This window comes from Halobacterium sp. R2-5 (genome assembly GCF_011734195.1).
GTDB lineage: Archaea > Halobacteriota > Halobacteria > Halobacteriales > Halobacteriaceae > Halobacterium.
On sequence record NZ_JAANTH010000001.1, the window covers coordinates 600780 to 710870 of the forward strand.

Consider the following 110091-nt stretch of genomic DNA (forward strand, 5'->3'; position numbering starts at 1 on the left):
CGACGCGCTCTCGGGTCCCCTCGCGGGTGCGCGGGCGGGAGAGCTGTGCGTCCGCGAAGTAGTCGGTGACGCGGTCGAGCGCGGTCTCGTCGCCGGCGCCGAGCGGCGGCGTCCGGGCGTCGTACGCGAACCCGCCGTCGCGCTCGACGACGGTGACGACGACGCCGGGGTGGATCTCGTACTGGCTGCGGACCGCTGGTGCGTACCACGCGTCCGGGTCGTCCGGCGGCACCGGCGACGGGACGGCGTGGGCGGCGAGCGCTGACATTACGAGCTACTGCTTCGCTACTTAATTTAAACTCTCGTAAATAGTGGTAAACTTGCGCCGAGTGGCCCGAGTGAACCGTTCGCGAGACCTATGCTGTCAACACCGCAAACAACGGCGTGGTTCGGAACCGACGCGCCCCGTCGGTCGCCCTCCTCTGCGTGCTCGCGGTTTCGCTGGCCGCCGCGACGCTCGCGGACCCTCAGGAACCGACCGGCGGCAGCGGCACCGACTCCCAGTCCGGCGACGGCGGCGACGGACTGGGCAACCCCGAGCCGGTGGACGGCGACGGCCCCTTTCGTACGAGCCCGCCGTGCGTTCCGCTGCTCGCAACGCCCACGGCCGCCTTCGGAATCCTCGGATTCGCGGGCCTCCTCGGCCTGGTCGCGTACCGCCGCGACGGCGTCGTCCCCGCACTCGTCGTCGTGTTCGTCACTCGGAGCAGTGACTTCCATACGCCTTCTTCGCCCCACCGCGTTTAGTGATACATGTTGACACGATTACTCCTCCGCCAATCGTAATCCCTAAATCCGACAACGGCGTTTCTCGGGACGAGCCGAGGTAGCCTAGCCTGGCCAAGGCGGTTGCTTCGAGAGCAACTGTCCTCACGGACTCAGGAGTTCAAATCTCCTCCTCGGCGCTTCTCCGAGCACAACGTCGCGGACCTCCGGGTCCGCGACTCGCGCAGGAATCGCGGACGAGCGGGAGATTTGAACCCTGCAAGACGCAGCGCGAACGCAGTGAGCGACCGTCTTGCTCCGGTTCAAATCTCCTCCTCGGCGTCTGCGACTCGCTGCGCTCCTCGCTCACTACGTTCGCTGTGGTGCTTGCGTCGTCTCGACTGCCGAGCGCGCCGCCCCTTTCAGTCCCGCCACGTGTGGGTAGTTCTCGCTGATAGGGCCGGCCGCGAAAATCAGTAACGAGTCGCGTCAGTCGGCGGCCGTCGCGGCCTCCTGCTCGGGGAGGAGGCGGTCGAGCGCTTCGACGACGGCGGTGACGCTGGCGGCGGTGATGTCCGCGTCGCTGGCGTCGACGGTGACCGTGCGGTCGCCGCGCGAGACGGTGACGTGGACGGTGACGACGGCGTCCGTGCCGCCGGTGATGGCGTCGACGTGGTACTCTTCGAGGTGGAAGGTGACGTCGCCGAGCGCGTCCCGGACGGCGGTCATGGCGGCGTCGACGGGGCCGCTGCCGGTGCCGGCGGCGCTGTACTCGTCGTCGTCGACGCGCAGGCGGACCGACGCCGTGGGGGTGCCGCCGCCGCTCGCGGCGGTGAGGTCCAGTACTTCGACGCGGCGGTCGCGGCCGTCGCCGCGGACGTCGTCGGCGACCGCGAGCAGGTCGGCGTCCGTGACGCGCTTGCCGCGCTCGCCGAGTTCGTTCACGCGCTCGACGACGTCCGCGAGTTCATCGTCGGTGACTTCGACGTCGTGCTCGGCGAGCGCGGCGCGCACGCCAGCGCGGCCGGCGTGCTTCCCGAGGACGAGGCGACGCTCGCGGCCGACCGCCTCCGGGGGGTAGGGCTCGTACATGCGGTCGTCCTTGAGCGTGCCGTCGGTGTGGATGCCGGACTCGTGGGCGAACGCGTTCTCGCCGGAGACCGCCTTGTTGGGCGGGAGCGGGACGCCCGTGGCCTCCGCGACGGTCGACGCGAGGTCGTAGAGCTGTTCGGTGTCGACCGGTTCGAGGTCGTAGCAGTGCCAGAGCGCGACTGCGACCTCTTCGAGCGCGACGTTGCCGGCGCGCTCGCCGACGCCGTTGACGGTGGCGTGGACGAGGTCCGCGCCCGCGGCGACGCCAGCGAGCGCGTTCGTGACGGCGAGCCCGAGGTCGTCGTGGGTGTGGACGCTGACGGGGCCGTACTCGGACGCCGACGCGACGAGGTCGTAAACGCGCTCGGGGCTGGCGTGGCCGACGGTGTCGGCGACGCAGAAGCGGTCCGCGCCGGCGTCCGCGGATGTCTCCGCGAGCTCGTCGAGGAACGAGTCGTCGGCGCGGGAGCCGTCCTCGCCGATGACTTCCACCCAGAGCCCGTGGTCGGTCGCGTACTCGACGAGTTCGCGCGTGGTGTCGAGGACGCTCTCGCGACTGGTGCCGACTTTGCCTTCGACGTGCCGGTCGCTGGCGGGGACGACGAGGTTCACGCCGTCGACGCCGCAGTCGAGTGCGAGTTCGACGTCGCGCTTGACGCCGCGACAGAAGCTCGTGACCGTGGCGTCCAGGTCGAGGCCGGTGACGCGGCGAATCGTCTCGCGCTCGCCGGCGCTCGTGCACGCGCTGCCGGCTTCGACGACGGAGACGCCGGCGGCGTCGAGTTTGCGCGCGACTGTCGCCTTCTGGTCTGCGGTCAGCGAGACGCCGGGCGCCTGTTCGCCGTCGCGGAGCGTGGTGTCGAGGAACTGTACGTCGTGTGCGCCGCCGTCGAGAGCGGCAGGGAAACTAGTGCCGGAGAATTTCTCGGCCAGCCGCCGTGAGGCGACTTACTCTATCCTCCGTGCCGGTGTGGTCCGACATGGTGTACGTGTGTTGGCGGGCCGCACACGTTTGAACTTGTGGGGTGTGACAGTTGTTGCCTGTCAGGTGTCGAGCCAGACGTGGTCGCCGACCGAGATGTCGTCGGCGGCGCCCGCCGGGAGTTCGACGAGCGTGTCGCAGCGCGCCTCGCCGCGGCCCGTCCACGCGGAGAGGCGTTCGACGCGCTGGACTTCCTCGTTCTCTATCCAGAGGGCGTCGATGGCGAACGGCACGAACACCATGTGGACGTCGCGGCTGTCGGCGCCGTCGAAGTCGAAGACGAGCGCGTAGTCGCCGGGAATCGACCGTCGGAACATCAGCCCGCGGGCCTGCGAGAGGAACGACTCGGCGACGTCGACGTCGGTGGCGAGCGTGCGCGCGTCGCCGTCGCGTTCGTGGCGGAGGTGCACACCCGGAGTGGACGGCGGGCGGCGAAAAGCGTTACCCCGTCCGGCCGCTACGCCGGGGCGTGAAGAAGACCCCTACCGGGACCGCCGTCGGGGTCGACGACCCCTACGACCACGCGGGCGTCTGCGACTACGCGACGGGCGACGGGAAGTGCCGGTACGCGTTCGAGCACGGCAGCCACGACCCGGAGTTCGCTGACGAGCGCCGCGCCGACGACTTCGCGTGTCCGGTCGCGGACGGCGACTGGGAGTGGGCGGACTGCCCGCACTACCGGTGCCGCCAGCGCGACCGCGAGTGCGCGCGCTGCGGCCTCGAGGAGCGCCGGCAGGCGCACGCCGACGAGCAGCCGCTCCTCGAAGAACACCACCTCGCGTACGACGACGAGGAGGACGTCGGCCACGAGATCACGGTGTTCCTCTGCCGGTGGTGTCACGCGAAGGTCCACGACTCGTGGGCGCGCATCGACGACGACGCCAGCCCCGACCCGGAGGCCATCGCGACCGCGGAGGGCCGCCGCAGCGAGGAGCACTCCGAGCTCGCGTTCGACACCGCGGCCGAGCGCTTCGACGAGTGAGCGCTTCGACCCGGCGGCGCTCTAGCCGCCGGGGAAGCGCTGTCTCAACCGTCGCTCTCCGGAGTCTCCGCAGTCTGGTCGTGGAACTCGCGGACGTACGCCTCGGTCACCTTCTCGAGTTCGAGGTCGCGGACGATGGCTTCGACGTCGCGGTCCGCGGGGTTCCCGAACCCGCCGGCGCCCGGCGTCCGCACGCTCACGACCGTGCCCGGGTCGAGGTCGTGGACGGACTTCTGCGGGAGGCGCTCGCCCGCGTCGTCGTCGCCGTACTCGTCGGCGTCGTAGACGTACGCCGCGCCGCGAGTCCCCTCCTCGCCGCCCGCGATGCCGTAGGGCGCGTGCTGCTGACGGTCCGCGAGCAGGCTGAAGCGCGCGACGTGGTCCCGGACCTGGATGTCGCGGCGCAGCCCGAGGCCGCCGCGGTGCTCGCCCGCACCGCCCGAGTCCGGCCGGTAGGCGTACTGCCGGACGCGCAGCGGGTACGCCGTCTCCAGCACTTCGACGGGCGTGTTCATCGTGTTGGACATGTGGACGTGGACGCCGTCGAGGCCGTCGCCGTTCGGCCGGCCGCCGAACCCGCCGCCCTGCGTCTCGTAGAACGCGTACGGGCTGCCATCCCGCGGGTCCGTCCCGCCGAACGTGATGTTGTTCATCGTGCCCTGACCGGCGGCGGTTACGCGCTCGGGGGCTTCCGTGCCGAACGCGCCGAGCACGACGTCCGTGACCCGCTGGCTGGTCTCGAGGTTGCCGCCGACGACCGCCGCCGGCGGCTCCGGGTTGACGATGCTCCCCTCCGGCGCGTCGATGTCGATGGGCCGGTAGCAGCCGTGGTTCGGCGGGATGTCAGGGTCGGTCACGCAGCGGATGGCGTAGTACGTCGCCGACGAGGTGACCGCGAGCACGGCGTTCACCGGGCCCTCCGTCTGGTCGGCGGTGCCCGCGAAGTCCACGTGGACGCTGTCGCCGTCGACGGTGACGGTGGCGCACACGCGCAGGTCGGTGTTCCCGCGGCCGTCGTCGTCGAGGACGTCCTCGAAGCTGTACGTGCCGTCCGGGAACTCCTCCAGTTCCGCGCGCATCCGGCGCTCGGAGTAGTCCTGCACCTCGTCGAAGGCCTCGGAGAGCTCCTCGACGCCGTACCGGTCGACGAGTTCGTGGACGCGCTCGCGGGCGGTCTCGTTGGCGGCCTCCTGGGCGCGCAGGTCGCCGCGGCGCTCGTCGGGCGTGCGCACGTTCAGGAGAATCATCTCCATCACGTCGTCGACGACCTCGCCGCCCTCGAACAGCTTCACGGGCGGGATGCGCAGCCCTTCCTGGTAGATTTCCGTGGAGTCCGCGGCCACGGAGCCGGCGGTGGAGCCGCCGACGTCGGCGTGGTGCGCGCGGTTCGCGGCGTACGCGACGAGCGTCGGGTCCTCGGACTCCGGGTCCGCGAACACCGGGGAGACCAGCGTCAGGTCCGGGAGGTGGGCGCCACCGTGGAACGGGTCGTTCAGCAGCACCGCGTCGCCGGGCCCGAGGTCGCCCTCGAAGGCGTCGACGGCGGCCTTCACGGAGAACGGCATCGCGCCGAGGTGGACGGGCATGTTCTCCGCCTGGGAGACCATCTCGCCGCCCGCGTCGAACAGCGCACACGAGCAGTCGCGGCGCTCCTTGATGTTCGGCGAGTAGCCCGTGCGCACGAGGTTCGCGTTCATCTCCTCGGCGATGGCGGTGCAGCCGTTCCGGATGACTTCGAGGGTGACGGAGTCCACCATCACCGACCACCCCCCGTGTCCACGACGACATTCCCGTGCTCGTCGACGTCCGCGGTCTGACCGGGGTGGACGACGACCGTGCTCTCGGCGCCCTCGACGACCGCGGGGCCGTCGAAGGACGCGTCCGCCGGGAGCTCCGCGCGGTCGTAGATGCGCGTCTCGCGGGGCTCGCCGCCGTAGGTCACGGTCCGTTCTTCGCGAATCGCGCCCTCGACGCTACCCTCGCTCGCCGGCGGCTCCAGCGCGGGCGTGTCCACGCCGCCGCGCGCTCGGAGCCGGAGCGTCACCAGTTCGACGGGCTCCTCGCGGTCGGCGTGCCCGTAGCGCTGTTCGTGGCGCTCGTGGAAGCGCTCCACGACCGTTTCGAGCGCGCGCTCGTCGACCTCGCCGTCCGGGACTGGTACGGAGATTTCGAACGACTGGCCGGCGTACCGGAGGTCCGCGGTGCGCTCGTAGTACCGCGATTCGGGTGCGACCTCCTCGTCGTCGAGGCGCTGTTCACCCGAGTCGTGGAGGTCCGCGAACACGTCCCGGACCGCCCGCGGCGACACCTCCTCGATGGGCCGCACCCGGGAGACGCTGTAGTCGTACAGCACGTCGCTGATGAGCAAGCCGAGCGCGGAGAGGACGCCCGCGGTCTGGGGGACGACGACCTTCGGGATGTCGAGGTCGTCGGCGAGCCGGCAGGCGTGCAGCGGGCCGGCGCCGCCGAACGCGACCAGCGCGAAGTCCCGCGGGTCGTAGCCGCGTTCCACGGAGACGACGCGGAGCGCGCGCTGCATGTTCGCGTTCGCCACGTCGAGGACGCCCTGCGCGGCCTCCTCGGCGGTCATGTCGAGTTCGTCCCCCAGTTTCTCCTCGAACGCCGCCTGGACGTCGCCGACCGCCACGTCCAACTCCCCGGAGAGGAAGCGGTCGGGGTCGAGGCGCCCGAGCAGCAGGTGGGCGTCCGTCGTCGTCGGCTCGGTGCCGCCGCGGCCGTACGAGATGGGGCCGGGGTCCGCACCGGCAGAACGCGGGCCGACGCGCAGCGCGCCGCCCTTGTCCACCCACGCGATGGAGCCGCCGCCGGAGCCGACGGTGTGGATGTCGATCATCGGGACGCCGACGGCGTAGTCGCCGACCGTGACGTCCGTCGAGACGAGCGGGTCGCCACCCTGCACGAGCGAGACGTCGCAGGACGTGCCGCCCATGTCCATCGTGATGACGTCGTCGATGCCGCAGCGCTGCGCGACGAACGTCGCGCCCTGTACGCCCGCGGCGGGCCCCGACAGCAGCGTGTTCACGGGGCGCTCGCGGGCGGCCTCGGCGGTGATGAGGCCGCCGTTGGACTGCATGATCTTGAGCTCGGCGCCGACGCCGCGCTCGCGGACGTGGTCGCCGAGGTTCCCGATGTAGCGGTCCATCACGGGCTTCAGCGAGGCGTTCAGCGACGTGGTGAGCGTGCGCTCGTACTCCCGGATCTCGGGGAGCACGTCGCTGGACAGGGAGAGGGAGGCGTCGACGCCCTCCTCGCGGAACAGCTCCGCGACGCGGCGCTCGTGGGCGTCGTTCTCGAACGCGAACAGCAGCGAGACGGCGACGCTGTCCGCGCCGCTGTCGGCGACCTCGGCGGCGAGCTCGCGGACCGCGTCCTCGTCGAGGTCGCGGACGACGTTCCCGCGCTCGTCGAGGCGCTCGGGCACCTCGAAGCGGCGGTCCCGCGGCACGATGGGCGCGGGCTTCTCCGCGTCGAAGTCGTAGATGTCGGGGCGGTTCTGGCGCGCGATCTCGAGCACGTCGCGGAACCCTTCGGTGGTGACGAGTGTCGTGTCCGCCCACGTGCCTTCGAGAACGGCGTTGGTCGCGACGGTGGTGCCGTGGCTGAGGAACGCGACGTCGCCGAACGAGAAGCCGGCGTCGTCGGCGCTCTTCTCCAGGCCGTTCACGACGCCGGTCTCTGGGGCGTCCGGGGTCGAGGGCGTCTTCGTGACGTCGACGCGGCCGTCGTGGACGGTGACGATGTCCGTGAACGTGCCGCCGACGTCGACGCCGACGCGCGTGCCGTCCGCGGGGTTCACGCGATACCCCTCCGCGGTCGAGCCTGTGCTGTGACTACGTCGTCGGGCTGATTGATGTCCATGAGGAAGTCAGACACACGCTCGGATGGGCGTCGAAGGCCCACGGGAGCGCTCGTCGGAACTCGTCGACTGGGTCGTACTCATTGTCACGCCGTACCACCCCGAGCAAGTAAAACCTCCGCCGCGGAGAGGACGACCGCGTGCCGTCGGTGCGTCTCCAGCGTCGCGAACGGGTGGGTTTTTAGTCGCGAGTCGTCTACGCCGCTGCAATGACACGCATCCTCGTCGTCGACAACCACGGTCAGTTCACCCACCTGGAGCACAGGCTGCTCCGGGACATGGACGGGGTGGAGACCGAAACCGTCGACAACACGACGCCGGCGGCGGACATCGACGCCGACGGCCTCGTGCTCTCGGGCGGCCCCGACATGGCCGACACTGGGAACTGCGCGGACTACCTCGACCTCGACGTCCCCGTCCTCGGCATCTGCCTCGGCATGCAGCTCATCGCCGCCGAACTCGGCGGCCGCGTCGAGTCCGGCGAGTACGGCGGCTACGCCGACGTCGACGTCGAAATTCTCGACGACGACGACCCGCTCGTCGGGTCGCTCGCGCCCGAGACCCGCGTCTGGGCGAGCCACGCCGACGAAGTCGTCGAGGTCCCCGACGGCTTCACCCGCACCGCCGCCAGCGACATCTGCGACGTCGAAGCCATCTCGGACACCGACCGCGACCTCTACGGCGTCCAGTGGCACCCGGAGGTCGCACACACCGAGGAAGGCGAAGCAGTGTTCGAGAACTTCGTCGACGTCTGCGAGTAGGCCGATGACCGAGACGCAAGGCGAACTGGCGAGCCTCTCGAAGTTCATCTTCCGGGCGCCGCACTGGTACACGAGCGTCGCGCTCTCGCTGGTCATCGCGGCGCTCGCCGGCGTCGCCGCCTTCGACAGCCAGTACGTCCTCGAGGACGCCTGGCAGGGCGTCTTCTTCATCGGCGTGCCGACCGTCGTCGCGAGCCTCGCGACCACGCCCGTCGACCGCTTCTTCGGCGGCCAGCTCACGTACAGCCGGTCGTCACTGCTAGCGTTCGCGTGCGAGGTCGTGGTCGTCGTCGTGCTCGTCGCCGCCGGCGTCGTCTCCACGCTCACCGGCCGCTTCGGCCAGAACTTCGTCTTCGACGCGCTCGTCGCCGCGCTCGGGCTGGTGTTCGCGATCCGGTTCCTCGTCGTGCTCGCGGTCTCCCGGGACTCGCCGCTGGTCGCCGCGGTCCCCGCGAGCATCCAGACTGCCACCGCAGGGGTCCTGCTGTTCGTCTACAGCGGCACGATGAACCTCCTCACGACCGGCGGCAGCATCGCGAGCGCGTACCTCTCCCGGCCGGCCGAGGCGCCGCCGGAGATCCAGTACGCGTTCGTCCCCCAGGACTTCGTGCTGCTGGCGTTCCTCACCGCGCTGTACGGCGTCGCGGCGTACGCGTTCGTCGTCGCCATCGACCGGCCGTGGCAGCGCAGCCTCGACGTCAGCGTCCTCGACTTCATCAGCGGGTTCATCGGCCACATCGCCGAGGGCACCCGCGAACTGGAGGGGTTCTTCGAGCAGATCGGCGAGGAGGCCGTCGTCCCCGTGACGGTGCTGGCGTTCCGGACCACCGACGGCCACGAAGAGAAGGCCCGCTTCGTGCTGCCGATGATCCACCCCGGACCGATGGGCGAAATCGGCGGCGGCAACCTCCCGCAGCGGGTCGCCGAATCCGCTACCGGGCTGGCGTTCCCGCCCCACGCCACCGCCGGCCACGACTTCAACCTCGTCACCGAGCGCGAGGTCGAGACGCTCATCGACGCCGCCGACGACGCCTTCGAGTCCATCGAGTACGGCGACAGCGCCAGCGCCGGCGTCCGCGTCGAGGAGGGCGAAGCGAAGCTGCTCGGGCAGGCGTTCGGCGACGACGCGCTCCTCGTCTCCACGTTCTCGCCCGGCTACGCCGACGACGTCGAGTACGCCGTCGGGCTCGCCGCGACAGCCGAAGCCCGCGTCGAGGGCATGGACGACGTGCTGCTCGCGGACGCGCACAACTGCAACAACGGCCTGGGCGGCGACGACCTCGGGCACGTCTACCCCGGGAGCAAGCGCTCGTTCGACATGATCCGGGGCGCCGGCGAGGCCGCCCGCCGGCTCGACGACGCCGACGAGGGGCCGCTCGAACTCGGGGTCGCGTGGGACCGCACGCCGTGGCGACCCGAGGACGGCATCGGTCCGCTCGGCGTCCGCGTCGCTGTCCTCGAAGCCGGCGGCGACCGTACCGCGTACGTGCTCGTCGACGGGAACAACATGGAGCCCGGGCTCCGCGAGGAGCTCGTGGACGCCCTCGACGCCGTCGACCAGGCCGAAATCATGACCACGGACACCCACATCGTCAACACCGTCGAGTCCACGAACCAGGTCGGCGCGGCCATCGACTGGGACGAACTCGCGGCGCTCGTCGTCGAGCTCACCGAGGAAGCCGTCGACGACCTCGACCCCGTCGAGGCGGGCATGGCCAGCGAGCGCGCCGAAGTCACCGTCTTCGGCAACGACCGCACGGAGACGCTCGCCAGCCACGCCAACGCCGTCATCGCGATGGGCGGCGTGGTCGCCGCGCTCGCCGTGCTCGCGACCGTCACCATCAGCGTCCTCATCTTCTTCCTGACGTAGCCCCAGCGCCTCGCTGGCCCGGGCACAGTGCCGGATAATGACGGACGGGATATATTTTCGAGCGCCTGGGGGAGAATATTTGGATAACTAATTTAGGATAGTGTTGTGTCAACAAGTGTCGTGGTCTAACAATGGCTGACGATACAGAAGATATCGCTTCAGAAATGAGGCAAAAAGCGAAAATCGAAACACAGAGAAAACCCTCATCGAGGCGGTCCTTCCTCCGGGGACTCGGCGTCACCGCCTCGGCTCTGGCTCTGCCCGGCACTGCTCTCGCGACCCGAGACGGCTCCGACGGGGAGGACGTCGACGTTCACCGAGATATCACCTTCGCCGAACGGCCGGCAGTCGGCGAGGGGAGTCACACGGACGGCGAACTCAGGCTCGACCTGTACCTCCCACAGGAGAAGAACCCGAAACCGAGACCCGTGCTCGTGTACATCCACGGCGGGATGTGGCTGTTCGGAGCCAAAGACGCGGACCCGTACCTGTACGAGCACCTGGCGCGGCAGGGGTTCGCCGTGGCCAGCATCGAGTACCGGTTCATCCAGGAGGGACGCTTCCCCGCCCAAATTCGGGACGTCCGCGCGGCGATTCGCTGGCTTCGGGCGCACGCGAGCGAGTACGACCTCGACGGCGACAACGTCGGGACGCTCGGGTCGTCAGCGGGAGGCCACCTCTCTGCGCTCGCAGGGGTCACCAACGGAGTCGACGAGTTCGAGGGCGACGGACCCCACACCGACTACTCGAGCCACGTGCAGGCGGCGGGGTCGTGGTTCGGCCTGTTCGCGCTCCACAAGATGGTCGAAACTGCGCCCCCGGAGAGCGACTTCCCGTACGAACAGCCCCAGTCACCAGAGTCGCGACTGGTCGGAGAGACGATCGAGGACAACCCCGAGGCGGGCAAGTACGCCAGTCCGATTACGTACCTCGACAAAGACGACCCGCCGCTCCTGCTCTACCACGGGAAAGACGACGGGCTCGTGGGATACGGACAGAGCGAACTGATGTACGAGAAGGCCCGAGAACTCTGCCACGACAGCTCCCTCTACCTGCTCGACTCGCTCGGCCACTCTACCAACGATGTCTATTCGGCACTCGAGAGCAAGCCACCAGCCGAGGGGACTACCCGAACAGTCCACTGTCGCCCCTCCGAAAACGCCCCGGACGAACGAACGAAAGACGGGCCGGTCGCCTCGATGAAGGACGTGGAACAGTTCTACCGGAAGACGTTGCGAGACTGACGCGCTCCGCGTCCCCGAACCCCGCTCTCGCTGAGGCCGATTTCGTCGGACAACGGGTGAGCCGTACAGCTAGCGCCGTCGCTACGGAGTCGGCGAAGAACGGAGAGAAGTCCGCTACGCTTCGTCGAACAGGTCGTCGACCGCACCGCGCGCCGCGAGCGCGGCGTCCTCCGCGACCTGCTCGACGTCCGCGTCGGCGTCCGGCGCGTGCACGTAGACGTCCACGTCCAGTACGCCGTCCTCGAACGTCACCGTGACGTCGAGGTCGTCGACGTCGCCGGTCGCCAGCCGCGAGAACACGAGGCCCTCGGCGGCTTCCGCGGCGGCCTCGACGACTTCCTCGTCGGTCGGCTCCTCGGCGGTTCCCATCAGTTACGCGCTCGGGCCGCCCATCGGACCGCCGCCGCCGGCGCCGCCGAGCATGTCCTGGAGCTCTTCCTGGAGCTCCTCGAACTGCTCCTGCACGCGCTCCTCCTGCTTCTGGAGGGTGTCGACGCGGACTTCGAGGTTGTCGACCTTCTCCTCGAGGTCGTCGGCGGCGTCGTCGTAGTCGGTCTCCACGAGGAGCTCGCCGACCTCGCGGTACATCGTCGCGTCCTCGTCGATGTCGTCGAGGGCGTCGAGGGCGGTCTCGGCGTCCGAGAGCTGTGTCTCGGCCTGCTGCTTCTGGGCCGCGACCGTCTGCGCTTTCTCCTGAAGGTCCTGTAGCTGCTCGAGTTTCTCCTGTGCTTCCGGCGGCAGATTACCCTGCATACCTTCGAGGAGGTTCGCCCGACAGAAAAACCCCCGTATTACGCCCCGAGGACCAGCCGACGGCGACGACGCCGGACTCGCGCAGCTCAGCGCCGCTCGCGCCGCGCAGCCGCTGCCGCGCGCTCGGCGACCTCGACCAGCGTCAGCCACGTGTTGTTCCCGGCGCGCAGCGCGGTCAGGTCCGCGGCCTCGACCGTCACGGTGACCGTCGCGCCGTCGCGCTCGACGGACGCCTCGCTGCGGTCGCCCTCGATGTCGCCGGCCTCCACCGCGACGCTGCGCTCGACGACGCGAGCGACAGCGGGAGAACCGTAGTCGAAAACCAGGTCCGTTCCGTGGGCCACCGTCCGTTACCGGACGTCGACTTCCTTGACGTCGCGGCTCCGCTCTTTCAGCAGGACGCGGTGCCCGCAGTACGGACACCGGACCCCGCCGTACTCGTCGAGTTCGACGTCGCGCTTACAGCGGGAGCACTTGTACGCCATTATTCCTCGACGGCTTCGACGTCGGCCTCGACTTCGACGTCCGCGTCGCCCTCGCCGAGCGCCGCGCGAATCGAGCGCGTGACGGCGCGCCCGCCCGGGGTCTGCGGCTTGTACGCGCCGCCCGCGTACTTGTGACCGCACTTGTCGCACTGCCAGACGCCAGTGCCCTCGCGGGCGACGGCGTCGGAACCGCAATCCGGACAGGTGTGGTCGTCGTTCATCTCGTCCTCGATTTCGGAGACGCGACGCCGGGAGACGCGGCCGTAGCGCGCGCCGAATCGGCCGGCGCTCCCCGCGGAGCCCTTCTTAGCCATAGTGGACGCACCTACCGTCGGGTCGCACATGAACGCTACGGTTCAGTCTCGTCTTCTCCCCGTCAGCGCGTCGCTGAGAACGCGACGATTCAGTCCCGCAGTCCCTCGTCCGTGAGCGCGTCGTTGAGGTCGGCGCGCACGCGCTCGCCGGTCTCGCGGTTCATCGCCGTGGTGACGACGCGGTTCTCCTGGACACTGGAGCCGTCCCGGACGAGCAGCCGGAGGTTGCCGTTGTCGTCGGCGCGCGTGACCTTCGCGCGGACGCCCGTCCGGGAGCCGGAGCCGCCGGCGTCGATGGGGCCCGGGATGACCTTCTTGACGTTCGGGTGGGCGGCGACCGTCCGAATCGCCTGCCGGCCGTCGCGGTCGCCGATGAGCGTGGAGTGGCGGCCGCCGATCTTCTCGCTGGCGGGCTCGTCGACGACCTCCAGCGAGCGGTCGCCGCGGCGCTCGACGACCGCTTCCACGGGATTCTCGCGGGGGACGCGGTAGACCTCGTAGCGGAGGTCCGTGCGCACCGCCGAGATGACGTCGTGGTCGCCCGCGACGAAGACGTCCTCGGGGCGCTTGCGCCGTATCTCGTCGGCGATGCGGCCGGCGAAGTTCCGGAGTTCGACGACGCCCGCCTCGCCGCCGTCCTCGGGGACGGTCGCGATGTCCGTGCGGCCGACGACGTCCTCGTCGTCGAGGAACGTGAGCGTGGCGTGGTCGCGGTCGCAGGCGGCGACGACCCCGTCGCAGTTCGCGGTGTCGCAGACCAGGCAGTAGTCGCCCGGCTTCCGCAGCGGAGTCCCGCACCGCCGGCAGTCCATACCGGGGGAAGTCCCGCCGCGCGCAAAAGGTCGGTGTTTCGCGTGGTGGACGGGACGCAGCCGCGAGCGCCGCGCCTCAGACGTCCACGCCGACGTCCTCGGCGGTGAGCACGTCGGGCAGCGAGCCGTCGCGCTCGCCCTCGATGTCCGCGAGAATCTCCTTGAAGTAGGCGTTGAACAGCTCGGGGTGCTCGCTCATCGGGAAGTGGCCGATGTCCGCCATCTCGACGGCGACCGCGCCGTCGCCGATGCCGTCCGCGACCGCCTCGCCCATCTCGGGGTCGGTGAGGTAGTCGTACTCGCCGTTGACGGCGTACAGCGGGCACTCCGTGGCGTCGATGTCGCCGAGCTTCTCGCGGTAGTCGTGGTCGACGGAGTAGTAGTAGAGGTCGCCCTTGAACACGCCCGTGGCGCCCTGCTCGTAGAGGTACATCGTCTCGCGGCGCGCGGGCTCGGGGCTCTGCTTGGCCATCAGCCCCCAGCAGGAGTACGCGTTGACCTCCGTCGTGTTGATGTGGGCGTGGTCGAGCCAGTCGATGTAGAACCCGGGGCTGTGCGCGCCCGTCTCTAAGCCGACGAGCGCGCGGAACCGCTCGGGGTACCAGTCCGCGAGTTCGAGCGTGACGTTCCCGCCCATGCTCGACCCCATGAAGATGGGGTCGTCGAGGTCGAGCGCGTCCGCGATGCCGACGATGGTGTCCGTGAACTGCTCGGCGGTCAGCGTGTAGTCCTCGGCCCACCACTCCTCGCTCTTCGGCGGGACGGACTTCCCGTGGAACGGCAGGTCGTACGCGATGAGGCGGTAGTCCTCGGCGAGTTCCTCGTCCGCGAGGAGGTGGCGCCACTCCTGGTTGTTGCAGCCGGCGGTGTGCTGGAGGAGAATCGGCTGGGCGTCCTCGGGGCCGTTGGCCTCGTAGTAGACGCGGTGGTCGACGCCGTCGATCTCGACGTGGACGTACTGTCCCGTGATCTCCTCGACGTCGCCGTGACTGTGTTCGCTCATCAGAGGTCACCCCCGTTGTTGTGGGTCTTCCGCATCAGGTCGAGCGCGCGCTGGAACGCCCGGAGGTTCTGGAAAATCTTCTTGTTGTCGCCCGTGAGCCGGAGGTGGCCGTCGTCGCCTTTCACGGCGGAGCGGTAGTGCGAGGCGATGATCTCGTGGTTGAACGCGGGCGGCGTCTCCTGGACGAACTCCTCCCAGGCCTCGCGGTCGCCCTCGACCCCGAACGACCACGCGTAGTTCATGCCGGGTTCGGGGACGACGTCGTCCACGGTGCCCTCGTCCATCTGGACGAGAAAGCGGTCCTCGCCGATGTCGACGTAGAAGTTCTCGTCGAACGTGTCGTGGCCGCGGACGGTCATCTCGTCGTCCTCGTTGACGAGCTCCTTGTAGTGCTCCCACCAGCCGTGTGAGCCGAGTTCTGTGTCAGCCATAGTGTGCGAGATGGAGCGGGCGACAGGCGCCGCCCGCGCCATTCGGCCGGAGCTACACCGACCCCTCAATTATTTATTAGCCGCCTACGCGGCGGTTAGCGGCCGCGGGAACGAGGAACACTCTGCGTTCGGCGAGATTACGGTCGGCGTTCGACGAGCTGCGAGCGTAATCTACTCCTAACGACGGCACCGCTGCTCGCTCGGCCCTGTTCAGAGGTCCAGCGGGCTCGTCTTCAGGTACTCGCGGAGGACGACCGTCGCGTAGCTCCCGGAGGGGAGCGAGAACTCGAAGGCGAGCGGGTCGCGCTCGACGTCCTCAGAACGCTCTGCGTTCTGATGGGTGGTTCGAGAGACGCCGTCGGCGTCTCTCGTCATCTCGGAAGACTCTGTCTTCCGGCTGACTGCGGAAGACGACGTAGTCGTCTTCCGAACGTCGAGGTCGGGACGGAGCAGGACTGCGCGCCGAGTCCCCGAGGAGTCGAACTCGCCGGGGAGGTCGAAGTCCGCGGGTTCGAGGTCGAGGTCGTCGAGCACCGAGCGCTCGATTTCTCCCGGTTCGCCCTCGGCGAGCTCGGTGTCGGTGCCGACCAGCGGCGCGGTGACGAACGCCCGACCGCGGGCGCAGTGCCGCGCCATCACGTCCACGCGGTCGGCGGTGACGCGCTGCTCGCGGCTCGAATCCGGGCGCGCCACGCCCTCCGGGGCGTCCGATTCCGCGAACCACACGACGTCGCCCTCGACCGGCTCGTGGAACGGCAGCCCGCGCTCCATGCGCTCGGAGAGCATCCGGTTGAACGCGTACGACTGGGCGGCGTGGACGAACAGCCGCTGGAGGTTCGACGGGAACGTCTCCACGGCGTCCCGGAAGCCCCCGCCGTCGGCGAGCTCGTGGAGCATCGTGCGCTCGTAACGCAGCCGGCTCGGGAACTCCGCTAAGGCGGCCTGCCAGTCCCGCGTGTCCTCGACGAAGCGCCGGGCCCGACTGCTGTCCTCGGGCTCGTACTCCGTGGGGTTGCCGAGGTACGCCATCGCCGCGCTCTCCCAGTCGCCGCGCAGGATGGCGAGCCCGACCTCGTGCGTGACGGGGCGCTTGCTGCCGAAGCGCTGCTGGCCGAAGTAGTTCGGCACGCCGGGGTCGCCGCCCGCGAACGCCGCGAGGGCGCCGGTGACGGCCTCGGCCTGTTCGGGCGCGTCCGGGTCCCGGACGACGACGCGGAACTCGTTGCCCGCGAGGTCGCCGAACGCCAGCCCGCGGCCGGCGCGCCCGACGACCTCGACCTCGGCGTCCGAAATCTCGGGGAGGTCCTCTGGCTCGACTTCGCGGGCGGCGAACAGCTGCGTGGTGACGGCGTGGCGGTCCTTCGTGCCCGCCCACGTCACGCGCTCGCGGCTCATCCCGAGGCGGTTCGCGAGCTCGCGGGCGAAGTCGTTGGTGTCCCACGACGTCAGCGTCGCGCGCAGGACGAGCCACGGGTAGTCGCCGACGTCGGCGTCGACGGGCTGGGTGTCGAACTCCTCGATTTCGGTGACGCGGAAGTCGGCCGGCGACTCCCGGAGGCGGCCGCCGGTGCCGTCGCTGTCGCTGGCGTAGTACGCCATCCCGACGGCGCGTTCGAGTTCGTGAGCCTCGCGCATTCGTCCCCGTCTCCGGGCGCCCGCGGCTTAACCCGGCCGGTTCGCCCTCACTACTTTGCCGGTACGCGCCGAACCACGAGTCGATGGCCGACTACCGCGCCGGCTTCCGCTCGGCCGACACCGAGCACGACGCCGTCGACCTCCCGGTGGAGGGCGCCCTCCCGGAGTGGCTGAGCGGCGCGCTCGTCCGGAACGGCCCCGGGAAGTTCGAGGCGGGCGAACCGGGAAGCGGAGAACGGTTCGCGCACTGGTTCGACGGCCTCGCGCTCCTCCGCCGGTTCGGCTTCGACGACGGGAGCGTGGAACTCACGACGCGGTTTCTGCGCACCGAGGAGCTCCGCGCCGTCGTCGAGGAGGGACGACTCGGCGCCGGACAGTTCGGCACGGGCGCGGGCGGGAGCCTGCTCGCGCGCCTCAAGCACTCCGTGAGCCCGGCGTCGACGGACAACGCGAACGTGAACGTGATGCGCGCCGGCGGCGACTTCCTCGCACTCACCGAAGTCCCGACGCAGGTCGCCTTCGACCCGGAGACGCTGGCGACCGAGGGCCGGTGGGCGTTCGACGACGACCTGGACCCGCACGTGGCGTGTGCGCATCCGGTGACGGACCCCGAGACGGGCGCGACGTTCAACCTCTCCGTGCGCTTCGGCCGCCGCCCCGAGTACGTGCTCACGCGACTGCCCGAGGGCCGTACCAGCAGAGAGGTCGTCGCGCGGGTCGCGCTCTCCGAACCGGTCTACGTCCACAGCTTCGCGCTCACGCCCGAGCACGTCGTCGTCGCGGCGTGCCCGCTGGTCATCGACCTCTGGGGGCTGCTCCGGCCGGGCGGCCACGACACCTTCCTCGACGCGCTGGACTGGCGGCCCGAGCGCCCGACGCGGTTCGTCGTCGTCTCCCGCGACTCCGGGGACGTGGTCGCGGCGCCGACCGCGCCCGCGTTCTTCACGTTCCACCACGCGAACGCGTTCCGCCGCGGCGACCGCCTCGTCGTCGACCTCGTCGCGTTCGAGGACGCCGGCGTCGTGGACTCGCTCGCGCTCGACGACCTGCGGGCGGGGTCCGTCCGGACGATCGACGGCGATCTGCGGCGGTACTCGGTCCCGCTGGACGGCGGGCGCGCTACGCACGAGCCGGTCGCGACCGGCGGGCTCTCGCTCCCGCGGTTCGACGAGCGCCGCCGCGGGAAGCCCTACCGGCACGTCTACGCGACTCGCACCGGTGGCCCCGGAGACGCACCGAACCACCTCGTCGGCGTGGACTGCTGGACCGGGGACACCCGCGTCTGGGGGGAGCCGGAGACGTTCTGCGGCGAGCCCGTCTTCGTCCCCGAGCCTGGTGGCGGCGAGGCCGACGGCGTCGTGCTCTCGGTCGTCCTCGACGCCGACCGCGAGCGGTCGTTCCTGCTCGTGCTGGACGCCGCGACGTTCGAGGAGCGGGCGCGAGCGTGGGCACCGGACGTCCTCCCGTTCGACTTCCACGGGCAGTTCTACCCCAGCGACTCCTCCAGGTCGTGAGAGCCGTCGGCGACAGCGGTGAGAAAGAACGAGGGGGTATGGGCCTCGGAGCGGTCAGCGCGCGTGCTCACTCCTCGACGATGAACTGCGAGGCGCGGTCCAGGACCTCCGAGCGGGACAGCGCCTCGTCGAACGCGTTCGGGAACGGTACCTGCATGTCGAGCACCCGGAGGAACGACGCGTGCCGGGCCTCGACGCTGTGGATGCTCAGCGCCGACGTCACCACGTCCTCGTTCTCGATGGAGGGGGCGGCGCCGGCGTACGCGCCGACGCCCGTGTCCTCCAGGACGACCGCGGTCGCGACGAACTCGTCGGGCTCCTCGACGGCGGATCCGAAGTCGAACTCCGGCTCCTCGACGGGCTCGCCGCCCAGGTCCTCGACGACCGCGCCGAGCGTCTCGAAGTGCGTCTCCTCGTGGTCTCTGACGACCTCCAGCGCCTCGTAGACGTGGTCGCTGACGGAGTCGTCGGCCTCCTCGAACGGCCCGTAGCAGGCGAGGTCGTCCTCGTCGATGTTGTCCAGTGCCGCCTCGTAGAACCGGTACTCGAGCGCTTCGAGCGTCCGGGCGTAGTTGAGGACGGCCACGTCGTCCTCGAACTCGTCGTCCCCGCTCGCGTCCTCGTCCCCGTGCTCGTCGCTCGCGAGCACCGGCGTGGAGAAGGCGCTCCCGAGCGCGAGCGCGCCGAGCGCGCCCGTCCCGGCGAGGAAGCCCCTGCGGGAGTTGCTGGTGTCCGAGCGGTGCGCCGTCGGGTCGTCGGTCTCGTCGGCTGTCATCGCGGGAACCACTACTGTCAGCCCGCAGTTTGTTATGGGTCCACAATCCTCGGGGGCGTGCAGTAGGCCGGAGTGTGTCACGTCTACTCGCGAAGTATTATCACGCTATGTACGTGTCACGGGGCTGTCTTCTGGTGGGGGACGTGGCCGCCAAAGAGCACCGTAAGCGGCGCGACGTGAACCCCAGCCGTGACGGATTCACCGAGCGTGTCGGTTCTGATTAAGGGGGTAACTTCGACTCGCGGCCCGGGACACGGGCCGTTCGCCGGTCAGAACAGCGAGAGGTCGCCCGTGATTTCGTCCACGTCCGCGTCCGCCGCCGGCCCGACTGCGACCGCCGTCGGCGTCCCGGGCTCCAGCTGCGTGCGGCCCGCGTCCTCGATGACCGCTGACGGCAGCCCCTTCGCCTTCGCCTCCTCGGATATCTGGTAGAGCTCGCGCTCGCTGCCGGCCTTCACCACGACCTTCGCCTGGCCCTGCTGTTTCCACTGGCGCTGGGCCTGCTCGTCGGCGTACTCGTAGGCCTTCAGGGAGGCGTGGGCGACCTGCGCGGCGAGCTTTCCCTGCCCCATCCCGATGTCCGTCCGGGCGGCGATGACCTGTTTCATGTCCGGCCGGAGGTGGGCGGCGGCCAAAGCCTTGGCTACTCGCGCTCCGCGGCGGAGCGGCCGCGCTACCGACAGACACTTGCCAGTTCCGCGGGCAGTCCGCGACATGGCCCCACGCACCCCGCTCTCCCGCCCTCGCCAGTACTTCGAGGAGCGCGGCTTCGACCTGTGGCCCGCGGCGGGTGCCGTCGCCGTCGCGGCGCTCGCGCTCGCCGCCGCGCTGTTCGGGTTCGCCGCGCTGTTCGTCCGCCGCCTCCGCGCGGCCGGCCACGGCGACGCCGCCGCGCGGGTCTGGTCCGCGCTCTCCGAGGAGATCGTCGGCATCGTCGTCCTGTTCTTCGTCGGCTGGGTCGTCACCGCGGGCGTCCTCTACGTGGCCGCGCGGCTGTTCGTCGGCTACGACGCCGGGTTCCGGGAGACGCTCGTCGTCGCCGGGTGGGGGACCGCGCCGTCGATTCTCAACACGGTGTTCGCGTTCGCCGTGCTAGCGTTCGCGCTCGACGCCGCGAGCTTCGCCACCGCCGAGGCGTTCGCCCGGCAGTTCAAGTCGACCGTCGGGTCGACGGGCGTCTACCGCGCGCTGTTCACGTTCGCGGTCGCCGGCTGGCAGGCGTTCATCTACACGGAGGGTGTCGCCGTGGCGTTCGACGCCGACGGGGGCAGCGCGCTCAAAGTCGGCGTTCTCGTCGCGTACGGCGGCTGGCTGCTCAGCCTCTTCTGAAACCTTTAGGCGCCCCCGGTTCCACCACCCGGTATGATACTCTCCGACCGGGACATCCTCGCGCGGCTCGCCGACGGGGACCTCGTCGTCGAACCGATCGACGACGTCGACCTCCAGGTCCAGCCCGCGAGCGTCGACGTCCGCCTCGGCCGGCGCTTCCTGGAGTTCGAGCGCGCGAACGTCCCCTGCATCCACCCCAACAAGGAAGAGGAAGTCGAGGACTACGTCACCGAGACGGTCGTCGACGACGGCGACGAGTTCATCCTCCACCCCGGGGACTTCGTGCTCGGCACTACCAAGGAGCGCGTCGAGGTGCCGCCGGACCTCGTCGCGCAGGTCGAGGGGCGGTCCTCCTTGGGCCGGCTCGCCGTCGTCGTCCACGCCACAGCCGGCTTCATCGACCCCGGATTCGAGGGGAAAGTGACGTTAGAGCTGTCGAACCTCGGGAAAGTCCCGGTCGCGCTCACGCCGGACATGCGCATCAGTCAGCTCGTGTTCACGGAGCTCACGAGCCAGGCCGACCGGCCGTACGGTGAGGGGCGCGGGTCGAAGTACCAGGACCAGGACGGCCCGCAGGCGAGCCGCATCCGCGGCGACCGCGAGTTCGGTGGCGACCAATGAAGTTCCTCGAAGAGGTCGTCGTCGAGGAGTTCCTGCCGACGTTCCGGTCGCTGCTCGCGGCGGACCTCCGGGCGCGCGGGCTCACCCAGCACGAGGTCGCGGAGCTGCTGGGCGTCAGCCAGTCCGCGGTCTCGAAGTACGCCCACGGCGACGTCACCGTCAACGACGACGTCGCGGACGACGAGCGCGTGCAGGAGACGGTCGAGCGAATCGGCGAGGGGCTCGCGAGCGGCGACGTGTCCCGCGTGCAGGCGCTCGTCGAGGCCGAGGTCCTGGTTCGGCGGCTGTCCGCTCGCGGCGACGTCGTCGCGAACCTCCACGAGGCGGCGATGCCGGCGCTCGCGGAGTACGACGGCGACTTCCGCGTCCACGACCCGGAGAGCGAGGTGCGCGTCCGCGAGCGCGTGCTCTCCTCGGTGCGGCGGGGCGTCCGCGTCCTCGAACACGCAAGCGGGTTCACGACGCTCATCCCCGCGGTCGGCTCGAACCTCGTGGAGTGTACTCCCGACGCCGCGGGCGTGGAGGACGTGGCGGGCGTCCCGGGCCGGATTCTGGACGTGATGGGGCGCACGGAGATCCCCGCGGACCCCGAGTTCGGCGTGAGCGTCCACGTCGCGTCCGTGCTGCTCGCCGCCCGGGAGGCGGGCAGCGACGCTCGCGCGTGCCTGAACGTCCGCTACGAGGCCGACATCGTCGCCGCGCTCGACGACGCGGGCTACCGGACCGTGGAGTTCGACCCGGAGGACGCGTCCAGCACGGACGCCGTCAGCGAGGCCGTCGCGGCCAACCCCGGCGCGGACGTCGTCTACCAGACCGGGGGCTTCGGCGTCGAGCCAATCGTCTACCTGCTCGCGGACAGCGCACCCGAGGCCGCGGAGATGGCCCGCGACCTACTGTGAGGACGCGGTCGCGAGTCCCGCGGGGCCGCCCGCGAGGTGTGCGCGGACGCCGTCCCCGACGCGGTCGAAGACGGGGCGGGCGTCCGGGCGCGCGCTCAGCACTGCGACCGCCGCAGGGAGCGTAACGGCGGCGTCCGCGACGTTGACGGTCGGGCGGAACCGCCAGCCGTCAGCGGTCTCCGCGAGTTCGTCGACGAGTCCCGCACCCGCGACCGCGGCGAGCGCTTCCTCGACGTCGGAGACGTCCGTCGCGACGTCGGCGCGGCGCGCGGCGTCCGCGAGCACGTCCGCCTGCTCGGCCGCCGAGAGTTCGTCGGCGAGAGCGGCCGCCGTACAGCGCAGGAGGACGACGCAGAGGTCGTCGAGGTCCGTGGTCGCCTCCGCGGCGGCGAAGTAGGCGTCGAGGACGGCGCGCTCGGCGTCCCGGTGGCCGGCCGCGCTCAGCGCCTCGAACACCGCGCCGGTGACGTCGTGGCAGGCGTCCGGCAGCGACGGCGCGTCGGCGTCCGGGACCGGCGCCGTGCGCTCGTGGACGACGAGGTCGTAGTGGGGGGCTCGCGGGTCGTAGCGCTCCAAGGTCTCGCGGTACGTCCGCGCGAGGCCGGCGGCGTCGGTCGCGGTCTCGCGGTCCGCGAAGCGCAGGCCGCCGACCGGGAACGGCCGCTCGCCGGTGCGCGCGCAGGCGACGTAGAAGCGCCCGCCCTCGGTCGCGAGCGCGTCGAGTCGCTCGCGCATCGTCCGGAGGTCGTCGCCCATCACGCTCCCCTCCCGTCGCCGGAGTCGTTCGGAATCGCTCGCTCGCCCATGTGTTTTAGGCGAGCCTAAAGAATGAAAAAGCTACCGAGAGCCGGTCACCGAAGTCAGTCGAGGTCGCCCTGTCGAATCCGGCGCTCGGCGGCCTCCAGCGCCGCGTCGCGGTCGAACTCCGCAACGACTTCCTCCAGCTCTTCGCGCGAGGCGGCCCGGAGCTCCCGCGCGTGCTCGGTCACCGACGGCAGCGCGCGGATGATGTTGTCCACGACGGGGACGGCGGCGGTCTGCGCGGACCGCGACATCGGGTTCAGGTCGACCACGATTTCGGTCTTCCCCATCTCCGCGAGCGCCTCCGCGCGGTCGCCGTCCTCCAGGGGCACGAGCACGACGTCCGCGTCGTAGATGCCGTCGCGGTCCACTTTCGCGCGCTCGTGCTCCAGACCCGGAATCCGGGCGTCCGCCGTCAGGCCCTTCACGTCGCTCGCGCCGTGCTCGCGGAGGTGCTCGGCGATAGCCTCCATCCGCTCCTCGGTGCGGTTGAAGAGGTTCACCTCGACGTCGGCGCCGACGACCTCCGCGAGGGCGACGACCTCGCCCGGCACGAGCGCCGCCACGTTCCCGTTCACGGACAGCACTGGGTGTTCGGCGAGCAGGAGGTACGCGGCCGCGGCGCGCTCGGCGGCGTCCGCGGATGGCGTCGTCTCCTCGCCGAGCAGGTAGTCGAACGCCTCGCCGCGGCCCTGCGCGACCAGCCCCTGCTTCGACGTGATGCCCTTCTCGACCCCCGCCTCGATGCGGTGGCGGGTCACCAGCGAGTCGTGGCGCGGGTGGTCGGCGGGAATCTCGGCCATACCGTCTCTGGCCGACCGGCGCGCAAAAATCGTCCGCTTACGGACCGCGCTTCCGACTCTCCGCTCGCCGCTCACTCCTCACGGGTCGAGTGTCGCCCCCGCGGGGTGCACGCGGCACACCTCGGGGTCGTACCCGGCGTCCGAGAGCCCCGTGCCGAGCGCGAACACCGTCCGCCCGAGCATCGCCATCGCGGCCTCGCCGCCCGCGTCCGTCACGGCGTCGACGGCCGCCTCGACCTCGCCGTCCAGCAGGCCCGCCTCGCGGGAGAACCCGCGGGAGAGCGCCATGAACCGCGGGAGCGTCGGGTGCTCTCGGAGGCTGGCGAGCGCGTCCTCGCCTGCCGCTGACAGCGCTTCCGTGTCGCCGCCGATGACCTCGCTCGTCGAGAGGCCGCCGAAGGAGACGTACTCGACGCGGCCCGCGTCCGGCACGCCGTCGAGGCGGCCGTGGGTGGGTGCGCCGGGTTCGACGCGAATCGGCACGCCGCCGCGCGCCTGCGCGACCACGTCCCCGAGCCCGGTCCCGGCTTCGACCTCCGCGGCGTGGGCCACCGCGACGAGGTCGTTCGCGGATAGCCCCGCGTCGACGGCGCTGTTCGCCGCGAGCGCCGTCCCGAGCGCCATCGCGCCCGACACGCCGAACCCCGCGCCGAGCGGCAGCGGCGTCTCCGCCCACACCTCGGCGGTCGTGTCCAGCGCCGCCAGCACGCGCGTCACGCTCTCCACGTCGACCTCGCGGCCGTTCAGCCGCACCCGCGTCTCGTCGCTGGACGACACGCTCGTCGTCACGCCCGCCGAGAGCGTGATGCCGGCGCCCCGCGAGCCAGTCCGCTCCGGGTCGTCGGCGCGCTGCACGCTGAAGAAGCCCGTCACGTGCCCGGGCGCGAACGCCGTCGCCGCCTCGCCGTCGCTCATCGTCACCCCCTCGGAGGCGGGACGAATTAAGGGTTGTATATTCGCCCGAGCGTGGCGAAACGCCGCTGGCCGCCGTTCTCCGCCCGCCGCGCGTCAGATGCCGCTCTGGGTCGTGCCGCAGGCGTCCCGGAACGCGCCCTGGACGACTTCCGAGAGCGCCGGGTGGACGTGGATGGTCTCGGCGATGCGCTCGGCGTCCGCGCCCGCTGCGACGGCGGTGCTCACCTCGTGGACGAGCGTCGACGCCTCCGGGCCGACGACGTGGAACCCAAGCACGCCGCCGTCTTCGCCGACGATGGCCTTCGCGAAGCCGTCGGCGCGCATCGCGGAGCCGAGCGGGACGTCCTCGTACTCGCGGGTGCCGACCGCGTACTCGCCGTCGACGTCGGACTCGGGCCGCCCGAGGCTCGCGAGCTGCGGCGAGCCGAAGACGGCGTGTGCCATCCCCGGGTACTCCACGCGCTCACGGTTGCCGCGTACGGCGTTCTCCACGGCGTACTCGGCCTCCTTGTCGCCGGAGTGCTTGAACATGTAGTTGCCCGCGATGTCGCCGATGGCCCACACGCCCTCGACGGACGTCGCTAGGTAATCGTCCGTCTCGACGAACCCCTCGTCGTCGGTCTCCAGCCCCGCCGCGTCGACGTTCCACAGGTCGGTGTTCGGCTGCCGGCCGGTCGCGAGCAGCACGTCGTCGCCGCGGACGGTGCGCTCGTCGCCGTCCTCGGATTCAGCGGTCACGACCACCTCGCCGGATTCCCCGGCGAGTTCGGACGCGCGGTAGCCGAGGTGGAGGTCGTGTTCGCGCTCGTACGCCTCGGTCAGGCGCTCGGCGGCGTCGCGGTCCTCGCGGTCGACTAACACCGCTCCGGACCCGACAATCGACACGTCGCTGCCCATCTGCCGGAAGAAGTGCGCCATCTCCGCCGCGACGTAGCCGCCGCCGACGACCACCAGCCGCCCCGGGAGCTCCGTCAGCCGCAGCGCGTCGTCGCTCGTCAGGAAATCCACGTCGTCGGTGCCGTCGATGCCGTCCGGCACCAGCGGCCGCGACCCGCCCGCGAGCACGACGCGGTCGCCCGCGAGCCGCTCGGTCCCGTCGTCGGTGTCGACCTCGACCTCGCGCTCGTCGACGAACCGTCCCTCCGTCTGGTAGAACGCGATCCGGTCGTGCTCGCGCGCCCGCTCGGCCTTCCGCTCGGCCTGCTCGGTGACCGTCTCGGTCACCGCCTCGACGATGTCCGCGAACGCGACGTCGTGCAGCGTGGCGTCCACGCCGAACGCGTCCGCCTCCCGGACCGTCTGCACGACGTCGGCGTGGTGGATGAGCCGCTTCGAGGGGTTGCAGCCGCGGTTGAGACACGTCCCGCCGAGCCGTCCGCGCTCGACGACCGCCACGTCCAAGCCTTCGTCTGCGGCCGCGGACGCGACGATGTTACCGGTGCCGCCGCCGAGCACCACGAGGTCGAACTCTCGCACGGCTACAACGTCGGCGTACTCGGGAAAAAGCGTAGTGGCAGGCCGAGATTCGAGCCGGTCAGGGGCTCAGCCGCTGGCGGTCCTGCGAGACGCTTCGCGTCTCGCTGGCTCCCAACGTCTTCGTCCTACGGACTCAGCCGCTGGCGATCTCGCGGGAACAGAGCGATTCCCATGGAATCGCTTGAAGCCGGCGCGAAGCGCCGGCGACGCCGGAAGGCGTTCCTGCTCACTTCGTTCCGCGGGCTGCGACTTCCGAGCTCCCGCTCGAAAGGGTCGTCTCCGCCTACGGCGAGAGACGCTGCCTGTCTCGCGGGAACAGCACGGCCTCCCGGATGTTGTCGAGGTCGAGCATCGTCATCACGAGGCGCTCGACGCCGTACGCCCACCCGGCGTGGGGCGGCATCCCGTACTTGAACATCTTCGTGTAGTACTCGAACTGGTCGGGGTCGAGGCCCTGCTGCTCGAAGCCCTCGACGAGCGCGTCGTAGCGGTGCTCGCGCTGCCCGCCGGAGACCAGCTCCATGCGCGGGTGCATCAGGTCGAAGCCCTTCGAGAGCTCGGAGTCGTCGTCGTAGTCCTGGATGTAGAACGGCTTGATCTCGCTCGGCCAGTCGGTGACGAAGTAGTGCCCGCCGACGTCGTCGCCGAGCGCCTTCTCGCCCTCCGTCGGGAGGTCGTCGCCCCAGACGAGCTGCTCGTCGAGTTCGCCCGTGGCGTTGATGCGCTCGATGGCCTCCTCGTAGGTGAGCCGCGGGAAGTCACCCGAGGGCGCCTCGAACTCCTCTGCGAGACCGAGCGTCTCCAGCTCGTCCTGGCAGTGCTCCTCGACGGCGGAGTACGCCGCTTTGAGCGTGCCCTCGCAGACGTCCATCGCCTCCTCGTGGTCGATGAACGCGGACTCGAAGTCGATCATCGTCGCCTCGTTCAGGTGGCGGGGCGTGTTGTGCTCCTCCGCGCGGAAGATCGGGCCGACCTCGAAGACGCGTTCGAGCCCGGAGCCCACCATCAGCTGCTTGAACAGCTGCGGGCTCTGGTTCATGAACGCCTCCTGGCCGAAGTACGTCACGGGGAACAGCTCCGTGCCGCCCTCGGTGCCCGTGGCGACGATCTTCGGCGTGTTGATCTCCGTGGAGCCGACGCTCCGGAAGTACTCGCGGACCGCGCGCAGGATCTCCGCGCGGATCTCGAAGATGGCCTTCGTCTCGGGCTTGCGGGCGTCGAGCGTGCGGTTGTCCAGGCGCGTCGAGAGGTCGGCGTCGACCTTCCCGGACGGGTCGAGGGGGAGCTGGGGGTCGGCCTCGGCCATCACTTCGATGGAGTCGGGCGTGACCTCGACGCCGGTCGGAGCGCGCTCTTCCTCCTCGACGTCGCCGGTGACCTGCACGACGGACTCGCGCTGAACGTTGATGCCCGTCTCCACGAGGTCGTCGTCCATCTCGTCCTTCTCGAACTTGACCTGGATCTTCCCGGTCTTGTCGCGCAGGATGAGGAAAGCGATGCCACCGAGGTCCCGGACTTCGTGGACCCAGCCGGCGACCGTCGCGTGGTCGCCCGGCTCGGCGTCCGCTGTGAACGTGCGGTCCTTCATAGCTCCCGATTCACGAGGACCGGCCTTAAACGACTTCATTTACGGCGTGGCCGCGCTCGGGCCGCGCCGGAGAACAGCGCGTTACTCGTGGGCGTCGTTGACGCCGCGGACGGTCTCCGCGACCGCGTCCGCGCCCTCGTCGTGGAGCAGGTCGCCGACGACGACGGTGTCCGCGTGCTCGCCCATCTCGTAGGCGGTGTCGTAGTCTCCGATGCCCCCACCGTAGAACAGCGTCGCGTCGTCGAGCGCGTCCTGGGCGGCGCCCACGATTTCGGGGTCGCCGAGCGTCCCCGAGTACTCCACGTAGACGATGTCCTGGCCGAGCATCCGCTCGGCGACCTCGGCGTAGGCCGCCACGTCGTCCGCGGCGAGGTCGCAGTCCGCGTCCGTGTACTCCGCGACGCTCGCCTCCGGATTCAGCACGATGTACGCCTCCGTCGCGGTGCGCGCCCAGTCGAGGTCGGCGATTCGGACCCACTCCTTGTGCGCGCCGGTAATCCAGAACGGGTCGCCGGCGTTCAACACGACCGGCACGAGGTAGCCGTCGAGCGCGTCGTCGTCCACGACGACCGCCGGGTTCGACGGCTCCTGGTAGAGGGGGACGTCGTGTTTCCGGCACGCGTCGATGACGCGTTTCATCTTCTCGGTGGTCACGTCCATCGTCCCGCCGATCTCGATGGCGTCGGTGCCGGTCCGGCAGACGTCGTCGAAGGTGTCGCCGTCGACCAGCGACTTGTCCGGGTCCACCTTGAGTACGTGGTCCCAGTCGTCCCACGGGGTAGTCATGTGCCTCCGTTTCGATGCGCCGGCCAAAACCCCTTCGATGCGGCGAGAACGCCGCGAGCGCCGCCGCTGGAGCAGTAGAGCACGGAACCGCCAGGGGGCGTCCTAGCCGTGGATGCCCATCGCTTCGATCTGCTCCTGGTAGCGGTTCCGGATGGTGACTTCCGTCACCTGCGCGACGTCAGCGACCTCGCGCTGGGTCTTCTTCTCGTTGCAGAGCAGGGACGCCGCGTAGATCGCGGCCGCGGCGTAGCCGGTCGGGGACTTGCCCGAGAGCAGTCCCTTCTCGGCGGTCGTCTCGATGATGTCGTTGGCTTTCGCCTGGACCTCCTCGGAGAGTTCGAGTTCCGAGCAGAACCGGGGCACGTACTTCTTCGGGTCGACGGGCTTCATCTCGAGGCCGAGCTCCTGGGAGATGTAGCGATAGGTGCGACCGATCTCCTTGCGCTCCACCCGGGAGACCTCCGAAATCTCTTCGAGGCTCCGGGGGATGCCTTCCTTCCGGCAGGCCGCGTACAGCGCGCTCGTCGCGACGCCCTCGATGGAGCGGCCGCGGATGAGGTCCTCCTTGAGCGCGCGGCGGTAGATGACCGACGCGACCTCACGGACCGACCGGGGAACGCCGAGCGCGGACGCCATGCGGTCGATCTCGGACAGCGCGAACTGGAGATTGCGTTCGCCGGCGTCCTTCGTGCGGATGCGCTCCTGCCACTTCCGCAGTCGATGCATCTGCGAGCGCTTCTTCGACGAGATGGACCGCCCGTAGGCGTCCTTGTCCTTCCAGTCGATGGTCGTCGTCAGCCCCTTGTCGTGCATCGTCTGCGTGGTCGGGGCGCCGACGCGAGACTTCTCCTGTCGCTCCTGGTGGTTGAACGCGCGCCATTCCGGACCGGGGTCGATCTGCTCCTCCTCGACGACCAGACCACAGTCGTCGCAGACCAGTTCCGCGCGGTCCGAGCTCTTCACGAGGTTGTCAGAGCCGCACTCCGGGCACTCCCGTACGCCCTCCTCGGACTCCTCCTGCTCTGTCGCCGTTTCTCGCTCCCGCTGGCGAGTGGACCGTGTCATCGCATTTTTATATTAGCGTTTCGCAAACGCTTAAACCCATTGCCGGGTTGGAGTGTCTGGAAGGCAACACAATTCTCGCCGTTCAGGGCGTAACTCCCGGCTAACGACCCGGAAGCGTCCGCATACTCGAATTAGGGGATAGAAATTCATATACGGGAAGCGGGGTGACTTCGACTCAATGCCGGTCGTGGAGTGCGACGTCGACGCCGCCCGGGAACGGCTCGAAGCCGCGGGCGCGTCGTTCAGCGAGGGAAACTCCGAGTACGAGCGCTGGCACGCCGACCTCGGGGGCGCCCACGCCGTCGCCTACGACGACAAGCTGGTCGTGCAGGGCGGGAACCCCACGGACATCACCGCGGTCGTCGAGCCCGACCGCGGCGGCCGCGTGCACGCGTACTTCGACGGCGCGAGCCGCGGCAACCCCGGGCCCGCCGCGGTCGGCTGGGTGCTCGTCTCCGGCGACGGCATCGTCGCCGAGCAGGGCGAGACCATCGGTCGCGCGACCAACAACCAGGCCGAGTACGAGGCGCTGCTCGCAGTACTGGAAACCGCCGTCGAGTTCGGCTTCGACGAGATCGAGATCCGCGGCGACTCCCAGCTCGTCGAGAAGCAGGTCAAAGGCGCGTGGGACACCAACGACCCCGAACTCAGGAAGAAGCGCGTCCGAGTGCGCGAACTGCTCGAACGCTTCGAGGCGTGGTCGCTGACCCACGTTCCGAGAGAGGTAAACGACCGCGCGGACGAACTAGCCAACGAGGCCCTCGACGATGACTGACCTCCCCGAGGACGTAGTCGACGAAGCCGAACGACTCACCCGGCTCGCGCGCGACGCGGTCGACGACGCCGCGGCCGAAGCGTACCGCGAGCGCCGCGACGACCTACTCGCCGAGCACGGGTTCGTGCCGCGCGTCCGCGAGCGCGACGACACGCTCGTCTGCTACCCCGGCGAGTGGCTGGACGGCGACGGCCGCGTCCAGCTCGGGGACGTCGAGGACACCGACCGCGCGGCCGAAGTGTCGCTGTCCGGGCCCGGCGAACAGGGCGACTACGAGGAAGCCGCCGCGCGCAACGACGACCTCGTCGAGCGCGTGCGCGAGCGCCACGGCGACGTCCACGGCGACAATGCCGCCGCGTTCGCCGATTTCATGAACAACCACTACGCGCGAGCGATGGACACGGCCGACGACCGCGAGCGCGAGGAGTTCCTCGCGGAGTACTTCCCGCGGAACGCGTGGCCGAGCGACGAACAGCGCGCACTCGTCGAGGAGTCACTCGACCTGATTTCGGCGGTCGCGGACGACGACGCGGCGCCCGAGCAGTAGGGACTCGGATAGGAGGCGGCGCCGTCGCTACGGAGTGCGAAATACGGGGAACGTCGGCTGCGAGTCTCGGTTTAGTTCTCGGCGACGATGTCGCGGACCTGCTCCTTGCGGTCCTCGTCCGTGAGGAACTTCGAGAGCGACCACTGGAGGTCGTCGAGGACGGCGTCGAAGCCGTCGTCGGTGAGCTCGTACTGGTTGGTGCGCTTGTCGAGTTCGGACTTCTCGACGAGGCCCTTGTTGACGAGGTCGTCCAGGTTCGGGTAGAGTCGGCCGTGGTTGACCTCCTGGCCGTAGTAGTCCTCGAGTTCTCGCTTGATGGCGAGGCCGTAGCGGGCCTCTTCGGCGAGTACAGTCAGGATGTTCTTCTGGAACGCAGTCAGGTCACGCACGTCAGTTCGTACAGCGGATTGTGCCTCTGACATAGCTGACCGAAAGTTATCTGGCTATTTAACTTCTGCGAGGTGGCATTTTCCAGGCTTAACGAGTCGTTTTCGGGAGTATCGTTCGTTTCGAACGCGCAAAATCGCTCGTTTCCCCGCGGCCGCCGATACTTCGGCGGGTCGCTCCGGGAGTACCGGGTCCGGAGGGACTTCGCTATACCCCCTCTTACTGGCTGGACCGGGAAAGCCGCTGGGGGCGATTGCGAAAAGCCTTTTTCCCGGTGTGTCAACCTCGACGCATGGCGAATCTCTGGGAAGACCTCGAGACGGGACCGGACGCGCCGGACGTGATCTACGCGGTCGTCGAGTGTCTCAAGGGCGAGCGCAACAAGTACGAGTACGACAAGGACATTCCGGGCGTGGTGCTGGACCGCGTGCTCCACAGCAACGTCCACTACCCCAGCGACTACGGGTTCATCCCGCAGTCGTACTACGACGACGAGGACCCCTTCGACGTGCTGGTGCTCGTCGAGGACCAGACGTTCCCGGGCTGCGTCATCGAGGCTCGTCCGGTCGCGCTGATGAAGATGGACGACGACGGCGAGCAGGACGACAAGGTCATCGCGGTGCCGGACGAGGACCCGCGCTACGACCACATCGAGGACCTGGAGGACGTCCCGCAGCAGCAACTCGACGAGATCGAGGAGTTCTTCGAGACGTACAAGAATCTCGAACCGGGCAAGGAGGTCGAGACGCTGGGCTTCGAGGACGCGCAGGCGGCCAAGGACGCCATCGAGCACGCCCAGGACCTCTACGACGAGAAGTTCGCGTAACGCGACTACTCGCGCGAAACCGTCTTTTTCGCGGTCGAGCGAGCCGGAAAGCGGGGGCGATAACCAGTGGGAATGGCGGGTCACGTTCCCGATGCGTTATGCGTATGGGTAATTATTTGGGGCGTCCCGCCGTACGTTCGAGTGTAATGGCCGCCAGCCACTCCGAGTTCGGCATGAACCACGTCACCGTCGTCCCCACCAACCTCCGGCCCGCGGACAGCGACGACGACGAGGAGGGGCGAGCGGCGGACGCGACGCGCTGACCCCACCGGGACAACATACTTAACGGTCCGGGTGAATTCTCGGCGTAATGCTCCCCGGGCTCGGCTCGGTCTCCGCCCCGATGGTCGCGCTCGTCGGCGGTGCGCTCGCCGCCGGCGGCGTCGGCAGTTACGCGCTCGTCACGGCCGTCCGGCGGCGGCGCGCGGAACCGAAGAACGAGGACTTCGTCCAGCTACGGGACACTATCGCGGGCCTCGAATCCGTCGCTCTCGTCGTCCCCGAGAACCCCAGCATCGACGCGCTCGCCGCCGCTATCGGGCTGCGCGAGCTCTGCAACGAGTGGGGCGTCGCCGCCCGCGTGTTCGCCGAGGGCGACGTCACCAGCGACGACGCGAAGGCCTTCTGTAACCTCTTCAACCTCTCGCTAGGGGTGGCCGACGACCCCCTCGACGACTACGACGGCGCGGTCGCGGTCGGCGGCGGCGGCACCGTCCCGTCGTTCGCCAACCGGCCGCCCGTCGTCGCCGTCGTTCGGCACCGCCCCGCCGCCGTCGACCACCCGCTCGTCGTCGCCGGCAACGAGGCCGGCGCCACCTCCACCATCGTCGCGCGGTTCGTCGAGCGCGCCGGCCGCACCCCCGAACAGGACGTGGCCACCGCGCTCCTCTACGGCATCCGCGCCGGTACCCGGGAGTTCCGGCGCGTGCGCTCCCGCGAGGACTTCCGCGCCGCCACGTTCCTCCAGGAGTTCGCCGACCAGGGCACCATCGACGCGCTCCGCGCGCCCGGCATGAGCGGGGAGACGTTCGACGTCATCGGGCACGCCATCGCGAACCGCGAGCGCCACGCGAGCTTCGCCGTCACGAACGTCGGCACCGTCCCGTCCGTGAGCGCGCTCGAAGAGGCCGCCGACACCCTCCTGCGGCTCGACGGCGTCTCCTCGGCGGCCGCGTTCGGCGTCCACGAGGACACCGTCGTCACCGCGTGCCGCGCCGACGACGTGCGCACCAGCGCGATGGACGTCCTCTCGTCGGCGTTCGAACAGACTGACGCGCTCGGCGGCGACGCCGACACCGCCACCGCCCGCGTGCCCCTCGGGCTGTTCAGCCGCGTGAGCTCCGAGCAGCAGGCGACCCTCGACGAACTCATCGACGCCAGCACGCGGAAGGCGCTGTTCGCCTCGTTCGAGCAGGCGTAGCTGGCGAGTTCGTCCGGTATCCGGGACTCCGGCCAGTAGCCGCCGTAAGACTAACCCTTTAGTGTATCACCGGCGACTCGGACAGTATGGGCCTGTTCGACCGACTCCGCGGCGACGACGGCGCGCGGGTCGCGTTCATCGGAATCGACGGCGTCCCGTACAGCCTGATTCAGAACGAACCCGAGACGTTCCCGAACCTCCACGAGGTCATCGAGGACGGCGACGGCGGCGCCATCGACAGCATCGTGCCGCCCGAGTCCAGCGCGTGCTGGCCGTCCCTCACCACGGGCGTCAACCCCGGCGAGACCGGCGTCTACGGGTTCCAGGACCGGGAAGTCGGCAGCTACGACACGTACGTGCCGATGGGCCGCGACGTCCAGGCCGACCGCGTCTGGGACCGCGTGACCGACGCCGGCCGGGACGCCACCGTTCTCAACGTCCCCGTCACGTTCCCGCCCCAGCGCAACGTCCAGCGGATGGTCTCCGGGTTCCTCTCTCCGGACGTCGAGAAGGCCTCCCACCCCGAGGAGGTCGGCGACTACCTCTCGACGCTCGACTACCACATCGACACGAACGCGAAACTCGGACACAAGGACGACAAGTCCGATTTCGTCCAGGACGCCCACGACACCATCGACGCGCGGCAGGAGGCGTTCCTGAACTACGTCCGCGAGGACGACTGGGACCTCTTCTTCGGCGTGTTCATGACGACCGACCGCGTCAACCACTTCCTGTTCAAGGACTACGAGCAGGACGGCGAGTACAAGGAGGAGTTCCTGGAGTTCTACCAGAAGGTCGACCGCTACGTCGGCGAGCTCCGCGCGGAACTCCCCGACGACGTCGCGCTCGTCGTCGCCTCCGACCACGGGTTCACCAGCGAGGACTACGAGGTCCACCTCAACCAGTGGCTCGAGGACGAGGGCTGGCTCTCCTTCGAGGACGACGACCACGAGAGCCTCGAGGACATCGACGACGACACGCGCGCGTACTCGTTCATCCCCGGGCGGTTCTACATCAACCTCGAGGACCGCGAGCCCCGCGGGAGCGTCCCCGAGTCGGAGTACGAGGAAGTGCGTGCGGAACTGAAGGAGAAGATCGAGTCTATCGAAGGCCCCGACGGCCGGCCGGTCGTCGACCGCGTCGTCCCGAAGGAGGACGCCTTCGACGGCGCCCACGACGAGATCGCGCCCGACCTCGTCGCCATCCCGAACCACGGCTTCGACCTGAAGGCCGGATTCTCGGGCGCCGACGACGTGTTCAGCGTCGGCCCGCGCAACGGCATGCACTCCTTCGAGAACGCCACGCTGGTCACCGACGACCCCGAAGTCACCGTCCGCGGTGACACAGACCTCTTCGACATCACGCCGACGCTGCTGGACCTCCTCGACGTCGAGTTCGACGGCCGCGAGTTCGACGGCGAGACCCTCGCCTAACTCACGTCTCTGACTCCGGCGGTGCCGTCCACTCGCCGCCGTTGTCCTGCGGCTCGTACCCCAGCACGTCGCGTGCGTGTGAGCCGTCGACCCAGGTGCCGTCGTTGTCGCTCACGCCCCAGAAGACGTCGTAGTCGACGGTCTCGTCTTGGAGGCACCTGTCGACGAGCTGCCCCAGATCGCGGTGGGAGAGCCACGTGCACTTCATGCGGTCGGCCACGTACTCGTACGCCTCGCTGTCTTCGTCCCACCAGCCCTCGTCGACGCCCATCTCGGCGAGCCCGTACGGGTGGTCGTACTCGGCTCCGACCACGGTCTTGATGCGCAGCGAGTAGAAGCTCGTGGGGTAGTCCCGCGTGTTCGTCTCGTACGTCGGGTGGAGGTCGCCCAGCGGGTTCGGCTGGCTTTCGACGAACAGCCGGCCCGCGGCCTCGCCGAACACCTTCGACAGCCCGTAGAACGAGTCGGGCCGCACTGGGTCCTCGTGGGTGACCGCGAGGTCGTAGTCGGGGTCGTAGAGCTCGGGCGCGAGCTCGATCTCGTACATCCCGACGGTGTGTATCGACGACGCGAACACGAACTTCTCTACTTCCGCCTCGGCGGCGGCCTGCAGAACGTTGTACGTCCCGACGACGTTGTGCTGGAGTATCTCCCCCCAGGACGCGTTCAGGTCGACCAGCGCGGCGAGGTGAACGACGGCGTCGTGTCCCTCGAAGTGGCCGCGGAGGTCGTCGAGGTCAGTGATGTCCGCGACGACGGTCTCCCGGTCGGGGTGGTCTTCGACGTCGAGACACGTGAACTCGTACTCCTCGCGGTCGCCGAGCTGGTCGAGTATCGCGCTCCCGACCGTGCCGTTCGCGCCCGTGATAAGAACTCGCATACGACGAAGGCGAGCCTGCTCGATGATAAATACGCCGGGTGCGGTCGCCGCCTCCGATCCGGCCTGCACAGTCGCGTCGATGACCGCCGCTACAGCAGGTCGTCCAGCTGGTCGTTCTGGAAGTTCTCCGTCGGGTCTACTTCCTCGACGGCCTCGCTGGCCTCCGCGGCGCGCTCCATGAACGCCTCGATGCGGTCGGAACGCGAGACGCCCGACAGCAACACGAGCACCGCGACCTTCTCGGAGTCCAGCGGGAAGTCGCCGCCGCGTACCTGCATGCTTCGAGTCTCCTCCTCGACCCACGACCGGGCCTTCTCGACGCCCTTCCGGGAGACGCGGTCGGGCTCCCCGGCGACGACGACGAGCGCCGCGCCCGCCTCCGTCGTGTCGGGAACGCTCATCCCCGTGAGCAGGGACTTCCGCGCGGTCGACGTGATGACGTTGACGTTCTCGCCGGCGTCCGGCGCGGCGTCCGCGCTCGCGAACCCGACAGCGGACATGTCTCCGGACTTCAGCGTGTTGATGACCTCGCTGGAGTCGACGACGCTCTCACCGACGCCCTCGACGTTCTCGCCCGCCGCGAGCAGGATGCCGACGCGGCGCGCGATGCGCTCGTTGATGGCGTCGAACGCGTCCGTGACGCTCTCGCCGGTCTTCCGCCACGCGTCGTTGTCCACGAGCAGCGTGGAGTCGGCCTCCCGGACGAGCGTCTTCAGCGACCGGCCGGCGTTCGCCTGGTAGATGCCGCCCTCGTCGCGGCCCGGCAGGATACCGAGCGCGTACACCGGAATCTCGTGAACGCGCTGGAGTTCCTTCACGAGCACGGGCGCGCCGCCGGACCCGGTGCCGCCGCCGAGCCCGGCGACGACGAAGATGGCCTCCGTCTGCGCGTCGACGACGCCGTCGAGTTCGCCGACGACCTCGCCGAGATCGCTCTGCATCACTTCCGCGCCGAGCTCGTTGTCCGCGCCGACGCCGTGGCCTTTCACGCGTTCCTGGCCGACGAGCACCGTGTCGATGTCCAGGGGTTCGAGGTCCGCCTTCGCCGTGTTGACCGCGAGCGCGCCGCGGACTGCGCCGTAGTCCGAACGCCGGTCTTCTTCGAGGAGAGCTTCGGTGACCTTCCCGCCGGCCTGTCCGACACCGATGAGGGCGGCTTTCATACACCGTGCATCTCGGGGACCGGCCATGAACGTTGCGCCGCAGTTTTAAGCCGGATGACGCGGCCACTTCGGGGCGTGTCCGACGACGACCTCGCCGAACGGCTGCGAGCGGTAGAGCGCGCGGTGACCGACAGCGACACCGCCGTCAGCGACCTCTCCGGGCCGGCGGCCGTCCACGAGCGCCTCGACTCCCTGGAGGCCGAACTGGACGACCTCGGCGAGCGCGTGGACGCCCTCGACGCCACCGTCCAGTCGCTGCACGGCTACGTCGGCGAACTCGAAGCCGTCAACGAGCGCGTGCAGCGCCGCGCGGACGCCGCCCGCGAGGCAGTCGACCGCCTCGAAGCCGAGCAGTCCCGGCCGGCGGCGAACGTCCCCGAACGCGCGACCGGGAATGCCGGGTCGGCCGACGCGGACTCCGACAGTCCCGAACGCCACGACCGAACAGCGGGAGACAGCGATCTCCGATCCCGGACTACGGACGACGAATCGCTGCTCGACCGCGTCCGGGAGTCGCTGTGACCGTCCGGGTAGTGCTCGCGGTCGTGTTCGCGCTCGCGCTCCTCGCGGCGGCCCAGCCGGCAGTCGACCACGCGACCCGGACGCGCGACGACGCGGCCGTCCGTGCGAGCGCCGAGCGCGTCGCGGACGCGGCCGCGGACCTCCAGCGCCGGAGCGACCCCGACGAGAGCGTCGAGACTGCTCCACGTCGGACGCTTCGGCTCGACCTCCCCGACGACGCGACGCTCCGCGTCCGCGACAGCCCGCCGCGGCTCGTCTCGCGACTGCCGAACGGTCCAGAACACCGCCACTCGCTTCCAGTCGCCGTCGAAACGTGTGGCGACGCGACTCTCGACGGGCCGACGACGCTGGCGTACGTCGAGCGCGCGGACGGCCCCGTCGTGCTCGCGCTGCGAGGGTTTATCCGGAGGAACGCGACCACCGCGTCCCATGCGTGCGCTCCTCGACCGCTTCGCGGCGGACGACCCGGACTGCGGCTGTGAGGTCACTCGCGACGGCGCGCTCCGCGTGGACGCGGGCGGCTGTCCGGGCGGCGGCGACCTCGTCGACCAGCCCGCGTGTCGCGCCACCGTCGCGGACGCGTGCCGCCGAGCCGACGCGGACCGAATCGTCGTCGACGCGTCCGGTTTCCGGCGCGAGTACGGCCCTCGCGCCGTCGCGCTGTTCACCGCAGCCGGCCGGTTCGCCGCGAGAGTCGCGGACCGCGACCACCGACTCGCAGCTCGCGCCCGCACCGACCCGCTCGCGGCGGGCGCGGAAGCCAGCGGACGCGCGGGACCGGTCGCCGAAATCGCCGCCGAGACCGGGTTCGCGGCCGCGGCGGGCGACCTGCCGGACTACGACGCGCTCCGCCCGCACGTCGGCCCGGCGCTCGCGGACGCCCGCATCGACCCGACGCCGCCGCCTGACGGCCGGCTCCGGGACACGCGGACGCTCGAAACGAACGCGACCGTCCGCGAGTACGCGGTCCCCGGCGACCTCCCGGTCTACCACGTCGTGCCGCCCGAGTACGAGTTCGCGCCCGCGGACTGCCGCGTCCTCGCCGACGCACGGCGCCTGCTCGCGAACGGCTCGATTCCCGACGGCGAGGACGCACCGGGCCGTGCAGTCCGGGAAGCCGCGAGCGAGCATCGCGAGCCACTCGCGGACGCGCTCCGCAAGCACACGCGCGGGTTCGGCGTCCTCGAAGACGTCTTCGCCGACCCGCGGATCTCGGACGCGTACGCGAGCGCTCCCGTCAGCGAGGGCGTGCTCCGCGTCACCGTCGACGGCGAGGACGCCCGGACGAACGTCCGGTTCACGGACGCGGGCGCCGACCGGCTCGCCTCCCGGCTGCGCGCGGAGAGCGGGCGGCCGTTCTCCCGCGCGCACCCGACACTCGACGCCGCAATCGGCGGGCTCGGGACCGCCGGCCGGGTGCGGGTCGCCGGCGTCACCGACCCCGTCAGCGACGGTACCGGGTTCGCGTTCCGCGCGCACGACGCCGACCCGTTCCGGCTCCCCGACCTCGTCGCGAACGGCACGCTCTCCACCGGCCTCGCGGGCCTCCTCGTCGAGGCGCTGCGCCGCGGCGCGGCCGTCCTGTTCGCGGGCGCTCGTGGTGCCGGGAAGACGACGCTGCTCGGCGCGACGCTGTGGGGGATCGCCAGAGGGACTCGGCTCGTCACGATCGAGGACACGCCCGAGCTCCCGGTGCGCGCGCTCCGCGGCGACGGCCGCGACGTCCAGGCGCTGTACGCGAACAGCGACGGCGCGGGCGCGGACGTCTCGATGGCGGACGCGCTCCGCACCGCGCTCCGGCTCGGCGACGGCGCCATCGCGGTCGGCGAGGTCCGCGGCGAGGAGGCGCGCGTGCTCTACGAGGCGATGCGCGTCGGCGCCAGCGACGCCGCCGTGCTCGGCACGATACACGGCGAGGGCGCCGGGGGCGTCCGCGAGCGCGTCGTCTCCGACCTCGGCGTCGCTCCCTCGTCGTTCGCCGCGACCGACCTCGTCGTCACGCTCGCCGACACCGCCGACGGCCGCCGCGTCACGCGCGTCGAGGAAGTGACCGAGGACGGCGCCGCGGCGCTCTACGAGGACGCGGGCGAGGGCGCCGAACCGACCGCCCGAATCGCGCGCGGGAACAGCGACGTAGTCGCCGAACTCGCGGCGCCCGGCGAGACGTACGCGGACGTCCGGGACGCGATTCGCGCCCGCGCTGACCGCCTTCCGAGCGATGACTGACCCCGCGAACCCTCGCCGCGCGACCGCCGCACTCGCCGTCTCGGCGCTGCTCGCACTCGCGGCCGCGCGCTGGAATCCGTACGCCGGCACCGCTGTTGCCCTTCTCGGCGTGGCGGCAGCTACAGCCCTCGCGTACGGGCCGCACGTCCGAGCGGTCGCGGAGCGCTCGCGCGCGCTCGGCGCTGCGCCAGACCTCGTCTGCCTGGTCGTCCTCTCGCTGCGGCTCGACCCCACGCTCGAACGCGCGGCGTGGTTCGCCGCCGACCACGGCGACGGCCGCCTCGCGGCCAGTCTCGCCGCCCACGCCCGCGAAGCCCGTGGGACACCCGGCGCCGGCTTCGACGCGTTCGCCGCGACGTGGACAGAACACCTGCCGTCGCTGCGGCGCGCAGCTGCCCTCGCCGACGCTGCCGTCGACGCGCCCGCCGGCGACCGCGAACGCCTCCTCGACCGCACGCTCGCCGTCGTCGTCGAGGGCGCCCGGGAGCGCGCCAGCGAGTACGCCGACGCCGTCCACGGCCCGACGATGGGCGTCTACGCGTTCGGCGTCGTGCTCCCGCTCGCGCTCGTCGGCGTCGTCCCCGCGGCGGCGAGCGCCGGGATGCCGCTCGCGCTCGGTGCCGTCGCGCTCGCGTACGTCGTCGTGCTGCCGGTCGCGGTGCTCGCCGTCGTCTGCTGGATTCTCGCGCGGCGCCCGGTCGCGTTCCCGCCCGCGGCCGTCCCCGCCGACCACCCGGGGCTCGACGACCGGACGCGAAACGCCGGGTTCGCGGCCGTCTGCGGCGTCGCTGCCGCCCTCGTCGCCTCCCGGTTGCTGCCGTCGTGGTCGCTGCCGGTGCTACTCGTCGGCTGGCCCGTCGGCGGCGCGCTCGCCTACTGGTTCCGATCCGCCTGCGAAGTCCGCGAGGACGCCCGAAGCGTCGAAGACGGCCTCGCGGACGCGCTCTCCGTGCTCGGCCACCAGCTCCGCCACGGCCGCGCCGTTGAGGCCGCGGTCGCGGACGCCGGCGACACGCTCGACGGCGCCACCGGCGACGTCTTCGACGCGGCCGCACGCCGGATGCGCCGCCTCCGCATCGGCGTCGAGGGAGCCTTCCTCGGGGAGCACGGGCCGCTCGCGCGAACCCGCAGCCAGCGCGCCCGCGCCGCCGTCTCGCTCGTCGTCCACGCCGCCGACGCCGGGCCTGCGGGCGGCCGCGTGCTCGTCGACGTCGCGGACTGCTTCGACGACCTCGCCGACCTCGACCGCGAGGTCCGGCGCGAGTTCGCGTCGACGACGCGGACGCTCCGGCACACCGCGCTCCTCTACGCGCCCCTCGTCGCCGGCGTCACCGTCGCGCTCGCCGGCCGCGTGAGCGGGCTCGACGGCGCGAGCGCGCTCCCAGCCGGCCCGCTCGCGCTCGTCGTCGGCGCCTACGTGCTGTGGCTCGCGGTCGTCCTACCCGCGCTCGCAGTCGGCCTCGACCGCGGGCTGGACCGCGCGCTCGTCGGCTACCACGCCGGTCTCGCGCTCGCCGCCGCGGCGGCCGTCTACCCCGTCACCGCGTTCGCCGCGGGCCGCGTGCTCTAATTTTAAACGGGAGGGCGCGGCCAACCCGCCCCATGTTCGACACGCTCGCCGACGTTCCGCCGGTGCTCGTCGCACTCTCGCTGGTCAGCACGACGCTGCTCGGCGTCGCGTTCGCCGCCAAGCCGTCCGCTCCGTCGCGCGCCGCGCCGCTCGCGAGCACGGTCGACACCGTCGCGAGCGCGGACCGCGCGAGCGTCGAAACCGAGGACGTCGACGCCGACGCGATTCGCGTCACCTCTCGCAAGCTCGCCGTCCGCGACGACGGCCGAACCACGAGCCAGTCGTTCGCGTACGGCCCCGTAGTTCCCGTCCAGCGGGACACTGCGCTCTGGCGCGTCCTCCGCGGCGTCCCACCGGACGAGGTGTTCGACGGCGAACGCGCGCTCGAACGCGCAGTCGGCAGCGCCCGGGACCGAGACGCCGAGTGGCGCCGGGACCGCCAGCAGTTGACCGTCCGCCGCGTCACCTGGAGGGGTGTCGATGTCACGCTCGTCGGCGCGTGAGGCGCAGGTCGAGCCGCTGCCCGCGCTCGTCGCCGTGGCCGTCGTCTGTCTCGCGGTCGGCGCGTTCGCGACGGTGCGCGCGGACGTCTTACCTGCCGCCACCAGCGACGTGCCCGCCGACGACGTGCTCTCGGACGCGGTCGACGCGGCGACGCCGGAGGGCGCGGTCGTCGTCGACCCGCAGCGGATCGACGCCCCGGTCGCCCCGGAAGGCTACGAATCCCGGGTGACCGTGACCGCGAGCGGGCGAGAGTGGACTGCCGGCGAGCAGCCCCCGCCGGACGCCGCGACGGCGAGCCAGCGAGTGCCGGTACGCGTCGCGGACGGCCGAACCCGCCCCGGAAAAATCACCGTGGCGGTGTGGCCGTGAGCCGCGCCGTCAGCACCGTCCTCGACGCCTCACTGGCAATCCTGCTCGTGAGCGCGGCCGCCGTCGCGCTCGTCGCGATACCCGGCGGCGATCAGCGACCACCCGACCCGGACGCCACTGCGCGGACAGTGCTCGCGAGCACGGCGACCGCGGAGTACCAGGCCGCGAACGGCAGCCGGCGGTCCGTCTCGGGACGCGCTGGAACGCTGCTCGCGCACGCCGCGCTCGCCGACAGCCGGGACGGGGCCCCGGGATTCGTCCGAGCTGTCGAAGCGGCAATCGAGGACGTGCTCGTCGCTACGGGCGGCCGCGTCGAGGTCGTCGCGGCGACGGGAGAGGGTCGCGTTCGCGTCGGTGAGCGGCCGCCGCCGAGCGCGTCCGTCTCCGGCGTCTCCCACGAGGTCGCCGTGGAGCACGAGTCCGCGACGGTCACCGTTCGGACGTGGTCGCCGTGAGACTCGCCGACGACGAGCGTGCTCGCGTGCCGTTCGCACTCGTCGGCGTGGTGCTGCTCGTCGGGAGCGCGACCGCTGCGGCAGCGCTCGCCGGCCACGACCCCGCGCCAGCCGAGACGCGTAGCGAACGCGCGGTCGACCGCGCGCTGACCAGCGCCGACGCCGCACTCGCCAGCGCCGCTCGCTCGGCGGCCGACGACGCAGTCCGGAACCCCGTCGTCGTGCGCGCGAACACCACGTTCGGCACCGCCATCGGCCCCGAGACGCCGTTCCGTGACGCGCTCGCGCTCCGCGTGTACGCTCGCACGGAGCACGCGCTCCGCGGCGACGGGTCAGCCGTCGGCTCGGTGTCGGCGAGGGCGTCTCTCCCGCGCGTCGAGACGGCGGCGGACGCCGAGCGCGCAGTCGACGCCGTCTCGCTCGAGCGAGTCGGCGAGGACGCGATGCGGGTCACGCTCTCCGCCGTCCGAATCGCGGTCGAGCGCGACGGCCGAACCGTCTCGCAGTCGACGCGGAACGTCTCGGTGACTGTCCACAGCCCCGCGCTCGCGCTCCACGACCGCGTCCAGCGATTCGAGCGGCTGCTCGACCGCGGCGCGTTCGCCGGCCCGGGCCTGGACCGCCGGCTCACCGACTACCTCCACCGCGTCGTCTGGCTGCGCGGCCCGCTGCAGTACGCGGGCGTCCCGATTTCGAACGTGCTCGCGAACCGCCACGTCGAGGTGATGGCGAACCGTGCGCTGCTGGACGTCCAGCGGACGGCGTTCGGCCGCGAGGACGGCGAAGGCCGGACGGCGTACGGCCGAGCGCTCGCTCGCGTCGGGCTCGAAGACGTGCTCTCGGTCGCGGCGAAGGACGCGGAGAAGCGCGCGAACGCGGTCCTGCAGACGCCGGGCGCGTCCGAGACGGTGAAGGTCGGGAAGTCGGCGGCCATGGACGCGGTCGACCTGCCCGCCCAGACCGTGCCGGTCGGCGTCAACGCCACCGCGGACCGCGCGTTCGTCGACTTCGCGGACGGCAGCGACGGCGCCTCCCTGGACGCCACACTGCGGGCCGCGTACGCGTCTGTCGCGCGCCGCGACGTCGACGCGGCCGTCCTCAACAGAACGACGTCCGAGTCGGGCCACGCGCCGGAGAACTGGACGCTCGCGGAGACGACCGGAGACCGCGACGTCGATGTCGGGGCAGCCGTCGAACCCGCGGACGTGCTCGTCGACGGACAGCGCGCCGTCGAGACGTACGGGCGGCGCGTAGTCGTCACGGAACGCGAGACGCGCCGATACACCGAGGGTAACCGGAGCCGCAGCGTCGTCGAGACGACCGAGACCACCTACCGTGTCTCCGTCGGCGTCGGGTACGAGCTCCGGCCGCAGGCCGAGGGCTTGCCCGAGCCCGCCAGACGTGTGCTCGACGCGGACGCGAGCCGCGTCACGCCGGCGGTCCGCGACCACATCGCCTCGCGCGCCACGCAGTCGCTCGTCCGGGACGCGGGCGGCGTCGACGAACTCGCACGGAACGCAGTGAGTGGAGGCCCCCTCGCGCGAGAGGCGGTCGTCCACCCGGAGCTTCCCGAAACGGTCCGAAAGCGCGCGTACCGGGCGGCTGCGGCGCTCCGGGAGGAGGCGCGAAACGTCTCGGCGGACGTCTCCACGCGCGGATTGGCTGGTGGACGCGTCCCCGTCGACACGCTCCGCGGCCGCGTGACTGCGCTCCACGACGGTCGCCAGCGATACGACTCGGCGACCGACCGCGCGGTCGCCGCGGTTCGGGCCGCCTACCTCGCGCGCGTCTCTTCACGGCTCGGGGAACGGCGCGCGGACGGTGCGCTCTCCTCGGTCGGCGAGGCGCTCGGCGACCGCGGGCTCGAACCGCCGCCAACGGACCACGGCAGCGAGCGGGACGCCGGCCCGGTCGCGCGTGTCGAAGGCGCGCCGGCGTACCTCACACTCGCGGAAGTCACGCCACAGGCCGCGGGCGAGGTCGAGGAGTCGTACTACCCGCTCGTGGCGCGGAACGTGAACTGGTTCACAGTGCCGCACGGCGACGCCGCCGAAGCCGTCGTGGACGCGGCGATGCCCGAGCCGCCGGAGTCGGTCCGCCTCGGCACCGCGGCGCAGGCGCTCGCGGCGGCCAACGGTACGCTGGACGCCGCACCGAATCGGACCCTGCGCCGCGAACGCCGGAGCCTGCAGTCGGACGTCGCCGCGGGTGTATCGGCAGCCGGCACCGCGTACCGCGGCGTGCTCGCGTCGTCGCCGCTCGCGTTCACGGAACGTGAGCGGCGTGCAGCGACCCGGCTCGCGTTCGAGCGGTGGGAGACGACACACGGACGGGGGTCGGCCGTCGGCAACGGGTCGGCGGCGGCAGCGGTCGCCGACGTGGCTGCCCGCATCGCCGACGCGTCGCCACGAGAACGCGACCGACTGGCGACGCGGCTCCGCGCGGCGTCCGCAGACGTCGCGGACAGCGAGCGGGTGCGGGTGGACGCCGGCGTCGTGCGGGACGCGGCGGACGTGACGCGCCGCGTCGGGAGCGCCGTCGCGGCGAACGCGCTCTCCGAGGCGGGGTCGATAGCCGCCGAGAAAGCCGCGAAGCGCCTCGGCGCGGCGGACGTCGGCGCGGTGCCAGCGGGCCTGCCACTGGCGCCCGTGCCCGGGTTCTGGTACGCGACGGCGAACGCGTGGTCGGTCTCGGCGCGCGGGTCGTACGCCGAGTTCACCGTGCACGCTGAGGGCGGGTCGCCGGTCGGCCCTGGAGGCGGGACGGCGTACGTCCGGGAGGACGCGACTGTCGCGTTCGACGTGGACGGCGACGGGGACGCGGAGCGCGTCGGGCGCAACGAGCGCGTATCGTTCGAGGTCGAGGCGACTGTCGGCGTGGTCGTGCCGGCGGGACCGCGCGGCGTCGGCGACGTCGACGGGAATGCCGACGAGCAGTCCGCGGGGTGGTGAGCCGCGGCAAGCGTAGCCTCCTTGAACGCTCGGGGCGTACGGGCGAGCGTGCTAGCCGACGAAATCCAGGACCCCGGAGACCAGACACCCGGGCAGGTGCGCGCGGAGTACGAGGCGGCGCTCGGTCGCGTCGTCGAGGCCGAGGGCGTCGACAGCGTCGCGGCGGCCTCGGGCGTCGACGAGGCGAAGCTGACGGCGCTCGCGGGCGGTGACCCCGTCGAGATCACGCTCGAAGAGGCGGCGGGAATCTTCGCGGTCAGCGACGACTGGCCGGACGCCGAGGGCCTGCTGCTGGAGGTCCGGGACAACCTGATGCTCCAGATGAGCTCCGCGGTGATGGACGTGGAGGCGCTCGCCAGCGGGCTCGACGACGACTACGACCCGAAGGAGATTCAGCAGAAGATCGAGGGGCGCCAGGCGATGACTCTGGAGGAGTACGCCCGTATCTACCGGCACATCGCGGCCGAGAACCCGTACTGATGGACGTCGCGATCCTGGGCTGCGGGTACGTCGGGCTGGAGCTCGGCCGCCAGCTCGCCGAGCGCGGCCACGACCCCGTGGGCGTCCGGCGCTCGGAGGACGGCCTCGCGGCGATTCGGGACGCGGGCTTCGACGCCGTACAGGCTGACGTGACGGACGCCGAGTCGCTGGCGGCCGTGCCGGACGTGGACGCCGCGGTGTTCGCGGCGAGCTCGGGCGGCCGCGGCGCGGACGCCGCCCGCGAGGTGTACGTCGAGGGGCTGCGGACGGCAATCGAGCACTTCGGCGAACGCGAGAACTCACCGGAGCAGTTCGTCTACACGTCGAGTACGGGCGTCTACGGCGACCACGGCGGCGAATGGGTCGACGAGGAGACGCCGCTGGACCCGACGACGGAGAAGACCGAGGTACTCGTGGCGGCCGAGCGAGTCACGCGAGAGCGCGCGCCCGAGTTCGGGATGGACCCGGCCGTCGTGCGCTTCGCGGGGCTGTACGGCCCCGACCGCTACCGGCTGCGTCGCTACCTCGACGGCCCCGTCACGGAGGGCTACCTGAACATGGTCCACCGGGCGGACGCCGCGGGCGTCGCGCGGTTCGCGCTCACCGACGAGGCGGCCGCCGACGCCGAGGTGCTGCTGGCGGTCGACGACGAGCCGGTGTCGAAGTGGGAGTTCGCGGACTGGCTCGCCGACGAAGCGGACGTCGACCGTCCCGAGAAGCAGACGGTCGAGGAGCGCCTCGACGAGGGCGACCTCTCCGAGCCAGCCGAGCGCCGGCTCCGCACGAGCAAGCGCTGCTCGAACGATCGACTGCGCGAACTCGGCTACGAGTTCGCGTACCCGACGTTCCGCGAGGGCTACCGGGACGCCGTCGACGCGTTCCGTCGCGGGGAGTACAAGTGACGGCGCGGCCAACCACTCGCTATGGCTACTGCTGACGGGACGTTCCAGTACAAGGAGCGCTTCGGCGAGGACAAGGCGCGGACGTACTTCCGGAGCGTGCGCGACCGCGCGGTCTCCAGCGTCGGCCTCGGGACGTACCTCGGCGAGCCGACAGACGACGTCGACGACGCGTACTACGAGACGGTGCGGGCGGCCGTCGAGGGCGGCTGCAACGTCGTGGACACCGCCATCAACTACCGCCACCAGCGCAGCGAGCGCGTCGTCGGGCGCGCGCTCGCCGACGCGGACGTGGACCGCGAGGAAGTCTTCCTCGCGACGAAGGGCGGGTTCGTTCCGTTCGACGAGTCCCGGCCGGAGAGCCCCGGCGAGTTCGTCGCCGAGGAGTACGTCGACAGCGGCATCCTCGACGCCGACGACCTCGCGCACGGCAGCCACGCCATCGCGCCAGGCTTCGTGGAGGACCAGCTCGACCGTTCGCTGCGGAACCTCGGCGTGGACACGATCGACCTCTACTACGTCCACAACCCGGAGACGCAGCTCGACGAGCGGCCGGCCGGCGAGGTCTACGACCAGCTGGAGGCGACCTTCGAGCGGCTGGAGGAGCGCGTGGCGGCCGGCGACATCGAGCACTACGGCGTGGCGACGTGGGAGGCGTTCCGGGTGCCGCGCTCGCACGACCACTTCCTCGACCTCGGGGAGATCATCTCGCGGGCGCGGGCGGCCGCCAAGACCGTCGGGAACACGGCGACGCACCTGCGCGCGATTCAGGTGCCGTTCAACGTCTTCATGGCCGACGCGTTCACCGTGAAGTCCCAGGAGGGGCCGGAGGGCGACCAGAGCGTGCTCTGGTACGCCCACGAGGCCGGACTGAACGTGTTCACCTCGGCGAGCCTCGCACAGGGACAGGTGCTCGACGGGATTCCCGACGAAGTCGACGAGAAGCTCGACGGCGACACGCCCGCCCAGCGCGGCCTGAACTTCGCGCGCAGCGCGCCCGGCGTGACGACCGCGCTCGCGGGCACGACCAGCCCCGAGCACGTCCGCGAGAACGTCGCTGCCGGGACGTTCGAGCCGCTGGGCGCGGACGCCTTCGACGCCGTCTTCGAGTAGCTACGGGAGCTGCTTCCACTCCCGCCCGCACTCCGGGCAGATGCGGTGCCAGCCGACGGCCTCCCGGTCGCTCTTCCCGAGCGGGACGTTACAGTCCGTGCAGATGAGTCGCTCGTAGGTTCCCTTCTCGACCTCCCCCGCTCGCAGCGCCTTTCGGACGGACGACATGGACAGTGGTACCTCGCACCGCACCTTCAGTAATCGGGGACTAACGCCCGCGAACCACAAGGATTGACCTTCCGGGGGTGTGAAAACTCGGCGTGTCCAGTACGTCTGCGAGCGACGCGCGGCGAGTCCGGCTGTTCGGGTCGCTGTGCGCGCTCGTCTTCCTCGTGAACTTCGGCCGCGTCGTGTTCGCGCCGCTGGTCGCGCCGCTGCAGGCGGACTTCGTCACCTCGGACGCCGCCGTGGGGCTGGTAGCGACGCTGGCGTGGCTCGGGAGCGCGCTCCCGCGGCTGCCGACCGGCTGGCTGCTGACGCGCGTCGACCGCCACCACGTCGTTCTCGGTACGGGCGCGCTGCTGGCGGTGTCTTCGGCGGGGATGACGTTCGCGCCGACCATCGAGTTCGTGATGCTCGGCGCGTTCCTCGTGGGGCTCGCCTCCGGCGCGTACTTCGTCGCCGCGAACCCCCTGATTAGCGAGCTGTTCCCCGAGCGCGTCGGCCGCGTCGTCGGCGTCCACGGCACCGCCTCGCAGCTCGCGGCGGCGGTCGCGCCCGTGCTCGTCGGCCGCGTCCTCCTCGAAGCGTTCTCGTGGCGCGCGCCGTTCTACCTGCTGTCCGCGGCCGCCGTGGTCGTCACGGGCGTCATCTACGTGCTCGCAGGCCGCACCGACCTGCCGTCGGCGGGGTCGTCGGACCGCAACCTCCTCGGCGCGATTCGCCGCCAGTACCGCGTCGTACTGTTGGGCGTCGTCGTGGTCGGCGTCGCCGGCCTCGTCTGGAACGGCTTCTTCAACTTCTACATCAAGTACCTCACCGAGACCAAGCAGATCGCGCCCGCCACCGCGGAGACGCTGCTCACGGTGGTGTTCGCGGCGGGCGTGCCCGCGTTCTGGTACACGGGCCGGCTCGCCGACCGCTTCCGGCACGTGCCGCTGATGCTCGCCGTGCTCGGCGGGTTCGTCGCGACGCTGCTCGCGCTGACGTTCGTCGACGGCCTCGTCGCGGTCGCGGCCGTCTCGGTCGTGCTCGGGTACGCCGTCCACAGCCTCTTCCCCGCGATCGACACGTTCCTCCTCGACAGCCTCCCGGACAGCGACCGCGCGAGCGCGTACGCCGGCTACAGCGCCGTGATGATGGTCGTGCAGGCGATGGGGAGCGTCGTCATCGGGACGCTCGTCGGCGCCGGAATCCCCTACGACACCGTCTTCCGGGTGGCGGGCGCCGGGCTCGCCGTGCTCGTCGCCGCGCTGGTCGTGCTCTACCGCGCGGGCCGGCTGCCCGCTGGCGCAAGTTAGTTCCCGGCGGCGGCCCGAGCGGGGGTATGGACTACACGCAGGAGCGCGTGGCGACGCTCCACGACTACGGCGGCGCCGACCCCGATGCGCCGACGGGGCGGGCGGCCGTCGTGGTGCCGATGACCGACCGCGAGTACGCCGCCCTCGCCCCCGAGCGCGTGTTCTCGGAGCTGGAGCGCGTCGACCCCGCGGAGGTCGTGGTGCCGCTGCGCGCGCCCGCCGAGCGCGTCCCCGAGTTCCGCGACTGGCTCGCCGACTTCGACGTGCCGCTGACCGTGCTCTGGTGCGACGGCCCGCGCGTCGAGGCGCTGCTCGACGACGCCGGCCTGACGGGCGACCGCGGGAAGGGACGGGACGTCTGGCTGGCGCTCGGCGTCGCGGCGCGCAACGACTACGTCGTCGTCCACGACGCCGACACGACCACGTACGAGGACCGGGACGTACGGAAGCTCCTGTTCCCGCTCTCGCAGGACTTCGAGTTCTCGAAGGGCTACTACGCGCGCGTCGAGAGCGACCGGCTGTACGGCCGGCTGTTCCGGCTGTTCTACGAGCCGCTCGTCGACGCGCTCGCGGCCGAACACGACCACCCCGTCGTCGACTTCCTCGGGGCGTTCCGGTACGCGCTCGCCGGCGAGTGCGCGATGACGAGCGACCTCGCGCGGGGCCTGCGCGTGCAGCGGCGCTGGGGGCTAGAAGTCGGCACACTCGGCGAGGCGTTCCGGCTCGCGGGCGCGGACGACGCCGCACAGGTCGACCTGGGGCGCTACGAACACGACCACCGCGCGGTCTCTGGCCCCACTGGCCTCTCGGAGATGAGCGAGGGCGTCGGCGCGGCGCTCCTGCGGGCGGTCGAGGACGCGGGCGTCGACGTGGACTACGACGCGCTGACGGAGCGCTATCTCGCTGCGGCCGACCGGTTCGTGCGCGCGTACGGCGCCGACGCCGCGTTCAACGGCCTCGACTACGACGCCGAGAGCGAGCGCGAGCAGACTCGCACGTACGCCGACGCCATCGGCGACCCCGGCGAGGACACGCGGCTGCCGGCGTGGACCGACACGAGCCTCGACGCCGACGACGTGGCTGTGGCGGCGGCCGCGGACGCCGAGGAGGCCGCCGCGAGGGCGGGAGGTTCAAGCGCCTCCGCGTCCGACGGGGAGCCGTGAACGGCGACGAACTCGCAGGCGTCGTGGACCTCTTCGGCGCGCTCACCCGACGGGAACTCCACGACGCGCTCGAAGAGCTGGCGTTCAAGCGCGGCGACGACTTCGACGCCGACGAGGCCGACGACGACGTGATGGACGCGCTGCGCGAGTACTACCTCGTGAGCGTCGACCGCGAGAACGGCGACAGCGTACTCGTACCGGGGCCGGCCGCGTTCCCCGACCTCCCCGAGAACGCGGCCGACCTCCCGCACATTCTGGACGTCGAACGCCGTGAAGTCGACCGGGAGACGCTCGCAGACGCGGTCCGCGCGCGCCTCGAATCGGACGCCGCGGACGCCGACGGCGATCGCGCGCGCTCGCTCGTGGACGTGACCTACGACGCGGAGGCGTGGGCGCCCGTCGACCTCGCGGACGTCCGCGAGGAGCTGACCGCGGACTGAAACTGCGCGTGAGTTAAGGTCGTCGCGGTGCTCGCCCCCAGTATGGACCTCTCGCGGGTCGCCGCCCACCAGCCCGAACGAGTCACCGACGAGGACCGCGACGCCGCGGTGCTCGTCCCCGTCGTCGAGCGCGGCGACGACCCGGCGCTGGTGTTCACGAAGCGCGCCGACCACCTCGGCGAGCACCCCGGCCAGATGAGCTTCCCGGGGGGCGGCCGCGAGCCCAGCGACGACGACCTCCGGGAGACCGCCGCTCGCGAGGCCTACGAGGAGATCAGTCTGCTGCGCGACGAGATCTCGTACGTCGGCCAGCTCGACGACATCCGCACCGTCTCCGGGTACTCGGTGACGCCGTTCGTCGGGCGCGTCCCCGAGCGCGAGTACGTCCCCGACGAGCGCGAGGTCGACGAGGTCGTGGTGCTGCCGCTGGCGGGGCTCACGAACGACGACAACTACGAGGTCGAGAAGCGCATCCACCCCTCGTACGGCGAGTCGACCGTCCACTTCTTCCACGTGGACGGGTACACCGTCTGGGGGGCGACCGGCCGCATCCTCGTGCAGTTCCTCGACCTCGCGGTCGGGTGGACGCCGCCCGACCGGGAGCCCGACGTCGTCGAGATGGACCCCGACGACTAGTCGGAGGTGACGAGGTACGTCTTCCCGCCGCGGCGCTCGAGGAACGCGTCCTCGTCGTGAGTGTCCGCGTAGGCGGCGACGCCCGCGGCGGTCATCTCGGAGACTTCGATGCGGCGCTCCGCGCTGTCGGGGTTCGGCTGCGAGCGGCGTCGGTGCTGCAGTGCCATATCTGCATCTTCGGCGCTACCCGCTTGAAGGCCACCCGTGCGCGGTGAAAGTGAAACTGCCGGAAGGCGCGGCTCTCGCGGTCCACGACTGTTATGGCGGTCGCCGCCCATCCGCCTGCATGGACGAGTTCAGCGACGCAGCGGGCGACGACCGCGGCGCCGGCCGCTCCGTGGCGGTCGTCGGTGCGGGCGCGGTCGGACTGACGGCCGCCCACGACCTCGCGGCGCGCGGCGCCTCAGTCACCGTCTACGAGCGCGGCGAGGTCGCCGCCGAGAGCACGGGACGGGCCGCCGGCGTCCTCTACGACGCGTACGCCGAGGACGTGGACGCGCGAATCGCCGCCCGCGCCATCGAGCGCTTCCGCGCGCTCTCCGGGGCGGGCGAGTTCACCTTCGAGGAGACGCCGTACCTCTGGTTCGTCACCGAACCCGGTCGGAAGGCCGACGCCATCCGCGAGCAGGTCGAGGGAATGCAACGGCACGACCGCCGCGTCGAGCGCGTCGACCCTGCCGACCTCGGCGAGCGCTTCCCGGCGCTCCGTACCGAGGACGTCGTCGAGGCCGCCATCGCGCGCAACGCCGGCGTCGCGGACACCGCCGCGTACGCCGACGCGGTCGCCGAATTGGCGGTCGAGGCGGGCGTCGACCTCCGCGAGCACACCGCCGCGAGTGTCGCCCTCGACCCGCCGCGCGTGAACGGCGACGCCTACGACACCGTCCTCGTCGCCGCCGGCGCGCACACCGCCCGCGTGCTCGCCGACGCCGGGATCCGGGTGCCGCTGAAGCCGTACCGGGTGCAGGCGCTCACCGCGAACGCGGCCGGCGAGCTACCGACGTTCTACGACGCCACCGAGGGGTACTACGCGCGCCCGCACCCCGAGGGCCTGCTCGCCGGCGACGGCACCGAGGAAGTCGAAGCCGACCCCGACGCCTACGACCGCGACGGCGACGACTGGTTCGTGGACGCGATGGAAGACCGGCTCGCAGACCGCGTGCCCGGCTACGAGCCCGACGTCCACCGCGCGTGGGCGGGACTCTGCACGGCCACGCCGGACCACGACCCGCTGCTCGGCGAACTCGCTGACGGGCTCTACGTCGCCGCCGGCTGGCAGGGCCACGGCTTCATGCGCGCGCCGGCCACTGGCGAAGTAATCGCGGAGGAGATAGTCGGCGGGGGCGGCGTCACCGAGTTCGAGCCGACGCGCTTCGACGGCGACGAGGAGTTCGAGATCGTCGAGGGAATGACCGTCGAGTAGGCTACTCGTCGTCCGGCTCGGTCACTTCGACCTGGGTGCCCGCGGTCTTCGGGAGGTACACGTACAGCGCGCCGTCACGCAGCTCCGCACGGGCGTCCTCGGGTTCGACGAGCGCGTCGTTCGGGAGTTCGGCGCGGCCGTCCAGCTGGAGGCCGCGGCCCGGGAACCGCATGTCGAAGCCCTCGCGGAACGCCCGGAAGCGGTCGACGCGGACCTCCACGGCGCCGTCCGCGTAGTTCACCTGGACGTCGCTGGCGTTCGCGCCCGGCGCGTCGAACACGGCGAGGTACTCGTCGTCGCTCTCCAGGACGTCGACGGGAAGCGGCGTGTCCTCCTGGGCGCGCGCCGCCGCGCGCCCCACGCGCTTGAAGACGGCCTCGCCGACGCCCTCCGCGAGGTCGCGAACCGTCATAGCTCGATCCGCTCCAGGCAGTCAGTGCCACCACACAGCGGACACTGGAGGTCCTCGACGCCGAGGTCTTCGCTGACGTCGTACGTGTAGTGGTTCTCGAACATGTCGAGCTCGCAGTCGTCGCTCGTGCACTTGAGCTCCTCAGTTGCGGGCATACCCGCCAGTTGGGGCGGCGCGGGCAAAAAGGGGCGGGCCGCGGTGAGAACGGCTGCCGGCGCGCTCCCAAAGAGGAAAGTACCGGGCCGGCGGTGGATGCGGCATGGCTTCGGTCCGCGCGCCACGCCTCGTGCTCGCCGTCAGCGTGCTCGCGGGCGTCGCGAACACCGTCCTGTTTCCGCTGCGCAGCCCCGAGCAGGTCGGGCTCGCGACGGACGTCTACTACTTCGCCGCGCGCGCCGCCGTTCGGGGCGCCGACTTCTACGCCGTCACGCCCGTCGGCACCGCGAGCTTCGTCTACCCGCCGGCGCTCGTGCTCGCGTTCTACCCGTACGCCGCACTCGGCGACCCGACGCTCGCGTACGCCGCCCAGATGCTGCTGAACCTCGTCGCTCTCGCGGGCCTCGCGGCCATCGTCGTCCGCACCGTCGAGCGCGCGGGCGTCGAACTCGCTGCGCTCGACCGCGCGCTCCTCGCGGCCGCCGTCTTCCTCGTCGGTCCGATGGGCATCAACCTCGTGATGGGGCAGGTGAACGTGCTGCTCGCGCTCGGCCTCGCGGGCGGCGCCGTCCTCCTCGAACGCGACCGCGAGGCGGCCGCGGGCGCGGCGTTCGGCCTCGTCGCGCTCGTGAAGCTGTTCCCCGCGCTCGTCGGCGTCTGGCTGCTCCGCCGGCGCGCGTGGCGCGCCATCGCCGCCGCCACCGCGACCGGCGTCGCCGGCATCGTTCTCGGCGTCCTCGTCTTCGGCGTCGACACCTCCGTCGCGTACGCCACCGAAACGCTCGCCGGCGAGGCCGGCGTCGCGTCGTTCGCCGACGGCCCGGACCCGACCGCGCCGTACGTCACGATTCGCCGCCAGCTGGCCGTGCTCGCGCCCGGCCTCCCGACCGGCTGGCTGCTTCCCGTCAGCGCCGCCGTCCTCACGCCCGTGTTCGTCGGCGTGAACCGCGTCGTCGCCGACCTCCGTAGCCGCCTCGTCGCGCTCCAGGGAACCCTGCTCGCCACGCTCGCGATGTTCCCGCTGGAGCCGTTCTACGTCGTCCTCGTGCTGTTCCCGCTGCTCCCGCTGCTGTACGTGCTGGAGTCCGGGACGCCGCGGCGGCTCGTCCTCCTGGGCTCGCCGCTGCTGCTCGTCTCGCTCACGTGGCCGAGCGCCGTCACCGTCGCGAACCTCCTGCCCGCGGGCAGCGAGCTCGTCCTCGACGCCGTCCGCCCGGTGTTCTCGTTCGTGCTCCCGCCGACGGTCGGCACGTGGCTCGTGCTCGCGGGCTGTCTGCTCTACCAGCACCGGGCGGCCTCGGAGCACGCGAGCGAGGGCGTGTAGTCACGTTCTTACGCGTCGAACCCCAACGCCGGGGTATGATTGACCCCGCGGAGCTGGACGTGACCCTCGTCGACGGCTACGTCGACGAGCCGGCGCACTTCGGCGTGCCGCCGTACATCTCCACGTATCCGCGGTACGCGGCCGGCGCGCTCGTCGACGCCGGCGTCCCCGAGGCGCAGATCACGTACCACACCATCGACGAACTCCGCGACGACAAGTCGAAGTTCAACGACGTCGCGGACGCGGACCTCTTCGTGTACGTCGGCGGCATGACCGTCCCCGGGAAGTACGTCGGCGGGACGCCCGCCGAGCCCGACGAGGTCCGGGAGCTCGCGTGGCTCGCGGACGGCACGAGCGTCATGGGCGGGCCGGTGCGCTTCGGCGTCGGCGAGGAGAACGCGGGCGCCCAGGAGATGGAGCGCCAGGACCTCGACTTCGACTTCCTCGCGATGGCGGACGTCGAGGCCGCCGTCTACGACCTCGTGGACAACCGGCTGGAGGGCTTCGAGGACCGCTACCGCGACAACGAGGAGATCGACCGGTGGGGCGCGAAGGGCGCGTTCGTCGTCGAGCAGCACCCGAACTACCCCGAGTACCTCATCTGCGAGATGGAGACCTCGCGGGGCTGCGCGTACCGCTGCTCGTTCTGCACGGAGCCGATGTACGGCGACCCCGGGTTCCGGAGCGCGGAGAGCGTGGTGCGGGAGGTCGGCAACCTCTACGACCACGGCGCGCGCCACTTCCGGCTCGGCCGACAGGCCGACATCCTCGCGTTCGGCGGGGACGGCGAGGCGCCGAATCCGGACGCAATCCGGCGGCTGTACGGCGGCATCCGGGAGGTCGCGCCCGACCTGGAGACGCTGCACCTCGACAACATGAACCCGGTGACCATCGTGGACTACCCCGAGAAGTCCCGGGAGGCCATCCGCATCATCGCCGAACACAACACCGCCGGCGACACCGCCGCGTTCGGCCTGGAGTCTGCGGACCCCGTCGTCCAGGAGGAGAACAACCTCCTCGTCACCGCCGAGGAGTGCCTGGAGGCGGTCCGCGTCGTCAACGAAGTCGGCGGCTGGCGCCCCGGTGAATCGCCCGAGGACGCGCCCACGTACGGCGACGAGGCCACTAATCGGCTGCCGAAGCTCCTCCCCGGTATCAACCTCGTGCACGGCCTGACGGGCGAGCGCGAGGAGACGTTCGCGCACAACAAGCGCTTCCTCCGGAGCGTCCTCGACGAGGGCCTGATGCTCCGCCGCATCAACATCCGGCAGGTGATGGCGTTCGAGGGCACCGAGATGGCGGAGACGGGTGCGGACCTCGCGAACGACCACAAGCAGCAGTTCAAGCGCTACAAGCAGGAAGTCCGGGAGGAGATCGACAACGCGATGCTGAACCGCGTGGTGCCGCCCGGCACCGTTCTGGAGGACGTCCACCTGGAGTACCACCAGGACGGGAAGACGTTCGGCCGCCAGCTCGGCACGTACTCGCTGCTCGTCGGGATTCCCGGCGAACGCGAACTCGGGCGGACGATCGACGTCGCCGTCACCGACCACGGCTACCGGTCGGTGACCGGGGTTCCCCACCCGCTAGACGTCAACGAGGCATCGATGGACGAGCTCACCGCGATCCCCGGCATCGGCAAGCGCACCGCCGGCGATCTGCTCGTCGACCGGCCTCACGACGCCCTGCCGAGCGTCGAGGACGCCGACCTCGCGAAGTTCACGCAGTAGACGCTCAGTACTCCTCGTCGATGATCTCGCCGACCGCGAAGTTCGACTTCACTTCCGTCACTTCGATCTTCACGCGCTCGCCGATCTCGGCGTCCGGAACGATGATGACGTAGCCGCGCTCGACGCGCGCGATGCCGTCGCCCTGCTTGCCGATGTCCTCGATCTCGACGTACCGGATCTCGCCCTCCTCGACCGGGGGCTGGGGCTCCGAGTCGGTCGTCTCGCTCGCCGCCTCCGAGTCCGAGCCGGAATCGGTCTCGGTCTGCGAGATGAGCGCGACGCGATAGACGTCGCCGGGGTCGATAGAGCCGGCTTCCACCTCGCTCCGCGGGATTTCGACGACGTACTCGTCGTCCTTGACAGTCACTTCAGCACTGAACAGACAGAGGAGTTGGTCAGAGATTTCCATTGCGGACCTCCATTCGTGCGTGTCGGCCCCGTGACTTAATCGTTGTCACGGTGTGCCGCACGCTCGACGGGAGCCGGCTCGCGTCAGTAGAAGTCCGGCTTCCCGCGGCCGGCGTCGTGGTCGGTCGCATTCCGGAGCTCCGCGACGTTCGCGGGCGCCCGGTTCCGCACGATGACCACGTCGTAGGCGTCGGCGGCCGCCACGGAACTGCCGACGCTCCCCAGCCCGGTGACCATGCGGCCGGCGTTCTCGCTGCCGACGAACACCATCGAGGCGTCGACCTCCCGGGCCACCCGCTTCAGTCTGTTCGTGACGGCGCCCGTCGGCGCGCGCTTGTCGACAGTCTCGTGCCGGAAGTCGACGTTCGGCGCGAGGTCGGTCACCTGCTCGTGGAGCGACCCCACGACCTCGCTCATGTCGAAGGCCTCGTCCGGCTCCGCCCAGCCGCGCTCGCGCGCGTACCGCTCGTTCCCATCCGGGACGACGACGACCGCGAGTACGCGCTCCTCGAGGACCGCGCTGAACTGGCTCGCGCGCACGAGTGCGGCCTCCGCGAGCGCCGACCCGTCGAAGGGAACGACGAACGTCATGTGTGCTCGTACGGTGCCCGCCGGGAAATGCCCGCGTCGCCCTTCCCGAGACGTGAGAACGCCTGCTGCTGTCACGTCTCGGTGTCGTAGTCCGCGCCGTCCGGGCGCTTCGCGCCCTCGGAGTCGTGGACGACCGTCTCGCCCGGTGCGGGGTCCGCCGGCTCGTAGTTGTCGCGGACGCCGATGGCTTCCTCCAGTTCCCGCACCGCGCGCTCCTTGAGCGCCGCGGCGAGCGATTCGGCGTCCTCGCGGGAGATGTCGCGGCCGAGCCCCTCGCACTCGTGGGCGCGCACCATCCCCGACTCGTCCACCGCTTCGCCCATCGGCTGGCTCGTGCCGCCGAGCGCGACGCTGAACGGGTACGTCTCGCAGATGAGGGGGCGGCTGTCGTGGACCGTACACGCCCCCGTCCCGTCGTCGTCCTCCTCGTAGAACGTACAGTCCCCGCACGCGTCCGTCTGCAGCGCCCACTCGAAGGTCTCCCCGCTCCCGTCCTCGTCGAGCCCGTACGGCATCGGGCGCGCGACGTCGCGCCAGTCCCGCTCCGTTTTGTCCTCTAACGTCCGAGTCTCGTCGGGGAAGACGGTCGCCGTGTGCGGGTCGTCTTCCTCGCTCTTGCAGCACGCCCCGCAGCGCGTGCACTCGAAGCCGATGGTCTCGATGGCGTCCGCGAGCTCCGCGACGTCCAGCTCGCGAGCGCGCTCCAGTTCGACTTCGAGTTCCTCCATGCCCGCGGATTGGCAGTGAACGCTGAAAAGACTCGCGGGCTAGGTACTGAGTCGTTTTCTCCTCTCGCTGCGCTTTGCTCCGTTTACGACACTTCGAGAGCCCCCTCCCGCTCGGCGGCTGCGAACCGCGCTGCGCGCGCTCCGCTCGCGTGCTTGCGGGTTCTCGCTCGCCGACCGGTCGGCCCCTCTCAGTCCACCCGCTACCGGTTGTTTCACTCTGCTACTCACTCGGCTGCTTCGCCGGCTACTGCACGACGACGGTCGGGCGAGCGCGCTCGCCGTCCCACTGGACGTGACCCTCGACGGCGAGCTTCCGGAGGTGCCCGCGGACGACCTTCGCGGCGAGGCGGCGGGCGTCCCCGAGGTCTTTCTCGTAGGCGGCGTCGAGAATCTCGTCGACGGTCTGCGCGCCGGACTCGACGGCGGCGCGGACGCTGCGCTCGCGGTCGCGGCGGTGGAAGTACGTCTCGGTGATGCGCTCGGCGGGGTCGTCGACGGGGCCGTGGTGGCCGGGGTAGATGCGGTCGAAGTCCCGGGCGAGCAGGCGGCGCAGGGACGCGAGGTAGGTGCGGACGTCGCCGTCCGGCGTCCCGACGAAGACGCTGCCGTCGGCGAACACGAGGTCGCCGCTGACTGCTTCGCCGTCCGCGACGAACGCGACGTGGTCGGGGGCGTGACCGGGTGTCGCCATCACGGAGACGCCGGTGTCGGCGAGCGTGTCGCCCGGGCGGAACAGACAGTCGGGTTCGACGCCGGTCGCGTCCGCGAAGCGCTCCGCAAACGACGCGTGCGCCCAGACCGTCGCGCCGGCGGCCGCGGCGTAGTCGGCGACTGCGTCGACGTGGTCGGGGTGGGCGTGCGTGACGGCGACGTGGTCGATTGACTCGACAGCGTCGTCCAGCTCGGGCGTGCGCGCGGCGGGGTCGACGAGCAGGCGTTCGTCGTCGCCGAGGACGTAGGCGTTCGTCGCGCCGCCGGGCACCGGCATCTCCACTGGAACGGCGTAGCGCGCTAGCACGAGTCGAGAGAGGGGTGCCGCGAGGAAAAGCCGCCGGTTTAGTCGTCGAGGAAGTACACCTGCTTGCGGGCGTCCTGGAAGCTGTACCGGGAGCCGACGAGGCCGGCGTCGTCGAGACGGTTGAGGGCGTACCGGACGGTGCGGTCGGGCAGCAGGGACTCTTCGGCGAGCTGGCCCTGCGAGAGCGGGGCTTCGATTTCGAGGACTTTCGCGACGAGCTTCGCGCTCGGCGGGAGTTCGCGGAGGCGCTCGCGGAACTCCTCGTCGTCCTGAATGAGTGACTGGTGGTCTGTGGCGGACGTGCTCATGGAATCCTCTCACATACTGAGGGAGGTAAAGGTTGTCTACCCGTGCGACTATACACCTTATATCGTATAATGTTCGAGCGAGCGGTAGTGCTCCCCCGGCGACTTTGGTCGTGGCCGTCGCAGTGGGCGTATGGCGACGATTCCCGACGAGTACCACGACCTCTTCGAGAAGCAGTCGTTTCTCAGCCTCGGCACGCTCTCGCCCGACGGCGCCCCGCACGTCACGCCCGTCTGGGTCGACTACGACGGCGAGCACGTCCTCGTGAACACCCTGCGCGGCCGCCGCAAGGAGAAGAACCTCCGCGCGGACGAGCGCGTCGGCGGCTGCGTCCTCGACCCGGAAGACCCGTACCGCTACCTCGGCTTCCAGGGCGAAGTCGTCGAGCTCACCACCGAGGGCGCCGTCGAGCACATCGACGACCTCGCGCGCGAGTACATGGACGCCGACGAGTATCCCTACCACGACGAGGAGGACAGCGACCGCGTGCTCGTCCGCATCGAGCCGACGCGAGTGTTCGGGTGACCGGCCGTCGCTCGCCGTTCGGTTTCCAGTACGGTTTTAACCACCCGCGCACGAAGTGCAGGCGAGAAGCGTGAAGGGACAGGAGTGGTACCAGGCCGCGGAGGTCGCCGAGGAGTACGACGAGAAGCGATTCTCCCGCGGCGGCCGGCTCATCGACCGCCGGGAGAAGCGGGCCGTCCTCGAGGCGCTGGGGCCGGTCGAGGACCAGCGCGTGCTCGAGATCGCCTGCGGGACGGGCCGCTTCACGGTGATGCTCGCGGAGCGCGGCGCGGACATCACGGGCCTGGACATCTCCGGCCCGATGCTCCAGGAGGGCCGCGAGAAGGCCCAGCGAGCGGGCGTCGCGGACACCTTGGAGTTCATGCGCGGCGACGCCGGCCGGCTCCCGTTCCCGGACGACCACTTCGACACCGTGTTCGCGATGCGCTTTTTCCACCTCGCGGACACCCCGGCGAAGTTCCTCACGGAGATGGCCCGCGTCTCCAAGGACCGCGTGTTCTTCGACACGTTCAACCGGTTCAGCACGCGCTCGCTGTACAACTGGCTGCTCCCGATGGGGTCACGGCTGTACGGCGACAGCGAGGTCCGCCGGCTCGTCCGTGAGGCGGGCCTGGACCTCGTGAACGCCGAGCACGACTTCCTCGTGCCGTACGGCTTCTACCGGAAGGTCCCGGACTGGATCGCGGGACCGATCCGGAGCGCGGACACGGCAGTCGGCGAGACGCCGCTCGGCCACCCGCTCGCGTCGGTGTCCTACTGGCAGGCGAGCGTCTGACGGAACCGCCGTTTCGTGTGAGTTAGCGGACGATTACGGCGTGATACGACCCGGGACGTTTTTACTACCGCGTGGGCTCGTGTAGGCTATGGACCTCTCGGTAGTGGTGCCAACTCTCAACGGCCGCGACGTACTCGCCGCGTCCCTGGACGCGCTCGCGGCCCACGCACCCGACGCCGAGGTCATCGTGGTCAACGGCCCGTCCGTGGACGGCACCTCCGGGATGGTGCGCGAGCACGACGCGGCCGACGTCCTCCTCGAGGTCTCCGAGCGGAACCTCAACGCCTCCCGGAACGCCGGCATCGCCGCGTCGAACGGCGACGTCGTCGCGTTCGTCGGGCAGGACTCCCAGATCCGGGAGGGCTGGGTGGGAGCGGTCGAGGCGGCCTTCGACGACGGCGCGGACGCGGTCACTGGTCCCGTCCACCACCGCGTCGAGGGCGGCGTCACCACGGAGTCCGTCGAAACCGACACGGTCGGCGGCCGCGAGGTGACGTACTTCGACGGCGGGAACGTGGCGTTCGTCCGCGACGCCGTCGACGCCCTCGACGGCTTCGACGAGTACCTCCAGACGGGCGCCGCGCGGGACGCCGCCCACCGGCTCGCGGGCATGGACCGCGAGGTGGTGTGGGGCGCGGACGCGGTGGTGTTACGCGAGGCGAAAGACGACATCCGCCACCGGCTCCCGGAGGACGCCGAGGAGTCGGCGTGGGGGCTGAAGTACCGCTCGCTGGCGTACCGCCTCGTGAAGAACTACGGGTTCGGCGCGCGCATCGCCGCGCGCGTCACGCGACACGCCCTCGGCGACTCGCTGTCCGTCGGCGCCGACGTGCTCCGCGGCGACGAGAAGCCGTCGACGTGGGCGGCCGCCGGCGGCGCCGTCGTGCCGAACCTCTGGACGGGCAGCCAGGACGGGATGTCCGCGCGGATGGCCGACCGGACGCCGCGGCGAAACCCGAACGGCGTCTCGGCGCGCATGGACCGCACGATGGTCCGCCACGACTGCTAGCGGTGGCTGCGCGGGCGTGGCTGCGGTCGGAGAAGCGCTCGTTCAGGCGTCGGCGACCGCGCCCGTGGCGCTGCTACCGCCGGGTCGCTCTTCGAGTGTGACCGTGCCGTCGCCGTAGACGGTGACGTCGTAGCCTGCGTAGGGGAACTTCACCTGCCCCTCGGAGAGCCCGGCGGCGACGGCGTTCAGCGCGTCCGGGTCGACGGCGTCGTACAGCGGGGGGAGTTCCATCGTGTCGCTGTCCGCGTGCTCTGCTACTCGTTCGACGACCTGCTCGGAAGCGAGGGCGCTCGTCCGCGACATACCGGTGACATGGAAAGCACTCACTTAAATCTAAGTCAGACAACCATTCCGAACGTGATAGTTCGACGGTCTCCGCCGCGAATTCGACGGATCGTACGTCGCGACGCGGGAATGAATTATCCGTTCGGCTGCGCGAACTATTGACTGACCCAACAGCTCTACTCCCGGTCGAGGCCGGGGACGATTCGCACCGCGTTCTTGCCGAACACCTTCCGCATCGCGTCCTCCGTGACGTCCAGCGTGAGAATCTCCATCACCGCGACGTTCGGGTGGGTGGCGGGCGCGCCGCTCCCGAAGACGACGCGGTCGGGGTGCTCGACGATGGCGTGTTCGAGCAGTTCGCGGTACCGGACGGCCGCCGTGTCGAGGTAGAGGTCGTCGTAGGAGTCCAGTAGCGTGACCGCCTCGCGCATCAGTCCGCGGTCTAGCGGGTGGCCGCCGAAGTGCGCGAGCACCACCGGGAACTCGCGAGCGAGCAGCGTGTCCTCCAGCGCGCCCGGCGGGAATTCCCGGCCGCCGTGAACGAGCACCGGCAGCCCGACGTCGTCGAGCACGTCGAGTACGTCCGCCTCCGGGAGGCCGTCCCGCGTCGGGTCGAGCTTGAACCCGTGGAAGCGGTCGTCGTACGCGTACTGTTCGACGTCCTCCGGGGAGGTCTGCCAGTCCGTCCGCGACGACCGCAGGTTCTTCAGCCGCGAGGCCGCGCCGTCGCCGGCGTCCCGCGGGCCGTCGATGCGCGCGAACGCGATGAACGGCCGCTGGACGGCCTGCCGCGCGACCGCGTTGTTCGCGCGCAGGTAGCCCTGTTCGCCCTTCTGCGGGCCGGGGAACACCACCGACCGGACGATGCCGGACTGGTGCATCTCGCGCTCGAGGTCCTCGCCGTCGATGGTGCGGCCCCGCACTGGGCGGCCCGGGCCGGCGTGGAGCCGCGCGTGCAGGTCCACGACCCGGAACCCGTGCTCCAGTTCGAGCATACGCGTAGGTGACTGCCCTGGTATTTCGGTGTGACGGTGCGCTCGCCCTCCGCCACAACCCTTAGCCGTCACGGCCCCGTGGGTCCCGGCGATGGGTGACCAGCTCGGGCTCACCGAGTGCGTCTCCATCGCCCTCGGTGGCATGATCGGCGGCGGTATCTACGCCGTGCTCGGTGTCGTCGCACAGATCACGCGCGCCGCGACGTGGGCCGCGTTCGTACTCGCGGGCGTCGTCGCGCTCTGCGCGGGCTACTCGTACAACCACCTCAACGCGCTCGGCGACGGCTACGGCGGGTCGGTGTCGTTCGTCCAGCAGTTCGTCGGCAACACGACGCTCGCCGGGATGGTCGGCTGGACGCTGCTGTTCGGGTACGTCGGGTCGATGGCGATGTACGCGTACGCGTTCGCGGCGTTCGCGCTCGGGTTCTCCGCGGTCCCCGACGGCGTCGCGGGCGTGCCGCTGCGCCCGGTCGTCTCCGTGGCCGCCGTCGCGCTGTTCGTCGCGCTGAACCTGCTCGGCGCGCGCACCACGGGCACCGCGGAGACCGTCCTTGTCGGCGCGAAGGTCGCCGTCCTCCTGGCGTTCGGCGCGTTCGGGCTCGTCTACGCGACGTCGCTGTCGGAGACGCGGATGGCGTACGGGTTCGGGCAGCTCACCACCGTCGGCCCGGTCGTCGCGGCGGCCATCTCGTTCGTCGCGTTCCAGGGCTGGCAGCTACTGTTCTACGACCAGGACGCCATCGCGGACAACGTCCAGACGATTCGGAAGGCAGTGTACGTCGCCATCCCGGCGGCCGTCACCGTGTACGTCCTCGTCGCCGTCGTGACGGTGAATCTCGCGCCGGAGGCGCTCCGCACCCGCCCGCACGTCGCGCTCGCGGACGCCGCGTCCGCGATGCTGTCCGTGGTCGGGCTGTCGGGGCTCGGCCTCGCCGTGGTTTCGGCGTCCGCGCTGTTCTCCACGGGTAGCGCCATCAACGCCACGCTGTTCTCCGCGGCGCACTTCTCGAAGCGTCTCGTACAGGGGGATCTCCTGCCGGACCGCTTCGGCGACGCGGACGCCGACGGCGTCCCCGAGCGGGCGGTACTCGTGCTCGGCGCGGTCACCGCCGCGTTCGCGGTCTACGGCAGCCTCGGCGCGATTACGTCGTTCGCGTCGCTGTCGTTCATCGTCGTGTTCGGCGCGATGAGCTACCTGGCGTTCCGCGAGCGCGGCGACGACGTCCACCCCGTGCCGCCCGCCGTGGGCGCCGCGGGCGCGCTCGGGTTCGCGCCGCTGATGCTGTACAACCTCTACGGGCGGGAGCCGGAGACGTTCTGGATGGTGCTCGCGCTGGCCGCGTTCGTCGTCGCCGTCGAACTGCTGTACTTCGAGCGCGAGTACGTCCAGCAGGAGCTCAGCGACTTCGAGGACGGCCTCGAACCGGGCGGGTGACTCACCGCGACAGCTCCACCGGACTCCCGGGGTCGACGCCGAACGCGTCGTCGCCGCGGCCGCGGTTGACCGCGAGTTCGACGTTCCCGTGGCTGCCGACGGTGACGACGCGCTCGCCCGCCTCGGCGGCCGCGTACGTCCGCTCGACTGGCACGCGGTCGCCGTTCACTTCCACGGACTCGCCCGCCCGGTCGGCGGCGAGGCGCCCCGGGAGGTTCGTGATGGCGTTCCCGAACCCGTCGACGACGAGCACCTCGCCGTGCAGCACGTCGCCCGCGAGGTCGGGCTCGGGGAACTCGACGGTCTCGTAGTCGTCGACGCGCTCGTAGTCGGGGTAGTCCGCGAACGCCTCGACGCCGCGCTCGTGGACGTCCGCGGCCGCCGGCGCGAACACGTCCCGGCCGTGGAACGTCGAGCTCTCGGGGTCCTCGACCAGAATCTCGAACACCTCGACGTCCTCGGCGAGCCGCCGGGCCGCCGGAATCGCGACCCCGTTGTCCGGCGCGACGAGCGCGTGCTGGCCGGCGCGCACGACCACGGCCTTCCGGTCGGTGCCGACGCCCGGGTCGACCACGGCGAGGTGGACCGCCGGCGGGAAGTACGGCAGCACCTCCCGCAGCCAGAACGCCGACGCGCGCACGTCCTGTCGCGGGAAGTCGTGGGCGACGTCCACGAGCTGCGCGTCCGTCGACTGCAGGACGACCCCCTTCATCGCCGCCGGGTACGGCGACCCGAAGTCGGAGCTCAGCGTTATCATGGCTCGTCGTAGGCGCGCCGCCGTTGAAAATCCCGCCCTACGACTCGCCGTTCGTGTCCGTGTCGCCGACCCGCTGGATGCGCTCGATGCCGTCGATCTCGTCGACGACGTCCGCCACGGGCTTCGGGACGAGTTCGCGCCAGTCGCCGTCCTCCGCCATCCGGCGGCGAATCTCCGTGCCTTCGAGGACGTCCCGTTCGAACATCGGCGACTGCCGGACCTCGATGTCGGCCTCGTTGAACAGCCGGATGACCAGCGGGTTGTTCGAGTACGCCACGTCGAAGTTCGGGCTCATCGACTGGACGTGGCTCACCCAGACCGCGTTCCGGTCGAGGTCCTCGATGGGGACCGCGTACGTCACCAGGTCGAAGTCCACGAGCGCCTTCGTGATCATCATGATGCGCTCGCCCGCCGTGAACGGGTTCCGCGTGCTGTGGGAGTCGCCCGCGCTCCCGATTCCGACGACGAGCTCGTCGACCTCGGTGGCGATCTGCTCGACGACGCGGTGGTGGCCGTTGTGGTACGGCTGGAAGCGACCGATGTAGAACCCCCGGGTCATTTGCCTCGCGTCGAGAATCGCCGGCAGCGACTATAAGAATGGCGAGTCCGGCGCCGGTCGCCGGCAGCGCCGAACCGGCCGTTCCACCGAATCGCTGTTCGGACGACTGAGGGCCCGAAACAGGACAATACGGCCGGTTAGGGAGGTGTCGGAGGGAGAAAGTATATCAGTCGCCCGTCCCTGTTTTCAGGTGACGAAACCACTTCTATGAGCAACGAATCGACCAACGACGACCCCCGCCACGAGGACCCCGCCGTCGACGCGCCCGAGGAGGGCGACGAGTCGACGGAGGAGCCTGTCGAGACCGTCGACGACCTCGACGACCTCGGCAGCGAGGTCGGCGTGGAGGGCGACGTCACAATCAACGAGGACATCGCCGAGGACGACCTGCTTGGCGGCCTCGAAATCGACGACACCTCCAGCATCGAGGTGCCGGACCGGCTGGTCGACCAGGTCATCGGCCAGTCGGAAGCCCGCGACATCATCCTGCGGGCCGCCAAACAGCACCGCCACGTCATGATGATTGGCTCCCCGGGGACGGGGAAGTCGATGCTCGCGAAGGCGATGAGTCACCTCCTGCCGAAGGAGAGCCTGCAGGACGTTCTCGTCTACAACAACCCCGACGACTCCAACGAGCCGAAAGTCCGGACCGTTCCCGCCGGGAAGGGCGAGCAGATCGTCGAAGCCCACCAGGAGGAAGCCCGCAAGCGCAACCAGATGCGGTCGTTCCTGATGTGGATCATCATCCTGCTCGTCGTCGGCTACGCGCTCCTCATCGCCCACCAGCCGCTGCTGGGCGTGCTCGCGGCCGGCGTCATCTACCTCGCGTTCCGCTACACCGACCGCGGCGGCGACGCGATGGTGCCGAAGCTCCTCATCAACAACGCCGACAGCCAGACCGCGCCGTTCGAGGACGCCACGGGCGCCCACGCCGGCGCGCTGCTCGGCGACGTCCGCCACGACCCGTTCCAGTCCGGCGGCATGGGGACGCCGAGCCACGAGCGCGTCGAGGCGGGCGCCATCCAGAAGGCGCACAAGGGCGTGCTGTTCATCGACGAGATCAACACGCTCGACGTCCGCAGCCAGCAGAAGCTCATGACGGCGATCCAGGAGGGCGAGTTCTCCATCACCGGCCAGTCCGAGCGCTCCTCGGGCGCGATGGTGCAGACCGAGCCCGTGCCGTGTGACTTCATCATGGTCGCGTCCGGGAACATGGACGCGATGGAGAACATGCACCCCGCGCTCCGCTCCCGCGTCCGCGGGTACGGGTACGAGGTGTACATGGACGACACCATCGAGGACACCCCGGAAATGCGCCGGAAGTTCGCGCGCTTCGTCGCCCAGGAGGTCGAACGCGACGGCCAGCTCCCGCACTTCGACGACGACGCCATCCGGGAGGTCATCCTCGAGGCCAAGCGCCGCGCCGGCCGCAAGGAACACCTCACGCTCGAACTGCGCGACCTCGGCGGTCTCGTGCGGGTCGCCGGCGACATCGCGCGCTCGAAGGGCAACGATCTCACCACCCGCGAGGACGTCCTGCAGGCGAAGAAGCGCTCGCGGTCCATCGAACAGCAGTTCGTGGACAACTACATCGAGCGCCGCAAGGACTACGAGCTCGGCACCGACGACGAGGAGGCCGTCGGCCGCGTCAACGGCCTCGCCGTCATGGGCGGCGACTCCGGCATCATGCTCCCCGTGATGGCCGAGATCACGCCCGCGCAGAGCCAGGAGGAGGGTCGCATCTACGCGACCGGCCAGCTCAAGGAGATGGCCGAGGAGGCCGTCGAGAACGTCTCCGCCATCATCAAGAAGTTCAGCGACGAGAACATGTCCGAGAAGGACGTCCACATCCAGTTCGTGCAGGCTGGCGAGGGTGGCGTCGACGGCGACTCCGCGTCCATCACGGTCGCGACCGCCGTCATCAGCGCTCTCGAGGACATCCCCATCGCGCAGGACCTCGCGATGACCGGCAGCCTCTCCGTCCGCGGCGACGTGCTCCCGGTCGGCGGCGTCACCCACAAGATCGAGGCCGCCGCGAAGGCCGGCTGCAACCGCGTCATCATCCCGAAGGCCAACGAGCAGGACGTCATGATCGAGGACGAGTACGAGGAGCAGATCGAGATCATCCCCGTCTCGCACATCAGCGAAGTCCTCGACGTCGCGCTCGTCGGCGAACCCGAGAAGGACTCCCTCGTCGACCGCCTGAAGTCCATCACCGGCAAGGCCCTCGAAGGCCAGACGGAGTCCGGTGCGACCGGCGGCTCGCCGAGTCCGCAGTAGGACCTTTTTACTGCGGGGGGTCGCCGGAGGCGACCCCCGCTTGCAAAAAGCTACGCTAAAAACTCCCCGCGACTCGCTACGCTCGTCGCGGTGAAACGCGCGGCGAAGCCGCGCGTATGCTCGTCGTGCCACGACGGTGAACGGGGTCGCGACCGCCAGCTTTCTGTCGCCGCCCCGCGTGCGCCGACGTGATGGCGTACTGGGTCGCGTTCGCGGCGTTCGCGCTGCTCGTGGCGGCCGGGCTCGTGGCGCTCACGCGGGCGTCGGCGGGTGTGCTCGGCGAGGCCGCCGACGAGGTCCCCGCTCGCGAACTCCTGTTGCAGACGGCGCTCTCGCAGGCGCTCGCGGGAGCGGTGCTCGTCGCCGCCGTCTGGCTGGCGGAGGTGCCCGTGGCCTCGCTCGGCGCTGCGGTGTCCCCCGAACTCGCCGGGGTCGGCGTCGCCGCGGGGCTCGCGCTCGCGGCGTGCAACGAGGGCGCGATGCGCGTGCTCGACGCCGCGGGACTGGGCTACGACGACGAACTCCGCGAGGCGCTGACGCCCGAGAACACTGTGGAGTGGTTAGTGTTGCTCTTCGTCGCGTTGCCTATCGTCGCGGGGTTCGAGGAGCTACTGTTCCGCGGGGTTCTCGTGGGCGCATTCTCTGTGGGGTTCGGCGTCTCTCCGTGGCTGCTGGCGGCCGCGTCGAGCGCGGTGTTCGGCGCGGCGCACACCGCACAGGGCGCGACCGGCGTCGTCGTCACGACGCTGCTCGGGTTCGCGCTCGCCGCGGCGTACGTCCTCACTGGCAGCCTGCTCGCGGCGTTCGTCGCGCACTACGTCGTGAACGCCGCGGAGTTCGCGGTCCACGCGCGCTAGGATTCGAGCGCGCGCAGCCGGTCGACGACTTCGGGGGGCGCGCCGCTCGGGCCGTCGCGGACGCGGTGGTCGGGGACGAACAGCGGCACGGGGTTCTCCGCGAGCGCCGTGCGCGCGGTCTCGCGGGCGTCGCTGTCCTCGGGATCGACGTCGGGGACCATCGAGAGGACGCGCTTGACGGTGACGCGCTCGCCGTAGGGAATGTTCCGGACGGCTTCGAGGACTTCGCGGTGTTTCGTCGGCATCGTCAGGCCGACTTCGACGTCGTCGAAGTCGTCCTCGGCGCCGTCGAAGTAGTCGTCGACGCGGTCGAGTAGCGGGTGGTCCGGGTCGGCGTCGGTGGGCGCCGTCTCCGGGAAGGAGACGCTGATGACGCGGTCGCCGGCGACGCCGAGCTGGACCGCCCTGTCGAGGTACGACGAGTCTCGCGCGTAGATTCCGGCCGCGGGCATGTCCGCGTACAGGGTGGTCACGGCCTTGTACGTTCGGCAAGCGGGCGTCCGCGCCGCTGGGCACCCGAGGCCGACGCAAGTCTTATGTACAGACTAGTGCATTGATGGACAACAATGAACGAGAGTGACGGGCTCGCGCCGGCGGTGCAGTCCATCCTCGACGCGGCCCGCGAGCGAGCGCCGGACGGCGAGCGGGTGTCGGTCAGCCCGCGGTCGCTGCCGGACGCGCTCGCGGCCGCCGAGGCGGACGGGCGCGTGCCCACGATCGCGGAAGTGAAACCGACCAGTCCCACCACGGACGGCGAGCGCGAGGACGACCCGGTCGCGCTCGCCGAGCAGATGGTCGCGGGCGGCGCGGCCGCGCTCTCCGTGCTCACGGAGCCCGAGCACTTCGGCGGCAGCCCCGAGAACCTGCGCGCGATTCGGGACGCCGTCGACGTGCCCGTGCTCCGGAAGGACTTCCTCCTACGAGAGGCGCAACTGGACGCCGTCGAGGCCGACGTCGTCCTGCTCATCGCGCGCTTCCTCGGCGACGACCTCGAACCGATGCTCGACGCGGCCCGCGAGCGCGGCTTCCAGGCGCTCGTGGAGGTCCACGACCGCGCGGAACTCGCGAAGGCGGTCGAGGCGGGCGCGGACATCGTCGGCGTGAACAACCGCGACCTCGCGAAACTGGAGGTCGACCTCTCGACGTTCGAGGCAGTGGCTCCCCACGTCCCGGCGGACGTGACGCTGCTCGCGGAGAGCGGCGTGAGCACGCCCGCGGACGCCCGCCGGATGCGCGAGGCGGGCGCGGACGGCCTGCTGGTCGGAAGCGCCATCATGGACGGGGACGTGACCGAGAACACACGGACACTGGTGAACGCATGAGTGGAAACCGAGAGCGGACGACGGGCGCACAGGAGACGCGGGCCGGGAAGTTCGGGGCGTACGGCGGCCAGTACGTCCCCGAGGTCCTGATGCCGGCGGTCGAGGAACTCGCGGACGCCTACGAGCGATACGTCCTCGACAACGAGGACGGGTTCGTGGACGACTTCCGGTCGCGCATCGAGGAGTTCGGCGGGCGGCCGACGCCGCTGAGCCACGCGGAGAACCTCTCGGAGCGCTACGGGTTCGACGTCTACCTCAAGCGCGAGGACCTCCTGCACGGCGGCGCGCACAAGCTCAACAACGCGCTCGGGCAGGTGCTGCTCGCGAAGTACATGGGCAAGGAGCGCATCGTCGCCGAGACCGGCGCGGGCCAGCACGGCACCGCGACGGCGATGGCCTGTGCGTACCTCGACATGCCCTGCGAGATCTACATGGGTCGCACGGACGTGAACCGCCAGCGCCCGAACGTCTTCCGGATGCGCATCCACGACGCCGAAGTCAACCCCGTCGACGTCGGCGCGGGCACCCTCAAGGAGGCCATCAACGAGACGATGCGCGACTGGGCGACGAACGTCGAGGACACCCACTACGTCATCGGTTCCGTTGTGGGGCCCCACCCGTTCCCGGCGATGGTCCGGGACTTCCAGTCGGTCATCAGCGAGGAGCTCCGCGAGCAGTCCCGCGAGCGGCTCGGCCGGCTCCCGGAGGCCGTGCTGGCGTGCGCGGGCGGCGGGTCGAACACGATGGGCGCGTTCTCGGCGTTCGCGGGGAGCGCCGAACTTCCGGGTGCGCCCGAGGGCACCCACGAGCCCGCGCCGGACGTCGACCTCGTCGCCGTCGAAGCGGGCGGCTCCAGTCTCGGCGTGGACGCCGAGGAGGGGTACGCGCCGAACTCCGCGAGCCTCTCGACGGGGACGGAGGGCGTGCTCCACGGCGCGCGCACGAAGCTCCTCCAGACCGAGGAGGGCCAGATCGTGGAGTCGCACTCTGTGAGCGCGGGCCTCGACTACGCGGGCGTCGGCCCGGAGCTCGCCGCGCTCGTCGACGAGGGCCGCGTGACGCCTGTGAACGTCGACGACGACGCCGCGCTCGAAGCGTTCCACCGGCTCTCCCGCGAGGAGGGTATCATCCCCGCACTGGAGTCCAGCCACGCCGTCGCCTACCTCGAGGAGTACGACGGCGACGGCCCCGTGGTCGTGAACGTCTCCGGACGCGGCGACAAGGACCTCGACACGGTCATCGAGGAGTCCGCCGCGCGCGACATCGACGGCGCGCCCACGATGGAGGTGTTCGAGGAGTGACCCGCAGCGAGGTCCGCGCCGCGTTCGAGGACGGCCCCGCGCTCGTCTCGTACGTCGCCGCGGGCGACCCGAGCGCCGAAGCCACGAAGGAGTACGTCGAAGCGCTCGTCGAGGGCGGCAGCGACGTTATCGAACTCGGCCTGCCGTTCTCGGAGCCGGTCGCCGAGGGCACCACGATTCAGAACGCCATCAAGCGCGCGCTCGACGCCGGGATGACGCCGGACGCCTACCTCGACCTCGTCCGGGAGTTGGACGCCGAGGTGCCCGTCGTCTGTATGACGTACTACAACCTCATCTACCAGTACGGCAGCGAGCCCGGCCCCGAGGAGTTCGTCGAGGCCGCCGCGGAGGCGGGCATCTCCGGGTTCGTCGTGCCGGACCTCCCCGTCGACGAGTCCGGGCCGATGTACGAGGCGTGCCGCGAGCACGGCCTCGACCTGGTATTCATCGTGGCGCCGACGACGACCCCCGAGCGCCTCGAACGCATGCTCGACCGCACGACCGGGTTCGTCTACGTACAGGGACGGCTCGGCACGACGGGCGCCCGCGACGAGGTCAGCGACGATACGCCGGAAGCGCTCGAACGCCTCCGCGACGCGGACGTCCCGAAGGCCGTCGGCTTCGGCATCTCCTCGGGCGAGCAGGCCCGGGAGGTCGTCGCGAGCGGCGCCGACGGCGTCATCGTCGGCAGCGCGTACGTCGACATCATCGCCGACGGCGTCGAGAACGACCAGCCCACTGGGGCGGTCGCCGACGACCTCGAAGCGCTCGCCGCGGAGCTGAAGGCGGGGGCGCGGAAGGGACTGCCCGAACCGGAACGCAAATAGCCGACCGCTTGCTACTCACTACCAATGGCATCTGGGAAGTCAGCGCGACTCGACCGAATCAGCCGGGATGGGAAGTTCGTCACCATCCCCATGGACCACGGAATCACACTCGGCGCCGTCGACGGGCTCGTCGACATCGAGTCCACCATCGACGCCGTCACCAGCAACGGCGCGGACGCCGTGCTCACGCAGAAGGGCATCGCGCCGCGCGTCCACGAGCACAAGAACGACGCCGGCTACGTCGTCCACCTCAACGCCTCCACGTCTATCGGCCCGGACTCCAACGACAAGCGGCTGACGGGCACCGTCGAGGAGGCCGTACGTGCGGGCGCCGACGCCGTCTCCTTCCACATCAACGTCGGCAGCGACCACGAGCCCGACCAGATCACGCAGCTCGCGGAGGTCGCAGACGACGCCCAGCACCTCGGGATGCCCGTGCTCGCGATGGCGTACGCGCGCGGCCCGGGCGTCGACGAGCACGACGCCGAGAGCCTCGGGCACGCGGTACGGCTCGCCGAGGAGCTCGGCGCGGACGTCGTGAAGACCGCCTACTCGGGGAGCCGCGAGAGCTTCGAGCGCGTCACCGAGTCCACCAGCAAGCCCGTCATCATCGCGGGCGGCAGCCCCGCCGGTGACCGCCAGACCCTCCAGGACGTCCGCGACGCGATGGACGCGGGCGCGGCCGGCGTCTCCACCGGCCGCACCGTCTTCCAGCACGACGACCCCGGCGCGATGGCGTCCGCCATCGCCGCCGTCGTCCACGACGACGCCGAACCCGACGAGGCGCTCCGCAGCGCTGGCCTCCCGATCGAAGCCTGACGCCGCCGCTGGTCGCTCGTTCTCGGCAGGTTCGACGCGTCGCGGTCCGCTTCTGCTCTCGTTTCAGACGTCCTCGTACGCGAGCTCCCACGCCGCCGGGAGGTCGCCGAGGGCAGCCCGGAAGTCGGCGGTCGCTAGCCCGTAGAACTTCTCGCGGCCGACCGCCGTCCGCACGCGAACGACGACCGTGTGCTCGGTCGCCTCGAAGGCCGTCAGGGAGCCGCCGTCGGCGCGTTCGAGTCGCGCGCACTCGCGCTTCCGCTCGACGAGCTCGCTCCCGAGGTCCCAGCTCAGGCACTCGGCGGCGTCCAGCCCGAACGGGACGCGGTCGCCCATGATGCGCTGCTGGCCACTCGTTGCCATACCACGACCACTGTGGTTCACAAGCATAAATCGTGTCCTTTCGGCAGTCGGGTCGCCAGCAAGTACGGGAGGCTCCGGTACGTTCAAGGCCGCACCACGCCACCATCCGCCAATGACACGGTCCGTCTGGCTGAAGGCCGACGACGCAGTCGGTGACTGGGAGACGCGGAAGCGACGCATCACCGCCGGCTTGGAGGCCGGCGTCGACTGGGTGCTCGTCGACGACGAGGACGTCGCGCGCGTCCGCGAACTCGGCTCCGTGAACGTCGCGGCGTTCAGCACCGACGACAGCGACGTCATCGAGGAAGCCGACGGCGAGGACGCCGCCGAACCGGACGCGTACGTCGTCGGGAAGGACGGCGAGGGCGACGGGACGGTCGACCTCCCCGAGGACTTCTCGGGGAGCGCGGACCTCTCCGCGATTCGCCGCGGGAACGCCGACGCCGCCTACGTTCACATCCTCGACGAGCGCTACGAGGCGTTCGCCGAGGAGGCCGCGCAGGACGCCGAGCACACGGTCGTCGTCGGCGAGGACTGGACCATCATCCCGCTGGAGAACCTCATCGCGCGCATCGGCGAGGAGACCACGCTCGTCGCGGGCGTCGAGTCCTCGAAGGAGGCCGAGACGGCCTTCGAGACGCTGGACATCGGCGCCGACGCGGTCCTGCTGGACAGCGACGACCCCGACGAGATCCGCCGCACGGTCGAGGCCCGGGACGCCGCCGAGCGCGAGCGCCTGGACCTCTCGTGGGCGACTGTCACCGGCGTCGAGGAGGCCGGGAGCGCCGACCGCGTCTGCGTCGACACCGGGAGCCTGATGGACGACGACGAGGGGATGCTCGTCGGCTCGATGAGCCGCGGGCTGTTCTTCGTGCACGCCGAGACCGCCGAGTCGCCGTACGTCGCCTCGCGGCCGTTCCGCGTGAACGCGGGCGCGGTCCACGCGTACGTCCGCACGCCCGACGGCGGCACGAAGTACCTCGCGGAGGTCTCCAGCGGCGACGAGGTGCAGGTCCTCGACACCGACGGCCACACGCGGACCGCCGTCGTCGGCCGCGCGAAGATCGAGAAGCGTCCGATGTTCCGCGTGGAGGTCGAGACCGAGGACGGAGACCGCATCGAGACACTGCTCCAGAACGCCGAGACGATCAAGGTCTCCACGCGCGACGGCCGCACCGCCGTCACCGACCTCGAAGCCGGCGACGACGTGCTCGTCTACCTCGAGGAGGGCGGCCGCCACTTCGGCGAGTCCATCGAGGAGCGAATCATCGAGAAGTAGCGCCGCTCACGCGTCGTCGGTCTGCCGGTCGAGGCGCGCCGTGCACCACGGACAGAAGTCGAGGTCGCTGTCGAGTTCCTTCCCGCACTCCGGGCACGTCCCGGCGTCGCCGGCTTTTCGCACGTTCCCGACGTCGGCGTCGCCCGGCGTGGGAACGCGTTCCGTGATCGCGGCGGACTCGCGGGCCGCCACGAGGTACGCGTCGACCATGTTCAGCACGCGCACGGCCAGCAGGCTGAGCGTCACGTTCAGCCCGAAGCTCTCGCTGGCCTCCATCAGGCCCCCGAGCCCGTCCGTCTGGAACGCCTGGTACGCCGCTTCGGGGACGACGAGCGCGGCCGTCACGAGCGCGAGCACGAACCACGCGACCGCCCGCAGCCAGCGTCGCAGGTAGACGTGACCGAGACCGGGGTAGACGAAACCGAGTACCGCCGCGATGATGCCGCGTCGATTGACCACAGTTACTTCGACACGAGGGCCCCGCGCTCCTAAACCCACCGAACGCGGACGCGGCCCCGAACACCGGCTACTGGAGGTTCTCGACGAGCGTGCGCAGAGTCGCGGCGTCGTACTGTCCCGGCGCGGTCGCGTTCCCGGGGTCGACGGGCGCGTACCCGATGCGAGAGCCGTACAGCGGCGCGACGGCGCGCGTGTGTTGGCCCGCTTTCCCCATCGCCATCGTCGCGACGGGGGCGTCTACGGCGCTGAACTCGTGGGTGACGCGCAGCAGGTCGAGGGCGTCCCCGCGGTCCTCGGCGGTGACTGCGAGCTTCCCGACGTCCCCCAGCGAGCACGCCTCCCCGAGGGACTCCGCCATCGCCGCCATCTCGGGCGTCCCCTCGAAGTCGTGGACGGAGACGATGGTCGCGGTGTCCTGCGAGCGCGCGGCCGCCAGCGCCTCCGCGCCGTCGCCGCCCTCGCCGGTCAGCGCCGCGAGCTCGACGTCGATGGCGTCCACGCCGTCGGTCCGGGCGGCCTCCGCGAGCGCGTCGATGCGGCCGTCGTCGCCGGCCTCACCGCCCTCCCACTCCGCGCGGTTCGTCGCGATGAGCGGTAGGTCGCCGTCGTAGTCGTCGAGCGCGGGCAGCGGGTCGTCCGCGAGGTCCATGCGGAACTCGACGGCGTCGGCGTGCTCGCGGGCGGCGGGCTCGTCGGCGAGGTCCGAGACCGGCGCCGCGAGCACGAACTCCTCGAAGTCCATGGACTGTTCTGCGTGGGCCGTCCGCAATACGGTTTCGGACTACCGGACGAGATTCGCTGTCCGTCTTCAACGAACTCCTTCACGCCGCTGTCTCCTCGAAAGCCCCCGCGTGCTCGCGGTCGCTCGCTGGCATATCCGCTCGCTGCGCTCGCGGATAGCGGCCAGCGAGACGACCACGCGGACGCGAGCACGCGGCCCCTTTCAGTCCCGGAAGACGAACGCAGTGAGTCTTCCGTCCCTCGCGAACGCTGCGCGTTCGCTCAGTCCCACCGCTGCCGGCCGGCTAGATAGCGAAGCTGTCGGCTGACGGGCGAGAAAACGCGGCAAACTGCGCTGCGGTCGAAGGGGGACGCTCAGACCGGAATCGTGTCTTCGGCTTCCAGCAGCTCGTGGTAGCGGTTCCGGATAGTGACCTCGGAGATGTCCGCGACCTCGGAGACCTTCGCCTGCGTGGTCTTCTCGTTGGTCAGGAGCGCGGCGGCGTACACCGCGGCGGCCGCAAGTCCCACGGGACTCTTCCCGGAGTGGACGCCCTTGTCCTTCGCGGTCTTCAGGAGCTCGCGGGCGCGGTGGGCCGCCTCGTCGGAGAGCTTCAGGGAGGACGCGAACCGCGGCACGTAGCTCTCGGGGTCGGCGGGTGCGACCTCGAGGCCGAGCTCGCGGACGACGTAGCGGTACGTGCGCGCGATCTCGGACTTCTCGACGCGGGAGACGTCCGCGATCTCGTCGAGGCTGCGCGGGACGCCGGCCTGCCGGGCGGCGGCGTACACGCAGGAGGTCGCGACGCCCTCGATGCTACGACCCGGCAGCAGGTCGTCTTCGAGCGCGCGGCGGTAGATGACCGAGGCGGTCTCCCGGACGTTGTCCGGCAGGCCGAGCGCGGAGGCCATGCGGTCGATCTCGCCGAGCGCCTGCTTGAGGTTGCGCTCCTTGGCGTCGCGCGTGCGGAAGCGCTCGTTCCACTTGCGGAGGCGCTGCATCTTCTGGCGCTGATTGCTGGACAGCGAGTTGCCGTACGCGTCCTTGTCCCGCCAGTCGATGTTCGTCGACAGCCCCTTGTCGTGCATCGTGTTCGTGGTGGGGGCGCCGACGCGGGATTTCTCGTCTTTCTCCTTGGAGTCGAACGCGCGCCACTCCGGCCCGCGGTCGATACCTTCCTCCTCGACGACGAGGCCGCAGTCCGCGCAGACGGACTCGCCGTGCTCTTCGTCCTGAACGACGAGACCGCCGCACTCGGGGCAGCCGTCCGTCGTTTCTTCTTCGTCCGTGCGCTCCTGCTCTCGGGAGCGCATGCGTGCATCTGTCATTGGCGCGAAATCACCGGAAAACCCGGATGAGTCGTAGCACATCCGTTGGTGCAAAACACACTTAACCGTTGCGCTATTCCGACGAGGGGAAACCGCGACCGCGGTGGTTTTTACCACGGGGGCTGAACCCACGGGCATGCGCGCCGTCTCGCTCGCGCCGAGCGCCACCGCCACCGTCGCTGCCCTCGGCGGCAGCGACCGCCTCGTCGGCGTCACCACGCACTGCGAAGACGCGGACGCCCCGGTGGTCGGCGGCTGGCTGAACCCGGACTTCGAGCGCGTGGCGGCCCTCGACCCGGACGTGATTCTCACCAGCGACGCGCTCCAGCGGGAGGTCCGCGACGACCTCCGCGAGCGCGGGTTCGACGTCCACCACGTCGAGCCGACGACGCTCGACGACGTGCTCGCCTCCTTCGCAGAAATCGGCGACGCCGTCGGCCGCCCCGACGCGGGCGCCGACCTGGAGGCAGAGAGCCGCGAGCGCGTCAGAAGGATTCGAGAAGTCGCACCCGAGGACGGCCCCGTCGTCTACTGCGAGGAGTGGTCTGACCCGCCGATGGCTGCGGGCAACTGGGTGCCCGACGTGGTGGAAGCCGCGGGCGGGCGCTACCCGTTCGTGGACGCCGGCGAGCGCTCCCGGGAGGTCGACGCGAGCGCGGTCGAGGCTGCGGACCCGGACCACGCCGTCGTCCACGTCTGCGGGAAGGGCGACGGCGTCGACCCGGACTTCGCGGGCCGCGGCTGGGAGTTCGACGCCGACGTCCACGTACTCGACGATAGCCTCCTCAACCAGCCGAGCCCGCGCCTGCTCGACGGCCTCGAACGCCTCGCCGCGAGAATCCACGGCGACTAAGACGCGGGCCGTCCGCTTCCCGGTATGCGAGTCGCAGTCGGCTCCGGGAACCCGGTGAAACGCGACGCGGTCGCGGCCGCGCTCCCGGACGCAACCGCGGAGGCAGTGAGCGTCGAGAGCGGCGTCCCCGAGCAGCCGTGGGGCGACGACGAGACCGCCGAGGGCGCGCGGAACCGCGCAGAGCGCGCGTTCGAATCCGGCGAATTCGACATCGGCGTCGGGCTCGAAGGCGGAGTGGCTGAACGCAATGGGGATCTGTTCTTGATCATGTGGGCGGCCGCCAGCGACGGCGAGCGCGCCGAAACCGGGGGCGGTCCGCGGATGCGCCTGCCGGACGACGTGGCCGCGCGCCTGTACGACGGCGCGGAGCTCGGGCCCGTGATGGACGACCTGCTCGACACCTCGGGCGTCGCGGAGGACCAGGGCGCGGCGGGCGTGCTCACGGGAGGTATCACGAACAGAACTGAAGCGCTCCGCACGGCGGTCGCGGGCGCGCTCGGGCCGTTCGTCACGGACTACTACTAGTCCTCGACGGGCGCGCGCTCCGAGGAGAGGTCGGCATCCTCCCCCTCGACGGCCTCTGTCAGGGAGACGTTCAGCCACGTCATCGACACCGCGCCGCCGAGGACGGTGACGACGTTCTTCACGATGTGGTCGACGATGGCGACGCCGAGCGCGAGCCCGAACGGGACCGGCAGCAGCGTCGAGACGATGGCCGCGAACGCCGCCTCGTAGATGCCGATGCCGCCCGGCGGGCCCGGGATGACTTTCGCGAGGTTGCCGACGCTCACGGCGAAGAAGCCGACTGCGACCAGGCTGACTAACGCGATGTCGAGGCCGAACGCGAGGAAGACGAGCAGGGCGGTGGCGACGTCGATGGTCCAGATGACGACGCTGGTGGCGCCGATGCGCGCGAACGCGCGGCCGTCCGCGGCGACCCGCTGGATGTCCCCGACGAACTGCTCGAAGACGCTCGCGACCAGCTCCGTGTAGGAGTCGTCGCTCGCCCACTCGACGACCCGGCGCACGTAGTTGGTGTCCGAGCGCGCCGACCAGACGATGGCGACGACCGAAGCGACCGCGAGCGCGCCGACGACGGAGGCGACGACGACGGCCTGCTGGACGGCTTGCGACTCCCGGCCGCCCAGTCCCTCGCCCGCGGCGGTCGCCGCGAGCTCCGCGACCGTGTCGGGCGCGAACGCCGCGAGCGCGACGAGCACGCCGCCCGCGAGCACGGTGATGGTGAGCAGGTCGTAGACGCGCTCGACGGTCAGCGACGCGAAGCCCGTGGTGTACGGGATGCCGCGGCGGGCCTTCACGACGTACGCCCGGATGGCGTCGCCGGCGCGCGCAGGGATCACGAGGTTGCCGGTCTGGCTGATGAACACCGCGCCCGTCAGGAACCACGTGCTCTCGCGGTAGCCCAGCTCCGCGAGGATGTCCCGGTAGCGCAGGCCGCGCAGCGGCCACGACAGCAGGTAGACGACCGCCCCCGCGGCGACCAGCGCGGGGTCGGCGTCCCGCACCGCGTCCACGAACGCGCCCACGTCGATGTAGACGAACATCAGCGCGAACGCCACCACCGAGAGCAGGACGCCGACCGCGGTGCCCGTGCGGCGGTTCGCGTACGGGCTCACGTTGAACTCCCAGAAGCAGCGCAGAATCTGGCTCCCCATCCCGAAGACGTCCCGCACCAGGTCCACCTTCGAGTCGCCCTTCGGCGTCCACTCCACGGGGAACTCCGCGACGGTGAGTCCGCGGCGCTGGGCGCGAACCAGCATCTCCGTGTCCCAGAACCAGTGCTCGTCCTCGACGTCGTCGACCAGCGACCCGAAGGCCTCCCGGCTGAACGCCTTGAACCCGCACTGGTGGTCGCGGAGCTCGGAGCCGAGCAGCCCCCGGACGGCGAGGTTGAACCCCCGCGAGGGGATGCCGCGCTTCGCGGGCCTGTCGGCCTGCTGGCCGGGGATCCACCGGGACCCAGTCGCGACGTCCGCCTCGCCGGACCGCACGCTCTCGACGAGCTCTTCGAGGTGTTGCATGTCCGTCGCGAGGTCCGTGTCGAAGTACGCGAGCGTGTCCCCGCGAGCCGCCCGGAACGCGGCGTTCAGCGCGCCGCCGCGGCCGAGGCGCTCGTCGCTGTGGAAGTGCCGGACGCGGTCGTCGCCGTCGGCGAGCCGCGAGGCGATCTCGGGCGTGTCGTCCTCGCAGCCGTCCTCCGCGACGATGACCTCGTAGCTGCCCGCGGGGAGGAAGGCGTCGAGGGTCTCCAGCGTCGTCCGGACCGTCGCCTCGATGGTGTCCGCCTCGTTGTAGGCGGGGAGGACGACGCTCACCTCGACGCCCGAGTCTGTCATCGTCTCGGAGTTCGGCCGGGACCGGGTAAGAACTTTCTGACTCGGTGTACCGCCGGCCTCGGGCGGCCGTTAGCCGGGTCTACCAACACGCGAGTTTGGGCCACCTTACCGGCGCGACAGGCGCCACGTAATCGCAAGACTGCAGCGGATTTACCACGCGTACCAAACCCCTCTTGGCGGTACCGGCCCACAGTGTAGGTATGAGCGCGACAGCCGCGGCGAGTCAGGCACTCACCCCCAAGCAGCTCCGCATCCTCGAGTACCTCCGCGACCACGCCGACGAACGCACCTACTTCAAGTCCCGGCTCATCGGCGACGAGCTCGACCTCTCCGCGAAGGAAGTCGGCGCCAACATGCCCGCCATCGAGGCCGGCGAGTTCGACGTCGACGTCGAGCGCTGGGGGTACTCCTCCTCGACCACGTGGAAGGTCGAGGCCTGACCGTCGACTGACGCCACCCGGCCGCGCGAGCCCGTCGTCCCTCGCGCGTAATTTCTCCCCGGCTCTGCCGGGAACCCAGTGTCTGTCGCAGTCCCGTTCGGACTGCACTCGGCTGCTCCACAGCCGCGGCTCCGGGGCTCTATCGCTGACGGCGTCCCGGGTCAGGGGTCGTAGGAGAGCAGGTCGGCGGCCTCGCCCGCGAACTCCGCGGCGGTCGCGTCGAAGGAGTCGGCGTACCGCACGAGCAACACGACGAGAGTCTCCGGGCGCTCGATCGCGTAGCCGTCCGCCCGCGAGAGCACGCCCGCCTCCTCGAGCTGGGCGGCGTACTTGCTGACGGTCGCCGGCGACACGTCGAGGGCGTCCGCGAGGTCGCTCGCGGTGGCGTCCGGGTCCCGCAGCAGCTCGACGACCATCCCGCGCGGGGTCTCCCGGCGGAGGTAGCCGAGCGCGCGCTTCTCGAACGGCGAGAACCGGCCCGCCGGGTAGAAGCGCTTGTAGTCGCCGTCGCGCTCGCTCTCGACGGCGGACTCCTCCAGCAGCCGCCGCAGGTGGTGTTGGGTCTCCCCGGTGCCGAGCTGGAGGTCGTCCCGGAGTTTCGAGAAGTGCGCGCCCGGCGTCGTCGTCACGTAGCCGGTGATGGCGTCGCGGACGTCGCTGTCGCCGCTCTCGTCGTCGTCCCCGCCCGCGAGCCGCGTCAGCGGGCTCGCTGCGCCGACCGCAGCGAACCGCCGGAGCGTCGAGCGCTTGTCCTCGTCGATGCCCATCTACGGGGGCGTACGTGGTCGGCCGAGAAAAGAGTTCGGTGACCCGTCGGCGCGATTACGCGTTCTCGGTGTCGTCGCCCGCGTCGGCGTCGGTGTCGCCGCTCGCGCCCGCGTCGGCGTCGAGCTCCTGGTCCATCTCCTCGATGACCTCGTCGGTGTTGGTCAAGCCGGTATCTTCGCCCCGCTGGACGGCCTCGGCCTGCTCTTCGAGCTTCTCGGGGTCGACGTCGGCCTCCTTGCTGATCTGGTTGAGGATCTCGTCGATGTCGTCGAGGCCGATGAGTTCGCGGGTCTCCGCGTCGAACTCCAGGCTCCCGAGCTCGGTGCCGTCGTCGGCGACGTCGCTACCGGAGAGGTGTTTGCCGTACCGGCCGACGAGACTCGACAGCTCCTGGGGGATGACGAACGTGTTCGACTCACCGTCGCCGATCCCCTCCAGGGTCTCCATGCCCTTCTCGATGATGGCGCGCTCGCCCATCGACTCCGCGGACTTCGCGCGGAGCACGGTCGAGATGGCGTCACCCTGCGCTTCGAGAATCTGGGACTGCTTCTCGCCCTGCGCGCGGATGATGTTCGACTGCTTGTCACCCTGCGCGTTCTCGATGGCGGACTGGCGTTCACCCTGCGCCTCCAGAATCATCGCGCGGCGGCGGCGCTCGGCGCTGGTCTGTTGCTCCATCGCCTTCTGGACCTCCTGGGAGGGGTTGACCTCGCGGACTTCGACGCTCTCGACGCGAATCCCCCACTCGTCGGTCGGCTCGTCGAGCTCCGTGCGGATGCGGGCGTTGATCTCCTGGCGCTTGTTCAGCGTGTCGTCGAGCTCCATGTCGCCGAGCACCGCGCGCAGCGTCGTCTGCGCGAGGTTCGAGACGGCGGTCTTGTAGTGGTCGACTTCGAGGAACGCGCGCTTGGCGTCCCGCACGCGGATGTAGACGACGGCGTCGGCGGTCACCGGCGAGTTGTCGCGGGTGATCGCCTCCTGGCGGGGCACGTCGATGGTCTGCGTGCGCATGTCGAAGGGGTACGTGCGCGCGACGAACGGCGGCACGATGTTGATACCGGGTTCGAGGAGGCCGCGGTACTCCCCGAACACCGTGAGCGCTTTCTTCTCGTAGGCGTCCACGATTTCGACGGTCTCGTAGACGACGACGGCCAGCAACAGCAACACCAGCAGTCCGACTACCGGTATCACTGCGCCGCCGGTCGCCAGCGGGGTGAACTCCATGCGTGAACGTTCGGCGAGCGGACAATAAGTGTTGGTGCGGCTCGCAGCGCGAGCGACCGTCCGTCTCGGAACTACGAGCCCTCGGCGTCTGTCAGCTCCTGTTCGAGCTCGCGGTCGATGTCGTCGAGGCCGTCGACGGCCTCCACGGTGACGACGTTGCCGCCGCCCGGGTCGACGACCACGACGTCCTCGCCTTCGGGGATGGTGCCGGAGATGGTTCGCGCGCTGTACGACGAGTCGAACCCGCCGGACTGGAGTTTGATGCGCCCCTCCCGCGGGGTCACCTCCTCGGTGACGTAGCCGCGGGACCCGCGGAGGTCCTCGGAGTCCCGGGTCTGCCCGCGCCCCGTCCCCTGGTAGAGCTCGTAGTTGCGGTAGAGGTACAGGGACGCCAGCCCGAACGCGAGCACGAGGCCCGCGAGCACGAACGGCGTCGCCGCCGCCGGGACGAACAGCCCGATGAGCCCGGCTGCCAGCAGCGCGACGCCGAGGACGATGAGGTGTGCACCGGGGGCGAGCGCCTCCATGATGCACAGCGTCGTCCCGACGACCACGAGCAGGAACGACAGGGACTGTCCGAATACTTCGACTACGGCCATACTCCACAGTTAGGACGGCACCGGGAAAACCGTTTACCCGCCTGACCGACTGCGAGGTGGACACGTTCGGGCGAACGCGCTCAGAACAGCAGCAGCGCGAGGACGCCGACCATGGCGGCGACGCCCAGCAGGAAGAACGCGACGTTCTCCGGGGCCGGCGACCCGGGCTCGATGGCGCGCACGTCGGGTTCGGCGTCCGGGCCGACCTCGTCGACTTCGTAGCGCCACGCGCGGTCGTCGCTCTCTGACATACCCGACAGTAGCCGAGCGACGCGGAAAAACGCGCGGGTTAGGAGTCGCCGGCGTAGACGACGCCGCGCTCGCCGTCCACGGTGACGACGCTCCCGGTGTCGACGTCCTCCAGGTCCGCGTCCCCGACCATCGGGACGTCGAGTTCGCGGGCGACCATCGCGGGGTAGCCGGTCATCCCGGTCTGCGCGCTCACGATGCCCGCGATCTTCGAGAGGTCGCCGCGGAACTCGTCGTCGAAGCCGTTGTCCAGCACGACGACCGAGCGCTCGGGCACCTCGGAGAGGTCGCCGTCGTCGAGCACCGCGACGGGCGCGGTGACGCGTCCCTTCACGACGGACTGCCCGACGGCGAGCGTCTCCGCCGCGACGTGGACCTTCAGCGTGTTCGTCGTGCTCGCGCCCTCCAGCTCGGTCATCATGCCGACGAGCACGACCACCGTGTCGCCGCTGTCCACGATGTCGGAGTCGACGGCCGCCTGCACCGCGCGCTCGACGACCGTCGTCGCGTCCCCCTCCGCGACCGCCGCGTACTCCGCGTGGACGCCCCAGTTGAGCGCGAGCTCGCGGCGCACGCGGTGGGAGGGCGTCGCGCAGACCACGGGAACCCGCGGCCGGAACTTCGCGGCCTTCCGGGCCGTGTACCCGGACTCGGAGGCGACCACGACCGCGCTCGCGTCGATGTCCCGCGCGAGGTAGCGCGCCGACCGTGCGAGCGCGTCCGTCTTCGCCGTGCCGTCGGCGTTCGGGACGCGCTGCTCCTGCAGCTCCGCATACTCGCCGCTCCCCTCGACCTCGCGGACGATGCGGTCCATCGTCTCAACCACTCGCGTCGGGTCGTCGCCCACGGCCGTCTCCGCGGACAGCATCACGGCGTCTGTGCCGTCGAGCACGGCGTTCGCGACGTCGCTGGCCTCCGCGCGCGTCGGGCGGCGCGCGTGCACCATCGAGTCCAGCATCTCCGTCGCCGTGATGACGGGGACGCCCGCGTCCCGGCACCGCCGGATGATGCGCTTCTGGATCATCGGCACGTCCTCCATCGGGCACTCCACGCCGAGGTCGCCGCGCGCGACCATCACGCCGTCGGCGGCCTCGATGATGCCGTCGAGGTTCTCCACCGCGCCCGCCCGCTCGATCTTCGCGACCACGGGGAGGTCCGCGTCGAACGACTCCAGCACGCGCTCGACCTCCAGGACGTCCTCGCCGTCCCGAACGAAGCTCGCCGCGACGTAGTCGACGCCCTCCTCGGCGGCGAGCTCGAGGTCGTGGCGGTCCTTCTCCGTGACGACGTCGAGGTCTAACTCGACTCCGGGGACGTTCACGCCCTTCCGGCCGCCGAGGTCGCCGCCGGACTCCACGCGCGCGGTCACAACGTCACCCGAGACGCTCTCGACGACCGTCTCGATGCGGCCGTCGTCCAGCAGCACGCGGTCCCCGGGCTCGGCCGCCGCCACGCTCGTCGACAGTCCGATCGTCTCCCCGGTCGTCTCCCCGCCCGGCACGAACTCCACTGTGCTCCCGGTCTCGACGTGAACCGGCTCGTCGGTCTCCGCCGTGCGCACCTCCGGTCCCTTCGTGTCCAGCATCACCGCCACCGGCTTCTCCGTCACCTCGTCGACGCGCCGCGCCGTCGAAATCAGCTCGCGGCGGTCCTCGCGCCCCCCGTGGCTCGCGTTGATGCGCGCGACCGACATCCCCGCGTCCACCAGCGACCGGATCGACGCCTCGTCGTCTGTCGCCGGACCCAGCGTGCAGACGATCTTCGCGTTCCTCATGCCCGCGGCTACACGGCCGCCACGCAAAAACGTACGTAATTTACTCGCCATCGAGTAACACAGTGGCCACAGCGCCTATTCGGCAGCGCGTCCAACCCCCCGCATATGCCGACGTACGCCGCTATCGCCGACGTCGAGACCGGTCAGTATCAGAACCCACAGGACATCGCCGCCATCTGGGGCGACGTCCGCGCCGACCTCGAAGAACAGGACTGCCAGCTCAAGGACTCCTACGTCCTCCTCGGCGGCCACGACATCCTCCTCCTCTTCGAAGCCGACGACAGCCACGCCGCCCTCCAGGCCTCCATCGCCGCCGAGCGCTACGGCATCAACATGCAGACCCACGAAGCCATCCCCGTCGAAAACCTCGGCGAACTCGTCGACGACCTCTGAGGGCGCTTTTGCGCTGCGGGCCGCCGCAGGCGGCCCTCGGCAAAACCGACACCAAAAGCACTCCTCCTTCGCTTCACTCCGTTCCGCTCAGTCGTCGGCCCGAGCGCTCACTGCGTTCGCGCTCGGTGAATCGCGGCCCTCGGGGCCGTCGGACCGCTCGCGCCGCGAATGCTCGTTACTCTCGGCTGCGTAGGTTCAAGTAGGAAGCCGGGACCAATCCGGCGCGTGACCTGACAGTCGCCCGGTGCGCTCGGATTCGGAATGGCGGCAGCGCGCACCGGAGTCGGCTTGCCGCCTGCGAGCCCTATTTGATTTTCGTGCCGGGTTCGCTGTCTTCGTGGGTGGTGAGGAGGTCGGCGTCCTCGCCTGCGGCGAGCACCATGCCGTTGGACTCCACGCCGAACAGCTCCGCCTTCTCGAGGTTCGCGACGATGACGACGCGCTTCCCCGGGAGCTCGTCGAGGTCGTGGAGCTGCTTGATGCCCGCGACGATCTGGCGGACCTCGTGGCCGATGTCGACTTCGAGGCGCGCGAGGTCGTCGGCGCCCTCGATGCCCTCCGCGGATTCGATTTCGCCGACGCGCAGGTCGAGGCTCTGGAAGTCCTCGAAGCTGACGCGGTCGTCGGCGAGCGGTTCGAGCTCGGTGTCGGAGGTGTCGCTCACGTCTCCGTCGTCCTCGTCGCTACTGGCGGCTTCGACCTTCTCCTGGAGCTTCTCGTCGAGCTCCTCGACGCGCTCGTCCTCGACCTTCGTGAACAGCTCCTCGGGCTCGCCGAACTCCGCGGGCGGCGCCTGCAGGCAGTCCCCGACGGTGGCGTCCGCCGCGGAGCCGTCCTCGCCGATCTGCGTCCAGACCTCGTCGGCCTTCTCCGGGACGAACGGCTGGAGCAGCACCGCGACCGCCTTCACGAGCTGCACGCAGTCGCGGATGACGGGCGCGGCCTCCTCGTCGTCGAGCTTCCAGGGCTCGTTGCGCTGGATGTACTCGTTGCCGAAGCGCGCGAGCGCGACCGCGCGCTCGCCGGCGGACTTGAGGTCGTAGTCGTTGAGCGCGTCCTCGTAGTCGTCCATCGCCTGTGCGATTTCCGTCTCGACGTCGTCCGAGACCGCAGCGTCGGGTGTGCCGCCGAAGTTCCGGTTGGCGAACAGCAGCGCGCGGTAGACGAAGTTCCCCACGACGTCAGCGAGCTCGCTGTTCACGCGCTCGGCGAAGCGGTCCCACGAGAAGTTCACGTCGCGTTCGAACCCGCTCGCGGTCGCCATGTAGTATCGGAGGAGGTCCGGGTGGAACCCCTCGTCGAGGTACTCCTCCGCCCAGATGGCGCGGTTCTTCGACGTCGAGAGCCCCTTGCCGTCGATGTTCACGAACCCGGTCGCGCAGACCGCGCGCGGCTCGGTGTAGTCTGCGGCCTCCAGCATCGCGGGCCAGTAGACGGTGTGGTGCTGGATGATGTCGCGGCCGATGATGTGGACGATCTCGCCGTCGCCGTCCTTCCAGACGGACTCCCAGTCGAGGTTACCCTCGCGCTCGCTGTACTGCTTGGTCGTGGAGACGTACTCGATGGGGGCGTCCACCCAGACGTACAGCACGAGGTCGTCGGCGCCCTCGCCGGGGTAGTCGATGCCCCAGTCCATGTCCCGCGTGATACAGAGGTCCTGCAGCTCACCCTCGATCCACTCGCGGGGCTGGTTCTGGGCGTTGCTCGTGCCCTCGAGGCGGTTGATGAACCCCTGGAGGTGCTCCTGGACGTCGGAGAGCCGGAGGAACTTGTGGTCGCGCTCGCGGTACTCCGCGGGGTTGCCGGTGAGCGCGGAGACGGGGTCCTCGATTTCGCCGGGTTCGAGGTGGCGCTGGCAGCCCTCGTCGCACTCGTCGCCGCGGGCGTGCTCGCCGCAGTACGGGCACGTGCCCTCGACGTAGCGGTCGGGCAGCCACTGGTCGGCTTCGGGATCGTAGGCGACGTTGATCTTCTTCTCGAAGACGTGGCCGTTGTCCTCCCACGCGCGGACGAACTCCTTCGTGAGTTCCGTGTTGGTCTCGTCGTGGGTGTGGCCGTACTGGTCGAAGTCGACGTTGAACTTCGGGAACGTCTCCTCGTACTGTTCGTGGTGGCGGAGCGCGAACTCCTCGGGGCTGACGCCCTCCTCGGCGGCGTTGACGGCGATGGGGGTGCCGTGCATGTCGCTGCCGGAGACGTAGATGGCGTCCTGGCCGAGCTTTCGGAGGCCGCGCGTGAACGCGTCGGCGTTGACGTAGCTGCGCAGGTGGCCGATGTGGAGGTCGCCGTTGGCGTACGGCAGCCCCGCGGTGACCACCGTCGGGTCGTCCGTCGGGAAGTCCTCGTAGGTCATATGCTCTGGTTCTTCCGGCGCGGGCCTAAAGCCCGCTGGTTGTGTCTCGTGGTTCCGGTACTCGCGCTGAGAAGTGGGGTTCGCGTCCGCCCGGCGGCCGCATGAGGGCCCGGGGGCGAACGATCCACCCGTGGACGGCGCTACCGCTGCACGCGCATCACGCGACGCGGGTAGCGGCGCGTCCAAGTCACGGCCGCTACTTTACGGCGACTGGACAAAAGCGTTTCCGCGCGTCAGGCGACGAACAGCACGCCCTCGAAGAGCGCGATGGTGACGAGGAGCCGGCCGACGCCGCCCGCGAACGTCGCGAGCGCGAACCGCCGGTGGTCCTTCTCGACGACGGAGAACGCGTACAGGGAGATGGTGTCCGGGAAGAACGGTACCGACAGCGCGACCGCCATCCCGTAGTAGCCGTACGTCTGGACGAGTTCGACCATGCGAGACTTCGACCACTCGACGGGCTCGAAGCCGAGCCGCCGGAGCGCGCGCACGACGACCCCGGAGTGGCTGGCGCCGTGGCCGATAGACAACGCGATGACGCTCCCGATGGCCTTCCCGCCCGCACTCACTGCGACGACGAGCGCGACGAGCAGCGGGCCGGGGAGGCCGAGCCCGAGCGTGACCGCGCCCCCGCAGACGTAGCCGGCGGGACAGAGCACGACTTCGCTGGGCAGCGGGAGGACGAACGCGATGAGGAACGAGTAGACGAAGATGATGACGAGTCCCGGCCACCCGGTGGCGGCGCGGACGGCCGACTCGATGGCGCCGAGGTCCGTGGAGAGCGCGAGGGCTGCGGACGGGAGCACTACCTGTGTGGTGAACAGCCCCGGGGCTAAGTTCTACCGGCAGCGGAGAGGTCCGCGAGGAAGTCCTCGAGCATCCCGCGGGTGACGTGGGGCATGCAGACGACGCGGAGTTCGCCGGACGCGGTGCGGGAGATGCGCCAGCCGTCGTTGCGGAGCGACTCGAACTCGTCGTCCGGGACGTCGGCGGCGACGAGCGGCAGCACGGGGTCGACGACGTCGTAGCCGCGCGCGTCGAGTTCGGCGGCGAGGTAGTCGGCGTTGGCCTGTGAGCGCTCGTACTGGTCGCGGTAGCCGTCTGGCCAGAGCGCGTCGAGGGCGGCGTGCGTGCCGGCGACGCCCGCGCCCGAGCGCGTCCCGCCGAGCGTGGGTTGCGCGTCGGATTCGAGGTACGGGGTGTCGACGGCGAGCGCGTCCAGCGTCTCGGCGTCCCGCGCGAGGAAGCCGCCCGCGGGAATCGGCGCCTGCCCCATCTTGTGTGGGTCGACGGTCATCGTGTCCACGGGGGCGTCCGCGAAACTCCAGTCGCGGTCGGTGAACGGGAGCACGAACCCGCCCCAGGCGGCGTCGACGTGGAGGCGCGCGTCGACGCCGGCGGCGACCTCGCCGAGTTCGGGAATCGGGTCGACGCGGCCGTACTCCGTGGTGCCGGCGACGCCGACGACGAGCGCGGTGTCGTCGTCCGCGAGGTCGGCGACGGCGGCGACGTCCGCGCGGTGGTCGTCGCCGGTGGGCGCGAGTCGCAACTCGACGTCGAGGACGCCGGCGGCCTTCTGGAAGCTGAAGTGCGCGCTCTCGGGCGCGACGACGTTCACGTCGCCGTCGGCGAGGTTGCGCGCGGCCCGGACCGCCTGAATGTTGGCTTCGGTGCCGCCGGAGCCGACGTAGCCGTGGGGGTCATCGAGGCCGACGACGTCGCCGAGCGTCTCGACTGCTTCGGCTTCAAGGTCCGAGACGGCGGGGTAGGTCGCGGGGTCACCGGGGTTGTCCGCGAGGAACGCCACGGCGGCCTCCCGGGCGGCGGGGTGGGGCTCCGTGCACATCGAGGAGAGCACGCGGTCGAACTCCTGCGGGGCGGGCGTCGCTGCCGCGCGATTCATACGGCCAGCGAGGCCGACCAGCGGTTTAGCGGTTGCGCTATTCCGTGAGGTAGCGGATGCGCTCGGGGACCGGCGGGTGCTGGTAGTGGAACGTCTCGTACAGGGGGTGCGGGAAGGGGTTGCCGAGGTTCTCGCTGGTGAGCGCGGCGAGCGCGCCCGCGAGCGGCTGGCCGTCGTCCATCACGTCGACGGCGAACGCGTCGGCCTCGCGCTCGTTCGCGAGCCAGAGCCTGTTCGAGATGGGTTCGGCGAACTGGCTCACGGGCTCGACCCACAGCGCCGCGAGCAGCAGGCCCGCCGCCGGCACTTCGGGCGCGCCGAACATCGCGTACAGCCACGACGACTCCACGAGGAACTGCGCGACGAACAGCAGAATGCCGACCTGCACGACGCTAGCGGCCATCCCCTGCCAGATGTGCCCCTTCTTCCAGTGCGCGAGCTCGTGGGCGAGCACGCTCTGGAGCTCCGTCTCGTCGAGCTGGTCGACGAGCGTGTCGAAGAGCACGACGCGCTTGGTCGCGCCGAACCCCGTGAAGAACGCGTTCGAGTGGCCCGACCGGGAGCTCGCGTTCATCACGTAGACGTCGTCGCAGGTGAACCCGGCGCGCTCGAAGACGTCGTCGACCGCGTCGCGCAGACTGGAGTCCTCGACGGGCTCGAAGTCGTAGAACAGCGGCAGGAACACGCGCGGGACGACGACCTGCGTGGCGAGCAGGAAGACGGCGACGACACCCGTGGCGGCGAGCCACCACCACTCGGGGAACGCCTCGACGACGAACAGCACGGCGGCGCCGAGCGCGGCGACGAGCACGACCGCGAACGCGGTGCTGACGAGCTTGTCGCGGACGAACAGTCCGGGAGACTGCTCGTTGAACCCGAACGCGTCCTCGACGGCGAACGTCTCGAAGGCGTCGAACGGCACGCGGAGCGCCTGCATCGCGAGCGCGGCGCCGACGAACACGGCGACGCCCGCGAGCAGGTCGTTCCCGACTGTGTCGTAGGCCGCGGCGACGGCGTCGCCGAACAGACCCGTGTACAGCACGAGGAGGACGACGCCGAGCACGACGACGCTCTGCAGCTGGCTGGCGGCGGTCGTCAGCCGGTGGTAGTCGAGCAGCCGGTCGGGGTCGTCGACGCCGACGGTGTCGGCCAGCCACCCCGTGCGCTCGCGGACGGTCCGGTCGGCGTGCCGGACGTTCAAGGCGGCGAGCGCGACGAAGAAGCCGGTCGACCCGGCGACTAGCAGGAGGAAGACGGCGTGGTACGCGAGCATGCGCGGCGATAGGAACTAGTCGGTGAAAACGGCTTTCGTGTCGGCGAACGGACGGCCGGGGGTCCGTCAGTCCCGGGCGGAGTCGAGGATGAGGCGCTGTTCGACGCGCTTGACCTCGTGCTGGACGTCCCGGACTGCGTCGATGTTCGCGGAGATCGAGGAGATGCCGGTCTCCACGAGGAAGTCAACCATGTCGGGCTTCGAGCCGGCCTGCCCGCAGATGCTGGTGGCGATGTCGTGCTCGCGGCAGGACTCGATGGCGGTCTCGATGAGCCGCAGCACGGACGGGTGGAGTTCGTCGAAGCGGTCCGCGACGTTGCCGTTGTTCCGGTCGACGGCGAGCACGTACTGCGTGAGGTCGTTCGTGCCGAACGACGCGAAGTCGATGCCCTCGGCGGCCATCTCGTCGACGGTCAGCGCCGCGGACGGCGTCTCCACCATCACGCCCCACTGGCGCTTCTCCGTGTCGATGCCGGCGTCGACCATGAGCTGGCGGGCCCGGCGGACGTCGTCGGCGTCGTTCACGAGCGGGAACATGATCTCGACGTTGTCGTAGCCCATCTCGTAGAGCTCGCGGAACGCCGTGAGCTCGTGCTGGAAGACGTCCGGCCGGTCGAGGCTGCGGCGGATGCCCCGGTACCCCATCATGGGGTTGTGCTCGTGGGGCTCGTCGTTGCCGCCCTCGAGCTGGCGGAACTCGTCGGTCGGCGCGTCGAGCGTGCGCACGCGGACGGGCCGCGGGTAGAACTCCTCGGCGACGCCGCGGATGCCCGACACGAGCTCGTCGACGTAGGCGTCCTCGCCGTGGTCCTCGATGTAGCGCTCGGGCGTCTTGTTCGTCGAGAGGATCATGTGCTCCATGCGGAGCAGACCGACGCCGTCGGCGCCCGTGGCGGCCGCGCGCTCGGCGGCTTCCGGGATGGAGACGTTGACTTTCACTTCGGTCGCGGTCATCGGCTTCACGGGCGTCGTCGGCCGGGCCTCCTCGATGGGGTCGCGCTCGGACTCGGGCTCCGAGCGCCCCTCGGTGATGGTGCCGCGGTCGCCGTCGAGCGTGACGATCTGGTCGTCGTTGAGCACGTCCGTGGCGTTCGTCGCGCCGACGACCGCGGGACAGCCGAGCTCGCGGGAGACGATGGCGGCGTGACTGGTCATCCCGCCCTCGTCGGTGACGATGCCGGCGGCGCGCTTCATCGCGGGCACCATGTCCGGCGTCGTCATCGCGGTGACGATGATGTCGCCCTCGCCGACCTTGTCGAGCTGGTCGAGTTTCGTGACGACGCGAGCCGGGCCGGACGCGATGCCGGGGCTGGCGCCGAGGCCGTTCACGAGCTCCTCGCCGGTGTCGTCGCTTTCGGTCATCTCGGTGTCTTCGTCGATGGTCGTGATGGGACGGGACTGGAGCATGTAGACGTCGCCGTCCACCATCGCCCACTCCACGTCCTGCGGTTCTCCGTAGTGGTCCTCGACGCGCTCGCCGATCTTCACGAGCTCCAGAATCTCCTCGTCGGAGAGCACGCGCTGCTCGCGTTTCTCCTCGGGGACCTCGCGCTCGACGGTCTCGCCGGTCTCCTCGTCGCGGACGCACATCACCTTCTTGTCCGCGACCGACACCGACTCGACGCTGCCGGTGTCGCGGTCGACGTGGTAGTTGTCCGGGGAGACGGAGCCCGAGACGACCGCTTCGCCGAGCCCCCACGCGGCCTCGATGATGGCCTCGTGGGCGCCCGTCGACGGGTGGCTCGTGAACATCACGCCGGACTTCTCGGCGTCGACCATCTTCTGGACGACCACCGCGATGTCGACCTTGCGGTGTTCGAAGCCCTGCTCCTCGCGGTAGTAGATGGCGCGCTGCGTGAACAGCGACGCCCAGCAGCGCTTCACGCGGTCGATGAGGTCATCGCGGGTGATGTTGAGGAACGTCTCCTGTTGGCCCGCGAAGCTCGCGTCCGGGAGGTCCTCGGCGGTCGCCGACGACCGCACGGCGACCGACGCCTGCCCGTCGTCTAAGTCGTCGTACGACGAGAGGATGTCCTCGCGGATGTGTTCGGGCAGTTCGGTGTTCAGGATGATGTCCTTGGCCGCGGCTTCGGCGTCCGCGAGCGCGCCGGAGTCCTCGGGGTCGACGTTCACTGCGTCGAACAGTTCGTCGTCGATGTCTGCGTCCTCGATGAACGAGCGGTACGTACCGGCGGTCACGACGAACCCCGGTGGGACGGGCAGCCCGGCGTCGGTCAACTCGCCGAGTGACGCGCCCTTGCCGCCGACACTGTCGATGTCGTCGGCCCGTATGTCCTCCAGCCAGCGTACAGCCATGTGGCAGGTAGATAGACCAGAACCGTCCATAAGAAGATTGCGAACGTCCCAGTCGCAATAATTACGAACTCGGAAGCGAGTCATCTTTCCCGTGACCCGAGGCGGTTTCGAGCGCTTCGACGCCCGCTCGCGAGTGGCGGCCGGCGGAGGATTTTAGCCGGCGGCTCGTCTCCACCCGGGCATGGACGCGAAACGCGCAGCCGTTCACGCGGGGAAGTACTTCCTGTTCACGTCCGCGTTCGCTATCGTCGGCCTCGGTCTCGTCGCGGCGGGCGTCGCGCTCGGGGGCGTCGAGGCGTGGGACATCCTCTCGGCGAACTCGAACGCCACCGGACAGGCGCTGTCGGCGGCCGCGCCCGGCATCGCGCTGGCCGTTCTCGGACTACTCGTCTACCGGTTCGGGAAGGCGTGGTCGCTGTACAAGACGCTCACGGCCGCCAACGAGGACGCGCTCTCGGAGACGTTCGACACCCAGCGCGTCAAGAGCGACATCGTGAGCGTGCTCGACGACCGCCTCGCGGACATGCAGAACGACCTCCAGTCCGTGAACCGCGAGATCCGGAAGCTCAAGGACGACGACTCGTTCGACTTCTCCGAGCAGAAGAACTAGGCTTCGAGAATGTCGTCCTCGTCGGTCGGCGGCACCTGTAGCGCCCCGTCGAGTGTCTCGACGGCCGTGCCGCCGACTCTCGGCGCGTCCCCGTTCTGCACGCGCACCCGGACGCGGCCCGGTCTGTCGACGAAGTGGCCCTGCTCGAAGGTCATCTCGTCGGCGATGTCGCCGCCGAACGCGCCGTAGTGTTCGAGGTACGCGCCCGTCGCGCCGCTCGCGGTCCCCGTCACCGGGTCCTCCTTGATGCCGGCGCTCGGCACCCACGCGCGTCCGTGGAGCGTCGAGTCGCCGTCCAGCGTGTCGAACGAGAACGCGTACACGCCGCGGGCGTCGACGGCTTCGGAGAGCGCGACGAGCTCGTCGAAGTCCGGGCTCGCGTCGCCCAAATCCGAGAGGTAGGTGACGGGCGCGACGAGGAACGGCAGCCCCGTCGAGGACACCGCCAGCGGCAGGTCGTCGCTCGCGCCGCGGAGAGCCTCCTCCGCTAACCCGGTGGCGGCCGCGACGCGCTCGTAGCTCACGTCCACCTCGCGAATCTCCGGCGGGTTCTGCGTCATCCAGACGGTGCCGTCGTCCTCGACCTCGATGTCGAGGTCGCCGACGTTCGTCTCCAGTGTGTGCTCGCCCGCGTCGATGGCGCCGTCCGCGAACAGGTGCGCGTGGGTCGCGATGGTCGCGTGCCCGCAGAGGTCGACCTCCTCCTCCGGCGTGAAGTACCGGACCCGGCGGTCGGCGGTCTCGCTCTCCCGGACGAACGCCGTCTCGCTCGCGCCGAGCTCGTCGGCGATCGCCTGCATCTGGCCGTCGGTCAGGTCGTCGGCGGCCGGTACCACGCCGGCCGCGTTCCCCGCGCACGGCTCGTCCGTGAACGCGTCCACGAGGAGGGCTCGCGTCTCAGTCATGGTCGCGGCTTCTCGCTCCCGCGTGTTGCGTGTTTTCCTTCCCTACCCGAGCCAGCCCGCGAGGTCCGCGACGACCGCCTCGGCGACGCTTCCCGGGCGGAAGTACTCGTTCGGGTTCGGGTCGCCTTCGCCCGGGACGAACAGGTGGTTCAGGTCGTCGTACAGCCGCGTGTGTTCCTCGCCGAGCGCGTCCTCCCACGCGGGGAAGTCCTCGGTCGGGCTGACCTGGTAGTCGCGGCCGCCCTGTAGCGCGTACGCCTCGGCGTCCAGCCCGGTCGCCGTCGCCACCGGGTCGTAGTCGGCGACGTCCCGCCAGAACTCGGCGCTCCACGCGAAGCCGCCGTCCCCGTAGTTTCCGGCCGCGAGCCGCTCGGCGGCCGCCGCCGCGTCCTCGATGCGCTCCCGCTCGGCCTCGGTCACTTCGCCGTCGAGCTCCGCGAGGTAGCGAAGCTGGTCGGGGACGGGTTCGTACAGCGGCCGCGACGGCGCCGCGAGCAGGAAGGCCGCCGCGTCGCCGTCCCGCTCGGCGACGCGAGGCACGGCGTACCCGCCGAGGCTATGGCCGACGACCGCCGCACTGCTCACATCGGTCTCCGCGCGCAGCCGGGAGAGCGCGGTCAGCGCGTCGTCGACGACGAGCGCGTCGAAGCCGAGTTCGCTGGTCCCCACGTCGCAGGCGTACGTGCGCTTGTCGTACCGGAGGACCGCGACGCCCTCGGTCGCCAGCCCCCACGCGAGGTCCTTCAGCGGTTTGTTCGGACCGATGGTCCCGTCGCGGTCGTTCGGCCCGGAGCCGTGCACGAGCACGACCCCGGTGTCGGCGCCGTCCGTTGGCACGGTGAGCGTCGCCCCGAGGTCGCAGACCGGTGAACTGAGGGACAGTTCGCGCTCCTCGAACGCGGACTCGTCGGCGTACGCGGGCGGCGAGTACGCCTGCTCCAGGGGGACGAACTGCAGCCCCTCGATTGCGGCGCCCTCGAAGACCACCTGTACGCAGAGCACGCCCGCCTCGAACTGCGCCTGCACGACCAGCACCTCGTAGCCGCCCGCGGGCTCCCGCGTCACGCCCGAGATACCCTCGAAGCGGCCGAGCTCGGCGGTCGTCTGCTCCCAGTCGGACTGCAGGCGGGACGCCGAGTACTGGCTCTGGACGGTCTCCGAGAGCAGCGCGAACGCCGCCTCGTACTCGCCCGCGCCCAGCGACTGCACGAGCTCGACCGCTCTCTCGCGCTGCGCGACCTCGCTGACGGTCGTCCGCGCAGTCGTGGTCGGCTGGTCCGTCGCCGTCTCGATCGGCGCGGTCGTCGCCGCGTCGTCGCCGCCACGCGAACAGCCCGCGAGCGCGGCGGCCGCCGCCGTCGCCACGGTCTGGAGGACTCGGCGCCGGCGATTCGACGGGGCGTCGTCGGAGGGCGGTGTCACGCTTCCCGGTTTACCGACGCCGCGCTTGAAGGTTTCCCGCGTTCTCGCCGGCTGCACCGCTGACACGTTCACGCGGCCGGGTGCGCCTGTAAACCGTTAAGTAGCGACGCCCGCGACTCCCCACACGCAATGAGCGACCTCCCGGACGATTTCAAGTGCACTATCACCAACTGGGAGTACATCTACGGTCTCTGTCGCGACGTCAGCGACGACGTCAAGGCCTCCGAGTTCGAGCCCGACGTCGTCGTCGCGCTCGCCCGCGGCGGCTGGTTCGCGGGCCGGTGTCTCTGTGACTTCCTCGGCCTCGACGACCTCACGAGCCTGAAGATGGAACACTACGTCGGCACCGCCCAGAAGTCCGGCGAGCCCGAGGTCCGGTACCCGATGCCGGAGGGCTCCGTCGAGGACAAGGACGTCCTCATCATCGACGACATCGCGGACACCGGCGGCTCTATCGAGCGCGCCCACGAGTACGTCGACGACCGGGAGGCCAACGAGATCCGCACCGCCACCCTCCAGCTGCTGGGTACCAGCGAGTACGACCCCGACTACGTCGGCGAGTACCTCGACGAGTGGACGTGGGTCGTCTACCCGTGGAACTTCATCGAGGACATGGTCGACCTCGTCTCCGGCGTCATGGAGAAGGACGGCGACGGTCCGTACACCCGCGAGGACATCCAGAACCTCCTCTCGTCGTACCACGACGTCGGCCGCATCGAGATGGAGATCGCCCAGCCCGACCGCCTCGACGAAGTCTTAGAGGAGATGGTTCGCCGGGACGTGCTCGTGAAGGCCGGCGACGCCGAGTGGAAGCTCCGCGTCGACGCCTGAGCTCCCATCGTTTCGTTTAGGTGCGTCCGCCGTCCACGTCGTGCCATGATAGGATTCATCGGCGGCTCCGGCATCTACGAGGCGCTCCCCCTGAACGACGTCCGCGAGGAGGACGTGACGACGCCGTACGGCGAGCCGAGCGCGCCCGTCACGGTCGGCGAGTTCGGCGACACCGGCACCGAAGTGGCGTTCCTCCCGCGGCACGGCCCCGACCACCAGCGCTCCCCGACGAACCTCCCGTACAAGGCGAACATCTACGCGCTCAAGCAGCTCGGCGTCGAGCGCATCCTCGCGTCGAACGCCGTCGGCAGCCTCAAGGAGGAACTGCCGCCGCAGACGCTCGTCGTCCCGGACCAGATCTTCGACCGCACGAAGCACCGCGACTCCACGTTCTTCGGGGACGGCGTCGTCGTCCACCAGCCGTTCGCGGACCCGTACTGCCCGCACATGGTCGAACATCTCCACGAGTCCGCAGAGGAGGCGACCGACGCCGAAACGCAGGAGGGTGGCACGTACGTCTGTATCGAGGGGCCGCAGTACTCCACGCGCGCGGAGTCGGAGTTCTACAAGTCACAGGGCTGGGACCTCGTCGGCATGACCGCCATCCCGGAGGCCAAACTCGCCCGCGAGGCCGAGATGTGTTACGCGACGGTCGCCGGCGTCACCGACTACGACGTGTGGAAGCAGGACAGCGAGGTCACCCTCGAAGAGGTCCTGGAGAACGCCGCCGCCAACGAGGACGCCATCAAGCGCACCGTCGAACACGCCATCGAGACGCTGCCCGAGGAGCGCGACTGCGACTGCGGCCACGCCCTCGAAGGCACCGTGAACACGCCCACGGAGGCCATCCCCGAGGACACCCGCGAGCGCGTCGACGAGCTCGTCGGCGACTACCTCTGAAACCACGGCGCTCGGCCGGCCAGTACGGTAAGATTCGCTTCCCCGTACCCAAAATGTAAATACTATTCCCGCGTTCGTTACAGTGAACAATGGGGGAGCACGCGAACGTGGAGGCGTTCTCGAACGAGCTCGCGGCACTGAAGCGAGACGGCTGCAACGTCCTCGTCGTCAGCGACGCGGCCGACCGCGACGCCGCCTGCGAGCGCCTGCTCGGTGCGCCCGAGCTCGACCGCCGTCACGTCTTCCTCGCGACCGACGCCGACGTCTCTGCGGTCCTCGACCGCCACAGCCCCCGCCGGACTGACCCGTCCACCCTCGGCGTCGTGGACGCCACGCCCGCGACCGGCGCGCGCTCGGCGGCCGCCGCGTCCCCCAGCGCGAGCGAGCTGCCGACGCCGCGCGGCGAGTGGTACGAGCGCGTCGACGATCCCTCGGACTTCGCGGCGCTCACGACGGCGGTCACGGACGCCCTCGACCGCGTCGCCGCGGACGCCGACGGCCCCAGCGAGGTCCGGCTCTGCGTCGACGCTCTCGACCCGCTGTTCGACGCCGTGCGCTCCGGGGCTGTCAGCGAGGAGCGGCTGTTCCGCTTCCTCCACCTCCTCACGAACGCCGTCCGCGAGGTAGACGGCATGGGTCACTTCCACGTCTCCCCGGACGCCACCGAGGCGTTCCTCGCGACCGTCGAGCCGCTGTTCGGCGCGACGCTGACCGTCGACACCGACGCCGACGGCGGCGCGCGCCAGCGCTGGCGGCTCCACGACTCCGACCGCGTCACCGACTGGTTCGCGTTCTAAAACCGGCCGATAGATCTACGCCGGCGCTCCGGCGTCCGCTTCCGCGTTCTCGCAGACCCAGAGGTCGCCGAACAGGTCGTCCTGTTCGAGCGTGACCGCGCCGCGGTGCGCGAGGAAGAGCAGGGCGAGGAACGTCTGCACGCGCGACTCGCCGGCGTCCGCGACCTCCTCGTAGAGGACTTCCGTGCGGCCGCCGCCGTACTTCTCGTCGAGGACCGCCCGGACGTCCTCGATGGTCGCCTCGACGTCCTCCTCGTGGGCGTTCCCGAGCGCCTCCTCGGCGGTCGGCTCGTCGTCCATCCGGAACTCGTCCCCGGAGTGGTAGTCCAGCTCCTGGACGCCGCGCCGGAACCCCTGCGGGGAGTCGGACGTGTCGTACTCGCGGGACTCCTTCCACCACGACCCGCGCTCGGCCTCCCGGAGGTCGCGGACGAGTTCGTCCAGCGTCTCCGGGTTGCCGCGCGCGTGCTTGCGCTCCAGCCGCCGGTCCATCTCCGATTCGAGCGCGTCCACGGGGTCGTAGGCTGGCCGGCCGCCCTCCTCGGGCGGCGCCTCCCACGGCGGGCGCTCGACTTCTTCGTCCTCTTCGGGCTCGTCGTCGCCGTCGTCCAGCATCGCGTCGCTCTTCATCCGCAGGAGCACGCTCGCGTAGAACAGCGCGCGCCCCGACGTCCGCAGGTCCGCCTCGTCGAGCGCTTCGAGGAACTTGTCCGTCACCGCGACGATGTCGATGTCCCACGGCTCGATCTCGCCGTCCTTCGCGAGCTGCACGAGCAGTTCGACGGGCTCGACCTCGTCGTCGGGGTTCGGCTCGGGGTCGGCCGGCGACTCCGCGATGAGCTCCGCGGCGCTGTCCGGCGTCTCGGTCTCCTCCGCGGCGGGTGCGTCGGCAGTCGTCAGCCCGCCGTCGGGCGCGCTCTCGCTCTCGCGCTCGGCTTTACGGTCCTCGTGGCCGGTGATGTCCAGCGGGACGTCGTCGGAGCCGCCGTCGGCTCGCACCTCCTGCTGGTCGTCGCTCGCCGTGTCCGCGGACTCGCTTCGCTCGCCCTGCTCGCGGGTCGCAGTGCTCCCCGCTCGCTCACTCGCGGACTCACTATGTTCGTCCGCGCCCTCGCTGGCTCGCGGGTCGCAGTGCTCCCCGCTCGTGTTCTCCGAGGGCTCGCTCCGCTCGCCCTCGCTAGTCATCGGCTGTCGCCCCCTGCGCGGAGAGGTCGATGCCGGTGACGACGCTGCGGTTGTCCTCCTGCATCGTCACGCCGATGGCGCGCTCGGAGCGGTCGAGCATCGCCGACCGGTGGCTGACGACGACGAACTGCGCGTCGGCCGCGAGCTCGTCGACGAGTTCGCCGACGCGGTCGGCGTTGACGGCGTCGAGGAACGCGTCCACCTCGTCGAGCGCGTAGAACGGCGCGGGGTTGTGCCGCTGGATGCCGAAGATGAACGCGAGGGCGGTCAGGGACTTCTCCCCGCCGCTCATCGCGTCCAGCCGCTGGACGGGCTTGTCCGCGGGCTGGGCTTTCATCGTCAGTCCGCCCTCGAAGGGGTCCTCGGGGTTCTCCAGCTCCAGTTCGCCGGTGCCCGCCGACAGCCGCGAGAAGATGCGCTGGAACTGGTCGTTGATGGCGTCGAAGGCGTCCATGAACGTCGACTTCTTCTGCTCGTCGTAGTGGTCGATGCGCTCCTGGATGCCGTCGCGCTCCTCGACCAGGGTCGCGCGCTTGTCCTCCAGGTCGTCGAGGTCGGCCTCGACGTCGTCGTACTCGTCGATGGCCTTCATGTTCACCGGTTCGAGGGCCTCCATCTGGCGTTCGAGGCGCGCGACGTTCTCCTCGACCTCGTCGAGGTCCGGAATCTCCTCGGCGTCGTAGTCGCCGACAGCCTCCTCCAGGTCCTCGATTTCGTCGGCGAGACGCGACTCCGCCTTTCGCAGGCTCTCCAGGCGATTCTCGACCTTCTCGACCTCGTTTGCCTGCTCGTCGCGGGCTGTCTTCGCCTCCCTGAGGTCGTCTTTGAGCTCCTCGCGTTCGCTCTTGAGGTCCGCGAGCTCCTCTTCGAGCTCGGCGACCGCCGCTTCCTTCTCGGCGAGTTCGTCCTGCTTGGCCTCGATCTGCTCCTGGAGGTCGTCGATGCGCTCCTGCTGTTCGGCCTTCTCGTTCTGCGCGTCCTCGATGTCGTCGTGGAGGTCCTCGACGGCGTCCTCGGCGTACTCCTTCTCCAGCTGGAGGCTGTTCAGCTCGCCGTCGAGGTCGTCCACGCGTTCCTCGAGGTCCGCGATGTCCGCCTCGATGTCCTCCTTCTCGGCCGTGAGCTCGGGGATCTTCGAGTCCGCGAGCTCGCCCTCAAGCTCCTCGATGTCGGCCTCCAGGGCCGCGATCTCGTCTTGCTTTTCGGAGATGTCGGCTTCGATTTCCTGCATCTGCTCGTCGACGTCTTCGCGTTCGCCCTGTAGCTCCTCGATTCTGTCCTCGAGCTCGTCGATGCGCTCCTCGGCGTCCTCGCGCTCGCTCTCGGCGGCCTCCACGTCGTTCTGGAGGGACTGCACCTGCTCGCTTGCGTCCTGCCGGCGGTCCCGGGCGTCCTCCAGGCGGTCGTCGATTTCCCGGACGTCCTCGCGAATCTCGGCGCGCTCGTCTTCGAGGCGCTGGATGCGCTCGGCGACGCGCTCCAGCTGGCCCTTGCCGGACTTCGAGAACGAGTACCGCGAGCCAGAGCGGGACCCGCCGGTCATCGCGCCGGACTTCTCCACGAGTTCGCCCGAGAGCGTCACGAGCCGGTAGTCGCCCATCAGGTCGCGGGCGGTCTCCATGTTCTCCACGACGAGCGTGTCCCCGAGCACGTACGAGAAAATCGGCGCGTACTGCTCGTCGAAGTCCACGAGGTTGTACGCGAAGTCCACCACGCCCGGCATATCTGGCGTGCTCGGCAGCGACCGGTGACGCATCTTCGTGATGGGGAGCATCGTCGCGCGGCCGGCGTTGCGCTGCTTGAGGTACTCGATGCAGCGCTGGCCGACGCCGTCGTCGTCCACCACGACGTTCGCCAGCCGGCCGCCGGCCGCGGTCTCACACGCGGTCGCGTACTGCTCGCTGACGCCGCCGAGCTGGCCGACCGTCCCGTGGACGCCGTCCACGTCGCTGTTCAGAATCGTGGTGACGGCCTTCCCGTACGAGCTGTCCCCGGACTGGTTCGCCTGCGCTTCCAGGCGCGCGTACTCCTCCTGCGCGGCGGAGAGGTCGTCCTCGACGTCCTCGAGGTCGTCCTGGCGCTCGCGCTTCTCCTGCTTGAGGTCCTCGACGACCTCCACGATCTGCTCGCGGTTCCGCTTCGCCTTCGCGAGCTCGTCCTCGAGGTCGTCGAGCGTGGCGTCCAGCTCCGGCAGCCTGTCGCGGGCGTCTTCGAGGTCGGACTTCGCCTCGTCGACGGCGTCCGAGCGGCGCTTGGCCTCGTCCAGCAGGCGGTCCTGCTCGCGCTGGAGGTCGTTGCGCTCGCTCTTCGCGTCCTCAAGTCGCTCTTTCTTCTCCGCGAGATCGGCCTTCAGCTCGTCGAACTCCGTGTCCACGGACTCGATTTCGGCTTCCACGTCCGCGAGGTCGGACTCACGCTGCTGGATGTCCGCCTTCACGGAGGCCTTCTCGACTTTCAGGTCCTTGATGTCGCCCTCGAGCTCGTCGATCTGCTCCTGCTTGCGGTCGATCTCCACGAACGCCTGCCGGCGCTCGCTCTCCGCGTCCTCGATGCGCTCCTCGGCGGCCTCGACCTTGTCTTCGAGCCGCGAGATGTCGCCCTTGATCTCCTCCATCTCGCGCTTGATCTCCAGCTGTTCGTCCTCGCCCTTCCGCTCGATTTCCGCGTTCAGGTCCTCGAGGTCCTCCTCCAGACGGAGCACCGTGCCGCGGCGCTCGTCCAGTTCCTCCTGGAGTTCGTCGAGGTCGTCCTCGCGGGCGGCGACGTCCGCGCGCGTCGCGTCGAGGTCGTCGCGCTTCTCCTCGAGCTCGGCGGCCTTCGCGTACCCCTCGTACTCCTGTTTCTCGTCGCGGAGGCCCTGGTACTCGAGGGCCGTCTCGCGCTCGTCCTCGAGCTGTTCGAGGCGGTCGCGCTTCTCCTCGATGCGGAGGTCCGCCTCGCTGATGCGCTCCTCGACGACTTCGAGTTCCTCGTAGGCGTCTGCTTTCTTCGCGTCGAACTCCGCGACGCCCGCGATCTCGTCGACGATCTCGCGGCGCTCGCCCGGCGTCATGTTGATGATGCCGGTGACGTCGCCCTGCATCACGACGTTGTATCCTTCCGGGGCGACTCCCGCCTGCGCGAGCAGGTCGCGGATGTCCGAGAGGTTCACCGAGCGCTCGTTCAGGTAGTAGTAGGAGTAGTAGTTGTCGTCCGTGCGCTTCACGCGGCGCTTGACGGTGATGGTGTCGACGTCGCCGACGTTCTCCGAGCCCGCGGCGGCCTCCACCTGCGAGCGGGAGAGCGTGCCGTCCTCGTTGTTCAGCACGACCTCGACGCTGGCCTCTCGCGGGCCGGTAGCCTCGTCTTCGCCCTCGTGGCTGGGGTTGTAGATGAGGTCCGTGAGCTTCTCCGCGCGCATCCCCGAGGTGCGCGCCAGCCCGAGCGCGAACAGCACCGCGTCGATGATGTTCGACTTCCCGGAGCCGTTCGGCCCGCTGATGGTCGTGAAGTCCTCGTAGAACGGGATGCGGGTCGTCCCGGCGAAGCTCTTGAAGTTCTCGAGGACGATTTCGTCGATGTACATGCTGAAGGGGAGCGGCCTACGCGACGATGATGTCGTCGAGACCCGACTCCTCGTTGTCGTCAGCCTCGCCCTCCACTGGTTTAGTCGCTTCGTCTGCCCCCTCCTCGGTGTCGTCGTCCGGTTCGATGACGCCGCCCTCGCGGGCCTCCCGGAGCTCCTCGGTGCTCGGCGGCTCGTCGAGTTCGGCTTCCAGCGTGCGGATGCGCTCGCTGGCGTCCACGAGCTCCTCGGTGAGCCCGCGCACCGTGGCTTCCAGCTCCTCCACTCGCTGTTCGAGTTCGTCGACGTCGGCCTCGTCAGTCATACGTTCTGGACGGAGCGCGAGACGGATAAGTATAGGTCGGACGAGCGTCTGACGAATGTCTAGAATCTTGGTTGTCGCGGTCGCGCCCCCTTCGTTAGCCCTAAGCGGCCGCCCCCCGAATCGTGCCGTAATGAGTACGCAGGCCGCCTCACAGGACCTCGCGGCGATCATCGGGCTGGAGGTCCACGTGCAACTGGAGACGGACACCAAGATCTTCTGCGGGTGTTCGACCGAGACGGGGGACGCGGAGCCGAACACGCACACGTGTCCGGTCTGTCTCGGGCTGCCGGGCGCGCTCCCCGTGCTGAACGAGGGCGCCGTCGAGGCCGCCGTCAAGCTCGGGAAGGCCATCGACGCGGACATCCCCGAGCGCACGCGCTTCCACCGGAAGAACTACTTCTACCCCGACCTCCCGAAGGGCTTCCAGATCACGCAGTACGACGCGCCCATCTGCCAGGACGGCGAACTCGACGTGACCGTCGGCGACGACCGGCGCACCATCGGCATCGAGCGCGCGCACCTCGAGGAGGACCCGGGGAGCCTCCAGCACGTCGGCGGCAGCATCGACACGGCGGACTACACGCTCGTGGACTACAACCGCGCGGGGACGCCGCTGATGGAGATCGTCACGCGGCCGGACTTCCGGAGCGCGGGCGAGACGCGGGCGTTCCTCGCGAAGCTCACGGACGTCCTCGAGTACCTCGGCATCTTCGACGCGGAGCGCGACGGCAGCCTGCGCGTGGACGCCAACATCTCGATGGTCGACGCCGAGGAGCTGGAGGGCGGCGTCGACGACGAGGTCCTCGAAGCCGCGAACCGCACCGAGGTGAAGAACATCTCCAGCCACAAGGCCGCCGAGAAGGCCCTCTCCTACGAGATTACGCGCCAGCGCAACCAGATTCAGCGCGGCCGCGAGGTCGAACAGGAGACCCGCCACTGGGACGAGTCCCGGGGCATCACGGTGTCGATGCGCTCGAAGGAGGAGGAGAAGGACTACCGCTACTTCCGGGAGGCCGACATCCCGCCGCTGGAGGTCTCGGACTGGAAGGACGAGATTCCGATTCCGGAGCTCCCGGACGCGCGCCGCGAGCGCTTCCGCGAGGAGTACGACCTCGGCGCGGAGACCGCCTCCAAACTCACTTCGCGGAAGGCCGTCGCGGACCTCTTCGAGGAGCTCGCCGACGAGTACGACGCGGGCCTGGCGGCCACGTGGGTCGCGGACAACGTCCTCGGGGAGCTGAACTACCGCGGGATGGAGGTCAGCGACGTCGAGGACCGCATCGGGGAGTTCGCGCGCCTCGTGGAGCTCGTCGCGGAGGACGAGATCACGGCGAAGAACGCCGAGGAGGTCGTGCTGCGGGAGATGCTCGACGAGGGCCGCGAGCCCGACGCGGTCGTCGACGAGGAGGGCCTCGGGAAGACCACGGGCGGCGAGGTCGAGGCCGCTGTCGCCGAGGCCATCGAGGAGAACCCCGACGCCGTCGAGGACTACCACGAGGGCGAGGGCGGCGCGCTGAACTTCCTCGTCGGCCAGGTGATGGGGAAAACCGGCGGGAGCGCCGACCCCGGTCAGGTCAACGAGCTGCTGCGCGAGCAGCTGGAGTAGCGGTCGCTGCTTCTCGACGCCCCGTGGGTTTCGCTAGCTACGGTTCGGTGTCGAAGGACTCGTGCCCGACGACGTAGAGGACGCCGATTACGGCCAGCGAGAGGCCGCCGAGGCCGACCGCAGCCGTGTAGAAGTAGTCGCCAGCTTCGCTACCGCCGCTGCCGAACGTCTCGACTCCCGAGACGATTAGCGAGAGTCCGAGCGCGACGTTCCCGAGGCCCGAGAGCAGCGACCAGCGCACGCGGTCGGTGACGCCGGAGGCGACGAACAGCGCGCCGGCGGCCGCGAGCAACGCCATCTGGACACCGAGCAGCGGCCGCGGCGGGAACGACAGGACGAGGGCGACGGCGCCGACCGCGAACAGCACCACGCCGACCCACCGATTCACTCTCCGTTGGAGCATACGCCTACTCGAACGGACCCGGGGTTAGTCGTTGCGCGTGCTCGCACGCCGCGCGAGTACCCGCACTCGTGGGCGGGCGCGAGCGCGCCTTGTCCCGGCGCCCGCTGGCGGTTCTCGGTCCCGAAATCTTTACCCGCGGTTGTGGCGTAGCGCCTCCAAGACCACCCCGGCGGGTGGAGGTACACCGTGGAACTCATCGTCACAGAGAAGAACAACGCGGCGCGACGCATCGCTGACATCCTCTCGGAGGGAGGGGCAAGCACAGACACGACCGCGGGGGTGAACGTCTACGAGTGGGGGGGCCGACGCTGCATCGGGCTCTCCGGCCACGTCGTCGGCGTCGACTTCCCGCCCGAGTACAGCGACTGGCGGGACGTCGAGCCGGCCGAACTCGTCCACGCGGACGTCGTCAAGGAGCCCACCCAGGAGGACATCGTGAACGCGCTCCAGCGGCTCGCCCGCGAGGCCGACAGCGTCGTCATCGCGACCGACTACGACCGCGAGGGCGAGCTCATCGGGAAGGAGGCCTACGAGCTCGTCCGCGAGGTCAACGAGGAGGCGCCCATCCAGCGGGTGCGCTTCTCCTCGATCACGGACAACGAGGTCAAGTCGGCGTTCGCGGACCCCGACGACATCGATTTCGACCTCGCTGCGGCGGGGGAGGCCCGGCAGGTCATCGACCTCGTGTGGGGCGCCGCGCTCACGCGGTTCCTCTCTCTGTCCGCGCGCCAGATGGGCGAGGACTTCATCTCGGTTGGTCGCGTGCAGTCCCCCACCCTGAAGCTCATCGTGGACAAGGAGCGCGAAATCGAGGCGTTCGAGCCCGACGACTACTGGGAGCTGTTCGCGGACCTCGCGAAAGACGACGTGGAGTTCGAGGCCCAGTACTTCTACGAGGGCGAGGACGGAAACGAGGCCGAGCGCGTCTGGGACGAGGACGCCGCCGAGCGCGCGTTCTCGGTGCTCCGGGAGGCCGGCGAGGCGGTCGTCGAGTCCGTCTCGCGGCGCACCCGCAGCGACGACCCGCCGGCGCCGTTCAACACCACGCAGTTCATCCGCGCCGCCGGCTCGCTGGGGTACTCCGCGGGCCGCGCGATGAGCATCGCGGAGGACCTCTACACCGCGGGTTACATCACGTATCCCCGGACGGACAACACCGTCTACCCCGAGGACCTCGACGAGCGGGACCTGCTCGGCGAGTTCGAGCAGACTGTGTTCGGGGACAGCGCCGAGATGCTGCTCGAACGGGACGACCTCTCGCCGACCGAGGGCGACGAGGAGACGACCGACCATCCGCCGATTCACCCGACGCCGGACTTCCCGGACCGGAACAAGCTCTCCGAGGACGAGTGGGAGGTGTACGAGCTCGTCGTACGCCGCTTCTTCGCGACGCTGGCCGAGCCCGCCGTCTGGGAGCACCTGCGCGTCGTCGCGGACGCGGACGGCGAGTCCCTCAAGGCCAACGGCAAGCGCCTCGTCGAGGAGGGGTACCACGCGGTCTACCCGTACTTCAACACGAGCGAGAACTACGTGCCGGACGTCGACGAGGGCGACCGCCTCGACCTCACTGATCCGCGGATGGAGGCCAAGCAGACCCAGCCGCCGCGCCGGTACGGCCAGAGCCGGCTCATCGAGACGATGGAGGACATGGGCATCGGCACGAAGTCCACCCGCCACAACACCATCGAGAAGCTCTACGACCGCGGCTACATCGAGGGCGACCCGCCGCGCCCGACGACGCTCGCGAAGGCCGTCGTGGAGGCCGCCGAGGAGTACGCCGACCTCGTGGTCAGCGAGCAGATGACCAGCGAGCTGGAGGCCGACATGACCGCCATCGCCGACGGCGAGAAGACGCTGGACGAGGTCACCGAGGAGTCCCGGGAGTATCTCGACCGCGTGTTCGACGAGCTCACGGGCTCCCGCGAGGAGATCGGGGACTTCCTCCGTGACTCGCTGAAGGCGGACAAGACGCTCGGCGAGTGCCCCGAATGCGGCGACACGCTGCTCGTGCGGCGCTCCCGGACGGGCTCGTACTTCGTGGGCTGCGACGGCTACCCCGAGTGCCGGTTCACGCTCCCGCTGCCGTCCACTGGCGAGCCGCTCGTCCTCGAAGAGACGTGCGACGAGCACGGCCTCCACGAGGTGAAGATGCTCGCCGGCCGGGACACGTTCGTCCACGGTTGCCCGCTCTGCGCGGCCGAGGAGGCCGAGGAGAGCGAGGACCGCGTCATCGGCGCGTGTCCCGAGTGCGGTGAAGAGGAGGGCGGCGAGCTCGCCATCAAGCAGCTCCAGACCGGCAGCCGGCTCGTCGGCTGCACGCGCTACCCGGACTGCGACTACTCGCTGCCGCTGCCTCGGCGCGGCGACATCGAAGTCACCGACACGTACTGCGAGGAGCACGACCTCCCCGAACTCGTCGTCCACGACGGCGACGACGACCCGTGGGAGCTCGGCTGCCCCATCTGCAACTACGAGGAGTACCAGCAGCGCCAGCGCAAGCAGGGCGTCGAGGCGCTCGACGGCATCGGTCCCGCGACTGCGGAGAAACTAGCGGAGGCCGGCATCGAGGACGTCGGCGACCTCGCGGCCGCGGACGCCGAGGACCTCGCGGAGTCAGTCTCGGGCGTGAGCGAGGACAGCGTCCGGGAGTGGCAGGCGCAGGCGGACTGACTCAGGCCCCGTCGAAGCCGTTGCCCCCGCAGGAAGGGCAGCTCGACTCGTTGCGGCCGTAGCGCGCCCCGCACAGCCCGCACTCGTACTCCGTTGGCGCGTCCTCCACTCGTCGTCGGAGTTCCTCGACGGCGCTCATGACATGCGTTACCACACAACGAGGGAGTAAATAGGTTCCGGGGGCGTCATCGAACCCGCCGAACGAGAGACGAATCGGCACTGGCTCTGCTAAAAGTGACTTCATGGGCTTAGTAGATCGATACTATTGGACGGCCGTCTACTTCCTTATCGGGGCGAACCTTCGCGAAGCGAGCGCGCGGCGAAGCGGGTAAGTAGACGCCGGCGCAAGTGAGACGCGTGCGTCTCGACGACTACATCGAGGGGCTCCAGCCGGACGAGGACGTCGAGCGGCGGCGCCTCGCGGGCGAGAAGTCCTACGAAGTGCTGGACTACCTCGACGACGTCGAATCCGGGTTCGAGTCCGCCGTGCAGGGGGACACGCTCGTCGGCGCGACCGCGCCGTCGGTGTTCGTCGGGCGGTCGTCGTACCCGAACGTCTCCGCGGGCATCCTCTCGCCAGTCGCGGGCGGCGCCGACCCCGAGGAGTACGCGACGAGCGGCGAGTGGTACCAGCAGGGCCTGGACATCGACAACGTCCTCCA

Annotated in this window: 116 protein-coding genes and 1 tRNA gene (2 of these 117 running past the window's edge); 55 read left to right on the plus strand and 62 right to left on the minus strand. The window is 70.3% G+C overall.

All coding sequences use genetic code 11. The features are described 5' to 3' along the window. A protein-coding gene (locus G9C83_RS03200) for a type II/IV secretion system ATPase subunit (protein WP_167244664.1) crosses the window boundary here: on the minus strand, positions 1-268 show its beginning. Its footprint begins 1874 nt before the window's first position; only the first 268 of its 2142 coding nucleotides appear in the window; it begins with the start codon at positions 266-268; its stop codon lies off the left edge, out of view. A gap of 116 nt (positions 269-384) precedes the next feature. On the opposite strand from G9C83_RS03200, the gene G9C83_RS03205 reads away from it, so the two are divergent. After that, positions 385-747: a hypothetical protein gene (locus tag G9C83_RS03205; protein WP_167244665.1), complete on the plus strand. Its 363-nt coding sequence runs from the start codon at positions 385-387 to the stop codon at positions 745-747. 73 nt (positions 748-820) lie between these two features. Further along, a tRNA-Ser gene (locus tag G9C83_RS03210) sits at positions 821-905 on the plus strand. A gap of 289 nt (positions 906-1194) precedes the next feature. Here G9C83_RS03210 and G9C83_RS03215 read toward each other — a convergent pair. Both G9C83_RS03215 and G9C83_RS03220 read right to left on the minus strand, forming a co-directional pair. Beyond that, positions 1195-2730 carry a 2-isopropylmalate synthase gene (locus tag G9C83_RS03215; protein WP_167245674.1) on the minus strand — a complete coding sequence of 512 codons (1536 nt, stop codon included), beginning with the start codon at positions 2728-2730 and terminating at the stop codon, positions 1195-1197. 111 nt (positions 2731-2841) lie between these two features. Next, entirely contained in the window at positions 2842-3189 is a 348-nt protein-coding gene (locus tag G9C83_RS03220) for a DUF192 domain-containing protein (RefSeq protein ID WP_167244666.1), read from the minus strand. A gap of 59 nt (positions 3190-3248) precedes the next feature. Here G9C83_RS03220 and G9C83_RS03225 point away from each other — a divergent pair, with 59 nt between their 5' ends. Further along, positions 3249-3761, plus strand: a complete 513-nt coding sequence (locus tag G9C83_RS03225; RefSeq protein ID WP_167244667.1) for a hypothetical protein — start codon at positions 3249-3251, stop codon at positions 3759-3761. Between the two features lie 44 nt (positions 3762-3805). Here the strand turns inward: G9C83_RS03225 and G9C83_RS03230 are convergent, their stop codons facing one another. Both G9C83_RS03230 and G9C83_RS03235 read right to left on the minus strand, forming a co-directional pair. After that, entirely contained in the window at positions 3806-5518 is a 1713-nt protein-coding gene (locus G9C83_RS03230) for a hydantoinase B/oxoprolinase family protein (protein ID WP_208288411.1), read from the minus strand. Further along, complete coding sequence (locus tag G9C83_RS03235) at positions 5518-7578, minus strand: hydantoinase/oxoprolinase family protein (protein ID WP_167244669.1); 2061 nt, start codon at positions 7576-7578, stop codon at positions 5518-5520. Before G9C83_RS03235 ends, G9C83_RS03230 begins: the two co-directional genes overlap by 1 nt. 269 nt (positions 7579-7847) lie before the next feature. Here G9C83_RS03235 and G9C83_RS03240 point away from each other — a divergent pair, with 269 nt between their 5' ends. The 3 genes from G9C83_RS03240 to G9C83_RS03250 all read left to right on the plus strand — a co-directional run bounded on the left by G9C83_RS03240 (position 7848) and on the right by G9C83_RS03250 (position 11513). Then, on the plus strand, positions 7848-8399 hold the full coding sequence (locus G9C83_RS03240) for a GMP synthase subunit A (protein ID WP_167244670.1): 552 nt from the start codon (positions 7848-7850) through the stop codon (positions 8397-8399). 4 nt (positions 8400-8403) lie between these two features. After that, complete coding sequence (locus tag G9C83_RS03245; RefSeq protein WP_167244671.1) at positions 8404-10269, plus strand: DUF2070 family protein; 1866 nt, start codon at positions 8404-8406, stop codon at positions 10267-10269. A gap of 131 nt (positions 10270-10400) precedes the next feature. Beyond that, positions 10401-11513, plus strand: a complete 1113-nt coding sequence (locus tag G9C83_RS03250; RefSeq protein WP_167244672.1) for an alpha/beta hydrolase fold domain-containing protein — start codon at positions 10401-10403, stop codon at positions 11511-11513. A 114-nt stretch (positions 11514-11627) separates the two neighbouring features. Here the strand turns inward: G9C83_RS03250 and G9C83_RS03255 are convergent, their stop codons facing one another. From G9C83_RS03255 to truD, 9 genes are all read right to left on the minus strand, one after another. Then, a complete protein-coding gene (locus tag G9C83_RS03255) occupies positions 11628-11882 on the minus strand; it encodes a DUF3194 domain-containing protein (RefSeq protein WP_167244673.1) in 255 nt (84 codons plus the stop codon). 3 nt (positions 11883-11885) lie between these two features. Continuing rightward, positions 11886-12266, minus strand: a complete 381-nt coding sequence (locus tag G9C83_RS03260; protein WP_167244674.1) for a prefoldin subunit beta — start codon at positions 12264-12266, stop codon at positions 11886-11888. Positions 12267-12352: 86 nt separating this feature from the next. Further along, a complete protein-coding gene (locus G9C83_RS03265) occupies positions 12353-12610 on the minus strand; it encodes a KEOPS complex subunit Pcc1 (protein WP_167244675.1) in 258 nt (85 codons plus the stop codon). A 6-nt stretch (positions 12611-12616) separates the two neighbouring features. Further along, positions 12617-12751, minus strand: coding sequence for a DNA-directed RNA polymerase subunit P (locus G9C83_RS03270; RefSeq protein ID WP_059055686.1), 135 nt, complete (start codon positions 12749-12751; stop codon positions 12617-12619). Further along, positions 12751-13065, minus strand: a complete 315-nt coding sequence (locus G9C83_RS03275; protein WP_167244676.1) for a 50S ribosomal protein L37ae — start codon at positions 13063-13065, stop codon at positions 12751-12753. The genes G9C83_RS03270 and G9C83_RS03275 overlap by 1 nt, the downstream gene beginning before the upstream one ends. 89 nt (positions 13066-13154) lie before the next feature. Then, complete coding sequence (locus G9C83_RS03280) at positions 13155-13877, minus strand: DUF2103 domain-containing protein (RefSeq protein WP_167244677.1); 723 nt, start codon at positions 13875-13877, stop codon at positions 13155-13157. 76 nt (positions 13878-13953) lie between these two features. Next, a complete protein-coding gene (locus tag G9C83_RS03285) occupies positions 13954-14880 on the minus strand; it encodes an alpha/beta hydrolase (protein WP_167244678.1) in 927 nt (308 codons plus the stop codon). Then, complete coding sequence (locus G9C83_RS03290) at positions 14880-15311, minus strand: hypothetical protein (protein ID WP_167244679.1); 432 nt, start codon at positions 15309-15311, stop codon at positions 14880-14882. Before G9C83_RS03290 ends, G9C83_RS03285 begins: the two co-directional genes overlap by 1 nt. 210 nt (positions 15312-15521) lie before the next feature. Further along, on the minus strand, positions 15522-16946 hold the full coding sequence (gene truD / locus G9C83_RS03295) for a tRNA pseudouridine(13) synthase TruD (protein WP_167244680.1): 1425 nt from the start codon (positions 16944-16946) through the stop codon (positions 15522-15524). An 83-nt stretch (positions 16947-17029) separates the two neighbouring features. Here truD and G9C83_RS03300 point away from each other — a divergent pair, with 83 nt between their 5' ends. Next, complete coding sequence (locus G9C83_RS03300) at positions 17030-18460, plus strand: carotenoid oxygenase family protein (protein WP_167244681.1); 1431 nt, start codon at positions 17030-17032, stop codon at positions 18458-18460. A gap of 67 nt (positions 18461-18527) precedes the next feature. Here G9C83_RS03300 and G9C83_RS03305 read toward each other — a convergent pair whose 3' ends face one another. Next, positions 18528-19235, minus strand: a complete 708-nt coding sequence (locus G9C83_RS03305) for a ferritin-like domain-containing protein (protein WP_167244682.1) — start codon at positions 19233-19235, stop codon at positions 18528-18530. A gap of 269 nt (positions 19236-19504) precedes the next feature. Then, entirely contained in the window at positions 19505-19843 is a 339-nt protein-coding gene (pth2, locus tag G9C83_RS03310; protein WP_167244683.1) for a peptidyl-tRNA hydrolase Pth2, read from the minus strand. Between the two features lie 106 nt (positions 19844-19949). Between pth2 and G9C83_RS03315 the strand changes: the two genes are divergently transcribed. From G9C83_RS03315 to G9C83_RS03325, 3 genes are read left to right on the plus strand one after another with little or no spacing between them, the layout of a single operon-like run. Beyond that, positions 19950-20564 carry a YIP1 family protein gene (locus G9C83_RS03315; RefSeq protein ID WP_167244684.1) on the plus strand — a complete coding sequence of 205 codons (615 nt, stop codon included), beginning with the start codon at positions 19950-19952 and terminating at the stop codon, positions 20562-20564. A gap of 33 nt (positions 20565-20597) precedes the next feature. Beyond that, complete coding sequence (gene dcd / locus G9C83_RS03320) at positions 20598-21185, plus strand: dCTP deaminase (protein WP_167244685.1); 588 nt, start codon at positions 20598-20600, stop codon at positions 21183-21185. Further along, positions 21182-22084, plus strand: a complete 903-nt coding sequence (locus G9C83_RS03325; protein WP_167244686.1) for a thiamine-phosphate synthase family protein — start codon at positions 21182-21184, stop codon at positions 22082-22084. The genes dcd and G9C83_RS03325 overlap by 4 nt, the downstream gene beginning before the upstream one ends. On the opposite strand, the gene G9C83_RS03330 is transcribed toward G9C83_RS03325, so the two are convergent. The 7 genes from G9C83_RS03330 to G9C83_RS03360 all read right to left on the minus strand — a co-directional run bounded on the left by G9C83_RS03330 (position 22076) and on the right by G9C83_RS03360 (position 29518). Beyond that, positions 22076-22840: a hypothetical protein gene (locus G9C83_RS03330; RefSeq protein ID WP_208288412.1), complete on the minus strand. Its 765-nt coding sequence runs from the start codon at positions 22838-22840 to the stop codon at positions 22076-22078. The genes G9C83_RS03325 and G9C83_RS03330 overlap by 9 nt on opposite strands. A gap of 104 nt (positions 22841-22944) precedes the next feature. After that, entirely contained in the window at positions 22945-23688 is a 744-nt protein-coding gene (locus tag G9C83_RS03335; protein WP_167244688.1) for a 4-phosphopantoate--beta-alanine ligase, read from the minus strand. A 78-nt stretch (positions 23689-23766) separates the two neighbouring features. Next, positions 23767-24603, minus strand: a complete 837-nt coding sequence (locus tag G9C83_RS03340) for a pantoate kinase (protein ID WP_167244689.1) — start codon at positions 24601-24603, stop codon at positions 23767-23769. A gap of 93 nt (positions 24604-24696) precedes the next feature. Next, positions 24697-26079 carry a dihydrolipoyl dehydrogenase gene (locus tag G9C83_RS03345; protein WP_167244690.1) on the minus strand — a complete coding sequence of 461 codons (1383 nt, stop codon included), beginning with the start codon at positions 26077-26079 and terminating at the stop codon, positions 24697-24699. Positions 26080-26362: 283 nt separating this feature from the next. After that, entirely contained in the window at positions 26363-27667 is a 1305-nt protein-coding gene (aspS, locus tag G9C83_RS03350) for an aspartate--tRNA(Asn) ligase (protein ID WP_167244691.1), read from the minus strand. Between the two features lie 81 nt (positions 27668-27748). Further along, positions 27749-28453 (minus strand): phosphoglycerol geranylgeranyltransferase, encoded by a 705-nt coding sequence (locus tag G9C83_RS03355; RefSeq protein WP_167244692.1) that lies wholly within the window; start codon positions 28451-28453, stop codon positions 27749-27751. 102 nt (positions 28454-28555) lie between these two features. Then, positions 28556-29518, minus strand: coding sequence for a transcription initiation factor IIB (locus G9C83_RS03360; RefSeq protein WP_159526279.1), 963 nt, complete (start codon positions 29516-29518; stop codon positions 28556-28558). A 178-nt stretch (positions 29519-29696) separates the two neighbouring features. Between G9C83_RS03360 and rnhA the strand changes: the two genes are divergently transcribed. Beyond that, entirely contained in the window at positions 29697-30293 is a 597-nt protein-coding gene (gene rnhA / locus G9C83_RS03365; RefSeq protein WP_167244693.1) for a ribonuclease HI, read from the plus strand. Then, positions 30286-30840 carry a rnhA operon protein gene (locus G9C83_RS03370; protein ID WP_167244694.1) on the plus strand — a complete coding sequence of 185 codons (555 nt, stop codon included), beginning with the start codon at positions 30286-30288 and terminating at the stop codon, positions 30838-30840. The genes rnhA and G9C83_RS03370 overlap by 8 nt, the downstream gene beginning before the upstream one ends. 71 nt (positions 30841-30911) lie before the next feature. Here G9C83_RS03370 and G9C83_RS03375 read toward each other — a convergent pair whose 3' ends face one another. Further along, positions 30912-31262: a PadR family transcriptional regulator gene (locus G9C83_RS03375; protein ID WP_167244695.1), complete on the minus strand. Its 351-nt coding sequence runs from the start codon at positions 31260-31262 to the stop codon at positions 30912-30914. 257 nt (positions 31263-31519) lie between these two features. Here G9C83_RS03375 and G9C83_RS03380 point away from each other — a divergent pair, with 257 nt between their 5' ends. From G9C83_RS03380 to G9C83_RS03390, 3 genes are all read left to right on the plus strand, one after another. Continuing rightward, complete coding sequence (locus G9C83_RS03380; protein ID WP_167244696.1) at positions 31520-32053, plus strand: inorganic diphosphatase; 534 nt, start codon at positions 31520-31522, stop codon at positions 32051-32053. Between the two features lie 310 nt (positions 32054-32363). Continuing rightward, positions 32364-33473, plus strand: a complete 1110-nt coding sequence (locus G9C83_RS03385; RefSeq protein ID WP_167244697.1) for a bifunctional oligoribonuclease/PAP phosphatase NrnA — start codon at positions 32364-32366, stop codon at positions 33471-33473. 86 nt (positions 33474-33559) lie between these two features. Next, complete coding sequence (locus G9C83_RS03390) at positions 33560-34906, plus strand: alkaline phosphatase family protein (RefSeq protein ID WP_167244698.1); 1347 nt, start codon at positions 33560-33562, stop codon at positions 34904-34906. 1 nt (position 34907) lies between these two features. Here the strand turns inward: G9C83_RS03390 and G9C83_RS03395 are convergent, their stop codons facing one another. Next, the gene (locus G9C83_RS03395) at positions 34908-35786 is read right to left on the minus strand and encodes an NAD(P)-dependent oxidoreductase (protein WP_167244699.1); all 879 of its coding nucleotides are present in this window, start codon (positions 35784-35786) and stop codon (positions 34908-34910) included. A gap of 89 nt (positions 35787-35875) precedes the next feature. Further along, complete coding sequence (locus G9C83_RS03400; RefSeq protein WP_167244700.1) at positions 35876-36949, minus strand: tubulin/FtsZ family protein; 1074 nt, start codon at positions 36947-36949, stop codon at positions 35876-35878. A gap of 75 nt (positions 36950-37024) precedes the next feature. On the opposite strand from G9C83_RS03400, the gene G9C83_RS03405 reads away from it, so the two are divergent. Genes G9C83_RS03405 through G9C83_RS03455 form a run of 11 tightly spaced genes read left to right on the plus strand, consistent with a single transcriptional unit; the run spans position 37025 to position 48038 of the window. Next, positions 37025-37471 carry a hypothetical protein gene (locus G9C83_RS03405; protein WP_167244701.1) on the plus strand — a complete coding sequence of 149 codons (447 nt, stop codon included), beginning with the start codon at positions 37025-37027 and terminating at the stop codon, positions 37469-37471. Continuing rightward, on the plus strand, positions 37468-37953 hold the full coding sequence (locus G9C83_RS03410) for a hypothetical protein (RefSeq protein WP_167244702.1): 486 nt from the start codon (positions 37468-37470) through the stop codon (positions 37951-37953). Before G9C83_RS03405 ends, G9C83_RS03410 begins: the two co-directional genes overlap by 4 nt. Then, positions 37901-39697 carry a type II/IV secretion system ATPase subunit gene (locus tag G9C83_RS03415; protein WP_167244703.1) on the plus strand — a complete coding sequence of 599 codons (1797 nt, stop codon included), beginning with the start codon at positions 37901-37903 and terminating at the stop codon, positions 39695-39697. Before G9C83_RS03410 ends, G9C83_RS03415 begins: the two co-directional genes overlap by 53 nt. Next, positions 39690-41267 carry a hypothetical protein gene (locus tag G9C83_RS03420; RefSeq protein WP_167244704.1) on the plus strand — a complete coding sequence of 526 codons (1578 nt, stop codon included), beginning with the start codon at positions 39690-39692 and terminating at the stop codon, positions 41265-41267. The genes G9C83_RS03415 and G9C83_RS03420 overlap by 8 nt, the downstream gene beginning before the upstream one ends. Positions 41268-41299: 32 nt before the next feature. Continuing rightward, a complete protein-coding gene (locus G9C83_RS03425; protein ID WP_167244705.1) occupies positions 41300-41770 on the plus strand; it encodes a hypothetical protein in 471 nt (156 codons plus the stop codon). Then, positions 41748-42140 (plus strand): hypothetical protein, encoded by a 393-nt coding sequence (locus tag G9C83_RS03430; RefSeq protein WP_167244706.1) that lies wholly within the window; start codon positions 41748-41750, stop codon positions 42138-42140. Before G9C83_RS03425 ends, G9C83_RS03430 begins: the two co-directional genes overlap by 23 nt. Then, positions 42137-42595 (plus strand): hypothetical protein, encoded by a 459-nt coding sequence (locus tag G9C83_RS03435; RefSeq protein WP_167244707.1) that lies wholly within the window; start codon positions 42137-42139, stop codon positions 42593-42595. Before G9C83_RS03430 ends, G9C83_RS03435 begins: the two co-directional genes overlap by 4 nt. Next, the gene (locus G9C83_RS03440; RefSeq protein ID WP_167244708.1) at positions 42592-45546 is read left to right on the plus strand and encodes a hypothetical protein; all 2955 of its coding nucleotides are present in this window, start codon (positions 42592-42594) and stop codon (positions 45544-45546) included. Before G9C83_RS03435 ends, G9C83_RS03440 begins: the two co-directional genes overlap by 4 nt. Positions 45547-45594: 48 nt before the next feature. Beyond that, complete coding sequence (locus G9C83_RS03445) at positions 45595-46026, plus strand: DUF5791 family protein (RefSeq protein ID WP_167244709.1); 432 nt, start codon at positions 45595-45597, stop codon at positions 46024-46026. Continuing rightward, a complete protein-coding gene (locus G9C83_RS03450) occupies positions 46026-46928 on the plus strand; it encodes an SDR family oxidoreductase (RefSeq protein WP_167244710.1) in 903 nt (300 codons plus the stop codon). The genes G9C83_RS03445 and G9C83_RS03450 overlap by 1 nt, the downstream gene beginning before the upstream one ends. 21 nt (positions 46929-46949) lie before the next feature. Continuing rightward, a complete protein-coding gene (locus tag G9C83_RS03455; protein ID WP_167244711.1) occupies positions 46950-48038 on the plus strand; it encodes an aldo/keto reductase in 1089 nt (362 codons plus the stop codon). Here G9C83_RS03455 and G9C83_RS03460 read toward each other — a convergent pair whose 3' ends face one another. Then, positions 48039-48206: an HVO_0758 family zinc finger protein gene (locus G9C83_RS03460; RefSeq protein WP_167244712.1), complete on the minus strand. Its 168-nt coding sequence runs from the start codon at positions 48204-48206 to the stop codon at positions 48039-48041. A gap of 92 nt (positions 48207-48298) precedes the next feature. Between G9C83_RS03460 and G9C83_RS03465 the strand changes: the two genes are divergently transcribed. The 4 genes from G9C83_RS03465 to G9C83_RS03480 are packed head-to-tail and all read left to right on the plus strand — an operon-like array spanning position 48299 to position 51737. Then, positions 48299-49498, plus strand: coding sequence for an MFS transporter (locus tag G9C83_RS03465; protein WP_167244713.1), 1200 nt, complete (start codon positions 48299-48301; stop codon positions 49496-49498). Positions 49499-49524: 26 nt separating this feature from the next. After that, on the plus strand, positions 49525-50661 hold the full coding sequence (locus G9C83_RS03470) for a glycosyl transferase family 2 (protein WP_167244714.1): 1137 nt from the start codon (positions 49525-49527) through the stop codon (positions 50659-50661). Continuing rightward, positions 50658-51101 carry a hypothetical protein gene (locus G9C83_RS03475; protein WP_167244715.1) on the plus strand — a complete coding sequence of 148 codons (444 nt, stop codon included), beginning with the start codon at positions 50658-50660 and terminating at the stop codon, positions 51099-51101. Before G9C83_RS03470 ends, G9C83_RS03475 begins: the two co-directional genes overlap by 4 nt. Positions 51102-51143: 42 nt before the next feature. Next, the gene (locus G9C83_RS03480; protein ID WP_167244716.1) at positions 51144-51737 is read left to right on the plus strand and encodes a CoA pyrophosphatase; all 594 of its coding nucleotides are present in this window, start codon (positions 51144-51146) and stop codon (positions 51735-51737) included. Here the strand turns inward: G9C83_RS03480 and G9C83_RS03485 are convergent. Further along, complete coding sequence (locus G9C83_RS03485; protein WP_167244717.1) at positions 51734-51904, minus strand: hypothetical protein; 171 nt, start codon at positions 51902-51904, stop codon at positions 51734-51736. The two genes, G9C83_RS03480 and G9C83_RS03485, sit on opposite strands and share 4 nt — an antisense overlap. Before the next feature lie 119 nt (positions 51905-52023). Between G9C83_RS03485 and G9C83_RS03490 the strand changes: the two genes are divergently transcribed. Then, positions 52024-53160, plus strand: a complete 1137-nt coding sequence (locus G9C83_RS03490; RefSeq protein ID WP_167244718.1) for an FAD-dependent oxidoreductase — start codon at positions 52024-52026, stop codon at positions 53158-53160. 1 nt (position 53161) lies between these two features. On the opposite strand, the gene G9C83_RS03495 is transcribed toward G9C83_RS03490, so the two are convergent. Both G9C83_RS03495 and G9C83_RS03500 read right to left on the minus strand, forming a co-directional pair. Continuing rightward, a complete protein-coding gene (locus tag G9C83_RS03495) occupies positions 53162-53572 on the minus strand; it encodes an Hsp20/alpha crystallin family protein (protein WP_167244719.1) in 411 nt (136 codons plus the stop codon). Next, positions 53569-53727, minus strand: a complete 159-nt coding sequence (locus G9C83_RS03500) for a hypothetical protein (protein ID WP_167244720.1) — start codon at positions 53725-53727, stop codon at positions 53569-53571. Before G9C83_RS03500 ends, G9C83_RS03495 begins: the two co-directional genes overlap by 4 nt. 104 nt (positions 53728-53831) lie before the next feature. Here G9C83_RS03500 and G9C83_RS03505 point away from each other — a divergent pair, with 104 nt between their 5' ends. Both G9C83_RS03505 and G9C83_RS03510 read left to right on the plus strand, forming a co-directional pair. Next, positions 53832-55052, plus strand: a complete 1221-nt coding sequence (locus tag G9C83_RS03505) for a glycosyltransferase family 87 protein (RefSeq protein ID WP_167244721.1) — start codon at positions 53832-53834, stop codon at positions 55050-55052. A gap of 35 nt (positions 55053-55087) precedes the next feature. Next, positions 55088-56782 (plus strand): radical SAM protein, encoded by a 1695-nt coding sequence (locus G9C83_RS03510; RefSeq protein ID WP_167244722.1) that lies wholly within the window; start codon positions 55088-55090, stop codon positions 56780-56782. A 4-nt stretch (positions 56783-56786) separates the two neighbouring features. On the opposite strand, the gene G9C83_RS03515 is transcribed toward G9C83_RS03510, so the two are convergent. From G9C83_RS03515 to G9C83_RS03535, 5 genes are all read right to left on the minus strand, one after another. Continuing rightward, entirely contained in the window at positions 56787-57191 is a 405-nt protein-coding gene (locus G9C83_RS03515; RefSeq protein WP_167244723.1) for a TRAM domain-containing protein, read from the minus strand. Between the two features lie 83 nt (positions 57192-57274). Next, positions 57275-57781 (minus strand): universal stress protein, encoded by a 507-nt coding sequence (locus G9C83_RS03520; RefSeq protein ID WP_167244724.1) that lies wholly within the window; start codon positions 57779-57781, stop codon positions 57275-57277. Between the two features lie 71 nt (positions 57782-57852). Continuing rightward, on the minus strand, positions 57853-58509 hold the full coding sequence (locus G9C83_RS03525) for a YkgJ family cysteine cluster protein (protein ID WP_167244725.1): 657 nt from the start codon (positions 58507-58509) through the stop codon (positions 57853-57855). 244 nt (positions 58510-58753) lie between these two features. Further along, a complete protein-coding gene (locus G9C83_RS03530; RefSeq protein ID WP_347877769.1) occupies positions 58754-59527 on the minus strand; it encodes an MBL fold metallo-hydrolase in 774 nt (257 codons plus the stop codon). A gap of 38 nt (positions 59528-59565) precedes the next feature. Beyond that, a complete protein-coding gene (locus tag G9C83_RS03535; RefSeq protein ID WP_167244726.1) occupies positions 59566-59835 on the minus strand; it encodes a helix-turn-helix domain-containing protein in 270 nt (89 codons plus the stop codon). 130 nt (positions 59836-59965) lie between these two features. On the opposite strand from G9C83_RS03535, the gene G9C83_RS03540 reads away from it, so the two are divergent. The 3 genes from G9C83_RS03540 to G9C83_RS03550 all read left to right on the plus strand — a co-directional run bounded on the left by G9C83_RS03540 (position 59966) and on the right by G9C83_RS03550 (position 62142). Continuing rightward, complete coding sequence (locus tag G9C83_RS03540) at positions 59966-60358, plus strand: PPOX class F420-dependent oxidoreductase (RefSeq protein ID WP_167244727.1); 393 nt, start codon at positions 59966-59968, stop codon at positions 60356-60358. 70 nt (positions 60359-60428) lie between these two features. Next, the gene (locus G9C83_RS03545) at positions 60429-61133 is read left to right on the plus strand and encodes a class I SAM-dependent methyltransferase (protein WP_167244728.1); all 705 of its coding nucleotides are present in this window, start codon (positions 60429-60431) and stop codon (positions 61131-61133) included. An 88-nt stretch (positions 61134-61221) separates the two neighbouring features. Then, positions 61222-62142, plus strand: a complete 921-nt coding sequence (locus G9C83_RS03550; protein WP_167244729.1) for a glycosyltransferase — start codon at positions 61222-61224, stop codon at positions 62140-62142. 42 nt (positions 62143-62184) lie between these two features. Here the strand turns inward: G9C83_RS03550 and G9C83_RS03555 are convergent, their stop codons facing one another. Together G9C83_RS03555 and G9C83_RS03560 are read right to left on the minus strand one after the other, a co-directional pair. Beyond that, positions 62185-62445, minus strand: a complete 261-nt coding sequence (locus G9C83_RS03555) for a HalOD1 output domain-containing protein (RefSeq protein WP_167244730.1) — start codon at positions 62443-62445, stop codon at positions 62185-62187. A 158-nt stretch (positions 62446-62603) separates the two neighbouring features. Further along, positions 62604-63422 carry an amidohydrolase family protein gene (locus G9C83_RS03560; RefSeq protein ID WP_167244731.1) on the minus strand — a complete coding sequence of 273 codons (819 nt, stop codon included), beginning with the start codon at positions 63420-63422 and terminating at the stop codon, positions 62604-62606. A 91-nt stretch (positions 63423-63513) separates the two neighbouring features. Between G9C83_RS03560 and G9C83_RS03565 the strand changes: the two genes are divergently transcribed. Next, entirely contained in the window at positions 63514-64857 is a 1344-nt protein-coding gene (locus G9C83_RS03565) for an APC family permease (RefSeq protein WP_167244732.1), read from the plus strand. 1 nt (position 64858) lies between these two features. Here the strand turns inward: G9C83_RS03565 and G9C83_RS03570 are convergent, their stop codons facing one another. Both G9C83_RS03570 and G9C83_RS03575 read right to left on the minus strand, forming a co-directional pair. After that, positions 64859-65614, minus strand: coding sequence for an SAM-dependent chlorinase/fluorinase (locus G9C83_RS03570; protein ID WP_167244733.1), 756 nt, complete (start codon positions 65612-65614; stop codon positions 64859-64861). A 37-nt stretch (positions 65615-65651) separates the two neighbouring features. Then, positions 65652-66173 carry a nicotinamide-nucleotide adenylyltransferase gene (locus G9C83_RS03575; protein ID WP_167244734.1) on the minus strand — a complete coding sequence of 174 codons (522 nt, stop codon included), beginning with the start codon at positions 66171-66173 and terminating at the stop codon, positions 65652-65654. A 207-nt stretch (positions 66174-66380) separates the two neighbouring features. Here G9C83_RS03575 and lonB point away from each other — a divergent pair, with 207 nt between their 5' ends. Beyond that, positions 66381-68453: an ATP-dependent protease LonB gene (lonB, locus tag G9C83_RS03580; RefSeq protein ID WP_167244735.1), complete on the plus strand. Its 2073-nt coding sequence runs from the start codon at positions 66381-66383 to the stop codon at positions 68451-68453. 191 nt (positions 68454-68644) lie between these two features. After that, positions 68645-69310, plus strand: coding sequence for a CPBP family intramembrane glutamic endopeptidase (locus G9C83_RS03585; protein WP_167244736.1), 666 nt, complete (start codon positions 68645-68647; stop codon positions 69308-69310). Here G9C83_RS03585 and G9C83_RS03590 read toward each other — a convergent pair. Beyond that, the gene (locus tag G9C83_RS03590; protein WP_167244737.1) at positions 69307-69762 is read right to left on the minus strand and encodes an MGMT family protein; all 456 of its coding nucleotides are present in this window, start codon (positions 69760-69762) and stop codon (positions 69307-69309) included. The two genes, G9C83_RS03585 and G9C83_RS03590, sit on opposite strands and share 4 nt — an antisense overlap. A gap of 114 nt (positions 69763-69876) precedes the next feature. Here G9C83_RS03590 and trpC point away from each other — a divergent pair, with 114 nt between their 5' ends. The 4 genes from trpC to G9C83_RS03610 are packed head-to-tail and all read left to right on the plus strand — an operon-like array spanning position 69877 to position 73579. Beyond that, positions 69877-70632, plus strand: a complete 756-nt coding sequence (trpC, locus tag G9C83_RS03595) for an indole-3-glycerol phosphate synthase (protein ID WP_167244738.1) — start codon at positions 69877-69879, stop codon at positions 70630-70632. Then, on the plus strand, positions 70629-71933 hold the full coding sequence (trpB, locus tag G9C83_RS03600) for a tryptophan synthase subunit beta (protein WP_167244739.1): 1305 nt from the start codon (positions 70629-70631) through the stop codon (positions 71931-71933). Before trpC ends, trpB begins: the two co-directional genes overlap by 4 nt. Next, positions 71930-72760: a tryptophan synthase subunit alpha gene (gene trpA / locus G9C83_RS03605; protein ID WP_167244740.1), complete on the plus strand. Its 831-nt coding sequence runs from the start codon at positions 71930-71932 to the stop codon at positions 72758-72760. The genes trpB and trpA overlap by 4 nt, the downstream gene beginning before the upstream one ends. 24 nt (positions 72761-72784) lie before the next feature. Beyond that, on the plus strand, positions 72785-73579 hold the full coding sequence (locus G9C83_RS03610; RefSeq protein WP_167244741.1) for a 2-amino-3,7-dideoxy-D-threo-hept-6-ulosonate synthase: 795 nt from the start codon (positions 72785-72787) through the stop codon (positions 73577-73579). Between the two features lie 63 nt (positions 73580-73642). Here the strand turns inward: G9C83_RS03610 and G9C83_RS03615 are convergent, their stop codons facing one another. Beyond that, positions 73643-73942, minus strand: coding sequence for a hypothetical protein (locus G9C83_RS03615; RefSeq protein WP_167244742.1), 300 nt, complete (start codon positions 73940-73942; stop codon positions 73643-73645). A 112-nt stretch (positions 73943-74054) separates the two neighbouring features. Here G9C83_RS03615 and G9C83_RS03620 point away from each other — a divergent pair, with 112 nt between their 5' ends. Then, a complete protein-coding gene (locus tag G9C83_RS03620) occupies positions 74055-75221 on the plus strand; it encodes a 3-dehydroquinate synthase II (protein ID WP_167244743.1) in 1167 nt (388 codons plus the stop codon). Between the two features lie 6 nt (positions 75222-75227). Here the strand turns inward: G9C83_RS03620 and G9C83_RS03625 are convergent, their stop codons facing one another. From G9C83_RS03625 to G9C83_RS03635, 3 genes are all read right to left on the minus strand, one after another. Continuing rightward, entirely contained in the window at positions 75228-75680 is a 453-nt protein-coding gene (locus G9C83_RS03625; protein WP_167244744.1) for a zinc ribbon domain-containing protein, read from the minus strand. A gap of 67 nt (positions 75681-75747) precedes the next feature. Further along, positions 75748-76422 carry a type I 3-dehydroquinate dehydratase gene (locus G9C83_RS03630; protein WP_167244745.1) on the minus strand — a complete coding sequence of 225 codons (675 nt, stop codon included), beginning with the start codon at positions 76420-76422 and terminating at the stop codon, positions 75748-75750. A 353-nt stretch (positions 76423-76775) separates the two neighbouring features. Beyond that, positions 76776-77729 (minus strand): transcription initiation factor IIB, encoded by a 954-nt coding sequence (locus G9C83_RS03635; protein ID WP_167244746.1) that lies wholly within the window; start codon positions 77727-77729, stop codon positions 76776-76778. 136 nt (positions 77730-77865) lie between these two features. Between G9C83_RS03635 and G9C83_RS03640 the strand changes: the two genes are divergently transcribed. Further along, positions 77866-78582 carry a cobalamin-binding protein gene (locus tag G9C83_RS03640; protein ID WP_167244747.1) on the plus strand — a complete coding sequence of 239 codons (717 nt, stop codon included), beginning with the start codon at positions 77866-77868 and terminating at the stop codon, positions 78580-78582. A 24-nt stretch (positions 78583-78606) separates the two neighbouring features. After that, the gene (locus G9C83_RS03645; protein ID WP_167244748.1) at positions 78607-79107 is read left to right on the plus strand and encodes an inosine/xanthosine triphosphatase; all 501 of its coding nucleotides are present in this window, start codon (positions 78607-78609) and stop codon (positions 79105-79107) included. On the opposite strand, the gene G9C83_RS03650 is transcribed toward G9C83_RS03645, so the two are convergent. Next, positions 79104-80939 (minus strand): flippase-like domain-containing protein, encoded by a 1836-nt coding sequence (locus tag G9C83_RS03650; RefSeq protein WP_167244749.1) that lies wholly within the window; start codon positions 80937-80939, stop codon positions 79104-79106. The two genes, G9C83_RS03645 and G9C83_RS03650, sit on opposite strands and share 4 nt — an antisense overlap. A 200-nt stretch (positions 80940-81139) precedes the next feature. Here G9C83_RS03650 and G9C83_RS03655 point away from each other — a divergent pair, with 200 nt between their 5' ends. After that, positions 81140-81379, plus strand: a complete 240-nt coding sequence (locus tag G9C83_RS03655; RefSeq protein WP_167244750.1) for a hypothetical protein — start codon at positions 81140-81142, stop codon at positions 81377-81379. Positions 81380-81540: 161 nt separating this feature from the next. Here G9C83_RS03655 and G9C83_RS03660 read toward each other — a convergent pair whose 3' ends face one another. From G9C83_RS03660 to pyk, 5 genes are all read right to left on the minus strand, one after another. After that, entirely contained in the window at positions 81541-82146 is a 606-nt protein-coding gene (locus tag G9C83_RS03660; RefSeq protein WP_167244751.1) for an ArsR family transcriptional regulator, read from the minus strand. Between the two features lie 55 nt (positions 82147-82201). After that, positions 82202-83371: an SPFH domain-containing protein gene (locus tag G9C83_RS03665; protein WP_167244752.1), complete on the minus strand. Its 1170-nt coding sequence runs from the start codon at positions 83369-83371 to the stop codon at positions 82202-82204. Between the two features lie 71 nt (positions 83372-83442). Then, positions 83443-83970: an NfeD family protein gene (locus G9C83_RS03670; protein WP_167244753.1), complete on the minus strand. Its 528-nt coding sequence runs from the start codon at positions 83968-83970 to the stop codon at positions 83443-83445. 80 nt (positions 83971-84050) lie between these two features. Next, positions 84051-84221 (minus strand): hypothetical protein, encoded by a 171-nt coding sequence (locus G9C83_RS03675; RefSeq protein WP_167244754.1) that lies wholly within the window; start codon positions 84219-84221, stop codon positions 84051-84053. Between the two features lie 38 nt (positions 84222-84259). Continuing rightward, positions 84260-85993 carry a pyruvate kinase gene (pyk, locus tag G9C83_RS03680; RefSeq protein WP_167244755.1) on the minus strand — a complete coding sequence of 578 codons (1734 nt, stop codon included), beginning with the start codon at positions 85991-85993 and terminating at the stop codon, positions 84260-84262. Between the two features lie 105 nt (positions 85994-86098). On the opposite strand from pyk, the gene G9C83_RS03685 reads away from it, so the two are divergent. Further along, a complete protein-coding gene (locus G9C83_RS03685; RefSeq protein WP_167244756.1) occupies positions 86099-86386 on the plus strand; it encodes a GYD domain-containing protein in 288 nt (95 codons plus the stop codon). Positions 86387-86690: 304 nt separating this feature from the next. Here G9C83_RS03685 and metG read toward each other — a convergent pair whose 3' ends face one another. The 5 genes from metG to ppsA form a co-directional block, all read right to left on the minus strand. Then, a complete protein-coding gene (gene metG / locus G9C83_RS03690; protein ID WP_167244757.1) occupies positions 86691-88739 on the minus strand; it encodes a methionine--tRNA ligase in 2049 nt (682 codons plus the stop codon). 233 nt (positions 88740-88972) lie between these two features. Then, a complete protein-coding gene (locus tag G9C83_RS03695; protein ID WP_347877770.1) occupies positions 88973-89545 on the minus strand; it encodes a VTT domain-containing protein in 573 nt (190 codons plus the stop codon). A gap of 26 nt (positions 89546-89571) precedes the next feature. Beyond that, entirely contained in the window at positions 89572-90642 is a 1071-nt protein-coding gene (gene mfnA, locus G9C83_RS03700) for a tyrosine decarboxylase MfnA (RefSeq protein ID WP_167244758.1), read from the minus strand. 37 nt (positions 90643-90679) lie between these two features. Then, positions 90680-91915, minus strand: a complete 1236-nt coding sequence (locus G9C83_RS03705) for a M48 family metallopeptidase (RefSeq protein WP_167244759.1) — start codon at positions 91913-91915, stop codon at positions 90680-90682. Positions 91916-91981: 66 nt separating this feature from the next. Next, positions 91982-94231: a pyruvate, water dikinase gene (gene ppsA / locus G9C83_RS03710; RefSeq protein WP_167244760.1), complete on the minus strand. Its 2250-nt coding sequence runs from the start codon at positions 94229-94231 to the stop codon at positions 91982-91984. Between the two features lie 181 nt (positions 94232-94412). On the opposite strand from ppsA, the gene G9C83_RS03715 reads away from it, so the two are divergent. Beyond that, positions 94413-94841 carry a hypothetical protein gene (locus G9C83_RS03715; RefSeq protein ID WP_167244761.1) on the plus strand — a complete coding sequence of 143 codons (429 nt, stop codon included), beginning with the start codon at positions 94413-94415 and terminating at the stop codon, positions 94839-94841. Here the strand turns inward: G9C83_RS03715 and G9C83_RS03720 are convergent. Both G9C83_RS03720 and G9C83_RS16225 read right to left on the minus strand, forming a co-directional pair. Beyond that, the gene (locus tag G9C83_RS03720; protein WP_167244762.1) at positions 94838-95746 is read right to left on the minus strand and encodes a PhzF family phenazine biosynthesis protein; all 909 of its coding nucleotides are present in this window, start codon (positions 95744-95746) and stop codon (positions 94838-94840) included. The genes G9C83_RS03715 and G9C83_RS03720 overlap by 4 nt on opposite strands. Positions 95747-95788: 42 nt before the next feature. Continuing rightward, positions 95789-97168: an alpha/beta fold hydrolase gene (locus tag G9C83_RS16225; protein WP_167244763.1), complete on the minus strand. Its 1380-nt coding sequence runs from the start codon at positions 97166-97168 to the stop codon at positions 95789-95791. Positions 97169-97297: 129 nt separating this feature from the next. Here G9C83_RS16225 and G9C83_RS03730 point away from each other — a divergent pair, with 129 nt between their 5' ends. From G9C83_RS03730 to G9C83_RS03740, 3 genes are all read left to right on the plus strand, one after another. Beyond that, positions 97298-97999: a phosphoribosyltransferase gene (locus G9C83_RS03730; protein WP_167244764.1), complete on the plus strand. Its 702-nt coding sequence runs from the start codon at positions 97298-97300 to the stop codon at positions 97997-97999. A 45-nt stretch (positions 98000-98044) separates the two neighbouring features. Next, on the plus strand, positions 98045-98899 hold the full coding sequence (gene mtnP, locus G9C83_RS03735; protein WP_167244765.1) for an S-methyl-5'-thioadenosine phosphorylase: 855 nt from the start codon (positions 98045-98047) through the stop codon (positions 98897-98899). Between the two features lie 89 nt (positions 98900-98988). Next, on the plus strand, positions 98989-99696 hold the full coding sequence (locus tag G9C83_RS03740) for a hypothetical protein (protein ID WP_167244766.1): 708 nt from the start codon (positions 98989-98991) through the stop codon (positions 99694-99696). Positions 99697-99711: 15 nt separating this feature from the next. On the opposite strand, the gene G9C83_RS03745 is transcribed toward G9C83_RS03740, so the two are convergent. From G9C83_RS03745 to G9C83_RS03755, 3 genes are read right to left on the minus strand one after another with little or no spacing between them, the layout of a single operon-like run. Next, complete coding sequence (locus tag G9C83_RS03745; RefSeq protein ID WP_167244767.1) at positions 99712-100881, minus strand: ScpA family protein; 1170 nt, start codon at positions 100879-100881, stop codon at positions 99712-99714. Continuing rightward, complete coding sequence (smc, locus tag G9C83_RS03750; RefSeq protein WP_167244768.1) at positions 100874-104446, minus strand: chromosome segregation protein SMC; 3573 nt, start codon at positions 104444-104446, stop codon at positions 100874-100876. The genes G9C83_RS03745 and smc overlap by 8 nt, the downstream gene beginning before the upstream one ends. Positions 104447-104462: 16 nt before the next feature. Further along, entirely contained in the window at positions 104463-104750 is a 288-nt protein-coding gene (locus tag G9C83_RS03755) for a hypothetical protein (protein WP_167244769.1), read from the minus strand. A gap of 130 nt (positions 104751-104880) precedes the next feature. Between G9C83_RS03755 and gatB the strand changes: the two genes are divergently transcribed. Then, on the plus strand, positions 104881-106356 hold the full coding sequence (gene gatB / locus G9C83_RS03760; RefSeq protein WP_167244770.1) for an Asp-tRNA(Asn)/Glu-tRNA(Gln) amidotransferase subunit GatB: 1476 nt from the start codon (positions 104881-104883) through the stop codon (positions 106354-106356). 37 nt (positions 106357-106393) lie between these two features. Here gatB and G9C83_RS03765 read toward each other — a convergent pair whose 3' ends face one another. Continuing rightward, on the minus strand, positions 106394-106759 hold the full coding sequence (locus G9C83_RS03765; protein ID WP_167244771.1) for a hypothetical protein: 366 nt from the start codon (positions 106757-106759) through the stop codon (positions 106394-106396). Positions 106760-106945: 186 nt separating this feature from the next. On the opposite strand from G9C83_RS03765, the gene G9C83_RS03770 reads away from it, so the two are divergent. After that, positions 106946-109429, plus strand: a complete 2484-nt coding sequence (locus G9C83_RS03770) for a DNA topoisomerase I (protein WP_167244772.1) — start codon at positions 106946-106948, stop codon at positions 109427-109429. A gap of 1 nt (position 109430) precedes the next feature. Here G9C83_RS03770 and G9C83_RS03775 read toward each other — a convergent pair whose 3' ends face one another. After that, on the minus strand, positions 109431-109568 hold the full coding sequence (locus G9C83_RS03775; RefSeq protein ID WP_167244773.1) for a hypothetical protein: 138 nt from the start codon (positions 109566-109568) through the stop codon (positions 109431-109433). Between the two features lie 218 nt (positions 109569-109786). On the opposite strand from G9C83_RS03775, the gene nreA reads away from it, so the two are divergent. Next, on the plus strand, positions 109787-110091 hold the 5' portion of the coding sequence (gene nreA, locus G9C83_RS03780) for a DNA repair protein NreA (protein ID WP_167244774.1). 961 nt of this gene lie beyond the right edge of the window; the window shows 305 of its 1266 coding nt (coding positions 1-305); it begins with the start codon at positions 109787-109789; its stop codon lies beyond the right edge, outside the window.

Coding starts and splice junctions, on each gene's coding strand:
- G9C83_RS03395 (WP_167244699.1), bottom strand. CDS start 35,786: ATGCGAGTTCTTATCACGGGCGCGAACGGCACGGTCGGGAGCGCGATA.
- G9C83_RS03575 (WP_167244734.1), bottom strand. CDS start 66,173: ATGACCCGGGGGTTCTACATCGGTCGCTTCCAGCCGTACCACAACGGC.
- smc (WP_167244768.1), bottom strand. CDS start 104,446: ATGTACATCGACGAAATCGTCCTCGAGAACTTCAAGAGCTTCGCCGGG.
- G9C83_RS03535 (WP_167244726.1), bottom strand. CDS start 59,835: ATGAGCACGTCCGCCACAGACCACCAGTCACTCATTCAGGACGACGAG.
- G9C83_RS03635 (WP_167244746.1), bottom strand. CDS start 77,729: ATGACAGATGCACGCATGCGCTCCCGAGAGCAGGAGCGCACGGACGAA.
- G9C83_RS03230 (WP_208288411.1), bottom strand. CDS start 5,518: ATGGTGGACTCCGTCACCCTCGAAGTCATCCGGAACGGCTGCACCGCC.
- G9C83_RS03245 (WP_167244671.1), top strand. CDS start 8,404: ATGACCGAGACGCAAGGCGAACTGGCGAGCCTCTCGAAGTTCATCTTC.
- G9C83_RS03375 (WP_167244695.1), bottom strand. CDS start 31,262: ATGTCAGAGGCACAATCCGCTGTACGAACTGACGTGCGTGACCTGACT.
- G9C83_RS03315 (WP_167244684.1), top strand. CDS start 19,950: ATGGCCCCACGCACCCCGCTCTCCCGCCCTCGCCAGTACTTCGAGGAG.
- G9C83_RS03515 (WP_167244723.1), bottom strand. CDS start 57,191: ATGGAAATCTCTGACCAACTCCTCTGTCTGTTCAGTGCTGAAGTGACT.
- trpB (WP_167244739.1), top strand. CDS start 70,629: ATGAGTGGAAACCGAGAGCGGACGACGGGCGCACAGGAGACGCGGGCC.
- G9C83_RS03330 (WP_208288412.1), bottom strand. CDS start 22,840: ATGGGCGACGACCTCCGGACGATGCGCGAGCGACTCGACGCGCTCGCG.
- G9C83_RS03285 (WP_167244678.1), bottom strand. CDS start 14,880: ATGAGCGAACACAGTCACGGCGACGTCGAGGAGATCACGGGACAGTAC.
- G9C83_RS03730 (WP_167244764.1), top strand. CDS start 97,298: ATGAGCGACCTCCCGGACGATTTCAAGTGCACTATCACCAACTGGGAG.
- G9C83_RS03415 (WP_167244703.1), top strand. CDS start 37,901: ATGCGTGCGCTCCTCGACCGCTTCGCGGCGGACGACCCGGACTGCGGC.
- G9C83_RS03775 (WP_167244773.1), bottom strand. CDS start 109,568: ATGAGCGCCGTCGAGGAACTCCGACGACGAGTGGAGGACGCGCCAACG.
- G9C83_RS03740 (WP_167244766.1), top strand. CDS start 98,989: ATGGGGGAGCACGCGAACGTGGAGGCGTTCTCGAACGAGCTCGCGGCA.
- G9C83_RS03470 (WP_167244714.1), top strand. CDS start 49,525: ATGGACTACACGCAGGAGCGCGTGGCGACGCTCCACGACTACGGCGGC.
- pth2 (WP_167244683.1), bottom strand. CDS start 19,843: ATGAAACAGGTCATCGCCGCCCGGACGGACATCGGGATGGGGCAGGGA.
- G9C83_RS03355 (WP_167244692.1), bottom strand. CDS start 28,453: ATGACTACCCCGTGGGACGACTGGGACCACGTACTCAAGGTGGACCCG.
- G9C83_RS03390 (WP_167244698.1), top strand. CDS start 33,560: ATGGGCCTGTTCGACCGACTCCGCGGCGACGACGGCGCGCGGGTCGCG.
- G9C83_RS03380 (WP_167244696.1), top strand. CDS start 31,520: ATGGCGAATCTCTGGGAAGACCTCGAGACGGGACCGGACGCGCCGGAC.
- G9C83_RS03240 (WP_167244670.1), top strand. CDS start 7,848: ATGACACGCATCCTCGTCGTCGACAACCACGGTCAGTTCACCCACCTG.
- G9C83_RS03565 (WP_167244732.1), top strand. CDS start 63,514: ATGGGTGACCAGCTCGGGCTCACCGAGTGCGTCTCCATCGCCCTCGGT.
- G9C83_RS03630 (WP_167244745.1), bottom strand. CDS start 76,422: ATGGACTTCGAGGAGTTCGTGCTCGCGGCGCCGGTCTCGGACCTCGCC.
- G9C83_RS03510 (WP_167244722.1), top strand. CDS start 55,088: ATGATTGACCCCGCGGAGCTGGACGTGACCCTCGTCGACGGCTACGTC.
- G9C83_RS03275 (WP_167244676.1), bottom strand. CDS start 13,065: ATGGCTAAGAAGGGCTCCGCGGGGAGCGCCGGCCGATTCGGCGCGCGC.
- G9C83_RS03640 (WP_167244747.1), top strand. CDS start 77,866: ATGCGCGCCGTCTCGCTCGCGCCGAGCGCCACCGCCACCGTCGCTGCC.
- G9C83_RS03400 (WP_167244700.1), bottom strand. CDS start 36,949: ATGAAAGCCGCCCTCATCGGTGTCGGACAGGCCGGCGGGAAGGTCACC.
- trpC (WP_167244738.1), top strand. CDS start 69,877: ATGAACGAGAGTGACGGGCTCGCGCCGGCGGTGCAGTCCATCCTCGAC.
- G9C83_RS03305 (WP_167244682.1), bottom strand. CDS start 19,235: ATGACAGCCGACGAGACCGACGACCCGACGGCGCACCGCTCGGACACC.
- G9C83_RS03430 (WP_167244706.1), top strand. CDS start 41,748: ATGTCACGCTCGTCGGCGCGTGAGGCGCAGGTCGAGCCGCTGCCCGCG.
- G9C83_RS03255 (WP_167244673.1), bottom strand. CDS start 11,882: ATGGGAACCGCCGAGGAGCCGACCGACGAGGAAGTCGTCGAGGCCGCC.
- G9C83_RS03650 (WP_167244749.1), bottom strand. CDS start 80,939: ATGACAGACTCGGGCGTCGAGGTGAGCGTCGTCCTCCCCGCCTACAAC.
- G9C83_RS03745 (WP_167244767.1), bottom strand. CDS start 100,881: ATGACTAGCGAGGGCGAGCGGAGCGAGCCCTCGGAGAACACGAGCGGG.
- G9C83_RS03590 (WP_167244737.1), bottom strand. CDS start 69,762: ATGCCCGCGGCCGGAATCTACGCGCGAGACTCGTCGTACCTCGACAGG.
- G9C83_RS03450 (WP_167244710.1), top strand. CDS start 46,026: ATGGACGTCGCGATCCTGGGCTGCGGGTACGTCGGGCTGGAGCTCGGC.
- G9C83_RS03540 (WP_167244727.1), top strand. CDS start 59,966: ATGGCGACGATTCCCGACGAGTACCACGACCTCTTCGAGAAGCAGTCG.
- G9C83_RS03385 (WP_167244697.1), top strand. CDS start 32,364: ATGCTCCCCGGGCTCGGCTCGGTCTCCGCCCCGATGGTCGCGCTCGTC.
- G9C83_RS03755 (WP_167244769.1), bottom strand. CDS start 104,750: ATGACTGACGAGGCCGACGTCGACGAACTCGAACAGCGAGTGGAGGAG.
- G9C83_RS03765 (WP_167244771.1), bottom strand. CDS start 106,759: ATGCTCCAACGGAGAGTGAATCGGTGGGTCGGCGTGGTGCTGTTCGCG.
- G9C83_RS03525 (WP_167244725.1), bottom strand. CDS start 58,509: ATGGAGGAACTCGAAGTCGAACTGGAGCGCGCTCGCGAGCTGGACGTC.
- G9C83_RS03495 (WP_167244719.1), bottom strand. CDS start 53,572: ATGACGGTTCGCGACCTCGCGGAGGGCGTCGGCGAGGCCGTCTTCAAG.
- G9C83_RS03360 (WP_159526279.1), bottom strand. CDS start 29,518: ATGACACGGTCCACTCGCCAGCGGGAGCGAGAAACGGCGACAGAGCAG.
- G9C83_RS03645 (WP_167244748.1), top strand. CDS start 78,607: ATGCGAGTCGCAGTCGGCTCCGGGAACCCGGTGAAACGCGACGCGGTC.
- G9C83_RS03490 (WP_167244718.1), top strand. CDS start 52,024: ATGGACGAGTTCAGCGACGCAGCGGGCGACGACCGCGGCGCCGGCCGC.
- mtnP (WP_167244765.1), top strand. CDS start 98,045: ATGATAGGATTCATCGGCGGCTCCGGCATCTACGAGGCGCTCCCCCTG.
- G9C83_RS03715 (WP_167244761.1), top strand. CDS start 94,413: ATGGACGCGAAACGCGCAGCCGTTCACGCGGGGAAGTACTTCCTGTTC.
- gatB (WP_167244770.1), top strand. CDS start 104,881: ATGAGTACGCAGGCCGCCTCACAGGACCTCGCGGCGATCATCGGGCTG.
- mfnA (WP_167244758.1), bottom strand. CDS start 90,642: ATGAATCGCGCGGCAGCGACGCCCGCCCCGCAGGAGTTCGACCGCGTG.
- G9C83_RS03250 (WP_167244672.1), top strand. CDS start 10,401: ATGGCTGACGATACAGAAGATATCGCTTCAGAAATGAGGCAAAAAGCG.
- G9C83_RS03340 (WP_167244689.1), bottom strand. CDS start 24,603: ATGAGCGACGGCGAGGCGGCGACGGCGTTCGCGCCCGGGCACGTGACG.
- G9C83_RS03550 (WP_167244729.1), top strand. CDS start 61,222: ATGGACCTCTCGGTAGTGGTGCCAACTCTCAACGGCCGCGACGTACTC.
- G9C83_RS03270 (WP_059055686.1), bottom strand. CDS start 12,751: ATGGCGTACAAGTGCTCCCGCTGTAAGCGCGACGTCGAACTCGACGAG.
- G9C83_RS03280 (WP_167244677.1), bottom strand. CDS start 13,877: ATGGACTGCCGGCGGTGCGGGACTCCGCTGCGGAAGCCGGGCGACTAC.
- G9C83_RS03610 (WP_167244741.1), top strand. CDS start 72,785: ATGGCATCTGGGAAGTCAGCGCGACTCGACCGAATCAGCCGGGATGGG.
- aspS (WP_167244691.1), bottom strand. CDS start 27,667: ATGAAGGACCGCACGTTCACAGCGGACGCCGAGCCGGGCGACCACGCG.
- G9C83_RS03300 (WP_167244681.1), top strand. CDS start 17,030: ATGGCCGACTACCGCGCCGGCTTCCGCTCGGCCGACACCGAGCACGAC.
- G9C83_RS03485 (WP_167244717.1), bottom strand. CDS start 51,904: ATGGCACTGCAGCACCGACGCCGCTCGCAGCCGAACCCCGACAGCGCG.
- G9C83_RS03335 (WP_167244688.1), bottom strand. CDS start 23,688: ATGGCCGAGATTCCCGCCGACCACCCGCGCCACGACTCGCTGGTGACC.
- G9C83_RS03505 (WP_167244721.1), top strand. CDS start 53,832: ATGGCTTCGGTCCGCGCGCCACGCCTCGTGCTCGCCGTCAGCGTGCTC.
- G9C83_RS03685 (WP_167244756.1), top strand. CDS start 86,099: ATGCCGACGTACGCCGCTATCGCCGACGTCGAGACCGGTCAGTATCAG.
- pyk (WP_167244755.1), bottom strand. CDS start 85,993: ATGAGGAACGCGAAGATCGTCTGCACGCTGGGTCCGGCGACAGACGAC.
- G9C83_RS03420 (WP_167244704.1), top strand. CDS start 39,690: ATGACTGACCCCGCGAACCCTCGCCGCGCGACCGCCGCACTCGCCGTC.
- G9C83_RS03585 (WP_167244736.1), top strand. CDS start 68,645: ATGGCGTACTGGGTCGCGTTCGCGGCGTTCGCGCTGCTCGTGGCGGCC.
- G9C83_RS03425 (WP_167244705.1), top strand. CDS start 41,300: ATGTTCGACACGCTCGCCGACGTTCCGCCGGTGCTCGTCGCACTCTCG.
- G9C83_RS03720 (WP_167244762.1), bottom strand. CDS start 95,746: ATGACTGAGACGCGAGCCCTCCTCGTGGACGCGTTCACGGACGAGCCG.
- dcd (WP_167244685.1), top strand. CDS start 20,598: ATGATACTCTCCGACCGGGACATCCTCGCGCGGCTCGCCGACGGGGAC.
- G9C83_RS03615 (WP_167244742.1), bottom strand. CDS start 73,942: ATGGCAACGAGTGGCCAGCAGCGCATCATGGGCGACCGCGTCCCGTTC.
- G9C83_RS03455 (WP_167244711.1), top strand. CDS start 46,950: ATGGCTACTGCTGACGGGACGTTCCAGTACAAGGAGCGCTTCGGCGAG.
- G9C83_RS03620 (WP_167244743.1), top strand. CDS start 74,055: ATGACACGGTCCGTCTGGCTGAAGGCCGACGACGCAGTCGGTGACTGG.
- G9C83_RS03460 (WP_167244712.1), bottom strand. CDS start 48,206: ATGTCGTCCGTCCGAAAGGCGCTGCGAGCGGGGGAGGTCGAGAAGGGA.
- G9C83_RS03660 (WP_167244751.1), bottom strand. CDS start 82,146: ATGGGCATCGACGAGGACAAGCGCTCGACGCTCCGGCGGTTCGCTGCG.
- G9C83_RS03670 (WP_167244753.1), bottom strand. CDS start 83,970: ATGGCCGTAGTCGAAGTATTCGGACAGTCCCTGTCGTTCCTGCTCGTG.
- G9C83_RS03675 (WP_167244754.1), bottom strand. CDS start 84,221: ATGTCAGAGAGCGACGACCGCGCGTGGCGCTACGAAGTCGACGAGGTC.
- G9C83_RS03370 (WP_167244694.1), top strand. CDS start 30,286: ATGACTGACCTCCCCGAGGACGTAGTCGACGAAGCCGAACGACTCACC.
- G9C83_RS03480 (WP_167244716.1), top strand. CDS start 51,144: ATGGACCTCTCGCGGGTCGCCGCCCACCAGCCCGAACGAGTCACCGAC.
- truD (WP_167244680.1), bottom strand. CDS start 16,946: ATGCGCGAGGCTCACGAACTCGAACGCGCCGTCGGGATGGCGTACTAC.
- G9C83_RS03500 (WP_167244720.1), bottom strand. CDS start 53,727: ATGCCCGCAACTGAGGAGCTCAAGTGCACGAGCGACGACTGCGAGCTC.
- lonB (WP_167244735.1), top strand. CDS start 66,381: ATGAGCAACGAATCGACCAACGACGACCCCCGCCACGAGGACCCCGCC.
- G9C83_RS03570 (WP_167244733.1), bottom strand. CDS start 65,614: ATGATAACGCTGAGCTCCGACTTCGGGTCGCCGTACCCGGCGGCGATG.
- G9C83_RS03655 (WP_167244750.1), top strand. CDS start 81,140: ATGAGCGCGACAGCCGCGGCGAGTCAGGCACTCACCCCCAAGCAGCTC.
- metG (WP_167244757.1), bottom strand. CDS start 88,739: ATGACCTACGAGGACTTCCCGACGGACGACCCGACGGTGGTCACCGCG.
- G9C83_RS03520 (WP_167244724.1), bottom strand. CDS start 57,781: ATGACGTTCGTCGTTCCCTTCGACGGGTCGGCGCTCGCGGAGGCCGCA.
- G9C83_RS03560 (WP_167244731.1), bottom strand. CDS start 63,422: ATGCTCGAACTGGAGCACGGGTTCCGGGTCGTGGACCTGCACGCGCGG.
- G9C83_RS03555 (WP_167244730.1), bottom strand. CDS start 62,445: ATGTCGCGGACGAGCGCCCTCGCTTCCGAGCAGGTCGTCGAACGAGTA.
- ppsA (WP_167244760.1), bottom strand. CDS start 94,231: ATGGCTGTACGCTGGCTGGAGGACATACGGGCCGACGACATCGACAGT.
- G9C83_RS03665 (WP_167244752.1), bottom strand. CDS start 83,371: ATGGAGTTCACCCCGCTGGCGACCGGCGGCGCAGTGATACCGGTAGTC.
- G9C83_RS03325 (WP_167244686.1), top strand. CDS start 21,182: ATGAAGTTCCTCGAAGAGGTCGTCGTCGAGGAGTTCCTGCCGACGTTC.
- rnhA (WP_167244693.1), top strand. CDS start 29,697: ATGCCGGTCGTGGAGTGCGACGTCGACGCCGCCCGGGAACGGCTCGAA.
- G9C83_RS03290 (WP_167244679.1), bottom strand. CDS start 15,311: ATGGCTGACACAGAACTCGGCTCACACGGCTGGTGGGAGCACTACAAG.
- G9C83_RS03705 (WP_167244759.1), bottom strand. CDS start 91,915: ATGCTCGCGTACCACGCCGTCTTCCTCCTGCTAGTCGCCGGGTCGACC.
- G9C83_RS03260 (WP_167244674.1), bottom strand. CDS start 12,266: ATGCAGGGTAATCTGCCGCCGGAAGCACAGGAGAAACTCGAGCAGCTA.